At 60.0% G+C, this 111,792-nt stretch carries 111 protein-coding genes and 6 pseudogenes (1 of these 117 only partly in view); 57 read left to right on the top strand and 60 right to left on the bottom strand.

Annotation, left to right across the window (positions count from 1 at the left end; translation table 11 throughout):
- Positions 1-654: the end of an Asp-tRNA(Asn)/Glu-tRNA(Gln) amidotransferase subunit GatB gene (gene gatB / locus BLL52_RS03810; RefSeq protein WP_075585389.1), read on the top strand. It extends 852 nt beyond the left edge of the window; only the last 654 of its 1,506 coding nucleotides appear in the window; its start codon lies off the left edge, out of view; it ends in the stop codon at positions 652-654.
- 25 nt (positions 655-679) lie between these two features.
- Here gatB and BLL52_RS03805 read toward each other — a convergent pair whose 3' ends face one another.
- Entirely contained in the window at positions 680-1,408 is a 729-nt protein-coding gene (locus BLL52_RS03805) for a DUF4124 domain-containing protein (protein WP_241838990.1), read from the bottom strand.
- On the bottom strand, positions 1,405-2,097 hold the full coding sequence (gene pyrE / locus BLL52_RS03800) for an orotate phosphoribosyltransferase (RefSeq protein WP_075585584.1): 693 nt from the start codon (positions 2,095-2,097) through the stop codon (positions 1,405-1,407). The genes BLL52_RS03805 and pyrE overlap by 4 nt, the downstream gene beginning before the upstream one ends.
- 28 nt (positions 2,098-2,125) lie before the next feature.
- On the opposite strand from pyrE, the gene BLL52_RS03795 reads away from it, so the two are divergent.
- From BLL52_RS03795 to BLL52_RS03780, 4 genes are all read left to right on the top strand, one after another.
- Positions 2,126-2,911, top strand: a complete 786-nt coding sequence (locus BLL52_RS03795) for an exodeoxyribonuclease III (RefSeq protein ID WP_075585585.1) — start codon at positions 2,126-2,128, stop codon at positions 2,909-2,911.
- Positions 2,912-3,065: 154 nt separating this feature from the next.
- On the top strand, positions 3,066-3,812 hold the full coding sequence (fabG, locus tag BLL52_RS03790) for a 3-oxoacyl-ACP reductase FabG (RefSeq protein WP_075585583.1): 747 nt from the start codon (positions 3,066-3,068) through the stop codon (positions 3,810-3,812).
- A 154-nt stretch (positions 3,813-3,966) separates the two neighbouring features.
- A complete protein-coding gene (locus BLL52_RS03785; protein WP_075585387.1) occupies positions 3,967-4,686 on the top strand; it encodes a YjbE family putative metal transport protein in 720 nt (239 codons plus the stop codon).
- Positions 4,687-4,695: 9 nt separating this feature from the next.
- Positions 4,696-5,034, top strand: coding sequence for a phage holin family protein (locus BLL52_RS03780; RefSeq protein ID WP_075585386.1), 339 nt, complete (start codon positions 4,696-4,698; stop codon positions 5,032-5,034).
- Here the strand turns inward: BLL52_RS03780 and BLL52_RS03775 are convergent.
- Positions 5,024-6,649: a M48 family metalloprotease gene (locus tag BLL52_RS03775; RefSeq protein WP_075585385.1), complete on the bottom strand. Its 1,626-nt coding sequence runs from the start codon at positions 6,647-6,649 to the stop codon at positions 5,024-5,026. The two genes, BLL52_RS03780 and BLL52_RS03775, sit on opposite strands and share 11 nt — an antisense overlap.
- A 137-nt stretch (positions 6,650-6,786) precedes the next feature.
- On the opposite strand from BLL52_RS03775, the gene moaC reads away from it, so the two are divergent.
- Positions 6,787-7,302, top strand: a complete 516-nt coding sequence (gene moaC, locus BLL52_RS03770; protein WP_075585384.1) for a cyclic pyranopterin monophosphate synthase MoaC — start codon at positions 6,787-6,789, stop codon at positions 7,300-7,302.
- 9 nt (positions 7,303-7,311) lie between these two features.
- Here moaC and BLL52_RS03765 read toward each other — a convergent pair whose 3' ends face one another.
- The 4 genes from BLL52_RS03765 to BLL52_RS03750 all read right to left on the bottom strand — a co-directional run bounded on the left by BLL52_RS03765 (position 7,312) and on the right by BLL52_RS03750 (position 10,794).
- Positions 7,312-8,898, bottom strand: coding sequence for a Wzy polymerase domain-containing protein (locus BLL52_RS03765; protein WP_075585383.1), 1,587 nt, complete (start codon positions 8,896-8,898; stop codon positions 7,312-7,314).
- 445 nt (positions 8,899-9,343) lie between these two features.
- Entirely contained in the window at positions 9,344-10,036 is a 693-nt protein-coding gene (locus BLL52_RS03760) for a transposase (protein WP_075585382.1), read from the bottom strand.
- 64 nt (positions 10,037-10,100) lie between these two features.
- Positions 10,101-10,436, bottom strand: a complete 336-nt coding sequence (locus tag BLL52_RS03755) for a helix-turn-helix domain-containing protein (protein WP_075585381.1) — start codon at positions 10,434-10,436, stop codon at positions 10,101-10,103.
- A complete protein-coding gene (locus tag BLL52_RS03750) occupies positions 10,417-10,794 on the bottom strand; it encodes a type II toxin-antitoxin system RelE/ParE family toxin (protein ID WP_075585380.1) in 378 nt (125 codons plus the stop codon). Before BLL52_RS03750 ends, BLL52_RS03755 begins: the two co-directional genes overlap by 20 nt.
- Before the next feature lie 411 nt (positions 10,795-11,205).
- Between BLL52_RS03750 and BLL52_RS03745 the strand changes: the two genes are divergently transcribed.
- The 4 genes from BLL52_RS03745 (at position 11,206) to BLL52_RS03730 (ending at position 12,512) form a co-directional block, all read left to right on the top strand.
- Positions 11,206-11,436: a DUF4160 domain-containing protein gene (locus BLL52_RS03745; RefSeq protein WP_075585379.1), complete on the top strand. Its 231-nt coding sequence runs from the start codon at positions 11,206-11,208 to the stop codon at positions 11,434-11,436.
- A complete protein-coding gene (locus BLL52_RS03740; RefSeq protein ID WP_075585378.1) occupies positions 11,433-11,885 on the top strand; it encodes a DUF2442 domain-containing protein in 453 nt (150 codons plus the stop codon). The genes BLL52_RS03745 and BLL52_RS03740 overlap by 4 nt, the downstream gene beginning before the upstream one ends.
- A gap of 115 nt (positions 11,886-12,000) precedes the next feature.
- Positions 12,001-12,252, top strand: coding sequence for a type II toxin-antitoxin system Phd/YefM family antitoxin (locus BLL52_RS03735; RefSeq protein ID WP_075585377.1), 252 nt, complete (start codon positions 12,001-12,003; stop codon positions 12,250-12,252).
- Entirely contained in the window at positions 12,249-12,512 is a 264-nt protein-coding gene (locus BLL52_RS03730) for a Txe/YoeB family addiction module toxin (protein WP_075585376.1), read from the top strand. The genes BLL52_RS03735 and BLL52_RS03730 overlap by 4 nt, the downstream gene beginning before the upstream one ends.
- 72 nt (positions 12,513-12,584) lie before the next feature.
- Here the strand turns inward: BLL52_RS03730 and BLL52_RS20940 are convergent, their stop codons facing one another.
- Positions 12,585-12,725: a hypothetical protein gene (locus BLL52_RS20940; protein WP_198930587.1), complete on the bottom strand. Its 141-nt coding sequence runs from the start codon at positions 12,723-12,725 to the stop codon at positions 12,585-12,587.
- 126 nt (positions 12,726-12,851) lie between these two features.
- Between BLL52_RS20940 and BLL52_RS03725 the strand changes: the two genes are divergently transcribed.
- On the top strand, positions 12,852-13,130 hold the full coding sequence (locus tag BLL52_RS03725) for a type II toxin-antitoxin system Phd/YefM family antitoxin (protein ID WP_075585375.1): 279 nt from the start codon (positions 12,852-12,854) through the stop codon (positions 13,128-13,130).
- Entirely contained in the window at positions 13,130-13,450 is a 321-nt protein-coding gene (locus tag BLL52_RS03720) for a type II toxin-antitoxin system RelE/ParE family toxin (RefSeq protein ID WP_075585374.1), read from the top strand. The genes BLL52_RS03725 and BLL52_RS03720 overlap by 1 nt, the downstream gene beginning before the upstream one ends.
- 367 nt (positions 13,451-13,817) lie before the next feature.
- Here the strand turns inward: BLL52_RS03720 and tfpZ are convergent, their stop codons facing one another.
- From tfpZ to BLL52_RS03705, 3 genes are all read right to left on the bottom strand, one after another.
- The gene (gene tfpZ / locus BLL52_RS03715) at positions 13,818-14,597 is read right to left on the bottom strand and encodes a TfpX/TfpZ family type IV pilin accessory protein (RefSeq protein ID WP_075585373.1); all 780 of its coding nucleotides are present in this window, start codon (positions 14,595-14,597) and stop codon (positions 13,818-13,820) included.
- 90 nt (positions 14,598-14,687) lie between these two features.
- Positions 14,688-16,202 (bottom strand): PglL family O-oligosaccharyltransferase, encoded by a 1,515-nt coding sequence (locus BLL52_RS03710; protein ID WP_241838988.1) that lies wholly within the window; start codon positions 16,200-16,202, stop codon positions 14,688-14,690.
- Positions 16,203-16,410: 208 nt separating this feature from the next.
- On the bottom strand, positions 16,411-16,920 hold the full coding sequence (locus tag BLL52_RS03705; RefSeq protein WP_075585371.1) for a pilin: 510 nt from the start codon (positions 16,918-16,920) through the stop codon (positions 16,411-16,413).
- 294 nt (positions 16,921-17,214) lie between these two features.
- On the opposite strand from BLL52_RS03705, the gene BLL52_RS03700 reads away from it, so the two are divergent.
- Both BLL52_RS03700 and BLL52_RS03695 read left to right on the top strand, forming a co-directional pair.
- A complete protein-coding gene (locus tag BLL52_RS03700; protein WP_075585582.1) occupies positions 17,215-17,439 on the top strand; it encodes a MerR family transcriptional regulator in 225 nt (74 codons plus the stop codon).
- Positions 17,420-17,872, top strand: a complete 453-nt coding sequence (locus BLL52_RS03695) for a PIN domain-containing protein (RefSeq protein WP_198930593.1) — start codon at positions 17,420-17,422, stop codon at positions 17,870-17,872. The genes BLL52_RS03700 and BLL52_RS03695 overlap by 20 nt, the downstream gene beginning before the upstream one ends.
- Before the next feature lie 169 nt (positions 17,873-18,041).
- On the opposite strand, the gene BLL52_RS03690 is transcribed toward BLL52_RS03695, so the two are convergent.
- On the bottom strand, positions 18,042-18,395 hold the full coding sequence (locus BLL52_RS03690) for a ribbon-helix-helix domain-containing protein (RefSeq protein WP_075585370.1): 354 nt from the start codon (positions 18,393-18,395) through the stop codon (positions 18,042-18,044).
- A 178-nt stretch (positions 18,396-18,573) separates the two neighbouring features.
- Here BLL52_RS03690 and BLL52_RS03685 point away from each other — a divergent pair, with 178 nt between their 5' ends.
- The 3 genes from BLL52_RS03685 to BLL52_RS03675 all read left to right on the top strand — a co-directional run bounded on the left by BLL52_RS03685 (position 18,574) and on the right by BLL52_RS03675 (position 21,074).
- Positions 18,574-19,749, top strand: a complete 1,176-nt coding sequence (locus tag BLL52_RS03685; RefSeq protein WP_075585369.1) for an ATP-binding protein — start codon at positions 18,574-18,576, stop codon at positions 19,747-19,749.
- 253 nt (positions 19,750-20,002) lie between these two features.
- Positions 20,003-20,587, top strand: a complete 585-nt coding sequence (locus tag BLL52_RS03680; protein ID WP_075585580.1) for a Uma2 family endonuclease — start codon at positions 20,003-20,005, stop codon at positions 20,585-20,587.
- A 40-nt stretch (positions 20,588-20,627) separates the two neighbouring features.
- The gene (locus BLL52_RS03675; protein ID WP_075585579.1) at positions 20,628-21,074 is read left to right on the top strand and encodes a MaoC family dehydratase; all 447 of its coding nucleotides are present in this window, start codon (positions 20,628-20,630) and stop codon (positions 21,072-21,074) included.
- A 121-nt stretch (positions 21,075-21,195) separates the two neighbouring features.
- On the opposite strand, the gene BLL52_RS03670 is transcribed toward BLL52_RS03675, so the two are convergent.
- From BLL52_RS03670 to purB, 6 genes are all read right to left on the bottom strand, one after another.
- The gene (locus BLL52_RS03670) at positions 21,196-21,573 is read right to left on the bottom strand and encodes a helix-turn-helix domain-containing protein (protein ID WP_075585368.1); all 378 of its coding nucleotides are present in this window, start codon (positions 21,571-21,573) and stop codon (positions 21,196-21,198) included.
- A 2-nt stretch (positions 21,574-21,575) separates the two neighbouring features.
- Complete coding sequence (locus tag BLL52_RS03665) at positions 21,576-21,893, bottom strand: type II toxin-antitoxin system HigB family toxin (protein WP_075585578.1); 318 nt, start codon at positions 21,891-21,893, stop codon at positions 21,576-21,578.
- A 154-nt stretch (positions 21,894-22,047) separates the two neighbouring features.
- A complete protein-coding gene (locus BLL52_RS03660) occupies positions 22,048-22,839 on the bottom strand; it encodes an enoyl-CoA hydratase (RefSeq protein ID WP_075585367.1) in 792 nt (263 codons plus the stop codon).
- A 56-nt stretch (positions 22,840-22,895) separates the two neighbouring features.
- Positions 22,896-23,456: a YaeQ family protein gene (locus BLL52_RS03655; RefSeq protein ID WP_075585366.1), complete on the bottom strand. Its 561-nt coding sequence runs from the start codon at positions 23,454-23,456 to the stop codon at positions 22,896-22,898.
- 20 nt (positions 23,457-23,476) lie between these two features.
- On the bottom strand, positions 23,477-24,634 hold the full coding sequence (locus tag BLL52_RS03650) for an ATP-binding protein (RefSeq protein ID WP_198930585.1): 1,158 nt from the start codon (positions 24,632-24,634) through the stop codon (positions 23,477-23,479).
- An 82-nt stretch (positions 24,635-24,716) separates the two neighbouring features.
- Positions 24,717-26,096: an adenylosuccinate lyase gene (gene purB, locus BLL52_RS03645; protein ID WP_075585364.1), complete on the bottom strand. Its 1,380-nt coding sequence runs from the start codon at positions 26,094-26,096 to the stop codon at positions 24,717-24,719.
- Positions 26,097-26,204: 108 nt separating this feature from the next.
- Between purB and BLL52_RS03640 the strand changes: the two genes are divergently transcribed.
- Positions 26,205-26,822 carry a glutathione S-transferase N-terminal domain-containing protein gene (locus BLL52_RS03640; protein ID WP_075585577.1) on the top strand — a complete coding sequence of 206 codons (618 nt, stop codon included), beginning with the start codon at positions 26,205-26,207 and terminating at the stop codon, positions 26,820-26,822.
- A gap of 43 nt (positions 26,823-26,865) precedes the next feature.
- Here BLL52_RS03640 and BLL52_RS03635 read toward each other — a convergent pair whose 3' ends face one another.
- From BLL52_RS03635 to BLL52_RS03590, 9 genes are all read right to left on the bottom strand, one after another.
- Complete coding sequence (locus BLL52_RS03635; protein WP_075585363.1) at positions 26,866-27,336, bottom strand: nuclear transport factor 2 family protein; 471 nt, start codon at positions 27,334-27,336, stop codon at positions 26,866-26,868.
- Entirely contained in the window at positions 27,333-28,112 is a 780-nt protein-coding gene (locus tag BLL52_RS03630) for an SDR family NAD(P)-dependent oxidoreductase (RefSeq protein WP_075585362.1), read from the bottom strand. The genes BLL52_RS03635 and BLL52_RS03630 overlap by 4 nt, the downstream gene beginning before the upstream one ends.
- 75 nt (positions 28,113-28,187) lie before the next feature.
- Positions 28,188-28,724: a DUF3833 domain-containing protein gene (locus BLL52_RS03625; protein WP_075585361.1), complete on the bottom strand. Its 537-nt coding sequence runs from the start codon at positions 28,722-28,724 to the stop codon at positions 28,188-28,190.
- Positions 28,721-30,121, bottom strand: a complete 1,401-nt coding sequence (locus BLL52_RS21250; protein WP_241838986.1) for an MFS transporter — start codon at positions 30,119-30,121, stop codon at positions 28,721-28,723. The genes BLL52_RS03625 and BLL52_RS21250 overlap by 4 nt, the downstream gene beginning before the upstream one ends.
- Before the next feature lie 6 nt (positions 30,122-30,127).
- Entirely contained in the window at positions 30,128-30,751 is a 624-nt protein-coding gene (locus tag BLL52_RS03610; RefSeq protein WP_083633771.1) for a chalcone isomerase family protein, read from the bottom strand.
- A gap of 4 nt (positions 30,752-30,755) precedes the next feature.
- On the bottom strand, positions 30,756-32,057 hold the full coding sequence (locus tag BLL52_RS03605; protein WP_075585360.1) for an SAM-dependent methyltransferase: 1,302 nt from the start codon (positions 32,055-32,057) through the stop codon (positions 30,756-30,758).
- 11 nt (positions 32,058-32,068) lie between these two features.
- Positions 32,069-32,857, bottom strand: a complete 789-nt coding sequence (locus BLL52_RS03600; RefSeq protein ID WP_075585359.1) for a DUF1365 domain-containing protein — start codon at positions 32,855-32,857, stop codon at positions 32,069-32,071.
- 73 nt (positions 32,858-32,930) lie between these two features.
- Complete coding sequence (locus BLL52_RS03595) at positions 32,931-34,235, bottom strand: NAD(P)/FAD-dependent oxidoreductase (RefSeq protein WP_075585358.1); 1,305 nt, start codon at positions 34,233-34,235, stop codon at positions 32,931-32,933.
- A gap of 272 nt (positions 34,236-34,507) precedes the next feature.
- Positions 34,508-35,740, bottom strand: a complete 1,233-nt coding sequence (locus BLL52_RS03590; RefSeq protein WP_075585357.1) for an HD-GYP domain-containing protein — start codon at positions 35,738-35,740, stop codon at positions 34,508-34,510.
- Positions 35,741-35,825: 85 nt separating this feature from the next.
- On the opposite strand from BLL52_RS03590, the gene BLL52_RS03585 reads away from it, so the two are divergent.
- The 3 genes from BLL52_RS03585 (at position 35,826) to BLL52_RS03575 (ending at position 42,160) form a co-directional block, all read left to right on the top strand.
- A complete protein-coding gene (locus BLL52_RS03585) occupies positions 35,826-36,359 on the top strand; it encodes an adenylyltransferase/cytidyltransferase family protein (RefSeq protein WP_075585575.1) in 534 nt (177 codons plus the stop codon).
- A 216-nt stretch (positions 36,360-36,575) separates the two neighbouring features.
- Positions 36,576-39,512, top strand: coding sequence for a chemotaxis protein CheB (locus tag BLL52_RS03580; protein ID WP_075585356.1), 2,937 nt, complete (start codon positions 36,576-36,578; stop codon positions 39,510-39,512).
- Between the two features lie 8 nt (positions 39,513-39,520).
- A complete protein-coding gene (locus tag BLL52_RS03575) occupies positions 39,521-42,160 on the top strand; it encodes a sensor domain-containing protein (RefSeq protein WP_075585355.1) in 2,640 nt (879 codons plus the stop codon).
- Here BLL52_RS03575 and BLL52_RS03570 read toward each other — a convergent pair whose 3' ends face one another.
- Both BLL52_RS03570 and glnE read right to left on the bottom strand, forming a co-directional pair.
- A complete protein-coding gene (locus BLL52_RS03570) occupies positions 42,161-42,625 on the bottom strand; it encodes a c-type cytochrome (protein ID WP_075585354.1) in 465 nt (154 codons plus the stop codon). It lies immediately after the preceding gene.
- A 53-nt stretch (positions 42,626-42,678) separates the two neighbouring features.
- Positions 42,679-45,375 carry a bifunctional [glutamate--ammonia ligase]-adenylyl-L-tyrosine phosphorylase/[glutamate--ammonia-ligase] adenylyltransferase gene (gene glnE / locus BLL52_RS03565; RefSeq protein ID WP_241838984.1) on the bottom strand — a complete coding sequence of 899 codons (2,697 nt, stop codon included), beginning with the start codon at positions 45,373-45,375 and terminating at the stop codon, positions 42,679-42,681.
- Between the two features lie 32 nt (positions 45,376-45,407).
- On the opposite strand from glnE, the gene BLL52_RS03560 reads away from it, so the two are divergent.
- The 8 genes from BLL52_RS03560 to BLL52_RS03525 all read left to right on the top strand — a co-directional run bounded on the left by BLL52_RS03560 (position 45,408) and on the right by BLL52_RS03525 (position 58,663).
- Positions 45,408-49,511, top strand: coding sequence for a YhdP family protein (locus BLL52_RS03560; protein WP_075585352.1), 4,104 nt, complete (start codon positions 45,408-45,410; stop codon positions 49,509-49,511).
- A complete protein-coding gene (locus tag BLL52_RS03555) occupies positions 49,508-50,368 on the top strand; it encodes a carbon-nitrogen hydrolase family protein (RefSeq protein WP_075585351.1) in 861 nt (286 codons plus the stop codon). The genes BLL52_RS03560 and BLL52_RS03555 overlap by 4 nt, the downstream gene beginning before the upstream one ends.
- Positions 50,365-51,561: a murein transglycosylase A gene (mltA, locus tag BLL52_RS03550; protein ID WP_083633770.1), complete on the top strand. Its 1,197-nt coding sequence runs from the start codon at positions 50,365-50,367 to the stop codon at positions 51,559-51,561. Before BLL52_RS03555 ends, mltA begins: the two co-directional genes overlap by 4 nt.
- 65 nt (positions 51,562-51,626) lie before the next feature.
- A complete protein-coding gene (locus BLL52_RS03545; RefSeq protein ID WP_075585350.1) occupies positions 51,627-52,577 on the top strand; it encodes a chemotaxis protein in 951 nt (316 codons plus the stop codon).
- Positions 52,578-52,938: 361 nt separating this feature from the next.
- Complete coding sequence (yajC, locus tag BLL52_RS03540) at positions 52,939-53,265, top strand: preprotein translocase subunit YajC (RefSeq protein ID WP_075585573.1); 327 nt, start codon at positions 52,939-52,941, stop codon at positions 53,263-53,265.
- A gap of 50 nt (positions 53,266-53,315) precedes the next feature.
- Entirely contained in the window at positions 53,316-55,196 is a 1,881-nt protein-coding gene (gene secD, locus BLL52_RS03535; protein WP_075585349.1) for a protein translocase subunit SecD, read from the top strand.
- A gap of 11 nt (positions 55,197-55,207) precedes the next feature.
- Complete coding sequence (gene secF, locus BLL52_RS03530) at positions 55,208-56,164, top strand: protein translocase subunit SecF (protein WP_075585348.1); 957 nt, start codon at positions 55,208-55,210, stop codon at positions 56,162-56,164.
- A gap of 15 nt (positions 56,165-56,179) precedes the next feature.
- On the top strand, positions 56,180-58,663 hold the full coding sequence (locus BLL52_RS03525; protein ID WP_075585347.1) for a DUF1631 family protein: 2,484 nt from the start codon (positions 56,180-56,182) through the stop codon (positions 58,661-58,663).
- 4 nt (positions 58,664-58,667) lie between these two features.
- Here the strand turns inward: BLL52_RS03525 and BLL52_RS03520 are convergent, their stop codons facing one another.
- From BLL52_RS03520 to BLL52_RS03510, 3 genes and pseudogenes are all read right to left on the bottom strand, one after another.
- Positions 58,668-59,144 (bottom strand): DUF494 family protein, encoded by a 477-nt coding sequence (locus tag BLL52_RS03520; RefSeq protein ID WP_075585346.1) that lies wholly within the window; start codon positions 59,142-59,144, stop codon positions 58,668-58,670.
- Between the two features lie 161 nt (positions 59,145-59,305).
- Positions 59,306-60,531 (bottom strand): annotated as a pseudogene (dprA, locus tag BLL52_RS03515) (DNA-processing protein DprA).
- Between the two features lie 48 nt (positions 60,532-60,579).
- A complete protein-coding gene (locus tag BLL52_RS03510) occupies positions 60,580-61,788 on the bottom strand; it encodes a LysM peptidoglycan-binding domain-containing protein (protein WP_075585345.1) in 1,209 nt (402 codons plus the stop codon).
- A 130-nt stretch (positions 61,789-61,918) separates the two neighbouring features.
- Here BLL52_RS03510 and def point away from each other — a divergent pair, with 130 nt between their 5' ends.
- The 9 genes and pseudogenes from def to BLL52_RS22115 all read left to right on the top strand — a co-directional run bounded on the left by def (position 61,919) and on the right by BLL52_RS22115 (position 66,853).
- Complete coding sequence (gene def, locus BLL52_RS03505; protein ID WP_075585344.1) at positions 61,919-62,440, top strand: peptide deformylase; 522 nt, start codon at positions 61,919-61,921, stop codon at positions 62,438-62,440.
- Entirely contained in the window at positions 62,437-63,396 is a 960-nt protein-coding gene (gene fmt / locus BLL52_RS03500; RefSeq protein WP_075585343.1) for a methionyl-tRNA formyltransferase, read from the top strand. Before def ends, fmt begins: the two co-directional genes overlap by 4 nt.
- A gap of 22 nt (positions 63,397-63,418) precedes the next feature.
- Positions 63,419-63,649, top strand: a complete 231-nt coding sequence (locus tag BLL52_RS21825; RefSeq protein WP_338065721.1) for a hypothetical protein — start codon at positions 63,419-63,421, stop codon at positions 63,647-63,649.
- Positions 63,646-63,930 (top strand): hypothetical protein, encoded by a 285-nt coding sequence (locus BLL52_RS21820; RefSeq protein ID WP_338065720.1) that lies wholly within the window; start codon positions 63,646-63,648, stop codon positions 63,928-63,930. Before BLL52_RS21825 ends, BLL52_RS21820 begins: the two co-directional genes overlap by 4 nt.
- Complete coding sequence (locus BLL52_RS03490) at positions 63,927-64,394, top strand: AzlD domain-containing protein (protein WP_083633769.1); 468 nt, start codon at positions 63,927-63,929, stop codon at positions 64,392-64,394. Before BLL52_RS21820 ends, BLL52_RS03490 begins: the two co-directional genes overlap by 4 nt.
- Before the next feature lie 3 nt (positions 64,395-64,397).
- On the top strand, positions 64,398-64,766 hold the full coding sequence (locus BLL52_RS03485) for an Hpt domain-containing protein (RefSeq protein ID WP_083633768.1): 369 nt from the start codon (positions 64,398-64,400) through the stop codon (positions 64,764-64,766).
- Between the two features lie 135 nt (positions 64,767-64,901).
- On the top strand, positions 64,902-65,285 hold the full coding sequence (locus BLL52_RS03480; protein WP_075585342.1) for a response regulator: 384 nt from the start codon (positions 64,902-64,904) through the stop codon (positions 65,283-65,285).
- Positions 65,286-65,326: 41 nt separating this feature from the next.
- A pseudogene (locus BLL52_RS22120) lies at positions 65,327-66,274 on the top strand (methyl-accepting chemotaxis protein); the annotation flags it as partial.
- Entirely contained in the window at positions 66,251-66,853 is a 603-nt protein-coding gene (locus BLL52_RS22115) for a cache domain-containing protein (RefSeq protein ID WP_476748460.1), read from the top strand. The pseudogene BLL52_RS22120 and the gene BLL52_RS22115, both read left to right, overlap by 24 nt.
- A gap of 453 nt (positions 66,854-67,306) precedes the next feature.
- On the opposite strand, the gene BLL52_RS03470 is transcribed toward BLL52_RS22115, so the two are convergent.
- A complete protein-coding gene (locus BLL52_RS03470) occupies positions 67,307-67,603 on the bottom strand; it encodes a GGDEF domain-containing protein (RefSeq protein ID WP_241838983.1) in 297 nt (98 codons plus the stop codon).
- 13 nt (positions 67,604-67,616) lie between these two features.
- On the bottom strand, positions 67,617-67,829 hold the full coding sequence (locus BLL52_RS03465) for a response regulator (protein ID WP_075585340.1): 213 nt from the start codon (positions 67,827-67,829) through the stop codon (positions 67,617-67,619).
- Positions 67,830-67,982: 153 nt separating this feature from the next.
- Here BLL52_RS03465 and pyk point away from each other — a divergent pair, with 153 nt between their 5' ends.
- The 3 genes from pyk to fbaA all read left to right on the top strand — a co-directional run bounded on the left by pyk (position 67,983) and on the right by fbaA (position 72,749).
- Positions 67,983-69,413, top strand: a complete 1,431-nt coding sequence (gene pyk, locus BLL52_RS03460) for a pyruvate kinase (protein ID WP_075585339.1) — start codon at positions 67,983-67,985, stop codon at positions 69,411-69,413.
- Between the two features lie 101 nt (positions 69,414-69,514).
- The gene (locus BLL52_RS03455; protein WP_075585338.1) at positions 69,515-71,407 is read left to right on the top strand and encodes a phosphoenolpyruvate carboxykinase (GTP); all 1,893 of its coding nucleotides are present in this window, start codon (positions 69,515-69,517) and stop codon (positions 71,405-71,407) included.
- 262 nt (positions 71,408-71,669) lie between these two features.
- Positions 71,670-72,749: a class II fructose-bisphosphate aldolase gene (fbaA, locus tag BLL52_RS03450; RefSeq protein ID WP_075585337.1), complete on the top strand. Its 1,080-nt coding sequence runs from the start codon at positions 71,670-71,672 to the stop codon at positions 72,747-72,749.
- Between the two features lie 84 nt (positions 72,750-72,833).
- Here the strand turns inward: fbaA and BLL52_RS03445 are convergent, their stop codons facing one another.
- The 9 genes and pseudogenes from BLL52_RS03445 to BLL52_RS03410 all read right to left on the bottom strand — a co-directional run bounded on the left by BLL52_RS03445 (position 72,834) and on the right by BLL52_RS03410 (position 79,993).
- Positions 72,834-74,495 (bottom strand): putative transporter, encoded by a 1,662-nt coding sequence (locus BLL52_RS03445; protein ID WP_075585336.1) that lies wholly within the window; start codon positions 74,493-74,495, stop codon positions 72,834-72,836.
- 432 nt (positions 74,496-74,927) lie between these two features.
- Positions 74,928-75,410 (bottom strand): uracil-DNA glycosylase family protein, encoded by a 483-nt coding sequence (locus tag BLL52_RS03440; protein ID WP_075585335.1) that lies wholly within the window; start codon positions 75,408-75,410, stop codon positions 74,928-74,930.
- Positions 75,407-75,715 (bottom strand): DUF488 domain-containing protein, encoded by a 309-nt coding sequence (locus tag BLL52_RS03435; protein WP_274534885.1) that lies wholly within the window; start codon positions 75,713-75,715, stop codon positions 75,407-75,409. Before BLL52_RS03435 ends, BLL52_RS03440 begins: the two co-directional genes overlap by 4 nt.
- On the bottom strand, positions 75,604-75,870 hold the full coding sequence (locus tag BLL52_RS21715; protein WP_274534889.1) for a DUF488 domain-containing protein: 267 nt from the start codon (positions 75,868-75,870) through the stop codon (positions 75,604-75,606). Before BLL52_RS21715 ends, BLL52_RS03435 begins: the two co-directional genes overlap by 112 nt.
- A gap of 398 nt (positions 75,871-76,268) precedes the next feature.
- Positions 76,269-76,457 (bottom strand): annotated as a pseudogene (locus BLL52_RS21245) (DUF2249 domain-containing protein); the annotation flags it as partial.
- Positions 76,458-76,586: 129 nt separating this feature from the next.
- Complete coding sequence (locus BLL52_RS03425) at positions 76,587-77,027, bottom strand: hemerythrin domain-containing protein (protein ID WP_083633766.1); 441 nt, start codon at positions 77,025-77,027, stop codon at positions 76,587-76,589.
- The gene (serA, locus tag BLL52_RS03420) at positions 76,985-78,226 is read right to left on the bottom strand and encodes a phosphoglycerate dehydrogenase (protein ID WP_075585333.1); all 1,242 of its coding nucleotides are present in this window, start codon (positions 78,224-78,226) and stop codon (positions 76,985-76,987) included. The genes BLL52_RS03425 and serA overlap by 43 nt, the downstream gene beginning before the upstream one ends.
- Complete coding sequence (locus tag BLL52_RS03415) at positions 78,223-78,747, bottom strand: RrF2 family transcriptional regulator (protein WP_075585332.1); 525 nt, start codon at positions 78,745-78,747, stop codon at positions 78,223-78,225. Before BLL52_RS03415 ends, serA begins: the two co-directional genes overlap by 4 nt.
- Positions 78,748-78,784: 37 nt before the next feature.
- Complete coding sequence (locus BLL52_RS03410) at positions 78,785-79,993, bottom strand: NnrS family protein (RefSeq protein WP_241838981.1); 1,209 nt, start codon at positions 79,991-79,993, stop codon at positions 78,785-78,787.
- Positions 79,994-80,030: 37 nt separating this feature from the next.
- On the opposite strand from BLL52_RS03410, the gene BLL52_RS03405 reads away from it, so the two are divergent.
- Both BLL52_RS03405 and BLL52_RS19890 read left to right on the top strand, forming a co-directional pair.
- On the top strand, positions 80,031-80,360 hold the full coding sequence (locus tag BLL52_RS03405) for a DUF2249 domain-containing protein (RefSeq protein ID WP_241838980.1): 330 nt from the start codon (positions 80,031-80,033) through the stop codon (positions 80,358-80,360).
- A 180-nt stretch (positions 80,361-80,540) separates the two neighbouring features.
- Positions 80,541-80,993, top strand: a complete 453-nt coding sequence (locus BLL52_RS19890) for a hypothetical protein (RefSeq protein ID WP_241838978.1) — start codon at positions 80,541-80,543, stop codon at positions 80,991-80,993.
- A gap of 218 nt (positions 80,994-81,211) precedes the next feature.
- Here the strand turns inward: BLL52_RS19890 and BLL52_RS03395 are convergent.
- From BLL52_RS03395 to BLL52_RS03375, 4 genes and pseudogenes are all read right to left on the bottom strand, one after another.
- A pseudogene (locus BLL52_RS03395) lies at positions 81,212-81,539 on the bottom strand (plasmid stabilization protein).
- Positions 81,540-81,573: 34 nt separating this feature from the next.
- On the bottom strand, positions 81,574-81,855 hold the full coding sequence (locus BLL52_RS03390; RefSeq protein ID WP_139313288.1) for a DsbA family protein: 282 nt from the start codon (positions 81,853-81,855) through the stop codon (positions 81,574-81,576).
- 134 nt (positions 81,856-81,989) lie between these two features.
- Complete coding sequence (locus tag BLL52_RS03380) at positions 81,990-82,436, bottom strand: OsmC family protein (RefSeq protein ID WP_075585326.1); 447 nt, start codon at positions 82,434-82,436, stop codon at positions 81,990-81,992.
- Between the two features lie 86 nt (positions 82,437-82,522).
- On the bottom strand, positions 82,523-83,593 hold the full coding sequence (locus BLL52_RS03375) for a flavodoxin family protein (RefSeq protein ID WP_075585569.1): 1,071 nt from the start codon (positions 83,591-83,593) through the stop codon (positions 82,523-82,525).
- A gap of 222 nt (positions 83,594-83,815) precedes the next feature.
- Here BLL52_RS03375 and BLL52_RS03370 point away from each other — a divergent pair.
- Positions 83,816-84,735 (top strand): annotated as a pseudogene (locus tag BLL52_RS03370) (phosphoribosylaminoimidazolesuccinocarboxamide synthase).
- 155 nt (positions 84,736-84,890) lie between these two features.
- Here the strand turns inward: BLL52_RS03370 and BLL52_RS03365 are convergent.
- Positions 84,891-85,397: a threonine/serine exporter family protein gene (locus BLL52_RS03365; protein WP_083633765.1), complete on the bottom strand. Its 507-nt coding sequence runs from the start codon at positions 85,395-85,397 to the stop codon at positions 84,891-84,893.
- 3 nt (positions 85,398-85,400) lie between these two features.
- A complete protein-coding gene (locus BLL52_RS03360) occupies positions 85,401-86,171 on the bottom strand; it encodes a threonine/serine exporter family protein (protein ID WP_075585324.1) in 771 nt (256 codons plus the stop codon).
- A gap of 152 nt (positions 86,172-86,323) precedes the next feature.
- On the opposite strand from BLL52_RS03360, the gene BLL52_RS03355 reads away from it, so the two are divergent.
- Positions 86,324-86,905, top strand: a complete 582-nt coding sequence (locus BLL52_RS03355) for a DJ-1/PfpI family protein (RefSeq protein ID WP_075585323.1) — start codon at positions 86,324-86,326, stop codon at positions 86,903-86,905.
- A 98-nt stretch (positions 86,906-87,003) separates the two neighbouring features.
- Positions 87,004-87,399, top strand: a complete 396-nt coding sequence (locus tag BLL52_RS03350) for a ribbon-helix-helix domain-containing protein (RefSeq protein ID WP_075585322.1) — start codon at positions 87,004-87,006, stop codon at positions 87,397-87,399.
- A gap of 33 nt (positions 87,400-87,432) precedes the next feature.
- On the opposite strand, the gene BLL52_RS03345 is transcribed toward BLL52_RS03350, so the two are convergent.
- Together BLL52_RS03345 and BLL52_RS03340 are read right to left on the bottom strand one after the other, a co-directional pair.
- Entirely contained in the window at positions 87,433-87,894 is a 462-nt protein-coding gene (locus tag BLL52_RS03345; RefSeq protein WP_075585321.1) for a PAS domain-containing protein, read from the bottom strand.
- A gap of 54 nt (positions 87,895-87,948) precedes the next feature.
- Positions 87,949-88,905 (bottom strand): tetratricopeptide repeat protein, encoded by a 957-nt coding sequence (locus BLL52_RS03340; protein WP_075585320.1) that lies wholly within the window; start codon positions 88,903-88,905, stop codon positions 87,949-87,951.
- A 49-nt stretch (positions 88,906-88,954) separates the two neighbouring features.
- Here BLL52_RS03340 and purE point away from each other — a divergent pair, with 49 nt between their 5' ends.
- The 3 genes from purE to BLL52_RS03325 are packed head-to-tail and all read left to right on the top strand — an operon-like array spanning position 88,955 to position 91,666.
- Positions 88,955-89,449 (top strand): 5-(carboxyamino)imidazole ribonucleotide mutase, encoded by a 495-nt coding sequence (gene purE, locus BLL52_RS03335; RefSeq protein WP_075585319.1) that lies wholly within the window; start codon positions 88,955-88,957, stop codon positions 89,447-89,449.
- Positions 89,446-90,651 (top strand): 5-(carboxyamino)imidazole ribonucleotide synthase, encoded by a 1,206-nt coding sequence (locus BLL52_RS03330; protein ID WP_075585318.1) that lies wholly within the window; start codon positions 89,446-89,448, stop codon positions 90,649-90,651. The genes purE and BLL52_RS03330 overlap by 4 nt, the downstream gene beginning before the upstream one ends.
- Positions 90,652-90,679: 28 nt before the next feature.
- Positions 90,680-91,666: an L-threonylcarbamoyladenylate synthase gene (locus BLL52_RS03325; RefSeq protein WP_075585317.1), complete on the top strand. Its 987-nt coding sequence runs from the start codon at positions 90,680-90,682 to the stop codon at positions 91,664-91,666.
- Between the two features lie 69 nt (positions 91,667-91,735).
- On the opposite strand, the gene BLL52_RS03320 is transcribed toward BLL52_RS03325, so the two are convergent.
- Entirely contained in the window at positions 91,736-91,990 is a 255-nt protein-coding gene (locus BLL52_RS03320) for a SemiSWEET transporter (RefSeq protein WP_075585568.1), read from the bottom strand.
- 91 nt (positions 91,991-92,081) lie between these two features.
- Positions 92,082-93,560, bottom strand: coding sequence for a D-alanyl-D-alanine carboxypeptidase/D-alanyl-D-alanine endopeptidase (gene dacB, locus BLL52_RS03315; RefSeq protein ID WP_075585316.1), 1,479 nt, complete (start codon positions 93,558-93,560; stop codon positions 92,082-92,084).
- A gap of 128 nt (positions 93,561-93,688) precedes the next feature.
- On the opposite strand from dacB, the gene BLL52_RS03310 reads away from it, so the two are divergent.
- Genes BLL52_RS03310 through BLL52_RS19885 form a run of 5 tightly spaced genes read left to right on the top strand, consistent with a single transcriptional unit; the run spans position 93,689 to position 98,733 of the window.
- A complete protein-coding gene (locus tag BLL52_RS03310) occupies positions 93,689-95,314 on the top strand; it encodes an HD family phosphohydrolase (protein WP_075585315.1) in 1,626 nt (541 codons plus the stop codon).
- A 54-nt stretch (positions 95,315-95,368) separates the two neighbouring features.
- A complete protein-coding gene (locus BLL52_RS03305) occupies positions 95,369-96,400 on the top strand; it encodes a DMT family transporter (protein WP_083633763.1) in 1,032 nt (343 codons plus the stop codon).
- Positions 96,401-96,454: 54 nt separating this feature from the next.
- The gene (gene tsaB / locus BLL52_RS03300) at positions 96,455-97,153 is read left to right on the top strand and encodes a tRNA (adenosine(37)-N6)-threonylcarbamoyltransferase complex dimerization subunit type 1 TsaB (protein ID WP_075585313.1); all 699 of its coding nucleotides are present in this window, start codon (positions 96,455-96,457) and stop codon (positions 97,151-97,153) included.
- Positions 97,150-97,620 (top strand): ribosomal protein S18-alanine N-acetyltransferase, encoded by a 471-nt coding sequence (gene rimI, locus BLL52_RS03295; protein WP_075585312.1) that lies wholly within the window; start codon positions 97,150-97,152, stop codon positions 97,618-97,620. The genes tsaB and rimI overlap by 4 nt, the downstream gene beginning before the upstream one ends.
- 57 nt (positions 97,621-97,677) lie before the next feature.
- Entirely contained in the window at positions 97,678-98,733 is a 1,056-nt protein-coding gene (locus BLL52_RS19885; protein WP_083633762.1) for a uracil-DNA glycosylase, read from the top strand.
- 15 nt (positions 98,734-98,748) lie between these two features.
- Here the strand turns inward: BLL52_RS19885 and BLL52_RS03280 are convergent, their stop codons facing one another.
- Positions 98,749-99,699 (bottom strand): cation diffusion facilitator family transporter, encoded by a 951-nt coding sequence (locus tag BLL52_RS03280; protein ID WP_075585567.1) that lies wholly within the window; start codon positions 99,697-99,699, stop codon positions 98,749-98,751.
- A 199-nt stretch (positions 99,700-99,898) separates the two neighbouring features.
- Between BLL52_RS03280 and pyrF the strand changes: the two genes are divergently transcribed.
- On the top strand, positions 99,899-100,756 hold the full coding sequence (pyrF, locus tag BLL52_RS03275; RefSeq protein ID WP_173861791.1) for an orotidine-5'-phosphate decarboxylase: 858 nt from the start codon (positions 99,899-99,901) through the stop codon (positions 100,754-100,756).
- Between the two features lie 183 nt (positions 100,757-100,939).
- Here the strand turns inward: pyrF and BLL52_RS03270 are convergent, their stop codons facing one another.
- The 6 genes and pseudogenes from BLL52_RS03270 to BLL52_RS03245 all read right to left on the bottom strand — a co-directional run bounded on the left by BLL52_RS03270 (position 100,940) and on the right by BLL52_RS03245 (position 109,777).
- A complete protein-coding gene (locus tag BLL52_RS03270; RefSeq protein ID WP_075585309.1) occupies positions 100,940-102,892 on the bottom strand; it encodes an acyl CoA:acetate/3-ketoacid CoA transferase in 1,953 nt (650 codons plus the stop codon).
- A 23-nt stretch (positions 102,893-102,915) separates the two neighbouring features.
- Positions 102,916-103,488 (bottom strand): annotated as a pseudogene (locus BLL52_RS03265) (ATP-binding cassette domain-containing protein); the annotation flags it as partial.
- A gap of 17 nt (positions 103,489-103,505) precedes the next feature.
- On the bottom strand, positions 103,506-104,939 hold the full coding sequence (locus BLL52_RS03260) for a hypothetical protein (RefSeq protein ID WP_075585308.1): 1,434 nt from the start codon (positions 104,937-104,939) through the stop codon (positions 103,506-103,508).
- Positions 104,932-106,242, bottom strand: coding sequence for a tyrosine-protein kinase family protein (locus BLL52_RS03255; protein WP_075585307.1), 1,311 nt, complete (start codon positions 106,240-106,242; stop codon positions 104,932-104,934). The genes BLL52_RS03260 and BLL52_RS03255 overlap by 8 nt, the downstream gene beginning before the upstream one ends.
- Entirely contained in the window at positions 106,239-106,655 is a 417-nt protein-coding gene (locus BLL52_RS03250) for an SAM-dependent methyltransferase (RefSeq protein WP_075585306.1), read from the bottom strand. The genes BLL52_RS03255 and BLL52_RS03250 overlap by 4 nt, the downstream gene beginning before the upstream one ends.
- Positions 106,656-106,678: 23 nt before the next feature.
- Positions 106,679-109,777 (bottom strand): excinuclease ABC subunit UvrA, encoded by a 3,099-nt coding sequence (locus tag BLL52_RS03245; RefSeq protein ID WP_241839003.1) that lies wholly within the window; start codon positions 109,775-109,777, stop codon positions 106,679-106,681.
- A gap of 305 nt (positions 109,778-110,082) precedes the next feature.
- Here BLL52_RS03245 and BLL52_RS03240 point away from each other — a divergent pair, with 305 nt between their 5' ends.
- Both BLL52_RS03240 and ssb read left to right on the top strand, forming a co-directional pair.
- Positions 110,083-111,276, top strand: coding sequence for an MFS transporter (locus BLL52_RS03240; RefSeq protein ID WP_075585304.1), 1,194 nt, complete (start codon positions 110,083-110,085; stop codon positions 111,274-111,276).
- 78 nt (positions 111,277-111,354) lie between these two features.
- The coding region (ssb, locus tag BLL52_RS03235; RefSeq protein WP_075585303.1) for a single-stranded DNA-binding protein at positions 111,355-111,792 on the top strand (438 nt) is incomplete at its 3' end.

The raw sequence follows: 111,792 nt of genomic DNA, 5'->3' as shown, positions 1-111,792 counted from the left end.
CGCAGCAAGGAAGATGCGGCCGACTACCGCTACTTTCCCGACCCCGATCTGCCGCCGCTGATGATTGCCTCCGAGTGGGTGGAGCGTGTGCGCGCTGGCATGACCGAGCTGCCGCGTGTGATGGCGGCGCGTTTCTGTGCCGATTACGGTTTATCAGACTATGACGCCACAACCCTTACCCAGAGCCGTGAGGTTGCTAGCTATTTTGAAGCGACTGTTAAGGCTTGCGGCCAGCCGAAGTTGGTGGGCAACTGGATCATGGGTGAGGTGTCACGCCGTTTGAACGCCTCAGAAGCGGACATTAGCGCCTGCCCGGTCAGCGCGGTGCAACTCGGCGAACTGGTCACCCGTATTCAAGACGGCACCATTTCCAACAACGCGGCTAAACAAGTCATGGATGCACTCTGGGCCGACCCGCAAGCACAGGTGGACGCCATCATCGAAGCCAAAGGCCTCAAGCAGATGAACGACACCGGCGCGCTGGAAAAGATCGTCGACGCCGTGCTCGCTGCCAACCCGAAAAACGTGGCCGAGTTCCGTGCGGGCAATGCCAAGGCACTCAACGCGCTGGTCGGTCAGATCATGAAGGGCAGCCAGGGCAAGGCCAACCCGCAACAGGTCAACGACTTGTTGAAACAAAAATTGGCGGGTTAATCGCCGCTGGCCGAGTCAAGCCGGGTTAGTTCGGCTTGGCTGGCGCAGCGGCTGAGCTGGCTGCGGCGGGTAAAGCCATGCGCCAAAGCGGTTCGAGGCGCGCCTGCTCGGCATCAAAGCGGGCGTTCACGCGGGTGGCCTCAGCGTCTTTGTCTGCCATGAAGCGTCCTTGCGCAGCCAGCGTCTGGTTAACCTCATCAATCTGGCGCTTGAGCTTTCGCGGTGCTTTGCTGGGGTCTTTCTCGTAAAAATCCAACTCAGCCAGCAGCTTGGTTTTTTGCGTCAACAGGTCGGTAACCTGGGTAAGTGCGGTCTGCTTGACCCGGCTGACATGGCTTAGCGCGGCGCTCCTCTCTTGTTGGTGCACTGCAGGGGCGGGGTAGCGCATCAGCAGGGCGCGGTCACGGCGCTTTTCTTCTTCTAGTATGGCTTGCTGCGCCTGCTCCGCCTTGGCTTTGGCCTCGATATCGCGGCGCTCCATGCTGGTCAGCGTGGGCCCGACGTGGGTTTTCACGGTGCCGCTGGGGTTGAGTATTTTTTGCTCACGGTCGCGGCATTCGGGAATGGGCCGGTCCGAGGTCAGCCTGCGCCCCCGGGCGTCAGTGCAGGTGTAAATCTCCGGGGTGGGCAGCTGTGCTTGGGCTTGCGCTTGGGCGCTGCGGTGGGCCGGTGGCATCAATAGGCCCAGCGACAGCACAGCGGCCGTCATCGCAGTCTGGCGCATCAAACCCTGTGAGGTGGCATAGTGTGTCATGCCGCGTCCACCCCGTAGCGCGTGCGGTAGGCTGCGACCCGCTCGTGCGCGTCGGCCAAGCCGGGTACGCTGTGGTGCTGAAGGTATTGCAGCAAATCGTTTAATTTGGCAATCGCGCACACCTGCAAGCCCAGTTGCTGCTGCACATATTGCACCGCGCTGTGGTTCACGTCCTGGCCGTTTTCGGTGGCCATTTCTTGGCGGTCCAGCGCAATCACCACCGCATGGGCGGTGGCGCCGGCGCGCTGAATCAGCGCAATTGATTCGCGCACTGCGGTGCCGGCTGACATCACATCGTCGACGATCAATACCCGACCTTGCAGGGGGGCGCCCACCAGTGTGCCGCCCTCGCCGTGGTCTTTGGCTTCCTTGCGGTTATAGGCAAACGGCACGTTCTTGCCAGAGCGGGCCAGCGCCACTGCCAGCACCGCGCCCAGGGGAATGCCTTTGTAGGCGGGGCCAAAAATCATGTCGAATTCGATGCCGCTGGCGAGCAAACGCTGCGCATAGAATTGCGCCAGTTCGCCCAGCTTGGCGCCGTCATCGAACAGCCCAGCGTTGAAAAAATACGGGCTGAGCCGCCCCGCTTTGGTCTTGAACTCGCCAAAGCGCAGCACGCCGCCCGCCACCGCAAACTGCACAAAATCCTGCGCCAGATTGTCTTGCGCCGGGTCTTGGCGAGTTGTCATCTCAACACCCTCTGACATGGGGAAGTCCTTGTTTAAATTAACCAGCTTGAACCTCAATGGTATTCGTTCTGCCACCAGCAAAGGTCTGCAGGCCTGGCTTGGGCAAATTGAGCCAGATTGTATTTGTGTACAGGAGATCAAAGCGCAGACCCCCGACCTGGCCGACCGCTTTGAGCACCTGGCGGGTTTGCGAGGGTATTTTCACCTCGCTGACAAAAAGGGCTATTCGGGAGTGGGTGTTTACAGCCGCCTTGAGCCCAGTGATGTCGTTGCTGGCTTTGATAGCGCTGAGTTTGATGCCGAGGGCCGCTACCTGGAGCTGCGTTTTGACACGCCCGCGGTCAAGCGCTCCATCATCAGTTGCTACTTTCCAAGCGGCTCCTCGGGCGAAGAACGGCAGTTGGCCAAATACAGGTTTCTAGACCTGATGTACCCGCACCTGCAGCAGCTCAAAAGCCAGCGTGAGTTCATCGTATGCAGCGATGTCAACATCGCCCACCAGGCTATTGACCTGAAAAACTGGCGGAGCAACCAGAAAAACTCGGGCTTCCTGCCAGAAGAACGCGCCTGGATGACCAAACTGCTCGGCGATGGCGGCATGGTGGATGTGTATCGGCAGTTGCACCCCAACACCACGGATGAGGCCTACACCTGGTGGAGCAACCGCGGCCAGGCCTACGCCAAAAACGTCGGCTGGCGGCTGGACTACCACCTGGCTACGCCCGCCTGGGCGGCCAAGGCGCAGTCGGTGGCCATCTACAAGGGCGAAAAATTTTCTGACCACGCGCCGGTTAGTGTGGAATACGCTCTTTAAAATATAGCTGCTTGCGCTTTATCCATAAGGGTTGGAGGCTAATTTGTGTATAAATCGGGTGCCCAAGCTGCCAAGGTAAGTCGTCGTCAAGTTCGCGCAATGTCACTGTCCTAAAATGGTGAAGGCTTTTATCAACGAACATATTGGGATCATCATGACGGCACGTCTTACCAACAAAGTTTCCATCATCACCGGCGCAGCCCAAGGCATTGGCCTGGCCACCGCGCTGAAGTTTGCGCAAGAGGGCGCTACCGTGATTGTTTGCGATGTCAAGCAAGAAAGTGTGGACGAGGCTGTGGCGCAATGCCGCGCGGCGGGCGCTACCGCTGAAGGTTTTGTGATGGACGTGACCGACCGCGCGGTGGTTGACGATGTGGTGGCCAAGGTCAAGGAAAAATTTGGCCGCATTGACGTGCTGGTCAACAACGCCGGTATCACCATGGATTCCAGCCTGAAGAAAATGACCATTGATCAGTTTGACAAGGTTATTGACGTGAACCTGCGCGGCGTGTTTCATTGCACACAGGCGGTGGCAGACGGTATGGTTGCCCAAGGCAGCGGCGTGATTTTGAACGCCAGCTCGATCGTGGGTTTGTATGGCAACTTTGGCCAAACCAACTACGCCGCCACCAAGTTTGGCGTGATTGGCTTCACCAAAACCTGGGCGCGCGAGATGGGCCCCAAGGGTGTGCGTATCAACGCCGTGGCACCGGGCTTTATCTCCACGCCGATGGTGGCCGCCATGCCTGAGAAAGTGCTGGCTGACTTGAGCGCCAAAGTGCACATGCGCCGCCTTGGCAAGCCTGAAGAAATCGCCAACATCTACGCCTTCCTGGCCAGCGACGAAGCCAGCTACATCAACGGCGAATGCATCGAAGTCTCGGGCGGTATCTCGCTGTAATTGGCAGGACTTGCGTCTGACGCCACTGCGGGCAGCCTGGTGCTCCCCGGGTGGCGTTTTTTTTGGCCTTGCCCAGGCGCGGCGTTGACGTGGTTCAATGCGATTGGTTCGCAACTGTGTAACGCAGCTTCACTGGATTGACTCAATAACGCTTATGGAACTATTTACTTCGCAGTGGTGGTCGGCCTTGCTGGTCATTGTGGTGATTAACCTGGTGCTCGCCGGTGACAACGCCATCGTGATTGCGCTGGCCGCGCGTAATATGCCCAGCCACCTGAAAACCCGGACCATTGTCTGGGGCACGGTGGGCGCGATTGCGGTGCGCCTGGCGATGGCGCTGGGCGTGGTCTGGCTGCTGGAAATTCCGGGTTTGATGCTGATGGGCGGCGTGGGCCTAGTCTGGGTGGCTTACCAACTGCTGGCCGACGATGCCACCGAAGCGTCCGGCGACCCGGTGGCGCATACCTTTCGGGGTGCCATGAACACCATCATTGTGGCCAATGCACTAATGGGCATGGGTAACGTGCTGGGCATTGCCGGGGCAGCACATGGCTCGCTTAGCCTGCTCATCATTGGACTGTTGTTGAGCGTGCCGATTGTGGTGTTTGGCAGTGCCTTGGTGCTGAAATTGGTCAAACGCTTTCCCCTTGTCTTGCAGATTGGCGGCGCTGTGCTGGCCTTGACGGCCGCCAAGATGATCGTCAGTGACCCGTTGCTGAAAGGCATCTTCGGCGCTTTTCATGGCGATGTGACGTCAGAGCCGCTGCAGGCGGTAGCGCGCTGGGTGGTGCATTTTGTGGTGATTGGCGGCGTGCTGATCGCTGGCTGGTGGAAAAAGAGCGGGGCGCAGGCCAGCCATCAACTGGGGGGTTAAGCTAGACGCATGAAACTTATCCTCAAATGGCTGCTCAGTGCAGTTGCCCTGCTGGCTGTTGCCTACATCTACCCTGGCGTCGTGGTGGGCAGCTTTGGCTCAGCCCTGCTGGCCGCCCTTGTCATCGGGCTTTTCAACATGGTGCTGCGCCCGCTGCTGGTGCTGCTGACGCTGCCAGTGACAGTGATCACGCTGGGGCTATTTTTGTTTGTCATCAACGCACTGATGTTCTGGGCCGCCTCCGGTGTGCTGAGCGGCTTTTATGTGCAAGGCTTTGGCGCGGCGCTGCTGGGCTCGCTGATTTATTCGGGCCTGGGGTTGGTGATTGACACCGCCCTCAAGGACTGAGTACCTGCTGCTTGACCAGCGCCTCGATCTGGCGCTGGCGCGTGTCGATGATCGACGCGTCAATATGGTCGGCCACACTCCCCCCTACTTCACTCGCACGCATCATGTCTTGCGCGGCGCGCAGGCGGTCCAGCGCGCCGGTGTAATCCAGCCGGGCGGCTTGCGCCTCGGCGTCGGCGCGCAGGGCGCGCAAGGTTTGGTTTTGGGCTGCGTAGAGGCGCGCCAGCGCTTGCCAGGTTAGCGCGTCTTGCGGTTGCACAGTCAGCCAGGTTTGCAGCGTTTGTGTTTGTGCATTCAACAGGGCAGGCTGGTTGAGCTGTAGCGCCAACTGGGTTTGCAGCATCAGTTGCGGGCGGCGCAGGCTGGCCAGTGGGGGTGTTGGGGCGGCTGTCAGGCCCAGCCGGGTGGCCAGGTCAAAGCGCTGCGCAGGCGTCAGGTCGCGCGCTGCCAGGTTGATCTCGGCATCGAGCCAGCGCAGCGGCTCGGCGCTTTTGGCATCGGTTGCTGCCAGCGTCTGCAAGCGCGCCAGGTTGTGCCGCGCCAGCGCCACGTCGCGCAACTGCAGGGCGGCCAGCGCTGCGCCATACAAGATACCTGCCTGTTGTGCAGCAGGTGCGTTGCCCAAACTGGCATCGTCTGCCTGGGTCTGCCAGACGCGCAAAGCGTCCACACCAGGGTTGGAGAGCACCTTGGCGCGGGTCGCCATCATGGCGTGGTGCATCAGCGGCGCGCGCGCCACCGGGTGCGGCGCGCCCAGCGGCAGGCGCGACTGCATGTCGGCGATGCGCTCGGTGGTCAGCGGGTGGCTGCGCAAATAGGCGTAGCCGCCGCTGTCGTTCAGCCGCGCGGCTTGCTGCAGCTTGTCAAACATGGTGACAAAGCCTTGCGCCTCAAAACCCGCCTGCGTCATCACGCCAAAGCCAACGCGGTCGGCCTCGCGCTCCATGTCGCGTGAAAAATTCAGCTGACTTTGCGCCGCCAGCGCTTGCCCACCCACCAGCAGGGCGTTGCCGGCATCGGGGTTTTTGCTGGCCGCCAGCGCGCCCAAAATCATCGCGCCGATCATCCACGGCGTTTGCGCGCTGTCTTTGGCGATAAGGCGTGAGATATGCCGCTGGGTGACGTGGCTCAGCTCATGACCCAGCACCGAGGCCAGTTCATCGCGGCTGCTCACCACGCCCAGCAGCCCGAGGTTGATGCCCAGGTAGCCGCCGGGTAGTGCAAACGCGTTCACGGTACGGTCGCGCCCTAGCAGTATCTGCCAGGCAAAACGCTCGTCGAGTTCGGGCGTGAGCTCGCCGCGCTGGCGGGCTGCCACCAGCAGCGGCTGCCAGACGCCTTGCACATAGTCGGCCAGCACCGGGTCGTCTAGGTAATCGGGGTCGCGAAACAACTCGCGGGCAATGCGGTCGCCCAGGCGGCGTTCTTCTGCACTGGCCACCGCACTGCTGTCGCCCAGCAGGGGCAAGCTGTTGCCAGCGTTGCGGTAACCAGGGGTGCTGCTGTTGGCGGACGGCGTTTGCGCTGTTAAAGCACCCGGCAGCAGGCCACCAGCCACTACACAGGTAATAGCAGTGAACCCTTTAAAGATATGGGCCAGAGGCCGATTTTTCATAAGTTTTGATTCAGGTGTCCAGCGCATCGGTGAGCGCCGCAGCCGCGGCGGTGTCACACTCAAGCCCGTATGATGCCAGCCTTACCCGAGGGTTGGTTGAACCTGCCAGAGCACAGCCTTTTTTGAAACGATTTGTCATGAGCACGCTTACCCATTTTGACGACCAGGGCCAAGCCCACATGGTTGACGTGGCCGCCAAGGCCGCCACCCACCGCATCGGCGTGGCCGGTGGGCGCATCGAGATGCTGCCCGCTACGCTGGCGCTGATCGAATCCGGCAGCGCCAAAAAGGGCGATGTGCTGGGCATTGCCCGCGTGGCCGGCATCATGGCGGCCAAAAAAACCAGTGAGCTGATCCCGCTGTGCCACCCACTGGCGCTCACCCGGGTTGCTATTGAGTTCGAAGTGCTTCACGCAGACGCCATAAGGGCTAGCGCCGTTTATTGCACTGCAACGGTGGAAACGGTTGGCTCCACCGGTGTCGAGATGGAAGCCCTGACCGCGGTGCAAGTAGCGCTGCTGACCATTTACGACATGTGCAAGGCGGTCGACCGCGGCATGACGCTTACCGACTGCAAGCTGCTGCAAAAGCATGGCGGTAAGTCGGGGAGTTTTGTGGCGGCACCGGCTGCACCGGCGGTGCTTGATCGATGATGCGTGCGCTCAAGGCGGTGCCTCAGCAGCAGCCTCTGGCGCTGAACTCGGGCGCATCCAGCCATCGTCATCCTTCGGGAAAGCCGCCCGATACCGCGCCGCATAAAACGTCACCACATCGGTGCGGCCCAGCAGCACGGCACTGTTTAGCAGCACCTCAACCACCTTGGCCTCGGGCGAAAAGTGCAGCATGTTTTTGGCCAGTGCGTTTTGGTAGGCCGCGTTGTCCGCCGTCAGGGCCGTGGTGGTCAGCTCGGCAAAACGCACTGTGTCCTGGTACAGCCAGGCTGACCTGACCTTTTGCAAAGTGTTCTCGCGGTAGGCATTGGCACGTTGATTGGCGGGCAAGTAGAGCTGGCTGACCAGGTAGTAGTTCCAGGCGGCAAAGCTGCAATACGCTACGATAATCAAAGCAATCAGCGCATATGAATAAAGGGCTAGAGGCCTAAAACTCTTATAAGAACCAGCGCTTGCCGAATGGCGGGGAACCCACCACAGCAGCCAAACGCTCAACACGGCAGCCATCTGAAACGGGCCGTACCAAAGCGGGTATTCCAGCAGGCTGTGCAGCCCAATCACCGCCAGCACGCCCCACGCCAACTGGCGTGTGGGGTGCTGCTCACGCCAGGGCTGGCCGCGCCAGACCAGCCACAGTGCTCCGCCGCACAGGGCCAGCGCCGCAGGCAAACCCAGTTCCACCGCCAGGTGCAAAGGCAGGTTGTGCGCGTTGTCCAGAATGGCGCAAAACCGCTCGCCCGGATACAGGGTGACGAAGTGGGCATAGTCCAACTCACCCCAACCCCAGCCCAGCCATGGCTTGAGCTCGATCAAATGCAGCACATTGCCCCACAGCGTCAGTCGGCTGGCACACGCCGAATCACCCGCGCGCAGGCGGGCCCAGGCGCCGCTGCCCAACGGGTCCAGCCCGGCCAGCCAAGGCAGCGCGAACGTGGCCAGGGCAAAAGCCAACAGCGTCGTCAGAACCACCGCCAGTCTCACCGTCAGCCTCCAGCGCGGCTGCGCCGCATTGCGCCCAGCCGTGCGTTGCCAGCCCCACACCAGTAGCCACACCAAAAACAGTTGCAACAAGCCAGTGCGAGATGAGGACGCCGCATTGCCCGCGCCCAGCAGCGCCGCGCCAAGCAGCAGCGCGGGCGAGCGCAGCGACTGCCAAGGAAAAGCGCGTTCACCCGCCGCCGAGTGCCGCGCCCCGACGGCTAAGGCCGGGGCCGCCAGCCAGACCAACGCGAACAGACCGATGTTTTGCAGCGTGGCAAACTGATTACGCTGGCGCAGGTTGCCAAACGCCTCGCCCACCCCGGTGTGATTCACCCACACACCGAATGCACTGGCGGCGCCAAAGTATTGCGCCAACCCCACCAAGGCACTCAAACACGCCGCCACTGCCCAAGCCGCAGTCAGAGCGCTGACTATTTGCGGGTTTTCACCGCGCTGCCGGTCAAACGCGAAAGCCAGCAACACCCCGGCCGCGCACACCCAGGCAAACAGCAGGGGCCCCACCTGCGCCACCGGCCCCGGTGTAAACGGGTTCAGCCAGGGCAGGGTGACAAAAAGGAAGACGGCGAGGGCGGGCATGGGGCTTTGGCGAACGGCAAAGAAGGCGGAAAAGACCTGTATTTTCGCCACAAGCGCCCACTCGGCTCCAAGATCGGGCGTCTGAAACTACTTTGTAGTAACGTAACTACATTGAAATCAGACAGGAGCTATCGCCAAAAAGGGGTCAGGCTCGATTTAAAGTTACATCAAAAAACCGGCTACTGCCCAAGGGTTGCGTCTGGTTTAGCGCCAGTCGAATATCGCCAATGGTTGTGTCTGGCAGCACTTTAATTCGAGCCTGACCCCTTATTACGTAGCCGATTCAAGCAGTCCATCAGCTTGCGCTCGGACAGGTTCGCGAAGCCACCGCAACGAAAAACGAAAAAGGGGTCAGGCTCGATTTAAAGCTCTGCCCGCCTGGGTCTGCCGCGTGGTTTGGCTTCTCGTCGCTGGCCCGTCGCCCAAAAAAGGGGTCAGGCTCGATTTAAAGCTCTGTTCGCCTGGGTCTGCCGCGTGGTTTGGCTTCTCGTCGCTGGCCCGTCGCCAGTTCGATCGCATCAAAAAACCGGCTACTGCCCAAGGGTTGCGTCTGGTTTAGCGCCAGTCGAATATCGCCAATGGTTGTGTCTGGCAGCACTTGGTTGAATAGTTCGCGGTAAGCCGCTTGTCGAGTGGCATCGTCTTGACCCAACCCTGCCAACAGCGGGTGCGCAGTGATCGTGTCAACGGCTTCGCCCAAGGCATTGCTGCGGTAGCTGCTCCAGCGGTAGTGCGCCGGATCGGTGCATATCCCGGCACGCACTGGATTGAGCTCGATGTAGCGCATGCAGGCCATCAGGTAAGCCTCGGAATCAATGAGCGATGACTTGTAGCGCCCTTCCCACAGGGTGCCCGAACGCTGGTAGGTAGCGTTGACGTAGGGCACGTAGCGCCTGCCTAGTGCCATCATCATGCGTGACACAGCCTGCGCATCGCCCGGCGTGAGCAGCAGGTGCACGTGGTTGGTCATGAGAACGTAGGCGTGAATCTGGCAACCGTTGCGCCGGGCAGCATCACCGAGCCATTCCAGATAGGCCAGATAGTCGGCCGTGGTAAAAAAGCAAGGCTGGCGGTTGTGGCCGCGCTGCACAATGTGCAGGGGCACGCCATCAAGGTGAATACGGGGGTGACGGGGCATGGCGCGATGTTAGCTCTTTAATTCGAGCCTGACCCCTTATTCCTAACATTACCCTATTGCCGCCTCAAGCAATGGCAAGCATCAAATGCCCGAGAGGTGTGGCGGCGGGCTTCACCTTGATCTCGATGTCGTAGCCAAGCCGATTCAAGCAGTCCATCAGCTTGCGCTCGGACAGGTTCGCGAAGCCGCCGCGCAGCATGCCCGACACCTTTGGCTGTGTGATACCCATGCGTCGCGCTGCTTCGTCCTGGGTCAGGCCGAGCTTGCGCACGGCCTTGGTGATCTCGATCACCAAGCCGGATTTAATCTTGAGCTTGTCGGCGTCGGGCAGGTCAAGATCGGCGAAGACGTTGCCTGAGCCGGTTTCGATCTCGATGCCGTCAATGATGCGTTTTTCCATTTCGTAGCTCCTTTGCGAGCGCCTCAGCCACCTTCAGCCTAGCGCGGATGATTTCCATGTCCTCCTTCGGTGTGGCGATGCCGCTCTTGCTCTTCTTCTGAAAGCAGTGCAGGACGAACACAGCATCCTCGAATTTCACGGTGTAAACAGCGCGGTACGTCCCGCCTATGTCGTTTTCGACAACCTCAAGCACACCAGCACCGCCAAAGCCCTTGAGCACCTTTGCCGCACCATGTTGATCGCCACGCTGCGCAAAATCCAAGGCGTGACCAAAAAACTTCCTCACTTGCGTTGGAAGAAGCATCAGGTCTTTTTTACTGCCCCCAATCCAGACCAGAGGTCTTTCTTGTAGCGTCATCAATTAATTATGCCCGAACTGGCATAACACACACCTCTTGGACATCCTTCGGCCCGACGAACTGATGCCACCTTGCCAAGCCGCCACGGGCCTTGGTCAAGCTGTTCAGATTGCTGGATCGCCATCTCCAAACTCACGCAGCGACAACAGTGTTGGCCCCGGGAAGAAAGGGGTCAGGCTCGAATTAGATTATGTCCATGCAAACCACCTTGCACTCTCGCGATGTTGGGCTTGAGGACTTGGCAGCGCGGGCAAATGTGTGAATGCAAGACCTGACCCCTTTATTTTTTTGACCCCTTTATTTTTTTGGCGCGATGTTAGCTCTTTAATTCGAGCCTGACCCCTTATTTGCCTTATTTGCTTTTCCATTAGCCGCTTGACATTGTGCAATCATTGCACAACAATTGATCCGTGCTAACAATCCACCGCCTGCCGAACATGACCATTCGGGTGAATGTGCCAGACCACCGCCCGCCCCATGTGCATGTGGTGATGGCAGATCGGCGTGATGCGCTGGTGGACTTGGCCACACTGGCAGTCACTAGCCGCACGCTACGCGCATCTGACATTGCGGCAGCGCTGATCTGGATCGAGGCCAACCGCGCGCAATGCGTGCAAGTTTTCAAGGAGTGCAACCCATGATTCACGACCCGCAACACACCATCAAGGCGCTGGCGGTGCGAGCCCCCGCCGGGTTAACGTTGACCTTTGCCGACGGTGCCACCTTGAACGTTGATTTGGCCAGCGCCATCAAAACCCACCCAGCACTGGACGCACTGGGCGATGCTGCCGTGTTTGCCCTCGCCCGTGTTGATGCGTTGGGCGGCTATGTGGTCTGGATTGACGATGATCTGGAAATGGCTGCTGACAATCTGCGCAATATGGCCACCGAGCAGGCCGGTGGCATTGGACCTGAGCGGGTGCTGAACTGGATGGCCCGCCACAACCTGACGCAAGAACGAGCCGCGCAGGCCATCGGTGTTTCGCGCCGAATGCTTAATTACTATCTGTGTGGTGCCAAGCCGATTCCAAAAACCGTCTGGCTGGCCTGCCTAGGCTGGGAGACAGTTAAGGAATTGCAGGCGGCTTGAAGTTTTTAAACCGCGCCATCCGCGCCGACGTAGCGTGTTGATCCGAGCCCGGCCCCGTTGATTAGGCCCCCTTATTAAAAGTACAATAAATTGTACAACTATCAAAGGATGTCAAATGAATGTCGTGACCTACTCCGAAGCTCGAAGCTCACTCAAAGCAGTGCTTGACCGTGTTGTTAACGACCACGCACCCACCCTCATTCACCGACGCGGCGGCAATGTTGTCATCGTGTCAGAGGATGCCTATTCGAGCATGGTTGAAACCATGTACCTGCTATCCAACCCAGCCAATGCAGCGCACTTGGCCATGGCGATAGCGCAGGACAAGGCCGGGGAGTCCAAACCGCAAACGCTGATCGAGGTATGAGGGGCGTTCTTTTCGTTGGTGCGGTGTGGGCCGATGACGTTGACTGGCAGGGGCAGGATAAAAAGACTTTGAAGCGTATCAATCTACTCATCGAATCAGCACGGCGTACACCGTTCGAGGGCATAGGCAAACCTGAACCACTGCTGGGCAACTTATCCGGCTACTGGTCCCGCCGGATAGATGATACGCACCGGCTGGTGTACCGTGCCACTGATGACAACTTGCACATCGTTTCATGTCGCCACCACTATGATGCTTGATGTAGCTGATGCCACGGGAAGAAAGGGGTCAGGCTCGAATTAGATTCACTTTGAAGTCCGTTTCTAATGAAATCAATCACTTGCGTGCAGGAAGTGTCGAACTTGGGAGGCCAGATAGTCGGCCGTGGTAAAAAAGCAAGGCTGGCGGTTGTGGCCGCGCTGCACAATGTGCAGGGGCACGTCATCAAGGTGAATACGGGGGTGACGGGGCATGGCGCGAGTTTGCTCTTAGCTCTTTAATTCGAGCCTGACCCCTTATTACGCAGTTTCTCTCGCTGAACTATTGACCCCAACCAAATTCAGGATTAAATTCAGACCCACTCAAGCAAAGGGAGCACTATGCAGTCCGTCGCCAACATAAAGTCCATTTCTTATCTGAAAAGTCATGCCGCCCAGATTTCTGAAGACCTCGCCATGAACGGTATGCCGTTCGTGATCACCCAGAATGGTGAGGCCAGCATGGTGATTGAGGGCGTCAAGGAGTTTCAAGAAAAGCAAGCCCTCATTGCCGCTTTGAAAGTTTTCGCCTTAGGCGAGAACGACCGTTTGAAAGGGAAAGGCATTTCCGCTGCGCAGTCGCGTGCACAGTTGCTGGCCGTCCGCCAAAGCCGCAATTAATGGCTGTCGTCATTCTTCCCGATGCGCAGGAAGACTTGCTTTCGCTCCAGGCGTACATGCTCGACAAATGGGGCCAAGCCGCGTGGCTGAAAGCCGAGGACGAGATTTTTGAGAAGCTGGAGAAGGTTGATACCGGCATCTTTAACGGAACACCTGTTCAGGAATTGGCATCAGTGGGAATCCTTGACTACCTGAACGTGATTACCTCGCATCACAAGTTAGTTTACCGGCGAGTTGGCCGTGACATCTACGTGTACCTATTCGCTGGGCACAGACAAGATTTCCCAACGCTTTTGGAAAAACGGCTGCTTAGTCGGTAAAGCACCCAGATCGATGAAGACGTGCCGGACACCTCCGCAACTGGGAGCAAGACAAGCGCTGCCCAACGGGTGCCGCCAAGGCGCTGCGGTTGCAGGCGTTATGTTTACTCAAATTCTGACCTGTTTCACACTGGAATCCGCTTTATATTTCATAGCGACTTGTCCAAGGAATACGGCAGCAACAGGCTGATTTCGGATGAATTTCAGCGAGTGGATGCGAGGTGGTTTCGATCAGGGAATTTAATTGGAATCTGACCCTGATTACCAAGGGGCATGGCGCGCTGTTAGCTCGTTAATTCGAGCCTGACCCCCTATTTCCGGTAGATTCGATATGGGCGCGATCAGGGAATTTAATTGGAATCTGACCCTAATTACCAAATGAATCTAATGGAATGAACCCCAACACCTCTGACGTTACCGGGTCAAGCAGCACGGTCCAGAACGATTTGCGCCCCACCATAGGCAGGTAAGCCAGCGTTTCCGGCTTGCGTCCGGTTTTTGCGATGACGGCGTCAATCTCTGTGGCCTGCGCGGCAAATCGGGTTTTCAGGTCAGCGATTGGTTTGGCAGCTTGCCAGATGTCATTTTTAGCTACTGAGTACGGTTGCCAGAGGTCAGGCCGGGCGCTCAGTGACAAGCCTCCCAGGGCGGCCATTGTGGCGTCCATTTTTTCATTGGCATCCTTGAACGGCCGCAAAGACAACAGTGTTGGCCCGGTCAGTGGCAAAGCGGCCACATCAGGCGGCGCTCTGCTGAGCAACTCAGCGGGCACATCAACCGCATGCACCACCCGAAAACGGTCATATTCAAACACCAGGTGCACCGGCCGCGCCACGAACACCGTCCACAGGCCGAAGCCCAGCGCGCCAAGCTGAATCAAGACCACTATGGCCAGATCGCGCCGCAACTCCCGCCAGGGCTTGGTGCGGTTAAAGATCGTAAATGTAATCAGCGGCCCCAGAATGACGTCCACCATCACCACAATAAAAAACAACTCGCGCCCGCCAGAAATCTCGCGGTAAGGGTAGGGGTACCAAAGTCCGAACACCAGTGCGGCCGCCAACAGTGCGATGACGAGGCTGATCCCAAAATGTATGCCGCTGGCCTTGAGGCGGTCTTTCCAGAAGAAGTCGGTAGGTATTGGCATGATCGTAAGGTGCTGGAGCAATCTGAATGTTCTGTCAATTTGACAGGGGCTACTTTTCTTTCAACTGTACCGAATTCCACCACATGGGCATCAAGGAACCAGCACGGCCGCAAGCTGAGGGTACTTCTCCTGCTCAAGGCGGCGTATCTCTAATTTGCAGGCCGCTTGGTACTTGTCGCCGTACATGCCCCGAACAATCGCCAACTGATGCCTTGCACCCACGGGCTGACCATTCAAACCGAGGGCAATCGCATAGCGACAATTCATTTGGCCATAGGCAAACCGCTGCGAGACTTGTCGTAGGTTTTCCAGATCAGCAGTCGACATACCAGGCTCAACGACCAGTCGTGACGCCTTGAGCATGGCCGCCAGATGCGAGATCATCCAGACGTGCGGAATTTCATATTCCGCGGGTGTTTTACCAATTCGCAAGCTCTCAAACCGCACCGTCCGAAAATCCTCTTCAATCAGGAAATACTCATACGTCAGATAGCTGCCCACCGGCACCGATAACGCCAGAAAACCCCAAGCCCAGCGCACATTCAGCATGATCGTCCGAGTGGGCACCCTGGCTGCTTCCACGACGCCGACCATGAAACCGGCAGCCATCAGAAAGTAAGCATAAGCAAACGGATATTCCAGCATGCTGTGGACGGCCAAGGGCAGCAAACACGCCATGGCGTGAACGGCATCCAGGCGCACGCTGGTCCGAATGCGGGTTACAAACCACCATGCGATGGCGCCGCACAGCAATAACCCCAAGGGCAGCCCGTTCCACGCCAACATATCCATGACAAAGTTATGCGCGTAGTTGTAGGGGATGGAGCCGGGAAAGGCAATCGCACCGGCTGCATGGGCAACTGGCGTCTGGTTCCAGCCATAACCCACCCAGGGCGACTGAGCCACGGCGTAGGCGACCTGTTGCCACATGCGCAAGCGCTGGCTGATGGGACTGGCATCCCTGATGCTGCGCACATCGCTCAGCAGCAAGGCCTCGCTCAGGAAGGGCAGGAGCCACACGCCAATCAAAAAGCAGATGACCCACCCGCCGACCGCCTTGGCAGACAGGCGCGACTGGACCGTCCTTTTCTTCCAGATCAGGAAGCCAGCGACGACGACAACACTGAGCATGCCCGCCCGTGACTGCGCCAGAATCAACACACCGGTCAGAAAACCGATGCCAAGGAAGAAGGTGAATCGGCCGATCACGCCGCGCTCGTACACATACAAAAAAGCCGCCATGCCCATGAGCAACAGCGTGGCCAACTGATTGGGTTGGCCGAGGTTGCCCATGGCGCGGTCGCCCGGGTCGGACTGGACCACGTACATCCCCAAGTGGCCATCTACATTCAGCCATTGTGCCAAGCCAATGGCGGCGGAAACGATGGCGGCAATCCATAGGCTGTGCATCAATCCGGTCAAACAGTACGAAAGTTGTGCATCGTCGTTGCGAGCCAAGGAGTAGCCGACGAAAACTGCCGCCAGCAGGCCGGACAGATACAGCGAGGACAAGAGAGCATCACCCGCAAACCAATTGATGCCAACGGCATATTGCAACCAAGGCAGTCCGATTGCCAAAGCGATCCAGGCACTGGCCTTTGGCATCACAACTGAATGCGGCTGGTGCAACAGGATGCTAAGGAGCAGGCCGAACAGACCCAGAAATGCAAACCACTCAGAATGGAAATTGATCCACGGCCGATAGTGGTCGTAGCCGAGCCACGACAGTGTGAAAAAAAACAGCCCTAAAGCGTACGTGCGTGAAATGCGCATAAAAAAAGCGGCCGAAGCCGCTTTTCACATCAAGTCAAGCTCAAGTTGCTTTGCATGAACCTGGCAGATATTTTGAAGGAACGGGATTTGTCGCGCCAGGACCGCAAACCCATGTATTAACAGAAGTACCCAAAGGCGGCTGCGAACAAGCAGAAAACGTAGTGACTGAAGTACTGCATGGCGCCATTTGTATGGTTTTGGCATCAATTGCGGCATCATTAAAACCACGTGTAGTCACTGTAATCAATCCACCACCAACAGCGCCAGCTACCGTGCCAGCAGCTGTTGCCACAGAATTAACATATTTTGTTCCAGAACCTGCAGCTACTTCACAACCCCAACCATTTATAGCAATAGCAGTATTGGCTGTCTGGATCGTCTCCGTCATGCTAGTGCGACAGGCTGACGCTGCCAAGATAACTTCAGACATCTTCGCCTTGACCGTGTAATCCTGATAAGCCGGCAACGCCACCGCAGCCAAAATACCAATGATCGCAACCACGATCATCAGCTCGATCAGGGTAAAACCCTTTTGCATGGAACGCTTCATGTGAGACTCCTTGAGGTTAAGAAAGAAAACAACTTGACTGACCGGGTCATAACAGCAGTTCGCGTGCCAAGTTGATTTGCGGCCTGTTTTGCCAATTTCTCGGCAAATTCTGGCCAATGTGACGCCAAGCGTCTGTTCAGTGCCGCCCATTTTTGTCAGTCACGCACTTTGCGTTGACAATTTTTGTCACCACGCGGCATGGATGATCGACCCTGCCATTCACCTTCAAATGGATCCGGTTTAACAAGCGCAAAAGTTACACATAATATGTGCACACATTCACAGGAGAGCAAAATGAACATCACATTGTCGGTTGACGGGCAAGTTGCAGCGCGGGCGCGTGAGGCTGCGCAGAAGCTCGGCAAGAGTCTCAATCAGGTGGTGCGTGACTACCTGGAGCAATTGGCGGGCACGGCCCAGCGTGGCCAGCAATGGGCGCAGTTTGAGCAGCGCTGCTTGCAGTCGAATGCCCAGCTGGGAGACTGGCGCTTTGACCGTGATGAAGCCAACGCGCGCTGACCAGATGGCGACCAGGAGTTTTATCGACACCAAGGTGTTGATTTATGCCGAGGCTTGTGATGCGCCTGCCAAGCAGCGTGCGGCATTAACGCTACTTAAAGGTCTGTATGAAAACAACGAGGGTGTTTTGTCAACACAAGTGCTTCAGGAGTATTGCAATGTGGCGCTCAAAAAACTGAAACTGCCTGCGCAGCATGTTCGCGCCCAGCTCGATCTGTACGAGCAGTTTGAAGTGGTTCAGGTGACGCCTGCTGTGATCCGCGCCGGTCTGGATCTGCATCAGACGCGCAGCGTGGCTTTTTATGACGCGCTGATCATTGCCAGTGCCCAAATTGCAGGTTGTAACCAGCTTTTCAGCGAAAACTTGAATGCGGGTGAGACCATGGCGGGTGTCAGCATCGTGAACCCGTTTGCCCAAAGACCAGGCGCTTAAAACTGCTGCCAGTTTATTGGCTGAGGGAAAACCTGAGCAAGACGATAGGGCTGATCAAAAATCGAAGGGGGTCCTTCGGTACCAATTCAAGAAAGCAGGCCACCACAGACGGCACTTTTTTTTAGCAGATTAATGACAACGTCTGCGTCAAGTACCAGCTGCGGTGGTGTCATTGCGCGTCGCCTTTCTTCAGGACACGGCTCTTGCTGCGGATCGCTTGAACATGGTCCTGCGCGTCGATGTTGTTAAAACTCTTTAGTGGCTTAAGTCGCTTGAAAAAGGCGGTAGCGTCAGCCGTGGGGTCTTTCTGAATATCTCTTTCCAGAGTGCGCCGAATGAGCTCTGAAATACTGATGCCAACGGTACGCGCGTGTACCTTGAGGTTGTCGTAAAGGTCGTTTTGCAGGTAAATATGAGGGAAAAAAGGCGCCAGGCTCGGTTTATTGCCAAATTGGCCTGTAGCCCTTATAAACAGTGCGTAAGCTGCTATTAATAATGAATAAAAGTGCTGAACCCGATTCAATTTTTGGCTAAGCGGTCAGTCCACTCAGACGGCCAGGCGCTGCGCGCTGAGGTTGCGCGCTGGCGTTGCTTTACCGGTCGGCTCGGCCTAGTTTGATGTCGGTTTGTCAACGGTCGCAAACTGCGGCAGCAGCGAAATCTCGGAGTACCCATCCGATATTTCGATGTAATATGCAGAAATGATTCGTCGAGACAAGCATCTCAATCAAATAGTGCTCGGTTTGCAGCAGTTTCCGGTGGTGGCGTTGTTGGGGCCACGCCAGGTCGGAAAAACCACTTTGGCGCGCCAGTTGGCTGCTCAGTGGGTTGGGCCAACGCATCTCTTTGATCTGGAAGATCCAGACGACCAAGCGCGGCTAAGTGACCCTTCGTTTGTATTGCGTCCGTTAACCGGGTTGGTGGTGCTGGATGAGATTCAGATTAAACCAAGTCTTTTTCCGCTTCTGCGTGTGCTGGCCGACAGGGCCGATGCGCCAGCGCGCTTTCTCGTTCTGGGTAGTGCCGCCCCCGAACTCTTGCGCAACACGTCCGAGAGCCTGGCTGGGCGGGTGATGTTTCATGAGCTCGATGGTCTGAGTCTGGATGAACTGGCACCCAATCAAATGGACCAGCGTTGGTTGCGGGGTGGTTTCCCGCGCGCCTTTCTGGCAGACAACCTGGCCGCCAGCCGCGCCTGGCGGGAGTCTTTCATTCGCACCTATCTGGAGCGGGACTTGCCCCAACTGGGCATCAACTTGCCAGCCCTGACATTGCGCCGGTTTTGGACCATGCTGGGTCATTACCATGCCCAAACGTGGAACGGCAGCGAGCTGGCACGCGCCCTGGGCGTCAGCGACAAAACCGTGTCACGCTACCTCGATATTCTGGAGGGCACCTTTATGACATGGCGGCTGCGGCCATGGCACACCAATCAGGGCAAACGCGAGGTCAAGGCCCCCAAGGTTTACCTGTCCGATACGGGTTTGTTGCACAGTTTGCTTGGTATTGCCGAGTACCACGATTTATTGGCGCATCCGAAATGTGGTGCCTCCTGGGAGGGGTTTGCGTTGCGCGAAATCATTCGCCAAACCGGCGCAGGCCGGGACGAGGTGTATTTTTGGGGACTTCATTCGGGCGCAGAACTGGATTTGATGACCACGCACAACGGGCATCGACTGGGGTTTGAAGTCAAACTGACCCGCTCACCCAAAGTGACACCGTCGATGCGTTCAGCGCAGGATGCTTTGGCGTTGGAACATCTTTATGTGGTGTGCCACGCAGAAGGCGTGGACAAGCCCTGGCCTTTGGCAGAAGGCATCAGCGCACTGCCGTTGCAGGCGTTTGGCAGTTTGGCGGATGGGCTGCGGGCAGATTGACCCGCGGAATTTGCTTATATCCAGTGCGCCGTCTGACTGTTCACGTTGTCCTGAGGAACCTGCGCCAAGGCGCGTTGCCAGGGCGTGTTGGCAGACACCCGCCGGCTCTTGGGGCAGATAAGACGTTGAAGATGTCGTCGTTTTTTGGATCGTCACCGAGCCTTGCGGGTACTGTCAAGGCGTTGATGGCGCGCAGTTGATGGCACACTTGTGTGCTAACGCCAAACCACCACCGCCGCCTGAGGAGTACGAGATGGGACTACCGCTGACCAAGACAAATTTTGATGCCAATGCCTACTTGGCCTGGGAGGCTGACCAGCCCGACAAGTCGGAGTATGTGGCGGGCGAGGTTTTTGCAATGGTGGGTGTGCGACGCGTGCATGCCACCGTGGCTGGGAATGTTTTTGCAAAGCTGCGCGAGCATCTGCGTGGCTCGCCCTGCCTGTCTTTCATCTCTGACATGAAGCTGCGTGTGGCAGCGGCTGATGCGTTTTTTTACCCGGATGTGATGGTGACCTGTGACCCGCGTGACCGCCGCGCCGACCTGTATGTGGAGCACCCGCATCTGATTGTTGAAATTCTGTCTGATTCAACCGCCGCCTATGACCGGGGTGCCAAATTTGCCAGCTACCGGCAAATTACTGAACTGCAGGAGTTTGTGCTGATCGACATTGATGCCCGGCGGGTGGAGGTTTTTCGCCGCCAGCCGGGTAACGAGTGGTTACTGCACGATTACGCCGGTGAGCCAGACTGCCATTTCGAGTCGGTGAAACTGGCGCTGGGTATGGCGGCAGTTTTTGAGGATGTGGATGTGGATGCGCCTGCGGCCCAGGCATGACAATCTGCGCTTGTCCAGCCAACCCAAAGGAAACTTTGCCATGAATGACCAAAACGGCTACGACATTGAAGACCTGCACCTGGGCATGACCGCCACGGTGGCCAAAACCATCAGCGAGGCAGACATTTTGCTGTTCTCCGCCGTGTCCACCGATGTGAACGCCATCCATATCAATGAAGAGTACGCGGCCAGCACGCCGTTCAAGGGGCGCATTGCGCACGGCATGTTGTCAGCTAGCTTGATTTCTGCGGTGCTAGCCAACCGCTTGCCGGGTCCGGGCACGATTTACTTGGAGCAAAGTCTTAAGTTTCTGGCCCCGGTGCGCCCCGGCGACACGGTGCACGCCACGGTCACCGTGCTGGAGATCGGTGACAAGGGCCGCGTGACCCTGCAAACCACCTGCCGCGTGAAAGATACGGTGGTGATTGACGGGCAGGCGCAGGTGAAGATTGGCTCATCGGCACGGCGGGCCAAAACTGTCGCTTAAGGCTGATATTTGTTTCAGGACCTGCCATCGGTGTGCATGGCTATTTACATTCAGATGCTGGAACCAAGCTTCTTGGATGAACTTAACTTTGTGCAAAAGTTGGTTGGTTCTGCCAGCGCACTCAGGCTGCGACGGCTTGCGATTCGCGGATCAATACCTCAGCAGGAATATGTAGGCCGTCGCTCAACCGACGAATCATGCTGAGCGATAGCGAGCGTTTGTGGGACAGAACTTCGTAAACGCGATTGAGCGGGCCAATGTATGGCACCAGATCTTTCACCGTCATGCCGGATTGATCCATGCGAAATTTGATCGCCTCAATGGGGTTAGGAGGGCCAATGGGATAGTGCTTCGCTTCATAGGCCTGCACGAGCGTGCCCAGCACATCAAGTCGCTCGCCTTCGGGCGAGTCGGCGGCTGGGTCAATATCTATCAGAGCGGACACCTCTTGCAATGCAGCAAGGTAATCAACTTCGGTACGGATGGCTTTGATTTCCATGATCAGATTCCTTTGAATTGGTCTACTGTGGTGGTATCAACTTTGTCATATTCGGCATGGGTGCCAATGAACTTCAAGTAGACGTATTGCATCTTGCACGCAATCGCGACGATCAACCGGTAGTCGTTCCCCTTGATGTTGAACACCGCGCGGTTGTTTGCAATGATGCTGGCGTTCGCATAATGATTCTTCACGTCCTGGGGTGATGTCCATTGCGCCTGTTTGGCCTCAGCGAGCCAAGCCTTAAGCGCACCTTCTGCATCACTGCGGTTTGGTTGTTTCCAGTAGGATTCGAGATGACGCAATGCGACTATTCGCATGAGTTCAGTATAGTCCCAAAACGGTACTAAGAGAGTGAGCCACATACTCCAGCCGTTATCGACCAGGCGCACTTGACTGAATAGTCAGACTTCAAGCCCTGGACTGCATACAGCCCATTTTTTCAGTTTTGACACAAATGGGTCTGGCAACTGGTCAGGCCTGCTGCCAAGCCGGTGGCCGCTTCTCAATGAACGCTTGCACGCCTTCGAGCGCGCTGTCAATCATCATGTTGCAGGCCATGGTCTGGGCGGCGTCGATGTAGGCGGCTTCGATGCCGTTTTCCAGCTGGCGGTAAAACAGCGTTTTGCCCAGCGTGACGGCGGCGCGTGGCTTGGCCAGAATGCTGTTGGCCAACTCGCCCAGCTCCGCGTCCAGCTGGTCTGGCTCGGCCACCCGGTTGACCAAGCCTTCAGCCAGCGCTTTCTGGGCGCTGATGAATTCTCCGGTGACCAGCATTTCAAAGGCGGCTTTGCGGCCCAGATTGCGCGACAGGGCCACGCCGGGGGTGCTGCAAAACAGGCCCAGGTTGACGCCACTGACCGCAAAGCGGGCATTGCTGGCGGCCACCGCCAGGTCGCACATGGCCACCAGCTGGCAGCCCGCAGCGGTGGCCACGCCGTGCACCCGGGCAATCACCGGCACGGGCAGCTTTTGGATGCTCATCATCAGCTTGGCGCATTGCTTGAAAAGAGTTTGGTAATAGTCGTGCGAGGGGCTGGCGCGCATTTCGCGCAGGTCGTGGCCGGCGCAAAAGGCTTTGCCTGCTGCGGCGATGACGACGCAGCGTGTGCTCTCGTCTGTGGCCAGCGTGTCTAGTTCATGTTGCAGCGCAGTCATCAGCGCCTCAGACAAGGCGTTGAAGGCATCAGGCCGATTCAGCGTCAAGGTGACCAGGCCGCGGCCGTCACGGGTGGTGAGGACGAGAGGGTCTGCAGCAGGAGTCATGGTGTGTCAGTCTGGTGAAAAGACGGCCTTTGTACCAAAAAGCGGCAAGTGGCGCTTTATTTCCAGCGCAGCGGCTCAATGTCGACGTTGTGCTTGCCGTCGCCGAGCATCAGCACATCTTCTTGCACGGTGGCTTGCAGAGCCATGTTGCGCTGCGCCATGGGAATCAGCGCCTGCGCGGTGGCACTGGGAATACGCCACACCTGCAGCCGGTCCAGCCGGGTGAGTTTGGTCTGGATGCCGCGCCACCACACATCTGCTGCCTGACCAAAGGCGTACAGCACCACGGCGTCGGCCTTGTTGCAGGCTTTGGCGAGCGGTTTGTCTTCGGGTTGGCCGACTTCGATCCACAGCCTTGTAAGGCCAGTGAAATCGCGCAGCCACACGTCGGGCTCGTCAGGGTTGGACAGGCCCGCACCAAAGGCCAGTGTGCCGTCACCGCCGCAGACGCTTTGCAATTGGTGCGCCTGCAACGCCAGTGCACACAGCCGCACCATCATGCGCTCGTCGGTTTCGCTGGGGTGGCGCGCCAGCGTCAGCGCGTGGTCGGCGTAGTAGCTGTGGTCAATGTCTGCAATTTGCAGGCTGGCTTTGAAGATGGTGGATTTGATGGCCATGAGGGGTTGCGCAGGGCGGATCAAAAGGGAATGGATTCGTGCACTTGTGGGTGCCCCAGACGCTGCCAGCTGATGCATCGCACACCCTCACGGGTGTAGTTGTCGGTGCCACCATGAATCAACCAGGGCTCGGGCGAGGGCTCGGTGACAAATCGGTTGGCTTGTTTGCCCGCGCGCACCAGGTCGGGGGTAAGTGTCTGGCCCGATTTGATCTCAACACATTGCAGGCCTACAGGGGTTTCAAACACCAGATCAGCTTCGAGGCCATTGTTGTCACGCCAGAAATACATCTCGGCAGGCTGCCCCTGGTTAAGGCGGTATTTGCGAAATTCACCCATGACCCAGGACTCGAACAGCGCGCCGCGCAGCGGGTGCAGCCAAAGTTGTTCGGGTTCGCGAACGCCCAGCAGCCAGCTTGCCAGACCGCTGTCGGTGAAATACAGCTTGGGGGTCTTGACCAAGCGTTTACCAAAATTGCGATGGTAGGGCGGCAGCAAATAAACCAGCTCGCTGCTCTCCAAAACCGATAGCCATTGCCGCGCGGTGGGGTGGCTGATGCCAGCGTCTGCTGCCAGGCTGGCCAGATTCAGCAGGCAGCCTGTGTGACCTGCGCACAGGCGCACAAAACGCTGAAAAGCGGACAGGTCTTGTACCTTGAGCAGTTGGCGCACGTCACGCTCAATATAGGTCACGATATAGCTGGCAAACCAGTCGTTGGCTTGCGCAGGGGTTGTGGGCTGCTGCCATAGCGCCGGGTAGCCGCCACGCCAAAGGTGTTGCGGCAGGTCTTGCATATGCGCTGTGCCCAGCTCGGAGGCTGCCAGCGGCAGCAGCCGGGCCAGCCCAATGCGCCCAGCCAGCGACTGGCTGATGCCTGCCATCAGGTCAAACTGCTGTGAACCGGTGAGCACAAAGCGTCCGGGGGTGCGCAGCGCATCGACCATACCTTGCAAATACGAGAACAGCTGCGGCCAGCGCTGGGCCTCGTCGAACACCGCGCCACCTTCAAAGCGCCGCAAAAAGCCGCGCGCATCGGTCTGTGCAAAGCCCAGTTCTCCAGGGTCTTCCAAGGAAACATAAGGCTTGTCGGCAAACAGTTGTTTGGCTAGCGTTGTTTTGCCGGACTGGCGCGGCCCGGTCAGCCCGATGACCGGGAACTGCCCAGCCAGGCGGTGCAAGGTCGAAGTTAGATCTCTTGGATACGAATTCATACAATCTGAAGAAGCGTTTTTCAGATTGTATGGATTTTCAGCAAGATACTCAAACCCGGCGCGCCAGCTCCGCAGCCAAGCCGGTGTAGCTGCCCGGCGTCATGGCCAGCAGGCGGGTTTTTTCAGCGTCGGGAATCGCCAGGCGGGCGATAAAGCCTTGCATCAGCTCGCGTGTCATTGGCGCGCCACGGGTGAATTCCTTGAGTTGCTCATACGGCTCAGGCAGGCCAAAGCGGCGCATCACCGTTTGAATCGGCTCGGCCAGCACTTCCCATGAGGTGTCCAGGTCTTTGGCAATGGCGGTTTCGTTGATTTCGAGCTTGCCCAGGCCGGTGGCCAGCGATTGGTAGGCCAGCACGGCATAACCCAGCGCCACACCCATATTGCGCAGCACAGTGCTGTCGGTCAGGTCGCGCTGAAAGCGCGAGATGGGTAATTTCTCGGAAAGATGGCGCAACACCGCGTTGGCCAGGCCCAAGTTGCCTTCGGCGTTTTCAAAATCGATCGGATTCACCTTGTGCGGCATGGTGCTGGAGCCGACTTCGCCTTTTTTGAGCTTTTGCTTGAAGTAGCCCAGGCTCACATAGCCCCACACATCGCGCGACCAGTCGATGAGGATGGTGTTGGTGCGCGCCACCGCGTCAAACAGCTCAGCCATGTAGTCGTGCGGCTCGATCTGGATGCTGTAGGGCTGAAACGTCAGGCCCAGGCCCAGCGGCTCAGGGGTTTCAATCACTTTTTTGCTGAAGGCTTCCCAGTCATGCTCGGGCCAGGCGGACAGGTGCGCGTTGTAGTTGCCCACGGCGCCGTTCATTTTGGCCATCAGTGGGATGCTGGCAATCTTCTCGCGCGCTGCACTTAAGCGCACCACTACGTTGGCCACTTCCTTGCCCACGGTGGTGGGGCTGGCGGTTTGGCCGTGGGTGCGGCTGAGCATGGGCACAGCGGCAAAGGTGTGCGCCATGTCGCGCAATTTGCTGATGATGATGTCGAGCGCGGGCAGCAGCACCGCGTCGCGGCCGGTTTTGAGCTGCAAGGCATGGCTGGTGTTGTTGATGTCTTCGCTGGTGCAGCCAAAGTGCACAAACTCTTGTGCGGCCAGCAGTTCCGGGCGCGCTTCAAACCGGCCCTTGAGCCAGTATTCGACCGCTTTCACGTCATGGTTGGTGGTTTTTTCGATCTCCTTGATGGCCAGGCCATCGGCCAGCGAGAAGTTTTTGACCAGGCCCAGCAGATAGGTGCGGGCACCGGGCGACAGCGGTTTGAATTCGGCAAAGCCACAGTCGCTCAGGGCGATAAACCAGGCGACTTCAACCTGCACCCGGCGGTGCATGTAGCCCAACTCACTCATGGCGGGGCGCAGTTTGGCAAGTTTGGCGGCGTAGCGGCCGTCCAGCGGCGAGAGAGCGGAGATGGCAGAAGTACTCATGCGCAAGATTGTAGGGTGGGTCAGACGTTTGCTGGGCTGTCAGCCCAGGGCAATGTCGGTGGCTAGAATGCCACGAAACTACAGACTGGACTGCGCCTCAACATGCCCATGAAACTTATCGGATCGAACACCAGCCCCTACGTTCGCAAGGTGCGGGTGGTTATGGCCGAGAAAAAGCTCGAGCACGAGTATGTGCTGGAAGACGTGTGGTCTGCCACCACTACGATTGCACAGTACAACCCGCTGGGCATGGTGCCTTGTCTGATCATGGAAAACGGCGATGCCATTTCAGACTCGCGGGTGATCGTGGAGTACTTTGACACGCTGTCGCCGGTGGGCAAACTGCTGCCCGCCGTCGGGCGCGAGCGCGCCGAGGTGAAAAACTGGGAGGCGCTGGCCGATGGCCTGCTGGATGCGGCCATTGCGGCGCGCATGGAAGCCACCTGGAGCGGCCGCGAAGAGTCCCAGCGCAGCCAGTCCTGGATTGACCGGCAACTGGTGAAAGTGCATGCTGCCTTGCAGGCCATGAGCAGCGGCCTGGGGGACAAGCCGTATTACATGGGCACGTATCTGGGGCTGGCCGACATTGCGGTGGGCGTGGCGCTGGGTTACCTGGATTTCCGCTTTGCCGACATCAATTGGCGCGAAACGCACCCGAATCTGCACCGGCTGTATGACAAGTTGATGCTGCGGCCCAGCTTTGCTGATACCCAACCTTTCGGATGACCGATGCCGATCAGGTACCGGGCAAATGGCGACCAAATGCAGTTCACTGGCTGGCTCGGCGTTTCAGCCAACGCATCAGGCCGCCCACCACCGGTAACTTTTCGTAGAGTTCTTCGGCAGCATCCCAATAGTCGCGGTGCAGGGTGATCAGCCCGGCCTCATTCAGAAACAGGTGCGTGGCACCCAAAATGGTTTGGGTCTGGCTGGTTTTGAAGCCTTTGAAGCCAAATCTGAGTTCCCAGGTCAGAAAACACTGCTGGCCTTGCAGCACCTGCTGCGTCACCACAAAATGCGGCTGCGTTAACTGCACAAACATGTGGGCAAAGATGTGCCCAATGGCGGGAATGCCCACCACCTCGTTAAACGGGTCTTTAAAGCGCGCCTTTGGGTCATAAAACTCGCCCAGACGGCTGATGTTTTGTGGCGTGATGGTTTCAAAAAGCTGCACCATGCGGGCTATTTGCGCGCTGTGGTCGGGGGCTTGGTCGGGGCTTTGAGGCGTTTCAGCGGTCATTGGGTGGCCTTTTGAACCAGTTTGAAATAGACGCGGTAGGGCAATAGACGCATGATTTTCAGCCAGCCCGTGAAGCGTTTTGGGAAATGGATTTCAAACCGGCCTTTGGCCCAGCCTTGCACAATGGCTTGCGCTGCCTGGTCGGGGGTGAGCAACGCGGGCATTTTGAAGTCGTTTTGCGCAGTCAGCGGGGTTTCGACAAAGCCGGGGTTGATGATCGACACGCCCAGTCCTTCGCTGTGCAGGTCAAGGTACAGCGCCTCGGCCAGGTTGATCAGCGCGGCTTTGGTGGGGCCGTAAGCCAGGCTGTTGGGCAGGCCGCGAAAGCCCGCGACGCTGCCGACCAGGCTTAAGTGGCCTTCGCCTCGGGCGCGCAAGGCGGGCAGCACCGCGTCCAGCAGGTACAGTGCGCCCAGGTAATTAACCTCGCAATGGCGCTTCATCTGCGCCACATCCAGCGCATCGGCGCGCATGGGTTCGTAGTGACCAGCGCAGTACATCACCATGTCCAACGGGCCTTGGGTGAGCAAAATTTTGGCGGCCTGATGCACCGCTGCGCTGTCGGTGGCGTCCAGCGGCAACGCTTGGCACAGCGGGTTGTTTTCTGCCAGGGTTTGTAGCGCGGTGGCGTTGCGGGCCGATACCACCACGCGTGCGCCTTGCGCCAGCAGGGCGCGTGCGGTGGCGGCACCAATGCCGCTGGAGGCGCCCACAATCCACACGGTTTTGCCGTGCCAGTGTTTAAGCGGCGGGTTTAAGGGGCTGAAAAATGACATGAAAGACTTTTAATTTAATAGCTGTTAGCGCTTTATCCATAAGGGCTAGAGGCTATTTTCTTATATAAAAAAGGGCTAGATTCGCTTGGTGAAGGACAGTGTCACCTCACCGAGCTTGAAGCCAAACTTGCTCATGCCGGCTTTGTTGAGCATCACCGTGTCGGTCATCAGGTACATCCAGTCGTCAAACTGCACCTCGTAGACCTTGCCGTCCACCGGCAACGACATCGTGTAGGTCCAGTGAAAAGCGTTGCCCCGCGTCTGGCCGGTGGCCTCGCCCACCACGTCATCGGCGCGGCCGGTGTAGCGGCCATCGGGCAACTGGGTCAGGCGCCAGATGCGCTTTTGCGTGGTGCCGTCGGAGTAAGTAAAGGATTCGTCCAGCACACCTTCGTTGCCGTTCCAGGTGCAGACCATCAGCACGGTAAAGCGCTTGACCACCGCGCCAGAGCGGTCGGTGAAGATGCCATAAGCATCGAGTGTGCCGTTGAAATAGGTGCGCAAATCCAGCGTGGGTTTCTGGTTGGCGTAGCTGTCGATGTCTTGCGAGGCGCAGCCGGTCAAAGCCAGGCCTGCGGCAGCGCTTGCGGACAAGAGAAGTCGTCTTTTCATGGTTTCTTTCGGATGATGAGGAAGTAAAGCAGCGCGGCTGCCAGCGTTTTTAGCGCACAGGGCAGCAGGCAATAAGCGAAGGTGAGGGTTTGCAAGGCCTGCGGGTCAGTCGTGCCGGGGGTGTAGCCCAGCAGGCCCAGGGCCGGCAGGGCCACACCGGCGGCCAGTGCCAGATTGAGCTTGGTGGCAAATGCCCACCAGCCAAAGTAGGCGCCCTCAGACTGCTGCTGGTCACCGTGATGCTGAATCACACCGGCCAACAGGGCCGCGGGCAGCGCCAGATCGGTGCCAAGCGCGGCGCCAGACAGCGCGCAGACGATGACAAACTCGGTCACATCCCCCGCGCCCAGCCGCGCCGCAAAGGCAAACACCAACACCGAGAGCACCATGCCCAGCAGCCAAGTGCGCGCCAGCCCGAAGCGCGCCACCAGCTTGAGCCACAGCGGGATGCTCAGTGCCGCGCAGACAAAGTAGGCGCCCAGAAACAGCGGCTCGGCACTCGGCGGGGCTTTTAGCCGGTCTTGCACAAAAAACAGCAGCAGCGTGGCCGGGATGGCGCTGGCAATGCCGTTGACCATGAAAACGGCCATCAGCTGCCGAAACCGGGTGCGCTGCCAGGGCAGCCACACCGAGGCCGCGCCGTAGCCAGCGTCCAGAGACTGCGCAGACGAGCCCGCCACTGCCGTCCCGGTGATTCTTCCCTCTCCCTCCGGGAGAGGGCTAGGGTGAGGGCGCGGGGAAGAGCCAGGACCAGGACCAACCCCCCGCTCCCCCTTCACCCCCACCGGCACAGGCCCGCTGCGCCAAGCCAGCCAGCCAGCCACACTTGCTATGACAAGTAGAGCTACTGTCGCAGGCAGCCCAAGGGCTACAGGCGTAATGGATGCAATGATCACGCCCACCAGCCCCAACCCCTCACGCCATGCCACCACCCGGCTGCGGTACAGCGCATCACCACCCAGCCGCGCCCCCCAGGCCTGGTGCAGGATGGTCAACGCGCTGAACGCGGTGGTGGTTAGCAGTAGCGTGGCCGCCAGCCAGAGCATCACTTGCGTTGTGTCGGCCTGCAGCGCCAGTGGTGGGAAAAACAGCAGGCCAAAGCCGATGCACAGCAGCAGCGCAGCCAGAGCGGCCCAGCGCAGCACCGTGGCTGGCGCCTGCTCTGTGGTGCGGCTGCGCTGGTGCAAGTTGTCCGCCCAGCGGCCAAGCAGCGGGTCAATCACCGCGTCAAACAGCCGTGCTGCGACCAGCACCGCACCCAGCGTGGCCAGCGACAACCCAAAACTGCGCGCATAGTGATTCGGCAGGAGCACATACAGCGGCAGCGCCACAAATGCCAGCGGCAAGCCCATCAGGCCGTAACGCCAGCCCTGCTGCCAAGTCAAAGCCGGGTTCATGCTGGTTTAAGCGGGCGCTGCGGCCAGCAGGGCCACACGCAGGTCGGGGTGGCTGGTGGTGGTATCTAACCAGATGCCAAAAAACCGGTGGCTGAACACCGGGTCAGCCACCTCGCCTAGGCTGCGGCCATTGAGAAAGAAACGCGCGCCCTGCTCGGGAAGGTGCACACCGGTCAGGCGGTCGTTGGCTGCCACGTCCACAAACAGCGTTTGCATGGCAGACAGCCAGTCGGCTTGCTGCGCGGCGTTTAGGGTTGTCTGGCGCTGCATTTCATCCAGCGAGCGCTCGGCCAGGGTCTGCCCAGAGACGCGGCGCTGGTAGGTCAGGCTCAAAGCCAGGGGGAACTGGCCATAGTCCCGCGCGCGAAAACCGGCACCCACCCAGAGTTGCGCCTGGTAGATGGCCATGCCAAAAAACCGCAGCTGTGCGCTGCCCGACCAACTGGCTTGCGGCAAATTGGCTGCAACTTCCGGCCAGAGCGCAGGCGCTTTAAAAGGTGTGGCCAGGTTGGAAGCCTGGGCTGGCACGCCGCTCAGCAGCAACAGCGGCGCAGCCAGCACGCTGCGGCGGGTGATTCTGGACGAGGAGCTAAGCGTGGTGCCGTCAGTGGTCTGGCAGGCGGTGTGCATGGTCTTAACCGCGTTTTTGCAGCGTGTACTGCACCACGTCGATGTTGTTTTCCATGAACGCGGCCTCGCAGTAGGCCAGGTAAAACTCCCAGATGTGCATGAAGCGCGCATCGAACCCGCCAGCCAGCACTTGCTCCCGGTGGGTCAAAAAGGCATCACGCCAGCGTTTCAGGGTTTCGCCGTAGTCGTGGCCAAAGGCGTATTCGTCCACCACCTCCAGGCCAGCCGCTGCGGCTTGCGCACGGAACTCGCGCGGGCATGGCAGGCAGCCGCCGGGAAAGATGTACTGCTGGATGAAGTCGGTGGAGTTCACATAGCGGTCAAACAGCGCGTCGTTTATCACAATGCTTTGCACGCAGGCGCGAGCGCCGGGCTTGAGCAGTTTGGCCACGCTGGCAAAGTAGGTGGGCCAGTATTCACGGCCTACCGCTTCGACCATCTCGATAGAGCAGATGGCGTCAAACGGCTCGTCTTTGATGTCGCGGTAGTCCTGCAGGCGCAGGTCATAGGTGGGCCAGGCGCTGGCACCCGCCTGCCGAGCCAGCGCGTTCTGGGGTGCGGTCACGCCGCTGGCCGGCAGAATGCCAAGACGCGCCATACGCTCCTTGGCAAACACCAGCTGCTCGGTGCTCAGCGTCACACCAGTGATGTGGGCGCCAAACTCGGTGGTGGCTTTTTCGGCCAACGCGCCCCAGCCACAGCCAATTTCCAGCACCCGGTCACCAGCCTTGACGCCCGCCATGCTCAGGGCGCGGCGCACTTTGGCGTGTTGGGCTTGCACCATGGGCTGGGTCAGGTCGCCGTTAAAAATGGCGGCCGAGTAGTTCATGGTCTCGTCCAGCCAGAGCTTGTAAAACGCATTGCCCAAGTCGTAATGGGCGTGGATGTTTTTCTTGCTGTTGGCGCGTGAGTTGCGGTGCAGCAGGTGCTTGACGCGGTACAGCAACCGACCCGCCCAAGTGCCGTAGATCACGCCTTCTACCTCGGTGCGGTTTTTCACCAGCACGCGCAGCAGCTCTGTCAGATTCGGGGTGCTCCAGTCACCGGCGATAAAGCTCTCCGCAAAACCGATGTCACCCGATTTGAGCGCAGCGCTGAACGGCGTCCAGTTGTGCAGTACCAGCGTGGCGTGCGGCAGGTTCTGCTGGCCTAAGCGCTGCATGCTGCCGTCTGGCAGCTGCACGGTGAGGCTGCCGTGCTTGAGTTTTTGCAGCAGCTTGAGTACGGTGCGTGCCGACCTGGGGCAGATTTGCGGCAGGCTGAAGGCGTCGGCGGTGTTGGCGGTGCTGGTTCGGGTGGTGTTCATGGCGGAGGTCCTCAGCGGGTGGTGAAGGTGACAGGCGGTGGGGGCTTGCGAAAGAACGGTACTTTTTTGAAAAACAGCTTGAGCGCGTGCCAGTGGATGCGAAAGGCCACGCCAAAGGTCATCATCGGGTAGCCCAGCAAGGCGCGTCGGGCAGATTGGGCGGTGAGCGGCTCCATGGCGCCGCCCACGCTGGTCTCAATCAGCGGGCCAGTAGCATCGTCAAAGTCGATGCGTGCCACGGTGCGTTTGAAATCCGGCGTGATCATGAAGCGAAAACGGTAGCTGCCTTCCACCGGGCAAAACGGCGAGACGTGAAACACCTTGGCAGCGCTCAGCTCTTGTCCGAGCTTCGGCGCGTCCAGCAGGTAGCAATGCCGCTCGCCAAAGGTGTTGTTGACCTCGGCGACGATGGCGCGCAGATAGCCGTCCGGGCGGTGGCAGTACCAAAAGCTCACCGGCTTGAAGGTAAAGCCCAGCACGCGCGGGTAGGCGTGTAACCAGACTTCGCCAGTGGCATCCCGAATGCCTTCGCCGGCCAGCAACTCGTCTAACCAGGCCAGTGCGCCGCCTTGTTCCGCGCCACGGCCGTCGCCATGGTCGGCGTCATAAAAGCTCAGCGGTGCCCAGCGGTTGCGCGCCAGCAGCCCCGGGCCGTTGGCCTGCAGGCTACGCATGGGCAGCATCAAAAAATAGGTGGGGTAATGAAAGTCGTGGCGCACCGGCTTCAAGCGCGTGTGGCGCACCTCGCCAAAACCGATCAAGGGCGCGGCAGCGGGGGAGGCGGCTGCGGCTGCATTCATGCCGGACACCTCGGCCGGCTATCAAAAATAATAGCTGCTTGCGCTTTATACATAGGGGCTAGAGGCCAATTTTTCATATATTTAAGAGGGGTTCCAGGCGCTGCGCCACAGCCAGCCCGGCCTTCAGCCCGTCTTCATGAAAGCCGTAACCCATCCACGCGCCGCAGAAATAAGTGTTTTGCTGGCCCTGCAGCGCTGGTATGTCGGCTTGCGCGCGGATGGCGGCCAGGTCGAACACCGGGTGCGCGTACGCAAACTCGCCGTGAATGGTGCTTGGCTCAATCTCGTGCAGCGGATTCAGCGACACCACCACCGGCTGGGTAAACGGCAGCGGCTGCAACTGGTTCAGCAGGTAGTGCAGGCAGACGCGTGCATCGGTCTTGATGGCGCGCTGGGTGGTGTTTTGCGCGGCGGCACGTTCAAAATTCCAGGCCGCCCAGGCGAGCTTGCGCTGCGGCAGCACCGAGGTGTCGGTATGCAACACCGCGCGATTCGGCTGGTAGCGAATGGCACCCAGTGTGGCCTGCTCGGCCCGACTTGGCTGGGCCAGCATGGCCAGCGCCTGGTCTGAGTGGCAGGCTAGCACCACTTTGTCAAAACGCTCGGTCTGGCCGTTGGAGGTGATGCTCACACCGTCGGCATCGCGCTCAATACGCTGCACCGGTGCGTTCAGGCGCTTGTCGGCCACCTGCGCGACGATTTTGTCGACGTAATGCCGCGCGCCGCCTTTCACTGTCCACCACTGCGGGCGGTTGCTCACCTGGATCAGCCCGTGGTTGTGGCAAAAACGGATCATCGTCGCCACCGGAAACTTCAACATCTGGTCGGTCGGGCAACTCCAGATGCAGCCCAGCATGGGTAGCAAATACCAGTCGCGAAACTCTGGTGTGAACTGTTCCTGGCGCAAAAAATCTTCCAGCGGCTGCATCAGTTCTTCATCAGCCCCCTGCACGGCCAGCTCGGTGGCCAGCCTGTTAAAGCGCAACAGATCGCGCAGCATGCCCCAAAAGCGCGGGTTGACCAGATTGGCACGTTGCGCAAACACGCTGTTGAGCGAGGTGCCGCTCCACTCCAGTGGCGCACGGCCCGGCTGGCCTGGCACTTGCACAGAAAACGACATGTCAGACTTGGCGGTTTCTACCTGCAGCTCGGCAAACAGCGCGATCAGGTTCGGGTAGGTGCGCTCGTTGAACACCAGAAAACCGGTGTCCACACCATAGGTCAGCGGGCCTTGCGGCGTGGGCAGGGTGAGGTCCACCGTGTGGGTATGGCCGCCGAAGTAACTACCGGCTTCAAAAAGGGTGAGGTCGGCGCGGCCTCTGAGCTTGTTTGCTGCGGCCAGGCCGGATATGCCGGAGCCTACGATGGCGATTTTCATGGGGAAATAGAGGGGTAAACGTTAACGTAGTTTTGTGACTGGATGGTAATTTAACACATAGACAGTTTGCGCCACCGCTTCGGGGGCTCTTTGTGCTGCGCAATTGCTGTCTGCCCAACGTTTGGGTCGCGCTTGGGCAGCTTTTCGGTAGTGTTTGGCCCATCAAATAAGATTTTCAAAGTACCGATGGGGTGCATTGATAAGTGGCCAGCCGAATCGGTGGCAGCAGGCACAACGTGGCGCAGATGCCGCAGTGGGATGTGCGCTACGCGTCACCAGGGCTCGGTGGCCGCCTGGCGGGTCAAGCCCATCAGCTTGTCTAGCGTGTGGGTGACCTTGACATCGCGACAAGGCACGCTGGCGATGATGCGGTAGTCGGCCAAGCTGGTGTCGCGCACGCTCGGCTCGCCGGTGGGCATGCCTTGGCGGTTGACCAGCACCGCCACCTTGGGCGTGGTGGTGTTGAGGCCGCGCTTGATGACCACCGCAATTTCCTGCGAGGCCAGCTTGACATAGGTGCCGGGTGAATAAATGCCCACCGCCTTGATCAACGCAGCACCTGCCTCGTCAATTTGTTTGTTCTCATCAAAATAACACGATTGCATGGCGGCACCGGGGGGCTCCGGCGCACGCGAGATGCGGGGCGACAGCCGTGCAGCAAACAGGTCGGCGCGCTGAATGAGTCGCGCTAGGCGCTGCCCGATGCTGCGCCCAACCAACGGGCCAGGGGTTTTGGCGCCGTGGTTCAGCACCGCTTCGAGCCACAACCTATCGGACACACCCATCTGCTGCAGCAGGTCCACCGAGCGCGGGGAATGGGTCTGGATGCGCTGCAATTGCGCCGGTGTGGGCGGCTCTTTTTGCATGACCAGGCGGTCTTGCAGCTCGGTCATGCTGATGTTCATGGTCAATACGGCACTGCTCAGGGCTTTTAACTGCGCCTGGGGCCACTTCAGTACATCGCGAGCTGCTAGGCTGCAGATCACGTTGACCAGCATGGCGTGGGTGGCGCTGTATTGGCGCATCTCGCTGCCCGCCAGATGGATCAGGGCGAACAGCGTGCCGTCCGGGTTGCGTCGGGTGTGGCGCTCCAGCTCGGCTTGCAGGCGCTCCAGTCGTGGCAAAAATGTTTCGCCGTGGGTGTCGCGCAGCATCGCGTGGGCTTGCGTTTGCAGGTCGAGCCAGTCAGGCAAGTCGTTGTTGGCCTCGACTTCTTTGGGACGTTTTGCGTCGTACGCGGATATCTGCACCTCGGCAATCTGGCCCAGCGATTTGTCTGCCATCACCAGATTGTTCAGCCGGTTCACATAACCACGGCGAAAACTGTCGGACTGGTCCGCGTCAATGTAAATCTGGTCGCGTCGGCCCACCATGTTCTGCAGGTCTTGGCGGCTCGACACCATGAAGCCTTGGTTGGCCAGCAACACGCCACTTTGGTCGCGCAAGGCACAGGGCAAGGGCAGGCCCACTAGGATGGAATCGACGCTGACAGGAACCAGGTTCATAGAGGCTCAAATGAGTTACAGCGTCAAACGCGACACCGTGGCCCGCTAGGATAAACCCAGGCCAGCGCCTGATAGCATGCAATACATGCCACAACCCCATGCTGTTTCTGCTTTTGCAGCCACTGGCGCTGCTGCAAAGCTCGTTGCCCTGACCGACAAACTCTGCACGCCCGAGCAGCTGACTCTGCGGCTGGGCGCGCTGCCACGCCCGCTGGTGTTTACCAACGGTGTGTTTGACGTGCTGCACCGCGGCCATGTGATGTACCTAGAGCAAGCGCGTGCGCTGGGTGCCAGTTTGGTTGTGGCGCTCAACACAGATGCGTCGGCCAAACGTCTGGGCAAGGGGCCAGACCGCCCGCTGAACAACGAGGTGGACCGCGCCTGTGTAATTGCCGCGCTGGCCAGCAGTTCGCTGGTCACCTGGTTTGACGAAGACACCCCGCTGGAACTGATCGGCTTGGTGCGCCCGGACCTACTGGTCAAAGGGGGCGATTACGACATGACCAAGCTGTCAGAAACAACCCTGGTTCAGTCCTGGGGCGGGCACGCCCGGGCCTTGCCGTTTGTGCAGGGTTACTCCACCACGGCCTTGGTCAACAAGATCAAAAATTTAAGTTAAATAGGCCTCTAGCCCTTATCAATCAAGCGGTAGTAGCTCTCTTTAGTAGAGCATTTCTTTCGCGCCCTCCAGCGTTTGCTGCGTGGATTTATTGACCTGCGTCATGGCCGACAAAAGGGCTTGGAGAAGTCGTCCAGCAAGGGGATAATTTAGCCCTCACATGTGTCAGTTCGCCGTGACATATGGATGTCGTTGGCTGGTTTTAGAAAGTAGCATATGACGAACATAAATAGTTCGGACTCTGGTGACGCGCTGAGTGCGCCAGACACTGGTCCTCATATTGTGGCCATCGGCGCCTCCGCCGGTGGGCTGGAGGCGCTGGAGAAGCTCTTTGATGGCCTGTCCTGCGACTCGGGTGCCACGTTTGTGGTCATTCAGCATTTGTCGCCCGATCACAAAAGCATGATGGCCAACCTGCTGTCGCGCCACACCCAGATGCCGGTGGTGATGGTCGAGCAAGACATGCCCATCGAGCCCGACCGCATTTACCTGATTCCGCCAGGCTCCATCATGCACATGGGTGACGGCGTGCTGAGCCTGACGCCCAAAAACCCGCGCACCCTGACCCTGCCGATTGATGTGTTTTTCAAGTCAATGGCGGCGCATTACGGCTCGCGCTGCGTTGGCGTGGTGCTCTCGGGCACCGGCTCAGATGGCACGCGGGGTGCCGCCGCCATCAATGATGCCGGCGGTTTTTTGATTGCCCAGGAGCCCGAAAACGCCAAATTCGATGGCATGCCGCGCAGCGTGATTGCCACCGGGCTGGTGGATGCGATTTTGCCGGTGGAAAAAATTGGTGCCCGGCTGATTGCGCACATCACCAACCAGGCGATTGTCGAAGCGGCGGTGTCGCTGGACGAGCCGGTCCAGCGTGCCGCAGCGCTCAGCCCTGAGGCCGCCATGAACGGCATTTTGCGGCTGTTACTGCAGGTGGGCGGCATTGATTTTCAGGAGTACAAGGCCGGCACGGTGATGCGACGTATCGAGCGGCGCATGAATGTGCGCCAGGTCACCTCGCTGGAGGGGTATCTGGATTTGCTCAACGAGGAGCGCAACGAGGTGCTCACGCTGCGGCGCGAAATGCTGATCCCGGTGACTAGTTTTTTCCGCGATACCGAAGCGTTCGATATTTTGGGGCGCCAGATCATTGACCCGATGGTGGCGCGCAAGCAGGCGGGCGATTCCATTCGTGTCTGGGCGGCTGCGGTCTCTACTGGCGAAGAGGCTTACTCAATTGCCATGATGTTTCTGGAGGCGTTCGATCAGCTTAAGCATTGGCCGTCGCTGAAGATTTTTGCCACCGACGTGGAGCAGCAAAACATTGAGACCGCTGGCGCGGGAACCTATCCCGAATCGATTGCCGCCGAGGTCTCGCCGCAGCAGCTCGAGCGCTTTTTTGTCAAGAAGGGCAGCAATTTTGTCGTTAAAAATGAGTTACGCCAAAGCATTGTTTTTGCCCGGCACAACCTGCTGACCGACCCGCCCTTCACCCGCATGGACCTGGTGGTTTGCCGCAATGTGCTGATTTACTTTCGCGCGCAGGCGCAGGAGCGCGCCCTCAAACGCCTGCAGTACGCGCTGCTGCCGGGTGCCCATTTGTTTCTGGGTTCAAGCGAATCGCTGGCGGAACTGCAAAAAGATTTCACGCCGGTCAGTGCCAAGCACAAGATCTGGCAAATGATCAAACCACTGAGCATGCCGCTGGATGTGGTCAAGGGCTCAGGCTACGGCTATACAACCAGCGTACCCTTGCTCACCAGCCAGCTCAACCGTGGCACCCGGCTCAAATCGACGGCGGTGGACCAGGGTTTTGCCGCGCTGCTTAAGGCTTTCGGGCCACCGGCCGCCATTCTGGTTAACAGCCGGCATGAGTTGGTGCACTCTTATGGTGATGTGCGCAAGTTTTTGCAACTGCGTGAAGGCCATGCCAGCCTGGACATCCATCGCATCCTGCCGGACGCGTTGGTTCCGGTGGCGGTGGCGCTGCTGTTTAAGTCCGGGCGAGAAGGCATCAGCGTGAGTTCGGACCGGCTCAAGGTCACGACGCCAGATGCAGAGGTTGAGCACTTGCGTATGAGCGCCTGGCCGGTCGAAGAGTTTGAGGGTGAGCGGCTCACGCTGCTGGCCTTTGAGCGTCTGCAGGCGAACACGCCCACGGAATCCGCAGCCACTGTCGATATCGACTCGGAAACTGCCGAGCGCATGGAGGTGCTGGAGCGCGAACTCAGCGCCACCCGCGAGAGCCTGCAAGCCACGGTGGAAGAGCTGGAAACCTCCAACGAAGAGTTGCAGTCGACCAACGAGGAGCTGATGAGCTCCAACGAAGAACTGCAAAGCTCCAACGAAGAACTGCAGTCGGTCAACGAAGAGCTGAACACGGTGAATGCCGAGTACCAGGAAAAAATCGACATCCTGAACCGCCTCAACGCCGATCTGGACAACATGGCCCAAGCGGTGGCTGCGGGTACCGTGTTTGTTGATGAAAAGATGCATCTGACGCGCTTCTCGCCAGATGCCACGCATATCTTCAAGCTGCGTGACAGCGACCTCGGTCGTCCGCTGGACGATCTGGCGCACACGTTGATTTACCCGGACCTGATCGCCGACCTGTCACACACCCTGAAGGAAGGGGTGCGGGTAGAGAAAGAAATTCGTGGCATCAATGGTCTGCATTACTTTGTACGCATGCTGCCCTACAGCGTGCCGTCGTCACCGTCCAAGGGTGCGGTCATCACCTTCATGGATGTGACTGCGCTGCATGAGGTGTCGCGCCTGCAGCACATCATTGATTCGCTGTCGGAAAACATTGCCGTGCTCAACAGCCAGGGCGTGATCACCCTGGTCAACAGCGCCTGGCGCAACTTTGCCATGGACAACGGCGACGCCGACATGGTGCGCTCTGGTCCGGGGGTCAATTACCTGGACGTCTGTAGTGGCGCCTTCAACGCCACCGACAAATCTGTCAACCAGGCACAGCGCGGCGTGCGCGAGGTGATTGAAGGCACGCGCGCCAACTTTTCGATGGAGTATCCGTGTCACTCGCCCACTGAAGATCGCTGGTTTGTGATGCATGTCTCACCGGTGTCTGGCGAGCAACCTGGTGCGGTGGTCAGCCATGTCAACATCACCGAATGGCGCAAACTAAACAAGTAGGGTAAGACGTGAGTTCGCCGCAGCAAGAGTCAACCCAGAAGAAAACCGAGCGCCTGCAAGCGCTGAAAGAGCGTGCCCGAAAGGTGCTTGGACAGTACCAGGAGAGTGACACACTCAACCGCGCCGAGGCTGTAGAGGTCACCAGACTGTTGGAAGACCTGCGCATTTACCAAGTCGAGCTGGAACTGCAAAACGACGAGTTGCGCGCCGCACAGATGACCGCCGAGCAGGCGCAGCGCAGCTACAGCACCCTGTTTGACCAAATGCCCCTGCCCGCCTTGGTGCTTGATACCAAAGGCATGGTGGATGAGTCTAACGAGCTGGCCTCTGCCCTGCTGGGTGTCAGCGACGGTTTTGCCGGCGTTGATGGGCGCTTTTGGCGCCGCCTGAGCAAGCCGGACCGCGCGCGGGTGTATGTGGCGCTGCGTGATGTCATGCCGGGCCAGACGCAGGTGCTGGAGCGGGTGCAGCTGCTGACCAAGGACCCACCCACCCAGGTATTTGATGCCCATTTGATTGGTTTGTCGATCGACTACAAGCTCGACAGACGTATCTTGCTGCTGCTGGTGGACCGCAGTGTGGAGCAAGCGCGTGACAAAGAACAGCGGCTTTTTAACGCGCTGCTGGATGCAACAGACAATTTCATTTTCGCTACCGGAACCGACGGCCGCATGCTGCTGGCCAACCAGGCCGTGCTGAGTTTTATGCAGCGCGCGCGAGCGCAGGTGGTGGGGCAGCGGCGTGAGGATTTCATGTCGCTGCACGATGCCATTGTGCACAACGAGGCGGACCAAAAAGTGCTGCAAACGCGCCAGCCGATGATTGCCGAGCAGGTGATTCACATGCAGCCCGGCAACACCCCGGCAGACTTTCTGACGCATCGCTTCCCGTTGCTTGACGCCTCGGGGCAAGCCTATGGGGTGGGCGGGATTTCCACCAATGTGAGCGCGCTGAAAAATCACCAGCGGCAAATTTTGCTCAGTGAATCGGTGTTTATGAGCTCTGATGAAGGCATCATCATCACCGACCCCCAGGCCAGGATCATTCGTGTTAACCCGGCTTTTTCCCGCATGACAGGTTTCAGCCTCGAGACGGTGCTGGGTCAGAACACCCGCATCTTGAAATCTGGGCGGCACAGTGTTTCTTTTTATGAGGGGCTCTGGAAATCACTCCAGCAAAAACACCATTGGTCCGGCGAAATCAACAACCGCCGCGCCGACGGCTCATTGTTTACCGTCTGGTGCAACATCAACGCGGTGTGTGATGAGCATGGCCAGGTGTTGCATTACATCGGCCTGCAAAGCGATGTGACTGAACTGCACGAGGCCCAACTGGCGCTGCAGCGCCAGGCCTCTTATGACTCGCTCACCGGCCTGCCCAACCGGCATCTGTTCAATGATCGCATCGCTCAACTGGTGGCACATGCCGTGCGACAGCAAAGCGTTTTTTCGCTGCTGTTCATTGACCTGGACCATTTCAAGGAGGTCAACGACACGCTGGGGCACCTGGTGGGAGACATCTTGCTGCGCACCGTGTCTGAGCGTCTGCAGCAAGGCGTGCGCAACGAAGACACGGTGGCACGCATCGGTGGCGATGAGTTTGTGGTGCTGCTGCCGGGCACCAGCGGCGAGGGCGCAAAGTCGCTGGCGCATACCCTGCTGAACCGTCTGCGTGAGCCGGTCATGCTGGCCGGTGCCAGTTCTTACCGGCCCATGGCCAGCATGGGTTCAGCGGTTTACCCGCAAGACGGCCGTACCCCTGATGCCTTGCTGCGCAGTGCCGACATGGCCATGTACCGCGCCAAGCTAAGCGGGCGTAACCGCATGCTGAGCTACACCGCTGACATGGGCACCAGTACGGATCTGGCGTTCAACATCCAGACCGAGCTGGCGCACGGCCTGGTCGAGCAGCAATTCAGGGTTTATTTCCAGCCCAAATGCAGCCTGCTGACGGGTGAGTTGGTGGGTGCCGAGGCGCTGGTGCGCTGGGAGCGCCCCGGGCATGGACTGACTTTGCCCGGTCTGTTTATTGGCCTGGCAGAAAAATGCGGTCTGCTGACCGAGTTAGACCATTGGGTGATGCAGGATGCCCTGCGCCAGCTGGGTGAGTGGTGCCAGGCCGGTCTGTGGACGGCCCCGATGCGTCTATCCATCAACCAGAACGTGGCAGACCTGCAAAAGCCTGATTTGCTGGCGCAGATTAGCGGCCTGCTGCACAAAAATGCGTTGCAGGCCGATCTGCTGGAGCTGGAAATCACCGAGGACGCACTGCTGGAGCATACGCCCGAGCAGCTGGCGCGCCTGCAGGCCCTGCGGGATATGGGCGTGTCGGTGGCGATTGACGACTTTGGCACCGGCTACTCCAGCCTGTCTTACCTGCGACTGTTGCCGGTGTCGGTGATCAAGATTGACCGGAGCTTTGTCGCGAGCATGCTGACCGACGACAACGACGCGGTGCTGGTGCGCACCATCATCGACATGGCGCACGATCTGGGTCATAGTTTGGTGGCCGAAGGCATTGAGACACTACCGCAACGCGAGCGCTTGGCAGCGCTGGGTGCCGAGGTAGGCCAAGGTTACCTGTTTGGTTACCCGGTCAGCGCGCAGGAGTTTGCGGTCCGCTGGCTGCCCTGCGCGCCCGCGCCTTGATCAACGCTCGTTGCGGAACTGGTCGTGGCAACTCTTGCAGCTTTTTTGCACCGCGTCCACCGCAGCGCTGATGGCTGGCATGTCTGCACTGCCTGAGACCTCTACCAAGGTGTCAACCGTCGCCAAGTAATTGTTAGTGGCCTGTTTGAACTCGGCTGGCTGACTCCAGACCTCTGGTTTGGCCTTGGTCGGCGGGTAGTTGCCGTCGGCAGTGAAAAACACCCAGGGTTGGCTGGAGAGGTCTTTGAGTTCCTGCGCGCCAACAACGAATTCGCCCCTGACGTAATCCTTGTGGCCACGCGCCACCATCCCCAGCGGCTCCAGCGCTTTGGTCATTTTTTTGAAGATGGCCTGGCGTTGGCTGACCAGCTGTTGCGGGTGCGTGTCTTTGACGTTGTCACTGCAGCCGCCCAGCAAAACACTGCAGGCAAGCAAAGACAGGACGAGGGGCGCGGGTTTAAACATGGATAAAAGTTTGGAAAGGGAACAAGTACTGGACAAAGAAAGAGGTCGGTGCTTCAGGCAAACACCACATGCCACAAGGCCAGAATCGCCTGGCGCTCGGTCTGCATCTGATCAGGCCCCACCTGGCCCGACGCCTCATTCAGGCGGGCACGGTGTTGTACCTGGCGCAGCGTGCGGTAAGCGCTGGCTGCCGCATGGCCGATGCCCGGCGGCAGTAGCCCCAGCACTTCGGCGCGCTCCAGCAAGGCAATGTTGCCGGCGTTGACCATCAGCTCAGGCTGCTGGCGCGACTGCGACAGCACCAGAAATTGCATCACAAACTCGGCATCCATCATGCCGCCCTGGCTGAACTTCAGGTCAAACACACCGGGCTTGACCGGGTGAGCGCTGTCAACGCGCGCGCGCATGGCACTGATCTCAAGGCGCAGCGCTTCAACATCGCGCTCAGCGGTGATGACTGCGGTGCGCACCGCATCAAATCTCTGGCGCAGCTCAGCATCACCTAGCACGCAGCGTGCCCGGGTCATGGCCTGATGCTCCCAGGTCCAGGCGGTGTTGGAGCCGCGTTGCTGCTGGTAATTGGCGTAGGACGAAAAGCTGGTGATCAGCAGGCCGGCATTGCCATTGGGTCGTAGCGCGGTGTCGATCTCGTACAGATCGCCCTCGCCGGTTTTGACGGTGAGCCAGTTGATGAGCTTGCGCACCAGATTGGCGTAGGCCTCGGGGGCGCGGTCATCGTCGTCGTCAAAGACAAACACCAGGTCCAAGTCGCTGCCGTAGCCCAGTTCCTTGCCGCCGAGTTTGCCGTAAGCGATGATGCCGAACTGCGGCTGCTGGCAGTGGGCTGTTTTCAGGCGGCTCCAGCACCAGCGGGTGCTCACGCGCAGCAGCACATCGGCCAGCGCGCTCAAATCATCAGCCACCTGCTCCACCGTTAGTTTGCCTTCAATGTCGCGAGCCAAGGTGCGAAACACCTCGGCATGGTGTGCGCGGCGCAGCAGGTTCAGCAAGGTCTCTTCATCATCTTCGCCAGCAGACTGCAGCGCCCGGTGGCGGTGTTCCAGTTCGGCTTCAAAGCCGCTGGCATCAAAGCGTTCGTCCAGCATGGTGGCGCCAGCCAGTTCGTCAATCACCCCCGGGTGCAGCAGCAGATAGCGCGCAGGCCAGCGTGCTGCCCCCAGCAGGTGCAACAGGCGCTCATGCACATTGGGGCGTTCGAGCAACATCGCCAGGTAGCTTTCACGGCGCAACAGCGGCTCCATCCAGTCCACCAGCCCCACAGCGGCAGCTTCCGAGACCCGGTTTTCCCGCACCCACTGGGCGGTGCGTGACAGCAGGCGCATTAGCCGCGCCCGGGCTTCTTCGCGCAGCGCCAGCACGCGCGGGTGTTCCACCCAGGAGGTCAGTCGTTGGCGAAAAGCGTCTCCGAGTTGCGGCAACAGCTCGCTCATGGTGTCCGCCGACTCGGCAGATTTGCCGTTCTGGCAGCCTTTGCATACCGGTGCGCCGCCGCCGAGCAGTTTGTCAAACTCCTGCGCCACCAACTCACGGTGGCTGTCAAGTTGTGCCAGCAGATGCTGGGGTGAGGCAAAACCCAGGGTGCTGGCGATCCACGCCAGATCGGTGTCCTGGGTGGGCAGGATATGGGTTTGCTGGTCGTCCAGGTATTGAATGCGGTGCTCTACCTGGCGTAAAAAGGTGTAGGCCTGTGCCAGCGCTTGGGCGGTGTCACTGTCCATCAAGTTGGCTTTGACAAGGCGTGGCAGCGCGCTAAGAGTTGGGCGGGTGCGGAGTTCGGGGTATTGACCGCCGCGCACCACTTGCAGCAGTTGCACGATGAATTCGATCTCGCGAATACCGCCGCGCGAGAGCTTGACGTCGTTGGCGCGCTCCGGGCGGCCCGCGCTGCGCTTGTTGGCGTGGTCGCGAATTTGTTGGTGCAGCAGCCGCAGCGCGTCAAACACGTTGTAGTCCAGATAGCGCCGAAAAACGAAGGGCATCACCACCTGACGCAGCGCCAGCACCGCGCCGCTGTGCACACTGGCCCAGGGTGCCACGACGCGGCTTTTTAGCCAGGCAAAGCGCTCCCACTCACGGCCCTGGACGTGCAGGTAGTGTTCCAGCGCGTCTAACGATACGGCTGCTGGCCCGGAGTTACCGTTCGGGCGCAGCGCCAGGTCCACCCGAAACACAAACCCATGCTCGGTGGTTTCCCCCACCAACGCGTAAACCGCGCGTACCGCCTTGCCAAAATACTCGTGGTTGCTAATGCGACCACGCCCCAGGGCGTTGCCAGCGGTGTCGCCGTCTTCGTCGTAGATGTAAATCAGATCGATATCGCTGGAGACATTGAGCTCCCGGGCACCCAACTTGCCCATGCCGACAATCCACAAATCGGCCCGCTGGCCGCTGTCAGTCAGGGGCGCGCCATGCGCCTCGTCCAGTGTTGCCAATACCTCTGACAGCGCCTGGTTCAGGGCAAACTCGGCCAGTTCGGTCATGGCCTGGGTGACCTCGCCCAAGTCAGCCTGACCTTCGCAATCCAGGCAAAGTAGGCGCTCCAGCACCAGAGCGCGGGTCATGCGCAACGCGCTGGCGGTGTCTTGCCCGGCGGCCTGGAAGGCGTCAAAAGTGGTTCTCAGGTGCGCCGGGGTCGGCAGGCCGGGTGCCAGCAGGTGCAGTTGTGACGCGTATCGGCGGCGCACGCGCTGCGCAAAACGGGAGTGCAGGGCCAATAGGGTGCGGGTCATAATTCTGCTGTGCAACTTCATTTCCAAAAAATTTGTTCCCGCTGTCCGTCACTGTGCTGAGAGCCTGGGCCGCTGCGACGCGCGTTTTGCTGATCGTTGCGGTGTCGGCTTGGCTGCTTCTGGGGGCAGGTTGGGGCGCACTCCACTGGTGGATTGTGCCGCGAATCGGTGATTTCCGCCCGCAACTGCAAGCTCTGGCCAGCAAGGCGGTGGGCGTTCCGGTGCGGGTGACCAGCTTGGTCGCACACTCTGCAGGCTTGATGCCATCGTTTGAGCTGGGCGGTGTGGAAATGCTCGATGCGGCCGGGCGGGTTGCCTTGAGCCTGCCGCAGGTGCTGGTGACTTTGTCGCCACGTTCTGTGGTTCGGCTGGGCTTTGAGCAAATTTATATTCACCAGCCCAAACTGGACATTCGGCGCGACGCTGCTGGTCACATCTTTGTCGCAGGCCAGGATCTGTCTGGCCCCAGTGCTGGCAACCAGGACGCCCTGGACTGGTTTTTCTCGCAAACGGAGCTCGTCATCCAGGGTGCCACTGTGCAGTGGACCGATGAACTGCGAAACGCACCACCGCTGGCACTGCAGCAGGTGAATGCTGTGGCGCGCAATCGGGGTCGCCATCATGACCTGCGGGTTGACGCGACACCGCCGGAGTCCTGGGGCGAGCGGTTTAGCGTGCAAGCGCAATTTTTGCAACCCCTGCTGGCTCGCCAGGCAGGCCAATGGCAGCGCTGGGAAGGGCAGGCGTTTGTCGACTTCAAGCGGGTTGACCTGTCTGAATTGCGCCGCTTTGCCAATTTGGGATTCGAATTGCATCAAGGGCGCGGTGCCTTGCGAGCCTGGGCAGATGTGCGCCAGGGGCAAGTAACCGGGGTGACCGCTGACCTGGCCCTGGCGGAGGTCGCGCTGACGCTCGGCCCAGGGCTGCAACCGTTGGCCCTGCAAGGAATTCTGGGTCGGGTGGCCGGGCGTTTACTGGCTGATGGTTTCGAGGTGTCTACGCCGTCGCTGGCCTTTGAAACCGCAGAAGGGGTGCGCTGGTCGGGTGGCAATCTGCGGGTGATGTCCCAGGGGCTGCAGGGGCCCAGTGCTGCGCGTGGCGAGATACAGGCGCAACGGCTGGACCTGGCCACGCTGGCGCAGATTGCTGACCACTTGCCACTTCAGCCACAACTGCGCGAAAGGCTGCAGCGCTTTGCACCGCAAGGACAGGTTGAGTCGCTGGTCGCCAGTTGGCAGGGGCCACTTGCGAACCTTGAGCAGTACCAGATGAAGGGACGGTTGCGGCAGCTGACGCTGGCGCCGGTAGGCGAGGTGCCCGGTGTCCAGGGGTTGAATGCAGAGTTTGAGCTGGATCAGGGGGCTGGCATGGCCCGGTTGTCGATGTCTCAGGGCAGTGTGGCAGCCCCCCAGATTTTTCAGGAGCCGCTGATTCCGCTTCATAAGCTTTCTGCCGATGTCACCTGGAAGCTGGTGAAGGACCACATTGCCGTGGACGTGGCCAACCTGCGCTTTAGCAACGCCGACGCCGAAGGTCAGGCCCATATTAAATGGCATACCAGTGAGGTGGGCGTGCCAGCTACGCGCAGCCGTTTCCCCGGTGTGCTGGATGTTCAGGCCAGCCTGAGCCGCGCTGAGGGGCAGCGGGTTTATAGGTATTTGCCGCTGGTGATTGACGCCCAAGCCCGTGACTATGTGCGTGACGCCGTTTTGGTGGGTAGCGCTAAAAATGTCCAGTTTTCGGTGCGCGGCGAGATCGACCAGATGCCCGCCACACGCCCAGAGCAAGGTGAGTTCAGGATAACGGCCGATGTCAGCCAAGCCCGGTTTGCCTACCTGCCCAGAAGTTTGCAAAAGGCGAAGGAGTTGCCTTGGCCCATCCTGAGTGACCTCAGTGGCAAACTGGTGATCACTGGTCAGCAACTGCAGGTTCAAGGCGCTCAGGCCAAGCTGGGTGAGGGAACTGCGCTACACATTTCCAAGGCAGATGTCAACATACCGGACTTCACGCAGACCACGGTGCTGGTGAGTGTTGAGATGACCGGCCCCTTGAAAGATGCGTTGCGTGTGGTCAAAACCTCGGCGTTGGCAGAGCTAACCAACCAGGCGCTCGATAGTGCCGAGGCGGCCGGCAATGCCGATTTCAAGCTGCAACTGGCGTTGCCGATTGCCCGCATTGCGTCGTCGACCGTCAAGGGGAGCGTGGCGCTCGCCGGCAATGACCTGCAAATCACGCCGGACACGCCCAAGCTTGGCCGCGCGCGCGGCGTGATTCATTACACCGAGACTGGTTTCAGCCTGGCGGGTGTGCAGGCGCGAGTGCTGGGGGGAGACGCCCGGCTCGACGGTGGTTTGGTTTTGGCAGAAAACGCTGGTAACGCAGGGGCACCCCGCGCTGCGCCGAGGGTGATCCGGGTCACGGGCGCCGCCACGGCAGAGGGTTTGCGCCAGGCCAAAGAGTTGGGCGCGGTGTCGCGGTTGGCGACTTTTGCCAGCGGCACGGCGGCTTACAGTGTTGTCTTGGGTTGGCAACGTGGTCAGATGGAAACGTTGGTCACCAGTGACCTGCAGGGTTTGGCATCGACGTTGCCTTCGCCGCTCCAAAAGGATGCCGCAAGTCGCCTGGCGTTGCGCTACCAGACCGCCGTGCTGAGCGCTGGCAGCGCCCAGAAACCGGCGTTGCGCGACCAATTAAGCTTCAGTTTGGACGGTCTGGCGCGCGTGGTTTACGAGCGTGATGTGTCCCGCGCGACACCGCGGGTGCTGCGGGGTGTGCTGATGCTGGGCGCCAGCGAACTGGACGCCGTTACCTTACCCGCGCAAGGGGTCAGCGCCCGGGTCAAATTGCGGCAGTTCGATGCTGACGCCTGGAGCGAGGCGCTGCCGCAGCTCAACGGCCAGCTGCAGCTCGGTTCGGTGCTAGCGAATGGTAATGCGCCAGAGTTGGCTTATTTGCCCACCTTCCTGGCGGTGCGCACCGACAGCCTGACGCTGGGCGGGCAAGCATTTAGCCGGGTGGTGCTGGGTGTGCGCCGCGAGGGTCAGGTTTGGCGCGGTGAAGTAGAAGCCAGCGAGCTCAGTGGTTATGTGGAATACCGCCAACCCAGTGAAGGCACGGTGGCCGGCAGTGGCGGTCGCGTCTTCGCCCGACTGTCACGTCTGACGCTGGCAGCCAGCGCAGCCAACGAGTTTGAGGACTTGCTGGATGCCCAGCCTGCCAGCATTCCGGCGCTGGATATTGTGGTGGACGACTTTGAGCTGCGCGGCAAGCGTCTGGGGCGCCTCGAGGTGGACGCGGTCAACCGCGCCGCAGCGGCTTCAGGCGCAGGTGCCGCGCGCGAGTGGCGGCTGAATAAACTCAACCTGATCACCCCTGAGGCGACCCTGACCACGCAGGGCAACTGGACCCGCATCAACGCCCAGGCGGCGAGCGCAGCGCCAGGCGGTGCCGAGCGGCGGCGCACGGTACTCAATTTCACGCTCAGTATGACCGACGGTGGCAAGCTGCTCAGCCGCTTTGGCATGAACGAGGTGATCCGCCGCGCTAGTGGCAAGATGCAAGGCCAGGTTGCGTGGATTGGTTCGCCCTTCAAGCCGGACTATCCAAGCCTGGGCGGCGCGTTTACGGTGGATGTGGCGTCGGGTCAGTTTCTCAAGGCCGACCCCGGCTTGGCCAAGCTGCTGGGTGTGCTCAGCCTGCAAGCCTTGCCAAGGCGCCTCGTGCTGGATTTTCGCGATGTCTTCAGCCACGGTTTTGCCTTTGACTTTGTGCGCGGTGATGTCACGCTGGACAAAGGCATTGCCCGCACCAACAACCTGCAGATGAAAGGTGTCAACGCGGCGGTGCTGATGGAAGGCTCTGCCGATATCGCCCGTGAAACGCAAGACCTGAAGGTGGTGGTGGTGCCCGAAATCAATGCCGGCACCGCCTCACTGATCGCCACGGTGATCAACCCGGCGGTTGGTCTGGGCACGTTTCTGGCGCAGATGTTCCTGCGCCGACCACTGACCGAGTCCGCCACCCAGGAGTTTCATGTTGACGGCTCCTGGGCTGATCCCCAGGTGACCAAGATCAAACGCAAACCCTCGGCCAGTGGCGCAACTATTACCGAGCCGAACAAGGAGCCCACCCCATGAAAGTCGCTGCCATCCAGATGGTGTCTGGCACCCAGCTGCAGGCCAACCTGCAACAAGCGCGTGCGTTGTTGCGTGAGGCAGCGCAAGCGGGCGCCGAGTTGGCGGTACTGCCCGAGTACTTTTGCCTGATGGGCAAGCAGGATGCCGACAAGCTGGCCATTGCCGAGACCTATGGTCACGGGCCAATCCAGCAGTTTTTGGCGCATGCAGCCCGTGAAGAGGGCCTGTGGTTGGTGGGCGGCACCCTGCCGCTGGTGCCCGATGGGGCTGATGGGGCTTGCGCGCCTGACGCGCCCGATGCCAGCGCCCCACCCCAGCGCGTTTGCAACAGCAGCCTGGTGTTTTCGCCCGACGGCGACTGCGTGGCGCGCTACGACAAGATGCATCTGTTTCGCTTTGACAACGGTGTGGAGCACTATGACGAGTCAAGCGTGCTGCTGGCGGGTACCCAGCCCACCACGTTTGACTTGGATGCACGCGATGGCCAGCGCTGGCGCATCGGTTTGAGTGTGTGTTATGACCTGCGTTTTGCCGAGCTCTACCGGGCTTACGCCAGCGCCGGAGCGCACCTGCTGCTGGTGCCCAGTGCCTTCACCTACACCACCGGTCAGACGCATTGGGAGGTATTGCTGCGCGCCCGAGCCATCGAAAACCTGGCCTTTGTAGTCGCCGCCGCGCAAGGTGGCGAGCATGAAAATGGTCGCCAGACTTGGGGCCAGTCCATGCTGATTGACCCCTGGGGTAAGGTGCTGGCGCAGCGCGCGCAGCAGGCTGGGGTGGTCATGGCGGATCTGGACTTTGCGCTGCTGAACGCCTGGCGCAGCCGTCTGCCCGCGCTGGAGCATCGGGTTTTATGAGACATCAAGGCGTGCTGCGCTGCCTGCAGCTTTTCTTGGCGCGCCCAGCTGCGGCACTGGCGCTGGCCTTGTTGGGTGCCTGCGCCAGTGTGCCGGAATCAGTCCCCGGCACGAGCACGCCACAGGCATGGCCAACGCCTGCGAGCCCAGCGCCCGGCACTGGCGTGGCGCCTGACTATGCGGGTAGTACGGGCCCGGTCATCTTGCAGCGCAACAGCCGCTGGGTGCCGGTGCCTTGGACTGAGCTGCCGGGCTTTGACAGTGATGCGCTGTTTGAAGCGTGGAACGCCTGGCTGAAAAGCTGCGAGCGCCCGGGTGCGGTTTTTGCGTCGCTGTGCCCCGAGGTACGGCGCTTGAGCATTGGGGATAACGCGATGCAACGTGCCTGGCTGCAGTCGCGCTTGCAGCCGTACCGGGTCGAGCCGCTGCAGGGCGGTCAGGCGTTGGGCTTGCTAACCGCCTATTTTGAGCCTGAATTCGCTGCGCGGCGCCAGCCGGGCGATGGTTCCAACACACCTTTGTACCAGCTTCCAGCAGGCCTGAGTCCTGGCAAACCCTGGTTCAACCGCCGCGATGCCGAAACCCTGCCCCAGGCGCAGGCGGCGTTGCAGGGGCGGGAATTGGTCTATTTGGCGGACCCGGTGGATGCCATGCTGCTGCAAATCCAGGGCTCCGGGCGGATGCGTGTGACCGAGCCTGATGGCCAACAGCGTCTGGTGCGCCTAGCCTATGCCGGGCACAACGGCCAGCCGTATCAGAGTATTGGCCGCTGGCTACTCGATCGTGGTGAAGTGCGTGACGCCACTTGGCCCGGCATTCGCGCATGGATCAATCGAAACCCGCAGCGGGTGAATGAGTTGCTGTGGCAAAACCCGCGCTTGGTGTTTTTCAAGGAAGAAGCTTTGGGTGAGTTTGATGCGGGCTTTGGGCCGCGCGGCGCGCAAGGTGTGCCATTGACGCCCGGGCGCTCGATTGCCGTGGACCCCAACAGCATTCCCTATGGCACGCCGGTCTGGCTGGCCTCCGAGGGGCCTAATCTGTCTTTGCAACGGTTGGTGATGGCACAAGACACTGGCAGCGCCATTGTTGGCGCCGTGCGAGCCGATTATTTTGTAGGCTGGGGCGCTCAGGCGGGCGACTTGGCAGGTCGACTCAAACAGCCGCTCAGGCTCTGGGTGTTGTGGCCAAAGTAGCGGCAATGGCGTTACCATTGAATGCAGGTCGCGGATTCACCGAACCATCTCCAACACGACACATCATGAACAAATCGAGCATGCGCGACATTGACGAGCGGACCAACTTGGCAGGCAACAGCATGTTTGAGTTGCTGCTGTTTCGTCTGGGCGAGGCCCCTGGCACCGATCGGCGCGAACTGTTTGGCATCAACGTCTTTAAAGTGCGCGAGATTTTGGTCATGCCCGAGATCACCGCGATGGTGAACTCGCCACCGGCGGTGATGGGGGTGGCCAATATCCGTGGCCAGATGATCACCGTGATCAATCTGCCGCAAATTGTCGGCACCAACCCCACCAAGGGTCTGGGCATTTTGCTGGTGACCGAGTTTGCCCGCACCACGCAGGCGTTTGCGGTGGAAGAGGTCAATGAAATCGTGCGGCTGGAGTGGAAGCATGTGCTCTCCGCCGAAGGCCGGGGCGGCGGTTTGGTGACCAGCATTGCCCGCCTGGACGGCAATGCCGAAAACACCCGCCTGGCGCAGGTGTTGGACGTGGAGCAGATTCTGCGCGACGTGTTCCCTGAGCAGCATGCCGACAATGTCGAGGTGAGTGACAAGCTGCATCTGCCCCCAGGCACCGTGATTCTGGCCGCTGATGACTCTGCGGTGGCGCGCATGATGATCGAGCAGGGGCTCAAATCCATGGATGCGCCCTTCATCATGACCAAAACCGGCCTGGAAGCCTGGAACCGCCTCAAGGCGATGGCATCTGATGCCGAGTCGCAAGGCAAAACCATTCGCGACAAGGTCGCCCTGGTGCTGACCGACCTGGAAATGCCCGAGATGGACGGCTTCACCCTGACGCGCAATATCAAACAAGACCCGCGTTTCAGCGGCTTGCCGGTGGTGATCCACTCATCACTTACGGGTGCCACCAACGAAGACCATGTGCGCAAGGTAGGTGCCGATGGTTATGTGGCCAAGTTTGTTGCCGAAGAGCTGGCGCAGGCGATTCGAAAAGTCTTGAGCCGCTGATTGGAAGCTATCTAGAACGCTATAGTAAATATAGCTTTCGGCGCTTTATGCACAAGGGCTAGAGCCATTTTTCTTATATATTCATATTGTGCCTGGCGGCGCGTGTTTGCGCGGTGTGTTGAACGTGCGGGTTGCCTGCTTTTGTGCCCTAAGCCAACCCAGAAGCATGGACGACTTGAACGCACGTGGTGCCGCTTGGGGTCGAAATGGCTCTAGTACTGGCAGGTATTGCGGAAAACATCTAGGGGAGTTGGCCTCTCAACGGGTGCCGCATACAATCAGAAGTTAGCTTGCCGACGCTTTTTCAGGCGTTTTGGTTGGGCGCTTTGTTTTTCAACCGATCAAAAATCTGGAGTTACTTGTGTTTATTTCCTCTGCTTTTGCGCAAGTCGCGCCTGCCGCTGGCGGCGACATGCAATCTTCCCTGATGGGCATGCTGCCCTTGGTTTTGATGTTTGTGGTGCTGTATTTTGTGATGATTCGCCCGCAAATGAAAAAGGCCAAGGAGCACAAAAACATGGTCGAAGCCCTTGGCAAAGGGGATGAAGTGGTCACCTCTGGTGGTTTGCTCGGCAAGGTGACCAAGCTCACTGACGGCTTTCTCAGCGTCGAGATCGCTAATGGTGTTGAAGTGCAGCTGCAGCGCAGCGCAGTCGTTCAGGTGCTGCCCAAAGGCTCCATCAAATAATTTGGCTTGACGTTGGCGCTGGCTGGCAGTTTGTTCTCTGAAGGGCGGTCATGAATCGTTACCCGGTTTGGAAGTATGTGGTCATCTTGATCGCAATGGTGGTGGCTGGCTTGTATGCGCTGCCCAATTTTTTTGGCGAATCGCCAGCCGTGCAGGTGTCCTCAATCAAGACGCTGGTCAAAGTGGATGCCAGTACCTTGGCGCAGGTAGAGGCCGCACTGACATCAGCCGCTATCGAGCCTGATCAGGTGGTGCTGGAGGGTGCGTCGATCAAGATACGCCTGAGCACCACCGACGCCCAGCTCAAGGCGAAGGACGCGATTCAAAAGGCCTTGGTGCCCGACCCTACCAATCCAAACTTCGTGGTGGCGCTCAATCTGGTCTCACGCTCCCCCGCCTGGCTGACCGCGCTGCATGCGTCTCCGATGTACCTCGGCCTGGATTTGCGCGGTGGGGTGCACTTCATGTTGCAGGTGGACATGCAGGCGGCGCTGACCAAACGCGCTGAGTCTTTGGCGGGTGATGTGCGCACCACCCTGCGCGAGAAAAATATCCGCCACAGCGGTATCAGCCGAGAAGGTCAGACGATTGAGGTCAAGTTTCGCGATACCGCCACGATGGCCGCTGCGCAAGCGGTTTTTCAGGACCAATTTACCGATCTGCAAACCGTCGAGACCGCGGACGGGACCGACTTTAAGCTGACCGCGTCCATCAAGTCTGACGCGGCACGGCGCATTCAGGATCAGGCCCTCAAGCAAAACATCACCACCCTGCACAACCGGATCAACGAGCTGGGTGTGGCCGAGCCGGTGATCCAGCAGCAAGGGCTGGACCGCATCGTGGTGCAGTTGCCGGGCGTGCAGGATACCGCCAAGGCCAAGGACATTCTGGGCCGTACCGCTACGCTGGAAGTGCGCATGGTCGATGAAAGTGCCGAGGCACGGGCTGCCGAGGCGGGTACCGGCATGGTGCCACTGGGCTCTGAGCGTTATCTGGAGCGCGATGGCCAGCCGGTGATTGTGAAGAAACAGGTCATCCTGACCGGCGAGAACTTGACCGACGCCCAGCCTGGCTTTGATGGCCAGACGCAAGAGCCTACCGTCAACCTGAATCTGGATGCCAAGGGCACCCGCATCTTTCGCGATGTGACGCGTGAGAACGTCGGCAAGCGCATGGCCATTTTGCTGTTTGAAAAAGGCAAGGGTGAGGTGGTGACAGCGCCGGTGATTCGTGACGAGATCGGTGGCGGGCGCGTACAGATCTCGGGCCGCATGACCACCATGGAAGCCAATGACACCTCCTTGCTGCTGCGGTCGGGCTCGCTGGCAGCCCCGATGGAGATCATTGAGGAAACCACCATTGGCCCGAGTCTCGGTGCGGAAAACATCGCCAAGGGTTTTAACAGCGTCACCTGGGGCTTTCTGGCGGTAGCGGTGTTCATGTGTTTGTATTACATGCTGTTTGGCGTGTTCTCCAGCGTGGCGCTGGCGTTCAACCTGTTGCTTCTGGTGGCGGTGTTGTCCATGCTGCAAGCCACCCTGACTTTGCCAGGTATGGCGGCCATGGCGCTGGTGCTGGGTATGGCGATTGACGCCAACGTGCTGATCAACGAGCGCATCCGTGAAGAACTGCGCGGTGGGGCCTCGGCGCAGGCAGCCATTCACACCGGGTACGAGCGCGCCTGGGCCACCATTTTCGACTCCAACATCACCACCCTGATCGCCGGTCTGGCCTTGCTGGCCTTTGGTTCCGGGCCAGTGCGTGGCTTTGCAGTGGTGCATTGTTTGGGTATCATGACCAGCATGTTTTCCGGCGTGTTTTTCTCACGTGGTGTGGTCAATTTCTGGTACGGGCGCAAAAATCGGCTTAAAACGGTGTCAATCGGTACGATCTGGCGGCCTGACTCCGGAACTGCCATCAAGGCTAAGTAAGGAAAGCAACCATGGAATTTTTTAGAATCAAGCGTGACATCCCGTTCATGCGCCATGCGTTGGCGTTCAACGTGGTCTCGCTGGTCACGTTCCTGGCAGCCGTTTTTTTCCTTTTCTCGCGCGGATTGCATCTGTCAGTCGAGTTCACTGGCGGCACCCTGCTGGAGGTGACCTACAGCCAGCCTGCCGATGTAGGTGCGGTGCGCGACACCGTGGCCAAGCTTGGGTTTGAAGATGCTCAGGTGCAAAACTTTGGTAGCGCCCGTGATGTGCTGATCCGTCTGCCTGTGCGCAAGGGCGTCACCTCTGCACAGCAAAGCAATCAGGTCATGGCCGCATTGCAGGCAGTGGATGCGGGTGCCACCATGCGACGCGCCGAGTACGTCGGCCCGCAGGTGGGCGACGAATTGGCGGCAGACGGGTTGAAGGCGCTGGCGTTTGTGGTGGTCGGCATCATGATCTACCTCGCGATACGCTTTGAGTGGAAATTTGCCGTCGCGGCCATCATCGCCAACCTGCACGATGTGATCATTATTCTGGGCTTTTTTGCATTTTTCCAGTGGGAGTTCTCGCTGCCCGTATTGGCGGCGGTGCTGGCGGTGCTAGGCTACTCGGTGAACGAGTCGGTGGTTATCTTTGACCGGATTCGTGAGAACTTTCGCCGCTACCGCAAGATGAGCACGGTGGAAATCATCAATAACGCCATCACCTCTACCATCAGTCGCACCATCATCACGCATGGCTCCACGCAAATGATGGTGCTGTCCATGCTGCTTTTTGGCGGTGCCACGCTGCATTACTTTGCGCTGGCACTGACTATCGGCATTTTGTTTGGCATCTATTCATCGGTCTTTGTTGCCGCTTCCATCGTCATGTGGCTGGGCATTGAGCGTGAAGACCTGGTCAAGAGCTCGGGTGCCAAAAAAGACACCGACCCGAACGACCCGAACGCCGGAGCAACGGTGTAAGCCGCTGATTGCGTCGTGGCGACCCTTCCGCTGAGCCCATCGCAAGCCAGACTGGCGCTGCAGATGCGCCAGCGCCTGGTCACTCAGGTGGGTGCATCGTTGCATGAGCTGCTGGACAAGGTTCAGGAGCGTCTCAGAAACCTGATGGACGAAGCCGCGCCATCGCGTGAGGCGCAGTTGAGGCGCGACACCTGGATGTCTTATCAGCGCTACAAGACGCGCTGGATGGACGGCACCCTCCAAGCCTGGCAGACGGCGCTGGTTGCCGAGCCGAAACCCACCGGTCCACAGTCGCGCTTGGGCACAGGCTTTGAGCTTGAACTGTTGGGAACCGACGCTGTCGAGCACAAAATCATCGCCTCACGGATGGCATTGAACCTGATGGAAAAGGGGTCCGAGCCGGTTCACGACCTGTGCAAACGGCTCAAATACCTCAACAACAACCAGGCCTTGTCCGCGCGTGACATTGTTCACCCGGAAGTGATGCTCCTGCATGTCGTCGAGCAATGGGAGGCCGCCGGCATGTCACGCGAGGCCTGGCCACTGGTGACGCCGGTGGTTCAGCAACATCTGAACGAACATTTTGGCAAAGCCTACACCCGCTGCAACGCGGAACTGATCAAACTGGGTGTTCTGCCGGTCATCGAATTTGGCTCGCCCACCAGTGCCTCGTCTTTTGAGAATGTGAACGAGCCGTTCCCCCAGCCACCGCCAGCGCCTCAGGCCCCTGTAACAGGCCAGCAGCGCCGGGCCTCAGACCAGGCGGCCAGAGGGCAGCAAGCTGCTGCGCAGAGTCGCTCTGGTGGTGTGCGTATTGGCTCGCCAGTGGGTCGAGCGGGTGGCATTTATGGTCGTGCGCAAGGCCTGATGGAACAGGTCGGGCGTTTGCTCAGCGGGGCGTTTCTGGAAAGTGCCCCCCCTGGTGCTGGTGCATCAGCAGGGTTTGCACCCGGCGGATCTGGCGGTGGTTTTGTTCCGGCGGGACCGGGTGGCGCTGAAGCCGGCTACCAAGGCGGTGGTGTTTACCCCGGGCAATTGGGTGGCGGTGTCCTCGGCATGGCGTCTGCCATGGGTGGCGCTAACGGGCAAATCGCCTACGCTGGGCCGTCGGCGCCGCTGATGATGGCCATGGCCCAGCAGCCACGGCTGCAGGACGTCCAGTTTTTTACCTCGGACGGCGGCGGACAGATCGTCTACCCGGTAGCGGTGGCGCAGATGGCCACAGAGCTGCGGCAACTCTCCACTGACCTTAAAGGCAAGGCCCAGACCGACAACGAAAAAGCCATCATCGAACTGGTGGCGCTGATGTTTCAGTCGATTCTGCAGGAAGACCGTATTCCAGCCGGTGCCCGGGTCTGGTTTGCGCGCCTGCAAATGCCGGTGCTGCGCATTGCCCTGGCCGACCCGGATTTTTTCAACAAGCTTGATCACCCGGCGCGCCAGCTGATCGACCACATGGGTTCCTGTGTGCTGGGTTTCGACTCCAGTGGCATCAGCACCGAGGCGCTGGAGGCAGAAATCAAGCGCGTCGTGCAGGTGGTGGAGCAATACCCCGAAACCGGTGATCGGGTTTACAAGCGGGTCTACGAAGAGTTTCAGCAGTTTCTGAAAAAACATTTGGCCAAGAAGCCGTCGGCGCAAAAGGTGATGGGCGTTGCCGAGCAGCTGGAGCAGAAGGAAACCCTGGCCATTCAATACACCATTGAATTGCGCGACCAGCTCAAGGACATGCCGGTGCGCGAAGAAATTCGCTCCTTCCTGTTCAAGGTCTGGGCCGAGGTGTTGGCGGTGTCCACCGTGCGCCAGGGCAAACAGCATGAGGAAACCCTGATGCTGAAAAAGACCGCCACCGACCTCATCTGGGCTGCCAGTGCCAAACCCAACCGTGCTGATCGGTCCAAGGTGATCGCTGGCCTCTCGGGCTTGTTGCTTAACTTGCGCGACGGCATGAACCGTTTGGGCATCGTACGCTCGGCGCAGGAGGCGCACATCAAAGTCATCAGTGACACCCTGGCTGACGCCTTTATGGCCAAGACCGAGGCGATCGCTGACGAGCAGATCCAGGCAATGGCGTTGCGGCTCGCTGAACTGGACGACTACATCAGCGATGACGGCGGTGAAGAGCTGCCGCTTGATACCGAGAACATTGAGGAACTGCTGGGTGTTGAGACGACCGATCTGGACGTCATCAATGAGGGCGGTGGACAGGCCAGTGCGGTCATGCTGGAGTGGGCGCGCGATCTGGCGCTGGGCTCATGGTTTGCGTTGAATTACAAGACCAACATAGCGCAGGTGCAGTTTGTCTGGCGCAGCCCGCTGGGGCATCTGCACTTGTTTGCCAATAACCTGGGCCACAGTTACCTGTTTCAGACGCCGCGTCTGGCGGCGTACCTGCAAGTGGCGCTGCTCGATCCGCAGGAAGACGAGCCGTTGACCGCGCGCGCCACACGCTCGGCGCTGGGTGAAATTCAGGCCAATCCGTCGCGTCTGCTGGCCTGACGGTTCAATGCGCCAGCCGGTTACACGGCTTGTCGCACAGCTCATCGCGCACCAGGGCATCGGGCTCGCGGGCCAGCCCCCAAAACACCATCAGCACCAGCAGTTTCAGCTCATCCAGGCTGATCGTGTTGGCGGGGGCGGCCAAGGCGCGTTCCAGCACCAGTTCTAGTTCTTCTCTGGGCAGGGCGCCAGCGGCTGTCAGAAAAACCAGCAACCCCCAGCCACTCATTCCCAGCTTAGTTTGCTCGGTGCGGGTCAGCACCCGCATGGCAGCTGCACCGGGTGCTGGCGGCTCGCCACAAGGCGCCCGGCTAGGCAAGTGCGCCGCTGCATTTTTGAGGTCTTCCAGCCAGAGCAGTGCCCGCTCCACCTGATGCGGTACGAAACCAAGGGTGTTCAGGGTTCGGTGCAAGGCGGGCAGTTCCGGGCAGGTATAGCGGTCGCAGTAGTTGTCGTAAACAAAGGCGAGGACTTCAAACATGGCCTCAATATACCGCTGGGTCGATGCCGCTAAGAGCGAAACTGGCCGGAAAATCAGACTTCATTGCATTGCAAAATCATCCGTGTCGTAGTTGCCTCGCCTCATCGTGCTGCTGCACTGCCTGCGGGGTCTGGCACAAACTGAATGATTTGGAAACGCTATCAGGCGCTTAGGCGCTGAAACAGGCCACCTGGCAGGCGCGCCACCAGGCCATCGAGCTCCAGCCCCATTAGCTGTGCTTGCAGTTGCGCCGTCTCCAGGCCGGTGCGGGCCTGCATCGCCTCCAGCCCGACCGGGTCAAACCCCAGAGCCTTTAGCAGCTGATCATCATTGCCAAAAATGCCTTCAGCCCTTTCTGCATAAGCGCTAGCAGCTATGGATTCGGTAGTTTTGGACAGCTTGGTGGGCCAGGTCAGTTCTCCCAGCACATCCTGTGCCGACTCCACCAGCTTGGCACCTTGTTTGATCAGCGCATGGCAGCCGCGCGATTGCGCGGCATGGATCGAGCCCGGTATGGCAAACACCTCGTGGCCCTGCTCGCAGGTCAGCCGGGCGGTGATCAGCGAGCCCGATTTGATGGCGGCCTCCACCACCAGCGTGCCTTGCGCCAGCCCGGCAATCAAGCGGTTGCGCTTGGGGAAGTTGGCCGTCAATGGCGGTGTCCCCAGCGCATACTCGCTGATCAGCAGCCCGTGCTCAGCGATGCGGTGAGCCACGATCCGTGGTGTGCCTTGGGGTAGACGCGGTCCAGCCCGGTGCCGACCACGGCCACGGTCACGGCGGCGTGGCTGTCGCTGACACCATCGAGTGCGCCTTGGTGTGCGGCGCCATCAATGCCCAGCGCCAGGCCGCTCACCACGGTCAACCCCGCTTGCGCGAACGACTTGGCAAACAGCCGGGCATTGGCAGCGCCTTGGGGTGTTGGGTTGCGGCTGCCGACGATGGCCAGGCTTGATTGGGTGTCGATCGTCTGCCTGTTTGCTATATTAAAAGTAGCTGTCAGCGCTTTATCTATAAGGGCTGGAGGCTTATTTGGCTTATAACTGGCATTGCCCAGCAGGTACAGCAACAGCGGTGGATCATCCAGGTTCAACAGTGCTTGCGGGTACAGCGGGTCGCCCAGCGTGGCTATTTGGCGCCGCGGACCGTTGGCCGGGCTTTGTTGTAGCCAGACCCACGTCAGGTCAACCAGGGCGGCCAGTTCTTGCGGCTCAGTGCACAGCGCCTGCACTTGAGTGCTATTGACCACCTGTTTCAAGGCGGCAGTGGGTTGGTCAAAAATAGCCTGCGGTAGGCCAAACGTCGCTAACAGTTTGCGGGCGCTGATGTTGCCAACACCTGGGGTGAGGGTCAGGCGCAACCAGGCTGCAAGTTCGTCGCGTTGCACGTCGTCAGAAGGTCTTGGGTGGCGCTGCAAGGCGTTGGGAACGCGCTTTTAACGTGGGTTAATCAGTCGGTCACCCACCTTAACGCCGCTGGTGATGTCTAGCACCAGCCCGTAGGAGAGCTTGTCAAAGGTGCGAAACACCATCAGCAGGCCGTTGCGCTCATCTGGCAGGCGGATAGTGGCACGTTGCTCGTCAGTCTTGTCGACCAGCCGGGCGCCAGCGTTCAAAATGGCCAGCACATGGCCGTTTTCCATGCCATCCTGGGTGCCCTTGTTGATGATCACCACTTGGTTCTGCGCCGCATTCACCACGGCGCTACCGTAGATCGAGACGATGCGCGCATCCACTGGCGCCTGAGGCGCGTGGGGTACATAGCTTTGCAATTGCCGTGGCGGATCGGGCAACAGGCGGTCACCCACGCGCATTTCCTCCTTGACGTCGACGATATCGATGGTGGCAGGCACGATATCAACCTGGGTGGTGCCGTCTTTGCCAGTGGATTCTTGGGTGCCTTCGCTGCGCGCCAGCAGGGCTTTGCCCAGATAGCCCGCCTCAAATCCCAGCACTTCGCCAGTGACCGGGTCTTTCAGGGGGATCGCGTTACGGAACACCCGGAACACTTGTTGCTTGTGCTGCGGGTCGTCAATCAGCTCGTTCGAGGAGGTGCTGCGCACGTAAGCGCGGTCGCCGTGGGTCAGAAACACCCGGCCATCCTGCGCCGCCACTATGCGCGGTGCGCTGCTCATGGTCTGGTCGTCGACGATGATGCCGTCCGACAAAAACGGCTCGATAAGATGGTTTTGCAGGGTCGGCAAGGCGCTGTCAGCCAGGCCCTCAATGCGCGTGCGGGGCGATAGTTTGACCGTGGGGATGGCGCCGTCGTTTGCGCGGGTGGTTAGCCGGGCACGCCCATTGGAGGTGTCCAAATAAAGCGTTTGGCCGGGGTAGATCAGGTGCGGGTTTTTGATATCGGCCAGATTCATGCCCCACAACTCGGGCCAGCGCCAGGGTGACTTCAGGAACAGGCCCGAGATAGCCCACAACGTGTCGCCTGATTTAATGGTGTAGCGCGACGGCGCGTCGGCGCGGAGTTCGCTCAACGCCACGCCACTTTGTGCCACCTGGTTGGCCGTTGCACGCTGTTGCGCCGTGACGGGGAAGTTTTGTGCCTGAACCGCGCCGCTGACTAGGGCGCCACAGGCCAGCAAGGTGCAGCTCAGCCGGGTGCGGGCCGCTCTAAGAAAAATAGTAGACATGGTGTTTGGTACCCTGTTGTGTCGCGCGAGATTTTGCGCTCAAGCCCTTGATTGAGCAACGATTCTCGCCTGACGAATGCGCAGGCGGGCAAAAAAGTAGCGAAAATAATGACATCTCAGGACACATACTATGGCATTACTCACAATTATTTGCTACCCAGACGAAAGACTACACACCGTCGCCAAGCCCGTCGCAGCGGTCGATGACCGCATTCAGACCCTGATCGCCGACATGCTGGAGACCATGTACGAAGCCAACGGTGTCGGTCTTGCCGCCACCCAAGTGGATGTTCACGAGCGGGTTGTGGTCATGGACCTGTCCGATGGCCGCGACACCCCGCTGGTGCTGATCAACCCGAAGATGCTCTGGAACAGCTCAGGAATGCACCTCAATGAAGAAGGCTGCCTGTCGGTGCCCGGCATTTTTGACAGCGTCCAGCGTCATGACAGCATCAAGATCGAGGCGCAAGACCGCGACGCCAAGCTGTGCCTGATCGAAGCCGAGGGCATGCTGTCGGTGTGCATCCAACACGAAATGGACCACTTGCTAGGTAAAGTGTTTGTTGAATACCTGTCGCCGCTCAAACGCAACCGCATCAAGACCAAACTGCTGAAAGCGCAGCGCGAAGGCCGCGTTGCCAAGCTGGTTTGAAGCTGGTCTTTGCGGGAACCCCTGAATTTGCAGCGGTTGCACTGGCCAGCCTGTTGGCCGCTGGCCATGAGGTCGCGCTGGTGCTGACCCAGCCCGACCGCCCGGCAGGGCGCGGCCTTAAATTGCACGCCTCGCCGGTCAAGCAACTGGCCCAGCAACATGGCATTCCCATTGCACAGCCGCGCAGCCTGCGTCTCGATGGCAAGTACGCTGACGACGCGCATGCGGCACAACAGCTGCTGCAAGCGCTCGGTGCCGATGCCATGGTGGTTGCGGCTTACGGACTCATCCTGCCGCAATGGGTGCTGGCGCTGCCAAAGCAGGGCTGTTTCAATATTCATGGCTCCTTGTTGCCGCGCTGGCGTGGTGCCGCGCCGATTCACCGGGCCATTGAGGCGGGCGACACGCAGACCGGTGTCACCATCATGCAGATGGATGCCGGGCTGGATACCGGCGACATGCTGCTGAGTCAGGCGGTACCGATTCAAGACACCGCCACCACTGGCAGCCTGCACGACCAGTTGGCTGACCTGGGCGCGCAACTGATGGTGCAGGCCCTGGCGCTACTGCAGCAGGGTTCGCTGCGCCCGGTCGCACAGCCCACCGCGGGCGTGACCTACGCCGCCAAGGTGGGTAAAGCCGAAGCGGTCATTGACTGGGCACAGCCTGCGGCCACCATTACCCGGCGGGTGCGTGCCTTCAACCCGTTTCCCGGGGCCAGTACCTTGTTGCGCGGTGAGCCCCTCAAAGTGTGGGCGGCCAGCGTCGGCACGGGTACACCGCCCACATCCCAGTCTTATGGGCTAATACTGGCTGTAGCCCATACGGGTATTGCGGTAGCAGCTATGGATTCAATAGTATTGTTAAACGAACTGCAGCGCCCGGGTGGCAAGCGGCTGGGCGTGGCGGATTTCTTGCGCGGCTTTGATCTGCAGCCCGGCACCGTGCTGGGCTAAGCTGCCAACCAGGGGCGCCGAGTTGTTCAACGCTGCCTGGCTTCGGCATTCTGAATTTCGCGCAGGTGCGCTGGACGCGCTGGGTGCGGCGCCAGGCTTGGCGGCCTGGGGGCTGATGACCGGCGTGGCGATGATGAACTCGGGCCTGAGTACCTTTGAAGCGCTGTTGATGGGTGTGACCACAACGCCTGAACCGCAGCTGGCGCAGCAAGCGTTTCTTGCGGGCAACTGTGGCGTGACCTGGGTGTCGTGAGTGGGCATGGCCTATTGGGCATCTTCCTGGCGGGCCTGATTCCTGCCGCCTGGGGCCTGGGTTTTGCCGGCATCCTGGCGCTGCTGGGCATCTTGATGTCTTTGGCGTCCAGCCGATTGCGCTGGGTCAGTGCCGGGGTGGCTGGGGCTGCAGCCGTGGCCGCTTTTGCGTTGCCGTTCAAGCTGAATATTTTGTTGGCCATTGCTGCGGCGGTGGCCATGAGCCTGCTGCTGGAGTCGGCGCGCCGGGCTCGTGACACCACTTCGGGCGGTTCTGCATGAGGTCCGTGACGGATGTCTGGACGGTGCTGGTGATTCTCGGGCTGGCGGTGATCACGGTGGTCACGCGCTCGCTGTTTTTCATCTCCAGCAAGCCGTGGCAGTTGCCACACTGGGCGCAGCGCGGTTTGCAATACGCACCAAATACGGCACTGGCCACGGTGATCGTGCCAGAACTGGTCATGACGCACGGGCAGCTCATGCCCGGCTGGCAAGACGCCCGGCTGTTTGCGGCGCTGGCAGGTGCCGCCTGGTTTTTGACCCACAGAGCCCAGCGCCAGGCGGTACTGGGCACGATTGTGATGGGCATGGCGGTGTATTTGCCGCTGCATCTGGCTTTGGGCTGGTGGAAACCTCACTGGGCGGTGCTTGGCCAGGGTTTTAGAATGGCTTGGCCGTGTCTGTTGTTGTGTCAATGCGGTTGTAGCCGCGGCGGTTACGCGCATCAGGAAATAAAAAGGGTTTGAGTCATGAACAGTCCATTCATCAGCAACCCGGTTGCCACGCGCCTAGATGTCGCGCGCGGTGCTGACATGATGGGTTCCGAGGCAGCACTGCGCAACATTCTGGCCACCGTGCTGGTCAGTTTGTCAGCCGATGTGCCTTCCATGGATGCAGCGCTGCAAGCCGGTGATGTGGCGAGCGCCAACCGCATGTTGCATGCCCTCAAAGGCTACGTGCCCATCTTTGGTAGCGACGCCCTGATTGAGCAGGTGGTTTCGGTTGAAAAGCTCAGCAAAACCGAGTCTGCGACGGTGGTGCAGGTGGCATATGCACAACTCGGACCTGAGTTGCACGGTTTGTTGGCCGAGATTCAATATTTTTTAGATGTGGGTTAATGCGGATTAATTCCGGTTAAGCGACGCCCTTCTTTGCCAAGTTTCCCCGTGAGCGTGCTGCTAGTATCAATCTGGTACGGATGGCGCCAAACACCCTCGTCCTGATCTGTTTTTTTTCATAAAGAGCGCATCACAATGAAATTCACACTTGCCCGAGTTCTGGTTGTTGATGACGATCAGGTGATGCGCACCTTTGTGGTCAACAGCTTGCGCCGTTTGGGTATTCACGCAATTGAGACGGCGCAGGACGGCGGCAGTGCCCTGCGCGCGATGGTCAGCTTCAAGCCCGATCTGGTGCTCACCGACATCCACATGCAGCCCATGAACGGGATTGAATTTGTCCAGCAACTGCGCAAGCACGCCAACCCCTTGATAAAAAAAATGAAGGTGATTTTCATGAGCGCCGATGCCAGCACCGAGACGCTGGAGCAAGCTTTACCCCTGGGGACCTTTGGCTACATCGTCAAGCCGCCAAGCCCGGAAATACTGCAAGCCAAACTTAAGTTAGCCCTGAAATAAACGCAGTTACCTGCTCCGTGCCGTACCGAAAAGACGATGCCATGAACCTGCTTTTGCCTGCTATCGCGTTGCTTCGGCCGCTGTCGGGCCGCGTGCGTTTTTGGGTGTTGCCGATACCGATGATTCTTGTGCTGTTGACCATGGTCGTTATGTCATGGATGCAAACTGTGGCGCCAGATCGGGAGGGAGCGATTTTCGCGCTGGTGGCACTGGCGGGCCTGGCGCTTTGGCTGTATTTCCAGTTCGCCTATTTCAGCATCACCCGCACCGAGCGCGACCGCATGGACCGCGCCATGACCGAGGTGTCGCACGGCAATCTGGCGCAGCAGGTGTCCAGCAATGTCCAAACACTGGGCAACTTTGGGCGGCATCTCGAGCTGATGATCACCAATATGTCGAGCATGGTGGCCAATATCCGCACCGCAGCAGTGCTGCTGGGTGACACTGGCAAGAAACTGGTGGACGACACCCGCAGCTTGGCCGAGCGCGCTAGGGCACAGGGCCAGCATCTGCAGCAGACCTCGGTGCACGTCAAGCACGTGAGTGAGACCGTGTCGCGCAACGCGCAGGCGGCGCAAGAGGTGAGCATGATGACTGCCAGCCTGCACAAAGAGGCCGACAACGCCGGCATGATGATGAACGAGGCCATGCAGAGCATGGGCCCGCTGGAAGTCACCTCCAAGCGCATGTCTGAAATCATCGGGGTGATTGACGGCATTGCGTTTCAGACCAACCTGCTGGCCTTGAACGCGGCGGTGGAAGCCGCACGTGCTGGCGAACAGGGCCGGGGTTTTGCGGTGGTGGCGGCCGAAGTGCGCAACCTGGCCAAGCGCAGTCAAGGTGCTGCCGCTGAAATCCGTGGCCTGATTGCAGAGTCTTCAAGCCGCGTGGGTGTTACGGTAAACGGCATCAAACAGGTTAACGAAACCATGGAGAGCCTGATCTCCGGCATTGGTGAGATCGCCATGAACGTCAATGTCATGGCCGAGGGCAGTGCCTCGCAAAGCGCAGCACTGGAAGAAGTGGTGCACGCAGTCGGTGACCTGGATGTGCTGACGCACGAAAACACGGCGCTGGTCAGCCGTGCGGCGGGTAATTCTGATCGCCTGATCAACCAGGCCTCCACGCTGGAAATTTCGGTGGGTGACATTCGCCTGCGACAAGGCACCGCTGACCAAGCGCGCCAACTGGTGTTTGATGCCATGGTGCACTTGGGCCGCGTCGGCTACCAGCAGGCGGTGCGTGACTTTCACGACAAGTCCGGCCCCTTCATTGACCGCGACATGTACATCTTCATCTTCGACCGGCGGGGCATTTACCAGGTGCATGGTGCACTGCCCGAAAAAGACAACACCGATCTGCGCGTGATTCCCGGCCTGGATGCCGACAAGCTGGTGGCCGATGCCTGGGAGGTGTGTGATCAGGAGCAGGGCGGTTGGGTCAATTACGTGATTACCAACCCGGTCACGCGTGAGACCCAGGCCAAAACCTCCTATGTGGTGCCCCTGGATGGCCAGCATTTGCTCGGCTGCGGTTGCTATCTCAATTCACAATGGCTCAACGCATGACCCTCGCAACCCAGATGCCCAGCCAGCAGGTGGGCGCATCAGCCAGGTGATAAGTGCCTTGCACGACGACGGTGAATTGCTATATTTAAAGTAGCAGCTCCCGCTTTATTTATAAGGGCTAGAGGTCAATTTCCTATAAATTCTAGGCAAGCTAACCTACCCCGCCCGTGGGCGCACTATGGCGGTTTGCAGTTGGCCAGCAAATGCGTCAATTCCGCAGCGCTGACGCAGTCGATTTAAGTTTGGCCGAAGGGCAGAACGGCGTTTAGCCAGAGACCGGGTTCTGCTCTTTTTCCAGCAGTGCGCTGGCCAGATCGGCTGCGCGTTCAACGTTAAAAATGTCCATGGCCCCGCGCATTTTTTTTATTCCAGGGCATCTGGGCAGAGCGCTTTGGCCAGCAACTGCTTAGACACTGCCACCGCCCGCATGTCAGACGTCTTCAGCAAGCCCAGTCACTCACGCAGCAAAGCGCTATCGGCGTTGCCAGCGTTGTCACTCTGGTTAGCGCGCGTCGCGGGTGCAGTTGTCTGGTCGGGGCCTTGCTGCTCATAGGCTGCTGCACCACGCTCAATGACTGTTCGGTTGTTGGCCAAGGCGGTGTGCAGCTCAGATGAGAGGCTGGCGTCTTTCTGCGTCTGTGCGACCTGTCGCAACCAGTCGGCACCCGCCTCGTGGTCGTAGTGGATATTGAACCGCTTAAAAAAATCCACATTCAGGGTGATCAGCGACAACGGGGTATGCGCACGCACGGCGCGCGCCATCTCAGACAATATCCAGCAAAACCCGTTCTGGCGGTGAGCGGTGGCAGAAATCACGCGCCTGCTGGCCGCCAGTGGCCATGACCACCTGGTGTTGGTCCGCGAAAATTTGGTGCATTACCTGGATGTTGACCGGTTGGTCGTCCACCACCAGCGAGCGCTCCCTGATGGCGGCAGCGTCCATCAGGGTGCTCAGGGTGTTTTGGTCTTGTGGCAAGTCATGCCTGCAAATGCGATCCGATATTCAGCCATTGGCCCGCCACACAAGCCGTCCAATCATTGTGGGCCGGGGTGATGTTGCGCGGCTTGTTGCGCGTTGGTAACCGTATCATGGGAAAATTCTGAAACAAAATTACACGGAGATACTTTCATGTCGCGTCGCGCCACCAAAATCGTTGCAACTCTTGGCCCAGCTTCCAGTGATCCGCACCTTCTGGAGCAGATGATTCGCGCTGGTGTCAATGTGGTGCGGCTCAATTTCAGCCATGGCAAGGCGCAAGACCACATCAACCTGGCGCAACTCGTGCGCGAAGCCGCCAAGCGTGCCGGAAGCGAGGTCGGCATCATGGCCGATCTGCAGGGCCCGAAGATTCGGGTGGGCAAATTTGCCGAAGGTCGGGTGTTTCTGGCGCAGGGCCAGCAGTTTGTGTTGGACGCGGCGCGCGTCGAATTAGGTGATGTCAATGGCGTTGGCCTGGACTACAAGACCCTGCCCAAAGAAGTCAAGGCCGGGGATGTGTTGCTGCTCAATGACGGTCTGATCGTGATCACCGTTGACGCCTGTCGTGGGTCGGCCATTTTCACCACGGTCAAACTCGGTGGTGAGTTGTCCAACAACAAGGGCATCAACAAACAGGGCGGTGGCCTGAGCGCACCCGCGCTGACGGCCAAAGACATGGATGACATTCGCACCGCTATGGGGTTCAAGGCCGACTACGTGGCGGTGAGCTTTCCGAAAAACGCCGCCGACATGGAAATGGCGCGCCAGTTGTGCAACGTGGCCTCCGATGGCGGGCATCAGCCTGCGCTGATTGCGAAGATTGAACGGGCCGAGGCCATTCCGCACCTGGAAGAAATCCTGCTGGCCAGTGACGGCATCATGGTGGCGCGGGGTGATCTGGCGGTGGAAGTGGGCAACGCAATGGTGCCAGCGCTGCAAAAACGCATGATTAAGCTCGCGCGTGAGCTTGACCGTGTGGTGATCACCGCCACCCAAATGATGGAATCGATGATCACCAACCCAGTGCCGACCCGCGCCGAGGTGAGCGATGTGGCCAATGCGGTGCTGGATGGCACCGACGCGGTGATGCTGTCTGCTGAAACCGCCGCAGGCAGGTACCCGCTGGAGACGGTAATTGAGATGGCCAAGATCTGTCACGTCGCCGAAGGCGGTGAGGATTTCACCCTTGAAGCCGATTTCACCGGCAAGACGTTCACCAGAATCCCCTACGCGGTGTCCATGGGCGCGCTGTTCACGGCGCACCATTTGGGTGCCAAAGCGATTGTTGCCCTGACTGAAAGCGGGTCTTCCGCCCGCTGGATGAGCCGCCACCTGACGCGCGTACCGATTTACGCCATGACGTCGCACATTGCCACGCAGCGGCGCATGACGCTTTACCGAAACGTTCGCCCGCTGCTGATTGACGCCAGCATGGACCGGGACACGGCACTGGCGCAGGCAGAAAGAGACCTCAAGGCGCTTAATTTCGTCGAGTCGGGAGATGTCTACGTGATCACCTGCGGCGAGCCCATGGGCGCACCCGATGGTGCCAATATGCTCAAAATCTGCCGCGTTGTGTGAAATTGAACGAGTTTGTTTGCCCGCGAACAGGTTGCGGTAAGGTGGCGTTGTCACAATGTAAGTTGCTTGATGCAATCTAATCGGATTTACCAGGAGGTTCAATGAACACTGAAACGCAACATGACGCGACCGGACAAGCCCCGGCTTATGTCACCAATCAACGCTTAATTGCCTGGGTGGCAGAGATTGCCGCCCTGACCAAGCCCGACACCGTCTACTGGTGTGATGGCTCCGAAGAGGAATACGCCCGCCTTTGTCAGCAACTTGTCGACTGCGGTACCTTTACAAAGCTGAACCCGGTTAAGCGCCCCAACAGCTTTCTGGCATGTAGCGATCCCAGCGACGTCGCCCGGGTCGAAGACCGCACCTTTATTTGCAGTGAAAAGAAAGAAAACGCGGGTCCCACTAACAACTGGATGGGCCCCGCCGAGATGCGCGCCCTGCTGCAGACCGGCACTGACGGCAAGAAAGCGCTGTTTGAGGGATGCATGAAGGGTCGCACTATGTATGTGATCCCGTTCAGCATGGGTCCGCTGGGCAGCCCCATTGCACACATCGGCATTGAGCTCTCAGACAGCGCCTATGTGGCCGCCAACATGAAGATCATGACGCGCATGGGCAAGGCCGTCTACGACGTGCTGGGTGCAGACGGTGCATTCGTGCCTTGTGTGCACACCGTTGGCGCGCCTCTGGAGGCGGGTCAAAAAGACGTGACTTGGCCATGCAACCCAGAAAAATACATTGTTCACTACCCCGAAACGCGTGAAATCTGGAGCTTTGGCTCAGGCTACGGCGGCAATGCGCTGCTGGGTAAAAAATGTTTCGCGTTGCGTATCGCTTCCAACATGGCGCGCGACGAAGGTTGGCTGGCAGAGCACATGATGATTTTGGGTGCTACCAATCCGCAAGGCAAAAAACACTATGTGGCGGCGGCTTTCCCTAGCGCTTGCGGCAAGACCAACTTTGCCATGCTGGTGCCCCCGGCAGGGTTTGAGGGCTGGAGCATCACCACCGTGGGTGACGACATTGCTTGGATCAAGCCAGGTGCAGACGGCAAGCTGTACGCTATCAATCCTGAAGCGGGGTACTTCGGTGTGGCGCCGGGTACCAACATGTTGACCAATCCCAACTGCATGCTTTGCTTGGACAAAGACGTGATTTACACCAACGTCGCCCTGACCGACGACGGCGACGTCTGGTGGGAGGGGATGGAATACGACGTGCCCGGCAAGGCACTGCCCGCGCACCTGATCGACTGGAAAGGCAACGATTGGACGCCTGAGATTGCCAAGGCCACCGGTGCCAAGGCAGCGCACCCCAACTCGCGCTTTACCGTATCCGCTCTCAACAACCCGGCGCTGGATCCCGAGTGGGACAACCCCGCGGGCGTGCCGATTGATGCGTTCATGTTTGGTGGCCGCCGCGCCACCACTGTGCCACTGGTGACGGAAGCCCGCTCCTGGGTGGAGGGCGTCTACATGGCCGCCACCATGGGGTCGGAGACCACCGCTGCAGCCGTGGGCAAGTCTGGTGTGGTGCGTCGGGATCCGTTTGCCATGTTGCCGTTCACCGGTTACAACATGAGCGATTACTTCCAGCACTGGCTGACCCTGGGTGCCAAACTGGAGGCAACCGGTGCTACCTTGCCCAAAATTTACACCACCAACTGGTTCCGCAAGGGCGCAGACGGCAAGTTTGTCTGGCCGGGTTACGGCGAAAACATGCGCGTTCTGAAGTGGATCCTTGACCGTCTGGACGGCTCGGCGCCGGAAGGTGTGGAGCACTTCTTTGGCGTTAGCCCGCAGTACCAGGACCTGAACTGGGAAGGGCTGGCGTTCACTGCTGAGCAGTTCAACACCGTGATCAGCATCGACAAAGCCGCTTGGCGGGAAGAAATGGTGCTGCACGACGAACTGTTCGAAAAACTGGCGTATCACATGCCTCAAGAGCTGATTGATAAGAAGGCACGAATCAAGGCTGATATCGCCGCCTGACCCCGGTTGGAGGTCCGCGGGCCAACCCCAAGAAAATGGCCACCGTAAGGTGGCTTTTTTTTGGGTCGGCCAAGACGAAAAGCTATTCATGTCAACGATGACGCTGGCAGTTGATGATGAATGAGCCTTGGCTGACAGGTCCCTAAAATTGGTTTCTGAGTCCAAACCAGACGCTCTATTTTCTGAAGAACGTGTTGGCCGGATTAATCGTGTTACGGTGGATTAGATTTTTTCAACTCAACTAAGTGCAAAGGATTCGTCAATGACTCAGAAAATTCTGGATGTGGTTCAGCCCGGTGTGGTGTCTGGTGATGATGTGCAAAAAATCTTTGCCATTTGTAAAGCCAACCAATTTGCGTTGCCTGCGGTGAACGTTATCAGCACCGATTCCATCAACGCTGTTTTGGAAGCTGCCGCCAAGGTGAAGGCGCCGGTGGTGATTCAGTTCTCCAACGGCGGCGCGGGTTTTGTGGCGGGCAAGGGTTTGAAACTTGACGGCCAGCAAGCGGCTATTCTGGGGGGCATTTCTGGTGCCAGGCACATTCACCTGGTGGCCGAGTCGTATGGTGTGCCGGTGATTGTGCATACCGACCATGCCGCCAAAAAACTTTTGCCGTGGATTGACGGCTTGCTCGACGCCGGTGAAAAATACTTTGCGGAAACCGGCAAACCCCTGTTCAGCTCCCACATGCTCGACCTGTCGGAAGAACCCCTGAAGGAAAACATCGCCATTTGCGGCAAATACCTGGCCCGCATGGCCAAGATGGGCATGACGCTGGAAATCGAACTCGGCGTCACCGGCGGTGAAGAAGACGGTGTGGATAACAGCGATCGGGACGCATCCCTGCTGTACACCCAGCCCGAAGATGTGGCCTATGCCTATGAAGAACTGATCAAAATCAGCCACCGTTTCACCATTGCCGCTTCGTTTGGCAATGTGCATGGGGTGTACAAGCCGGGCAATGTCAAACTCACACCGAAGATTCTGGACAACTCACAAAAGTTTGTCTCGGAAAAATACAAGGTAGCGGCCAACACGCTGGACTTTGTGTTCCACGGCGGCTCGGGCTCCAGTGCTGATGAAATCAAGGAATCCATCAGCTACGGCGTGGTGAAGATGAACATTGACACCGACACCCAATGGGCCACATGGGCGGGTGTGATGGCTTATCACAAAAAGAACGAAGCTTATCTGCAAGGTCAGATCGGCAACCCCGATGGCGACGACAAGCCCAATAAAAAGTATTACGACCCCCGCGCCTGGCAACGTGCCGGTCAGCTCGGCATGATCGCCCGTTTGGAGCAGGCCTTCGAGGAACTTAACGCCGTCAACAGCCTTTAACTCAGGCAGAGCGCGTTAAAAAGGCCGATGTCTCCTTCGGCCTTTTTTCATGAACGGACATCAGCACCGGCGCATACTAGCTGGCTAGCTGGGCACCCAAAGCATCAGTGCCATCAGCTGCGGCGCCACAATGCGCATGAACATCACCAGCGGGTAAACGGTAACGTAAGACAGCGCAGCGGCCCCATTGGTGGGGTGCATGGCATTGGCAAAAGCCAGTGCCGGTGGGTCGGTCATCGAGCCGGCCAGCAGTCCGCACAGGGTCAGGTAGTTGATTTTTCCAACAACTCGTGCCAGCACTCCGACAATCATCAGCGGTATCAGCGTGATGAGCGCGCCGTACATCAGCCAAGTGGCGCCGGGGCCTTGCAGCAAGGTTTCCAGAAACTGGCCGCCTGATTTGAGCCCCACCACCGCCAGAAACAGAACAATGCCCAACTCACGCAGCGCCAGGTTGGCGCTGGGTGGCATGAACCAGTGCAGCCTGCCAATGCTGCCAATGCGCGACACGATCAGTGCTACCACCAGCGGCCCGCCCGCCAGACCCAGCTTCAGCGCGGCCGGTATGCCCGGCAGGTAAAAGGGCAGCGAGCCCAGCAGCACCCCCAAACCGATGCCCAAAAACACCGGCAGCATCTGCACCTGCTGCAACTTGTGTTTGGAGTTGCCCATCATCCCGGCCACGACATCAATGGCATCGGGGGTGCCGACAATGTTCAAAATGTCGCCAAACTGAAGCGTCGTTTGTGCATTGGGCACCAGTTCCACGCCAGCGCGGTTCAAGCGAGAAATCACCACGTCATAGGTTTGCGCTAACGCCAGGTCAGAGATGCGTTTGCCAATCACCTTCACGTTGGTCACCACGATACGCTCGACCCGCATGTCTGTGCCGTGGGTGGACAGCGACGTCTCGACCTCCTCACCAATCACCAGTTGTGCGCTGCGCAAGGCGTCCGGGGAACCTACCAAGTGCAGCAGGTCTCCTACCTGCAGCGTGGTGAGCGGGCGCGGCACAGACAAGTCGTCGCCGCGTTTCATACGCGAGCAGATCACTTGACCGTCGGTCAGGCCTGGCACTTTTTTCAGCGCCAGGCCATCCAGGTTCACGTTTCGCAAGGCCACATTCATGGTGAATAAGCCACTGCGCGACCGGCCGGACTCCTCGTCAAAGGCGTGTGCTTCCTGGTCGACATTGATGCGGAAAAACAGCCGGACCAGCCACATTGACAGCAAGATGCCGCAAATGCCAAACGGGTAGGCCATGGCGTAAGCCATGCCCATGCTAGAGATACTCTCGGCCGACGAGCCCAGGTCGGTCAAGATCTGCTGGCCTGCGCCCAGCGATGGCGTGTTGGTGACAGCACCCGAAAAAATGCCCAGAATCACCGGCAGCGGCACGTCAAAAAGTTTGTGCAGCGCCGCGGCCACCGCGCAGCCCAGCAAAACCAGCAGTGCAGCAAAGCCGTTGAGTTTAAGCCCGGTGCTGCGCAACGATGAGAAAAACCCCGGCCCAACCTGGATGCCAATGCTGTAAACAAACAAGATCAGGCCGAACTCCTGCACAAAGTGCAGCGTGTGCAGGTCCAGCACCATACCGTTACTCTGAACGAAGTGACCGACAAACAGCCCGCCAAACAGCACGCCGCCAATGCCCAGGCCGATGCCCTTGAATTCGAAATTGCCCAGCCAAAGGCCCAGCACCGCCACTAATGCCAGCAGACTTGTGGATATGGCAACGTCACTCATCTATCGGATCCTTCTTATAGCCACCCTGGCATGTTTGCGCTGAACACGTCAAAGGTCAGCCTCGCTCGGTGGCTACCGACGCCCGTCGCGATGATGCGCCAAAGGAGGGACCAGCGTCGCACATCCTGTGGCAAATGGTTATTAAATAAAGCAAATTGATTTTATCTACACCTGGGGTGATTTTTTTTAGCGAGTCAGAAGTCGAGCCTGCCAGTCCTTGCTCAGGATGAAACGTGGTGGGGGTCCGATCTGTCACATTGGCCGAAGTACCCTCGTTGCTCCCCCGATGCGAAAGGACACCTTCAAGGCTTTGATTTTCCTGCGGGGAACGCGTGGTCGACGGGAGTGCGCATAACGACACGTTAACCCGTGTCAGCGTGAAAACCGCTGGTCGAGTTGGACAGCGCCAGTTCATGAGGACGCTCCACCTGACTACAACGACGCTACCCGTTGCCTAAGCGCTGGCAGCACCTCCTGTTCGAACCATGGATTGCGCTGGAACCAGGGTGAATTGCGAGCGCAGGGGTGCGGCAACGCAAGATAGTCGGGCGCGCATTCACGTCCCGGGGGCAAGTCCCCGTCGCGCCCGCGCCCGCGCCCGAAGTAGCAAAAACCCATCGGAATGATCTCGGCTTTCGAAGCGTCGTAGAAATGTGCGTTGCTCAGGCCGGTCCAAGCGTGTAGGCGCTCGCCGCTGGCATCGTCCCAAGGAATACCCGAGGTGTGCACGCGAACGCCTGGCGCCTGGCCCACCACGAGGATGCGTGCGGAGGGCGCGGCTTGTAACACCGGACGCGGGCCCAGCGGAAGGTGTGCCTTGCAAACGCGGCAACTGCGCGCATCGGCAAGCAGAGTGTCGAGGTCTTGGTACGGTGTGATCGCTACGGTCTGGCGCGGTTGCGCCACCGCTTTCATGTAGGTACCTGACCCTGCGGGAGGTCGATCGCCGGATACGTCACCTTTAGGCCCTCAACATACGCAAACGAGGTGAGCACGTGTGGTTTGCGTCCGCGCGGCCCGGTGATGTTCTCCACGCGCACGCCCCTCAATGACAGCGCGTCGGCGATCAGCGAGCGGTGACAGCGCCAGAGTACAACTTCTGCACACATCAGTGCGCAGCGCTGGGAGCGCGCAAGGGCCAGCAGCACGTCGACGTTCTCGGCAAAATCTGCAGACTGCATGTAGTCGGCGTAACCTCTGAACGACGCGCGTTGTGCCACCCGGTGTTCTGTGAGGCGGCGTGTGCGTGGCGTAGGCCACCCAAGCCCGGCATGTGCAAATAGTCGATTGCCGCCACTGCAAGCGAGTCTGCAAGCGCGTCGAGATTGAACTGCGGGTTGTGGCAAGAACGCGGGATGGCCCTGACGTCAATCACCTTGGCCGCTTCGTTGGTCAAAAGCAGACGGGTGAAGCCCACAATCGTCCGATTCGAGTGCCCGAGGGTGCAGACCAAGGTGTCAGGTATCGACGCTGGTCTGGCTATTTGCACTGACCTTACGCCCCATTTAGCAGCAAGGTGACGAGGACCGCCGAATCTTCGATGGCTCTAAGCGAATGCGAGACTCCCCCCGCAAGGCACTTGAGGTCACCTGCCCGCATGACTTCGTGTGTCGTCCCAATGGAGAATTCGATGCTGCCTTCCAAGCATTGCACCGTCAGTTCACCAACAACCTGGTGTTCGGGCATCTCCTTGCCAGCGAGCAAAACCAAGCGGAAAACTTCCAGTTGTTGCGTCTTGTACAGCGTAGAAGTCATGGTGGAACTGATCGCATCGCCATAACGCGCCTCGAGTTGGTGCAAGAGCGGAATCGGATCATGGTCATTCACAAACTGCGTGGTCTCACCGGCGGTGAGCGAGTCAAACGCGCCAAAAATGGCCGCATGGCGAAAGCCCTTGGTCACACCGCGTGCGTCAAACGGGTAAATGGCTTCGGCAGAGGGGTGATTGCAGGCGTGGGTCATGGTGTTTACCTTTCAGGTTGATGACGGTTTAAATTGGTGCCATTGAGCACTACGCGGCGGCGTGGGTCATGGTGTTTACCTTTCAGGTTGATGAGGATAGGTGTGAGACTGACAGCTTCATCACGTCGGTCAGGCGGGATCGAGGACGGCTTGTGCCAGAGGAAAAACGGTGCATTCCTCAAAGCGCACATGGATGTCCAAGGCGTCGCCCCACGCCGCCAGCGCCAATGCGTCGTCTTGACGCAAACGCGCCACCAGTTCGCGCAGGGCAACGTGCTGCATCAGCGCTTCAGCGGCAACCTCGGTGTGTCCGGCGCGCGCCAGTGCGGGAAAGAGGGTTTGCTCTTCCAGCGCAAAGTGCGGTGCAAATTGCTGCGCCCAACGTTCAAGCAGGTGATGGCGTTGGGCTCGCGCCGTGTCGCTGTGTGGGTTTGTGGCCGTGGCGCGGGCGCGCCGCGCCAGCACCAGTGCTTCATGGTGCTCAAGAGAGAGCCCTTTGAGCGTTACAGCGCGCTGTATGGCCGCGCTCAGTACAAAATTCGGCAGCGGATGGTGCCAGGCACGTTGCACAACTCGTCCAGTGCCGACTGGCTGGCGGCGCTGTCCACATCAATCACCACGTAGCCCAGCTCCTCGAAGGTGCTCAGATACTGCGCCGCGATGTTGATGCCGGCAGCCGAAAGCCGCTCGTTGACTTGCGCCAGCACGCCGGGCACGTTGTGGTGGATGTGCAGCAGGCGGCTTCGGCTGGTGTGCGCCGGCAGGGCCACTTCGGGGAAGTTGACCGCCGAGGTGGTGGAGCCGTTGTTGCCGTAGCGCACCAGTTTGGCGGCTACTTCAGTGCCAATGTTGACTTGCGCTTCTGAGGTGGAGCCGCCGATGTGAGGTGTGAGGATGACGTTGTCAAAGCGCATGAGCGGCGAGGTAAACACCGCATCATTACCCTGCGGCTCTAGCGGAAAGACGTCGATAGCGGCGCCGTGCAGGTGGTGGCTTTCTAGCGCGGCGGTCAGGGCGTCAATATCGACCACAGTTCCGCGTGAGGCGTTGATGAGGTGGCTACCTGGTTTCATGGTCGCCAACGCCTTGGCACCGATCAGTTGATAAGTTTGCGGTGTTTCTGGCACATGCAGGCTCACCACATCCGAGGCGGCCAGCAGTTCGTTCAGGCTGGCGGCTTCACGCGCGTTTCCCAGGGATAGTTTGGCCTCAATGTCGTTAAACACGACGCGCATGCCCAGTTGCTCGGCCAGCACGCCGACCTGCGTTCCGATGTGGCCGTAGCCGATGATGCCCAGGGTCTTGCCGCGCACCTCGTACGAATGGGCGGCGCTCTTGATCCAGCCACCGCGGTGCAGGACAGCATTCTTCTCGGGAATGCCGCGCATTAGCATGATGATTTCGGCCAACACCAACTCAGCCACACTGCGCGTGTTGGAAAACGGCGCATTAAATACGGCGATGCCCAAGCGCATGGCGGCTTTCAGGTCGACCTGGTTGGTACCAATGCAGAAGCAGCCGATGGCCGCAAGCTGCGGAGCCTGCGCCAGTACCTCAGCTGTCAACTGGGTGCAGGAGCGGATGCCAGCAAAGTGTGCACCGTTCAGTGCAGCTTGCAATTCTGCGCCGGTCAAGGCTTTGGCATGCGTCACGATGTTGGTGTAGCCGCCCTGTTTCAGCACCTCGGCGGCGGACGGGTGGATGCCTTCGAGCAGTACCGCTTTAAGCGTGGCCTTTTGCTGGGGTAGGTCGATGGAGGATTGGGTCATGGCAGGCGTTTATGTGGTAATTTAGAGGTGAGAGAGTGCAGACCTTGGCGGTTGACCAGAGGAGTTCCCAGCAACGAGCCACTCAAAGGCAGCAGTGGCGTATGGGCAGCGCGTGCCGGAGACTTGGGCGGCAGCAGGTCGGCCAGGGTGTAGCCGTCCAGGTACTGCATCATGTTTTGCAGCGCACCGCTCATGATGCCGGTGAGCTTGCAGTAACCGGTGAGGCTGCAGACAGTGTCGGGGTTCAGGCAGTCTACAAGGTAGAAGTCGGGTTCAATGCTGCGCACCACGGCGCCGAGGTTGATGTCGGCGGGTGCCGCGGCCAGGCGCATACCGCCACCCTTGCCGCGTACCGTTTCCAGCCAGCCGTTCAGCCCCAATTGGTGGGTGACCTTCATCAGGTGCGCTTCCGAAATGTCGTAAACCTTGGCGATCTCGGCAATGGTGCACAGGCGGTCTTGCTGCTGCGCCACGTACATCAGCAATCGCATGGCGTAATCGGTCATGGTGGTCAGGCGCATGGTAGGACCTCTTGGGGGTGGCGGGGCATGTCCGGTTTCAGTTGCGTGGGCGAATCAACATCGGGGTGAACTGCCACAGGTACAGCGCCAGTGAAGCCACCCACGCCGCGCCCGCCATCAGCAGCAGTGTCGCGCTGGCCGGTGTGTCGGCAATGGCGGCCAAGCGCAGCGCCACGGCGAGAAGCATGAGCCAGTAACTGCTGCGAATGCTGCGATCTGTGGCCAAGGGCCGACCGGTGTGGCCCAGCGCGGTGCGGGTGACCATGCCAAGGATCAGCACAGAGAAACCCGCCATGGCAATGGTGTGCACCGGCAACACGCGCGGCAGGTCTACCCCGGCGTACTGCAAGGCTGCAAAGAGCAGGCCGATGCCAATGCCAGCGTAACCCACGTACAAAATCCACAGCAAGGCGTTGGCCCGCACGGCCAGCGGCTTCCAACTGATAAGTTGCACCAGGGCCAACACGCCGGCTAGCCCAAGCGCCGCAGCAGTGAGCACGGGAAACCCTGCCAGCAGGCTCACCAAGCCCACCGCGCACGCGCCCAACTGCACCCATCCGGTCTCCATGTGTTTGGGAATACTCAGGCTGTGCACCGCGGTCATCGCAAAGAAGGCAATCACGCGCCGACCAATCAGCAAGGCAAGCAGGGCCATAACCAGCAGTGCGGCGTTGAAGTTCTGCATTAGCTGCAGGTAGTCGCCGTCTCGTGCGCTCAGCAGGAAGAGCGCATCGGTGGCGCCCAGACCTGCCAGCAGGCCGGGTATGGCGTAGTTACGCGTGCTCTTGGAGATCACCACCGCGCGCAACATGGCGCCAGCCCCCAGCGCAAAGAAGGCCATTTCAGACACCATGGCCACCCAGAAGGCGCTCTCTAGTGGCACCAGGAATCCAACACGCGCGACGGCCCACAGTACGCACGCCAGCGCTACGACCTTGCCGGTCATCGGCGTGATGCCGGTCCAGTTGGTGCCTGCGGTCATCAAAAAGCCCAAAGCGATGGTGGCAATGAAGCCCCACAGCATCTCGTGCGCATGCCAGACGCTGCCGCCCAGCGGTGCGGTGAGCGAAAAGGGTGCGTAAATCCATAAGGCGATGGACACCAGCGCCCAGCCCACCCCCGCCAGGTACAAAGGCCTAAAGGCCAATTCCAGAAAGGCCTTCATGCTCGGAGCAACCGGGGCTTTGGACGCTGGCTCTTCCAGCTGGTGAATGCTAGCGGTTGTACGAACGGAAGGAGTGGACACAGTGCGTTTCGTGAAAAATCTATAAGATTTATTTTAAATGGATCTTAAAATAACTGTTCAAGTTAATTACCGAGATGCCCCCATGACACAGACCGGCCAAGCGATCCAGGTAAATACCCGCTCCATGGCGCCGAAAGAGCGCCGCTCTTTAGTTTTTGGGAAGTTCGACCAACTTGGTGTCAATGCGACCATGGAGCTGATCAACGACCAAGACCCGGTGACGCTGCGCAGCCAGTTCGAGCTGGAGAAGCCCAACCTCTTCTCATGGGAAACACTGGAAAGCGGTCCAGAAGTCTGGCGCGTTGCAGTGACCAAGCTGAAAACCAAACACGGCGCAGGCCACTGCTGCGGCGCCTGCGGTGGCTAGGAAAGCCTGTGGGTGTTGGCTCCTTTGCTGCCGGTCCTTCCGCCGGGGCAAGGAGCGAGCAATGTGCGCCAACGCACTGACACGCCACAGATCTGCATGCAATCTGTGGCTGTTGGTTTGGGACAGTACCGTCCTCAGCGCCTTTCTGCCCATAGCATCAAAACACTCAAGGAGATTTTCATGAATCAAACTTCCACTACGCCGCTGCCCGCGTCGCCAGACGACAAAGACCTTGCCAAGCAGGCCCACGTAGGCCATGGCATCCCCTCGCAGGACCCGACCGCTGCAGCACAGTTTCCCTTGGCGTGCGACGATGCCGGACGCGAAAACAAGTCGGTATTGATGGGTGGCGGATTGGTGGCCGGTGCGGCGACCGGTGCCGCCGTCGGCGTGGTGATTGCAGGTCCAGTGGGAGTGTTGGTAGGCGGCACTGTGGGCGCCGTTGTCGGCACGTTGGGCGCCGCCGCCGCGGGCACCATCATGAGCCCGGCAGACGAGTGTGCCATTGAAGACGCTGCGCCCATGGGCACGTCTTCCATCGACCCTTCCCCTATCAATCCTTCACCCATTGACCCTTTGCCAGTCAGACCTGTCGCAGACAGCGCGGGTGACAGTCAGTCGATCGACCGGTAGACAAGGCGATTCCAGCATCTGCACCGGAAATTCGAGAATCCTGACGACGATCGCAGCGTCGAAGTGTTTTTTTCGCCATCGGACATCCACAGCCACGCTCAGCAGCCTCGACCAAGCCATCGCCTGCAGGGCACTGACCTACGAAGTTGCGCCGGCGCGTGCCTCTGCAGCAGCCACAGATGGCATCTAGACGACCTCAGCGCCCAGTGTGCGCGCCCTCATCGTGTCAGCGCCTGTTCGAGCTGCTCCTTATTCATAGATGACTGCCCCTTCAAGCCACGCTGTCGCGCTTGGTTGCGCAGCTGGCGCAAGGTGCGCCCACCTGCGCCCTGATGCGAACGCAAGCCGCCGCGTCGACCGGCGGACATGTCGTTGATCGAGGATGGGCTCGCTTGCACCGACTCTCCCTGTTGGACCCGCTCCTTGTTGACCACTCGCGCCGCAATTTCTTCGGCCAGAGGCGGCGGTTTGCTTCGGTCGATCAAGCTGATCCTTGATGTGGTCGTATTGACGCTCGCGCTTGGCGCTCCAGGCTTTCTTAGGCATGACGACTCCTCTCGGTGCAGTTATTGAGAGATGCTCATGGGCTGGCCGTGTCGACATGCGGGGTGGTATCAAGGGCGACGCGAATCGCCTCATCGAGCTTCTCGAAGCCGAACGAGACATCCACGGGCGTGCCGTTTAGAAAGAAGCTGGGCGCGCTCCGAACGCCGCTGAGCTGTCCCGCGCTGCGGTGCTCTTGGACCCTTTGCTTGTAGATCCGGTCAGCCATCTCGGCATTTGGGCGCACCTCCACCAGCGGGAAGTGCCGAAAGACGAAGCGCAGGTGCTCACCAAAGACTACATCGAGTTGTTGCTTCATTGGCTCGGCCTTGATGCAGGCAGGGTTTTCGTAGTCGCCATAGTCGAGCAGGGTCAGGCTGGCGCGGGCGTCGCTCAGCGCGTGGTCGGCGCCGCTCAGTGCCCCTTAGGGCACCGTGTCGCTTCGCTCGTCTTTCACGTCGCGCTCTGAACGAGCGTGGCCTGCAAACTGATCTCGGCGACACTGGCTAGCGCCTTTGACAGTGGGCAGCCGTTTTTGGCGTCCAGGGCGATCTCCTGGAATCGCGTTTCGTCAATGCCGGGAACGCTGGCTTTCAAGGTCAGCGCAATCCGGTCGATGACGAACCCGTCGCCTTCTGGGATCAGGCGCACGCGAGCCTCGGTGTCGACCAAAGCGGTGGTGAACCCCGCCGCGTCGCACGCAAAGGAGAAAGCCATCGTGAAACACGCGGCGTGAGCGGCGCCCAGAATCTCCTCTGGGTTGGTGCCACGGCGGTCGTCCTCGAATCGACTGGCAAAGCCGTACGGGTAGGCCTTGAGCGCCTCGGTTTCGGTGCTGATCTGGCCCTGGCCCTTTTTGCCCTGGCCTTCCCAATGCACGCTAGCTGTTTTTTCGTTCACGATCGAACCTCTCAGTTGATGATCTGCAGGGTTAAGGCAAAAAAAACGGGGCGAGCCGCCGTGGTGAACGACGGTTTGCACCCGTGTCACTTCTGCCGCAAAGACTTGATTTGCTTGTCAGGCTGGCTCAAGCGGCCGGCGCGCAAGGCGTGGACGGCGTTCAACACCGCCTGGGTCACGTTGCGCACCTCTTCCTGTACGGCGCTGTCTTTGTCCAGCGCCTCGTGGCTGTTGTAGTAGGGCTCGTAGTAACCGATGTAACGGTCGAGCTTGGCGACCGCGCCAGCGTCGGTCAAGCCCATCCACTCCAGCCAGTCGCAGAGGTTGCGGCGGTGGTCTTCGACGCCGGCCACTTCGCCATGAACCACCACGCCGAACACGCGGCCAGCCAGGTGTTTGGGGTAGTCCCACCCCTGCTCTTCCAGGCGCTTGGCTTCAAGCACCCGCTTGCCGTGGGTGGTGGTGGGGTCGGGATTGCCGCCGTCGGCACACACTAGGCGGTCGATCATGAGCTTCAGTGGGCTGGGCGACTGGTACCAGTAGGTCGGCGCCAGCAGGATCACCGCATGCGCGGCAACCCAGCGCTCATAGATCTGCGCCATCCAGTCATGGGTCTGAGCAAGTGAGTGGTTCGGATAACAGCTGCACGGCCAATGGCACAACGGCATGGCGCTCGATACGCAACCCTTGCAAGGGTGGATGTTGCGGCCGTACTCCGAGGTGACGAGGCTCAAGTCCAGCACGTCAGCTTCGACACCGGCCTGCTGCACCACCTGCTGCGCGATCTCGGTCAGACGCCAGGTCTTCGATACCTCGCCGGGGCAGGTGCCGTCGTTGCGGGCGCTGCCGCACACCAGCAGCACGCGCGACTTTGTTGCGGGGTTGCCACAGGCCAGCTGCGCCTGGTCAATCGCCTGCCGGGTCGCCAGCCACTGCACTGACAGCGCGTCAGTCGGATCAAAGTAGCCCGCTCCAGCCGGGCGCGTCAGCGGCGCCTTGCGGCCTTCGTCGTAGGCCAGCCAGGCAATCACTTCCAGACGCGCAATCGCCGCCTCTTCAGTGGCGAACGCCGGGTCGACGAAGCTTCCACGGTAGCGCTCGCCGAAGGCCTGCCGCGACAGCTTCTCGCTCGCCTGGCCCTTGCGAATCTCAATCATCATGGCAACCCCCATTGGAATACGACTTCATGGCCGCATGCTGCAGCACCACCGACCGGACGTCTGTGCGCATGCCAACATAGCGCCAGCGCGTTGGCACCGGGGCGCACCGGCTAATCTGCGATGTTGCTCATGAAAACCCATCACCCGCGTGAAAAATCGGTGCATTGAACCTAAACTCGCCCCCCAGCTTGACTGAATTTTTTGACTGGCACAGACCGAATGACCACCTCCACAGAACCCACCGTTCACACCTCCTCCCTGACCTCGCTGACGCTGCTGGCACGCGGCAAGGTGCGCGACAACTACGCGGTGGGCGATGACCGTATCCTGATGGTGGCCAGTGACCGCATCAGCGCGTTTGACGTGATCATGGGCCAGCCGATTCCCGGCAAGGGTGTTCTCCTGACCAAAATGGCACTCTTCTGGTTTGACAAACTCGGCCCCAACGGCCTGAACCTGTGTCCGATTCACCTCACCGGCGATGCGCCTGAGAGCGTCGTCACGCCAACCGAGGTGCCGCAGGTGGTGGGCCGCTCAATGTTGGTCAAGCGGCTGAAACCGATTCCGGTCGAAGCGGTGGTGCGCGGCTATCTGGCTGGCAGCGGCTGGAAGGAATACCAGGACAGCCAGTCGGTGTGCGGCGTGCCACTGCCGACCGGGCTCAAAAATGCCAGTAAGCTGCCCGAGCCGATTTACACCCCGGCCGCCAAAGCCGAGATGGGCGAGCATGACGAAAACATCACCTTCGAGAAAACCGTGGAGATGATCGGTGCCGACCTGGCCGGGCGCATTCGTGACATCAGCATCGCTATCTACAAGGCCGCCAGCGAGATCGCTGCTGCCAAAGGCATCATCATTGCTGACACCAAGTTTGAATTTGGTCTGGACAGAGACGGCACGCTGGTGTTGATGGACGAGGTGCTGACCCCCGATCATCGCGCTACTGGCCCGCCGAGAGTTATGTGGCGGGCGTGAACCCGCCCAGCTACGACAAGCAGTTTCTGCGCGATTGGCTGGAAACCGCCCAGGTGTCGGGCAAGCCGTGGAGCAAAACCCCGCCCGCGCCGCATCTGCCGCGCGAGGTGATCGAAAAAACGGCCGCCAAGTACCACGAAGCACTCACCCGGCTGACTACCTGAATTTATAGAAAGTAGGCCGCTAGCCCTTATTCTGATTGCGCTAGATGCTATTTAATATGTAGCGTTCAGTGTCAGCCAGTTAAGCACTCTCTAAGATCTGTTGTGGCTTGTCGAAGTGGCGACTCTGGCGTGCCAGGCCGGTCATGGCCAAGCCCTTATTCCATTTCAACTTCCAGGTCGTCATCAGGCTGCAGGCGCTTGACGGTCTGTTTGCGCGAAAGCAGCATCGGGATGGCGACGCCGGTTGACAGGGCCAGCATCACAAACAAGGCGGACAGGCCATTGTTGACCGTCTCGAAAAATATCTTGCTGTAGAGCAATGGGTCCTTTTGAATCATCAGTTCCATCATGCCGACCATGGCCTGGTAAGCAAAAAAGCCGGGAATCATCGGGATCACCGCAGGAATGGCGAAGATCATGGGCGGCGCCTTGCGCTTGTGCGCGGCCAGCACACTCAGCAGCCCGATCAGTGATGCCCCAACAAAAGCGGCCAAGGCACCAACGATGCCTTGCTGCACCATAGCCAGTTTGGCCAGACCACCCAGCGCGGCGATCAGAAAAATGATGCCCAGCGCGCGGCGCGGCACATTGAACAACACGGCAAAACCCATAGCGGCCAACCCCAGCCAGATGCCATTTTCCAGAAACATTAGCAGGCTCATGGTTCAGAACTTGTAAATCAACAGGGCGACCATCAGCCCCAACGCAATCGCGAACGCCATCGCCAGCACGCTGACGCCGCGCACAATGCCGTTCAGGGTGTGGCCGTCCATCAGATCCGTGATGGCGTGAATCATCGGGACACCGGGAATCAGGAACAGCACCGAGGTCGAAAACGCGTGGCTGTAGACCTCGGTGGGGTGGAAATGAAAATAGGCGCCAGCCACCAGCGCAGCGGTTGCCGACGCGAAGATGATCGAGACATAAAAGTTGAACCTCAGCTTGATCGCCTCTTGTCGCACATACAGCCCGCAGAAAGACGCCACAAAAACAGCCAGCATTTCCGTCATGCCACCGCCAAACAGCCTGCAGAAGGAGGCGCCTGCCAGGGCCACCATCAGCAAGACCACAAATCTGGCATAAAGCGGCTTGCGGTGAAGGGTTTTGAGTTCCTGGTTGATACGCTCAAGCGGCCACTTCTCCAGCACGATTTGCCAACTCAGGGTGCTGATGTCGGCAATCAGGTTGAAATTCAGGTGCATGCCGGGCATCCATTTCACGCTAGTGAACGCTTTATGGTTGTCTGGGTAGGTCAGGGTCAACATCAGTGCGTGGTTGGTGACCAGCAAATCAGCAAAACAATCAAAAGCGCTGGCGATCCGGTCGATGGTGATCTTGATTCGCTCGGTGTTGGCGCCAGAGATCATCAGCAGCGCGCCAATTTCCAGCAGCATCTCCCCCAGTTCGTATTGGTCGCAAAGGTCGGGTGAGGTCATGGGTGAGTGTGCGTTCGGACGATGCATTTTAGGCGTCAAGGTTTGGGCGCGCGCCGCACAGCGCCTAGCACCGGTTGTCACAACCCGCTACCACCACACAGGCCTGAGCGCGTCCAACAATGCATATGCCTTTCAACCTACAGGAGATAAATATGGCGGCGAAAAAGATCTTGATGATTTGCGGTGATTACTGTGAAGACTACGAAACCATGGTGCCGTTTCAGGTGCTGCTGACCGTGGGCCATGCGGTACATGCGGTGTGCCCAGACAAAAAGGCGGGTGAGCAGATCAAAACCGCCATTCACGACTTTGAAGGCGCGCAGACCTACAGCGAAAAGCCCGGTCATAACTTCACCTTGAACGCCAGTTTTGCCGACATCCATGTGCAAGACTACGACGCGCTGGTGCTGCCCGGTGGCCGTGGCCCCGAATACCTGCGCACCTACCCGGCTGTGGTGGCCATGGTGCAGCACTTCTTCACCACCAACAAGCCGGTGGCTGCCGTCTGCCATGGCGCGCAGTTGCTGGCCGGTGCGGGCGTGCTTGAAGGGCGCTCCTGCTCGGCTTACCCGGCCTGCCGTTATGAAGTGGAGCGCGCAGGCGGCACTTATGCCGACATCGCCATCGACAGCGCGTTCACCGAAGGCAATCTGGTCAGTGCTCCGGCGTGGCCCGCGCATCCGGCTTGGATGGCGCAGTTTCTGGCCTTGCTGGGAACCAAAATCACGCCATAGGGCGATCACTCGCCCAAGCTGCTTCATGGTTTGCCCGAATTGACGCGCTCTGTGCTGGGCCACATGCTGGCAACCCATGCCAACCACCGGAGCCGCCCATGTGCCAGGTTTTTATCAGCGCTGACCCGCATCTGTATGAAAGCCGGACCCGCTCGGTACGGCTGCATGGTATGGCTACCAGTATCCGGCTGGAAAACCTGTTCTGGAACGTGCTCGATGCCATTGCCCGGCGTGACGGCATGAGCGTGCCGCAGTTGTGCACCAAGCTTTACGACGAGTTGATCGAAGCGCGCGCAGAGGTGGAGAACTTTGCGTCGTTTTTGCGGGTCTGCAGTGGGCGCTACCTGGCGCTGCAGCTCTCGGGCGGCATCCCGCAGGATGCGTCCATCCCGATTGCCAGCCTGAATGCCCGGCGCGTGCTGGCGACCGAGCACTGGCCAATGGCAAACCGGCCCGGGCAAGCGGCCAGGCAACAGGTGCTGGCCGCTGCCTAATGAGATTGATACCCCGCAGAAGCAGGCGAATTGTCAACGCCGACTGAGGTGGTGGCGCGGGGTGGTGTCGGTGTGCATGACCAGCGCGCCGAGCTCGCCTTTCCAGTCCAGCGGCGTGACCGTCATGGTGAACCAGAACTGTTCCTCGGGCGTGTGGCAGGGGTAGACCAGGCTGAACGCTTCGATCTTGCCGGACAGCACATCGCGAATGCCTTGCAAGGCCTGGTGTGAGTTGTCTTGCGGGGTGTCGCCACGTGCGGCCACTTCCAGGTAGTTGACACCTATGTCACAGAAGGGCGTGATCTGGCCGGGTTCAGGGCTGTAGGCCATGGCGTACTGACGCCAGGCAATGTTGGTCATCACAATCATGCCGTGTGCGTCCAGCACGGCCACGTTGTCTGGCGTTGCATCCAACGCCTCGCGGAGTAAGGCTTGGGCACTCTGGGGGCTGTCGCGGTGCGGCGGGCCAGCTGTCGGGGGTGCCTTGGTGTTCACGAATGAGCCCTGTATTGGCGGGACTTACCATTGTGAACTTGGCTTCTGTGCGTGTCAATTGAGCATCATGCTCAACCGCCTTCGGTATGTGGACACCAGGGCGGCCTGCGGGTCTTCTTGCACGGCAGCCTTGCCCAGCACCTCAATGCCAGAGGCGGTTTTACCGGGGATCGGTAGGGCGTTTTTCTGCTTGGGCGGGGTGAGGAGCGCCAGAATCGCCACCATGGCTTTGCGCGGCGCTTCATCAGCCCACTTTTTGTCGCGCATGATGATTTCCAGCAACTCGTCCATGGCCGCGGTCCATTCGCGCAGCGCCATCAGCATCCTGGCTTTGGCAAAACGCGCCTCAAAGTCGCGTTTGTTGGCCGCAATAGCCTCATCAAATTGCGCTACAGACCATTTGGCATAGGGGCTAGAAGCTATGTATAGCATGGCATTCAACCACTGCGACAAAGCTTCAAAGCGCAGTTGTTTGGGGATCTCTGTGAGTTTGGGGGCCAGCGCTGCCTCGGCTTCTTCAAAGCCGCCCAGGTCGATCAGCAGGCGGATGTAGTCATAGCGGGCGTCATCATTGCCGGGGTCTTTGGCCAGTGCGTCGGCCAGTTTGGCCAGCGCGGCTTGGGGGTCACCTGCGTCTAGAAGTTCCAGCGCCTCGTCGGTTTCGGCCTCGGCCATCAGCCCCTCAACGCTTGGCAGATTTTTGTCTAGAAACGCCTTGATTTCACCGGCGCTTTGTGCACCGGTAAAGCCGTCAACCGGCTTGCCACCGACCATCAGGATGCAGGTGGGAATACTGCGCACGCCAAAGGCGCCAGCGAGCTGTTGCTCATCATCAGAATTGATCTTGGCCAGGGTGAAACGGCCCTGGTAGTCTTCTTCGAGTTGTTCCAGCAATGGCCCCAGCGACTTGCACGGGCCGCACCAGGGGGCCCAGAAATCGATCAGGATCGGCTGGGTCATCGAGGCGGCAACCACCTCGGTTTCGAAGTTTTGCAGGGTAATTTCAATCATGGCAGTAGGGCGTCTTGGGGTTCGGCGAGGTCAAACGTAAAATTCAAGGATGAAACACATCCAAATCGGTGTGCTCATGGGCTCCAGTTCGGACTGGGACACCATGCAACACGCAGTCCACATTCTCCAACAGTTCGGTGTCAGCCACGAGTTTCGGGTGGTGTCCGCCCACAGAATGCCTGATGACATGTTTGCCTACGCCGAGAGCGCGGTGGGCCGTGGCCTCAAAGCCATCATCGCCGGGGCGGGTGGCGCGGCGCATTTGCCAGGCATGCTGGCGGCCAAAACCACCGTGCCGGTGCTGGGTGTGCCGGTGGCCAGCAAACATTTATGCGGGGTCGATTCGCTGCACAGCATTGTGCAGATGCCCAAGGGCATTCCGGTGGCAACCTTCGCCATTGGCGCTTCGGGCGCAGCCAACGCCGCGCTGTTTGCGGTGGCTATGTTGGCGGGCAACGACATCGTGCTGCGCGCCCGCCTGGAAGATTTCCGCGCCGAACAGACCCAGATGGCACGCGAGATGACGCTGCCCCCGGTGTTATGAGCGGCTCGGTTTTGCTGCCCGGTGCTATCGGGCTGAACGGTGACGGCCAGCCCACCACGCTGGGGGTGATGGGTGGCGGCCAACTCGGGCGCATGTTTGTGCAGGCAGCGCAAATCATGGGCTATTTCACCGTGGTGCTGGACCCCGATGTGATCAGCCCGGCCGGGCTGGTGAGCCACCACCACATCCAGACCGACTACCTCGACCCGCAAGGCCTGGTGCAACTGATGCAGCGCTGCGCCGCCATCACCACCGAGTTTGAAAACGTGCCCGCGGGTGCGCTGGTGACGCTGGGTGCCGCCCGGCCCACCGCCCCCAGCGCCGACGCGGTCGCCATCGCGCAAGACCGCATCCAGGAAAAGGCGCACCTGGCACGCAGTGGCGTGCCGGTGGCACCTTACGCGGTGATTGAAAGTGCGGCGGATCTGGCAGCGGTGGCCGACGACCTGTTGCCCGGCATTCTGAAAACCGCCCGCCTGGGTTATGACGGCAAAGGCCAGGTGCGCGTGGGCACCCGCGCCGAGTTGGCCGCTGCCTGGAAGGCCTTGAAGGGCGTGCCCTGCGTGCTGGAAAAAATGCTGCCACTCGCGGCAGAGTGCTCAGTGATCGTGGCGCGTGGCTGGAACGGGGAATGCGTGCACTTCGCGCCGCAGCGCAATCTGCACCGCCAAGGCATTCTGGCGGTGACCCAGGCTTATGAGGAAAATATGCCTCTAGCCCTTTCACAGCAAGCGGTAGAAGCTGCTAAAAATATAGCAAACGAGTTGCATTATGTGGGCGTGCTGTGCGTCGAATTTTTTGTCCTGACCGAGGGTTCGCCGGAACGCGCGTCGCTGGGCGCGCTGGTGGTCAATGAGATGGCGCCGCGCCCGCACAACAGCGGCCACTACACGCTGGACGCCTGTGACTTGTCGCAGTTTGACCTGCAGGTGCGCACTCTGGCTGGCTTGCCGCTGGTGCAGCCGCGCCAGCACAGCGCGGCGGTCATGCTCAACCTGCTGGGCGACTTGTGGGTCAATGGTGTGACGCCGCGTTGGAATGCGGTGCTGGCGCTGCCGGGCGTGCATTTGCACCTGTACGGCAAGCTGCAGGCCAACAAGGGCCGCAAGATGGGCCACCTGACGGTGACTGCCGCCAGCGCAGCGCAGGCCAACGCCACCGCACTGCAGGCGGCAAGCTTGTTGGGTGTTGAGGCGTTTTGAATCCGCTTTTGTCGCATCGGGTACGCCTGTGATTCTGTCTGCAGAAGATTCAAATTCGATAGCTATTAGCGCAGACTGCATAAGGGTCGGAGGCCTTTTAGGCTTGCCAACCGAAACAGTTTATGGCCTGGCCGCAGATGCCGACAACGATGCCGCCGTGGCGCAGATCTTTGCCGCCAAGGGCCGCCCGGCAGACCACCCGCTGATCGTGCATCTGGCCGATGCCACCGCCGTAGGCCATTACGCGGGCGCTGTGCCGGACTTTGCCCGCGCGCTGATGGCTGCCTTCTGGCCCGGCCCACTCACATTGATCCTGCCGCGCCGCCCAGGTGTGGCCGATGCAGCAGCGGGCGGAAACCCCACCGTGGGGCTGCGCTGCCCTGCGCACCCGGTGGCGCAGGCGCTGCTGCAGGCTTGTGCGGCGCGAGGTGTCTGGGGCTTGGCCGCGCCCAGCGCGAATCAGTTTGGCCGCGTCAGCCCGACCACCGCGGCGCATGTGCAAGGCGAGTTTGGCGATGACCTGCTGATTCTGGACGGCGGGCCGTGCAGCGTCGGCATTGAGTCCAGCATCATCGACTGCACCCGTGGCCAGCCCGTGCTGTTGCGCCCGGGGGCCATCACGCCCGAGCAAATGCAGGCGGCATGCGGCCTGAAAGTGCTACGAAATAACGAGCTTCCAGCCCTTTCTGATCAAGGCCCCAAGGCCTCTGGAACCCTTGAATCACACTATGCCCCGCAAGCCCGGGTGCGGTTGATGGATGCTGCCGCCTTACGCGCTGCATTGCCCAGCGCACCTGCCAGTGTGGCGGTCTGGGCGCGTGATGGGGTGCCTTTGCCGGAGCGGTCAGCCAGGTATCGCCGCATGCCCGCCAGCGCTGAGATAGCAGCGCAACAGCTGTTTGCCATCTTGCGTGAACTCGACGCACTGGGCGTGGCAGACATCTGGGTACACACCCCGCCAGACACCCCGGACTGGCTTGGCGTGCGCGACCGGCTGCAGCGGGCCGCCTTTTAAAAACGTCGAAAGGCGTCATGTCGACCGCTGACCGCTGACCGCTTGTTTGCGCGGGCGGCGCTGGCCAAGTCAGCGGTAGCGCAGCTTCATCACCAGAATGGCGCTGGCCAGCGCCAAAGTAATCGCGTTGGCAATCACGATGGGCCAGGCACCCAGCAGCAAGCCGTAGATCAGCCAGCAGGCCACGCCTGTGGTGAACACGCTGTACATGCCCAGAGAAATGCCGCTCACATCCTTGGTTTGGAAGGTGTGCCAGGCCTGGGGCAGAAAGCTGGCGGTGGTCAGGATGGCGGCCAAGGTACCGACGGTGTCAATCAAGTTCATGGAGGGTGCTGCGCTGGGTGGTGCGCGATTGTCGATCAAGCCGCCCTATTTCGGGGCAGCGCCTGACCGCAAGCACCTCGTGCCCCTGAGCTCAACGCGTGGGTAGCGCCGCTGCTAGGCGGTTAGCCTCGGTCCCAGCCCAGTCCACCACCGCGTCCATGGCCGGGCGGGCTGCGTTGGCATTGGGGTGGTTAATGACGGCCACCAGCACCAGTTGGCGGCCATTGTTGCCATGCACATACCCAGCCAGCGCCAGCACATCGCGCAAGCTGCCGGTTTTCAGATGCGCGCTGGCCAGCGGGGCGCGGCTGCGCTTGAGCGTGCCATCCAGCCCCACCACCGGCAGCGAAGCCATCAGTTCCGGCATGAACGGTGACGCATACGCCAGCTGCAGCAGACGTGCCAACCCTTGCGCGCTGATGCGCTCTTGGCGCGACAGACCGGCACCGTTGTCCAGCACGGGCGCCGCGCCCGTGCCGATGCGCCGCGCCCACCACTGTTGCAGCACCGCGCGCGCGGCTTCAAAGCTGGCCGGTTCTGTCGGTGCCGCCTCACGCGCCAGGGTCAGAAACAGCTGCTGCGTCATGACGTTGTTGCTGAATTTGTTGATATCGCGCAGCACTTCGGCCAGGGTCGGGGAGATGGCTTGCAGCGTCGGCGGTGTCGCCGGTGCGTGCCCCAAGCGCACCGCCCCAGTGAGCTGGCCGCCCAGAGCGAGCCACATGCCTTGCAGCGCGCGCGCCGTGTAGCTGGCTGGGTCAGCGTAGGCCATTGGCCAGGACTTTTCGCCACAGCTGGCCGGATAGCGGCCTTTCAGCAGGATCCGCGCGGGGTCAGAAAAGTCTGCCTGCAGGGCGGCGCGGTAGTCGTTGCAGGGCGCTTGCAGGTTGGTCGCCAGCGGTGCTTGCGTGGGCAGGCGCACGCCATGTAGCGGCGGCTCGATGTGAATTCGTGCCACTTTATTGGCCAGATCAGGCACCAGAGTCAGCGTTACCGCCTTGAAGTTGATCAACAGCGCCTCGGGCGTGGCGTTGTAGGGGCGCAGCGGCTCGCCATCAAAGTCGCCGGGCTGGGTTGGCGCCTGGGCAAAGGCGCTGCCGTCCAGCACGATGTCGCCATGAATCCGCACGATACCCAGGCCCTGCACACGGCGCAGCAGCAGCCAGAGTTTTTCGACCGTTAGCGCCGGGTCGCCGCGCCCGGCAATCACCAGGTTGCCGTACAAGGTGCCGTTTTGCACCTTGCCATCTACCCACACGGGGGTACGCCAGGTGTAGGCCGGGCCCAGCAAGTCCAGCGCGGCGGTGGTCGTCAGTAGCTTCATCACCGACGCTGGGTTGGCCAGCACCTCGGCGCGGTGGCTCAGGCGCGGCTGGCTCAGGCCGTCGGCGTCCACCAGTATTAGGCTGACCGAATCTGCGGGCACCTGGGCGCGCAGCAGGGCGCTGCTGATGGCCTCGGGCAGCGGCTGGGCCAAGGCGGTCAGGGCGGTCAGGGTGGTCAGGGCCATAGCGGCCAACCAACTGCGGCAAAGCAACGGCCGACGAAGGGGTGCGAGCAAAGTGGTCATGGCGGGATTATCCGGGGCCACAGCGCGTGCCTACTCGCAGCGCTGCCCAGCGCGGTTGCCACCTGCAGGGTGGCATGCCAGAATGAAACCTCTGACACCACCGCAGCAGCAACCGACTCAGGGACACCATGCAGAACAACGCGTTCAACACCGTCCAGGGGCTGCTCAGGCGGCTGGAGCAGCTCAATGCCATTGGCGCCTCGCTGTCGGGCGAGCGCGACATCACCCGGCTGCTGGAGCAAATTCTGCTGGCTGCCAAAACCATCACCCATGCCGACGGTGGCACTCTTTACCGCATGCTGGAAGATGGCCAGACGCTGCGTTTTGAGATCTTGCGCACCGATTCGCTGCAGATCGTCATGGGCGGCACTTCGGGCCAACCGATGGATTTTCCCGATGTCAAACTGGTGACCGAGGCGGGTCAGCCCAATGACCATCTGGTAGCGGCCTATGCGGCCATTCATGGTGTCACGGTCAATGTCGAAGATGTCTACAGCCAAACCGATGCGTTTGACTTCTCTGGCACACATGTGTTTGACGCGCGTATTGGCTACCGCTCCAAATCGTTTTTGACCGTGCCGATGCGCGACCATGACGGCAAAACCATTGGTGTCTTGCAGCTGATCAACGCGCAGGCGCCCGATAGCCATGCGGTGCAGGCGTTTTCAGATGCTGATCAGCGCCTGGTGGAGTCGCTTGCCTCGCAGGCGGCCATTGCGCTGAGCAACCGGATGCTCGTAACCCAGCTCGAAGCGTTGTTTGAATCTTTTATCGGGCTGATCAACCTGGCCATCGACGAAAAATCGCCCTATACCGGCAAGCACTGTCAGCGCGTGCCGGTCCTGACCATGATGCTTGCCGAAGCCGTTGATCGCACCACCACCGGCCCGCTGGCGGACTTCCATCTGAGCGACAAGGATCGCTATGAGCTGAAAATCGCCGGGCTGCTGCACGATTGTGGCAAGGTCACCACGCCAGTGCATGTGGTGGACAAAGCCACCAAGCTGCACACTTTGTATGACCGCATGGGTGTCATCGACACCCGCTTTGAAGTGCTCAAGCGCGACGAAGAAATCGCCGCGCTGCGCCAGCAACTCGACCTCCGCGCGCCGCTGGATGTGCATGCCGAGACCGACCTGATGGCGCGTTGCCGCGCCCGCCAAGCGGCTGTGGATGACGACCGCGATTTTTTGCACCGCGCCAACATGGGCAGCGAGGGCATGTCGGACGCCGATGTGGCGCGCGTCAATGCCATAGGTACCAGCAACCAGTGGCGCAACCCTGACAGCGTGCAGGCCAATTTTTTGTCGGCCGACGAGATGGAAAACCTGTGCATCCACAAGGGCACGTTGACCGCCGCCGAGCGCGAAATTGTCAACCACCACATCGTCGCCACCATCAAGATGCTGGAAAAGCTGCCTTGGCCGCAGCACCTGAAAAATGTGCCCGAATTCGCCGCAGGCCACCACGAACGCATGGACGGCCGGGGCTACCCCAAGGGCCTGACGCGCCAGCAGATGTCGGTGCAGGCGCGCATCATGGGCATTGCCGATATTTTTGAAGCGCTCACCGCGCGCGATCGGCCCTACAAGTCGGGCATGAAGCTGTCGCAGGCCATGCGTATCCTGAAAGAGTTTCGCGACGACGGGCACATTGACCCGGATTTGCACGATGTGTTTGTCCAGCAACAGGTGTACCGCCGCTACGGGGAGCAGTTTTTGAATGCCGAGCAGCTCGACGAGGTGCCCTGCTGACCCTCTGCCCCTCTGGGCATCAAAACCGCAGCCCGGCCCCCGATAATCTCGGCTATGCCTGATTCCCACCACCCTCTTCTTGCGCGGTTTTCCCCCCGCGCGGTGGGCATGGCTGCCGCTTTTGTCACGGTGCTGGTCTGGACCTCGTTCATTTTGGTGGCCCGCGCCTCCAACGACCCGGCGCGCGGCGGCTTGCTCACCCCGTTTGACATTGCCTATTGCCGCATTCTGGGCGCCAGCCTGATCCTGCTGCCTTGGGGCGCCTGGCTGGTGCGCCAGGACCGTGCGCGCGGCATCATCGGTGCCTCCTGGCTGCGTTTGTCGCCTTTGCCTGCCCACATCACCTTCAAGCTGGGTTTGTTTGGCGGGCTGCTGTACGCCTTGCTGGCTTACAGCGGTTTTGTGCATGCGCCCGCGCTGCACGCCTCGGTGCTGATGCCGGGCAGCTTGCCATTGTGGACCGCACTGCTGGCGATGTGGCTGCTGCGCGAGCGCATCACGCCCGCGCGGGCGCTGGGTCTGGCGCTGATTGTGTTGGGCGATGTGCTGGTGGGGGGCGCAAGCCTGCTGCGGGCGTTTGATGGTGGTTCGGTCTGGTTGGGTGACGTGTTGTTCATGACGGCCGCCATGTGCTGGGCGGTCTACAGCGTGCTGGCGCGGCACTACAAGCTTGACGCGGTGCGCGCCACCATCGCCATCACCACCCTGGCCTGCATCACCTACCTGCCCACCTACACCGCGCTGGCGCTGACTGGCATCGTCAAATCCAACCTCTTTCATGCGCCCCTGGCAGATCTGGCGTTCCAGGCCATGTTTCAGGGCTGGGGCTCGGTGGTGATCTCCGGGGTGACCTTCACCCAGATGATCCGCCACTTTGGCCCGGTGCGCTCGACCATGATCACCGCCCTGGTGCCGGGCCTCTCGGCATTGGGTGCTGTGCTGCTGCTGGGCGAGCCGCTGCACTGGAATCTGGCGGTGGGGCTGCTGCTGGTCACCGGCGGTATTTTGTTTGGTGTGCGGGCGACGTTCCCAGTTGCTCCGCAAAGAATAGCTGTTAGCGCAGCTACTGTAAGGGCTGGAGGCTGATTTGGCTTATAAATGTCAACATGAGACAAGTAGGCTGATGGCAAGGCGTTGGCTATGAACTTGCTCGCCTTGGACACCAGCACCGAACAGATGTCAATCGCCGTGCAGCGCCGCGGTGTGGGTGCGCCGTGGCAGCACACAGCGCCGGGTGGCGCACGCAGCTCCACCCACCTGATTCCCGACATTCAACGACTGATGGCGCAGGCGCAATTGCAGTTTGGCGAGCTTGACGCGATTGTGTTTGGCGCCGGGCCGGGCTCATTCACCGGCTTGCGCACCGCCTGCTCGGTAGCGCAGGGGCTGGCTTTTGGCGCGGGCGTGCCGGTGCTGCCGGTGGACACCTTGCTGGCGGTGGCCGAAGAGGCGCGCTTTCAAAGCGGCGAGGCCGACCCGTGTGCCGTCACCGCCCTGCTGGATGCACGCATGGACGAGATGTACGCCGCGAGCTATTTATTTGAGAGCGGACTGTGGAAGCAGCACGAGGGCTACAGCCTGATTAAGCCTGAAAACTTGGGGTGGGATGGCAGCGGCATGCTGGCTGGCAACGTGTTTGCCGCCTATGGCGCGCGCCTGCCAGACGGCCCGGGGCTGCGCCTGCTGGCGCTGCCCACCGCCACCGCCATGCTGCGGCTGGCACCCAAGCTGCTGGCCGCTGGTGGCGCGGTGCGGGCAGATCAGGCCTTGCCCACCTACCTTCGCGACAAGGTGGCGCAAACCACGCTGGAACGCGCTGCCGCCAAGGCTGCCGTATGAACGCATTGCTCAAACCCATCGAGGCCCGCCTGGAGCCGATGCGCGAGTCTGATCTGGATGCGGTGCTGGCGCTGGAGCTGCAGGCTTACCCGCACCCGTGGCAGCGCAAGCACTTTTCCGACTGCCTGGCCGGGGGCTACCAGGCGCAACTGCTGATGGCGGACGACACCCTGCTGGGCTACTTTGTCGCCATGCCGGGCTTTGAAGAGGCACATCTGCTCAATCTTGCGGTGGCCCCCAGCCACCAGCGCCAGGGCTGGGCGCTGGTGCTGCTGGATGCGCTGGTGCTGTGGGCGCGCGGCAAGGGGCTGCAATGGGTCTGGCTGGAGTCCCGCGCCAGCAACAGCCGTGCGGTGCAGGTCTACCAGGCGCACGGTTTTCGCCAAGTGGGCGTGCGCAAGCACTATTACCCGGCCAGTAACGGCCAGCGCGAAGATGCGCTGGTGATGAGCCTGAAGCTCAATTAATGGGTGCCCTGGCGTGCCCAGCCCGCCCGCTTGCACCGAGTCGGTGAAAATCAGCCCATGCGTCTTGATCTGGACACCCGTCAACGTGCCATGCTGGCCGAGATGGGCGTGCACGTCTGGTGGCCTGCCAGCGCCGCACCGGATGCTGCGTTGGACGCAGTTGCCGCCGCCAATCTGCAGGCGGATAGCGACCGCCAGAACGCTATTGAGGATGTAGCTGCTACCGCTCATTCCATAAGGGCTGCAGGCCAAAAACTTGCAAATTCCTCATCCGCTTCATCCGCCTCGGCACCCAGCCTACTCAAGGCTGAGGCGTTGACCAGCCGTTCAGCCGCAACCCAGTCCCGGTCCGCCGAGCAACAACAGGCGCCATCCACATCGGCATCTACATCGACGCAGGCATCGCCATCGCCGCCACGCCAGCCACCGACAGCGCGCGGGCCCGCGCCTGCCATCGTGATGCCGTTGGCCGCTGGCATCGCGCAAATGGAGTGGCCGGCCTTGGCCGAGAGTGTTGCCACCTGTCAGGCCTGCAGCATGTGCTTGGGGCGGCAAACGCCGGTGCTGGCGGCCCCACCAGAGCAGCTGCGTGCCCACTGGCTGGTGCTCGGCGAGCCGCCCGACGACGCGCAGGAGCGAGCCGGTGCGCCGTTTGTGCAGGACGCTGGGCTGCTGCTGGACAACATGCTCAAGGCAGTCGGCGTCAGACGCCATCTACCTGATACGCCGCCCGGCGAGCCACACGACCCAGCCCACACCGCCTACCTGAGTCTGGTGCTGAAATGCCGCCCGGCTGTGCCTACCGCGCCCGATGCACAGGCGCTGGCGGCCTGCGCGCACTACCTGTGCCGCGAAATTGCGCTGGTGCAGCCCAAAGTGATTCTGGCCATGGGCCGTCTGGCGATGCAGGTGCTGCTGAGTGTTGACCATCCGCAGGGTCTGAAACTGCCGCTGGGCAAGCTGCGCGGCCAGGTTTGGCACTACCAGGGCGTGCCGGTGGTGGTGACTTATCCGCCCACCTACCTGCTGCGCAATGCCCCCGACAAAGCCCGCGCCTGGGAAGACTTGTGCCTGGCCCTTGACGTGGCGCGCGGCCCGGCAGCGCAGCTTTGAGTCAAGCCAGCTTGCTCAGGGCAGGATGGCCTGGGTGTGGTCGAGATCCGGCCGGTGGTACGGGTCGACGTGGGTCAACAGGTGCAGCACCCGGTGGTGCTGCGTGACCCGCCGTTGCGCCGCCACGGTAATGTCATGCGCCTGCTCCACGGTGAGGGTGGCCAGCACCTCCAGATGTGCGTCCACCACAATCATGTCGCCCATTTTGCGGGTGCGCACATCGTGCACGCCGCTCACCCCCGGGGTATCGAGCAGGGTCTGACGGATGGCTTGCACCTCGGTGTCGTCCACCGCCCGGTCGGTCAGGTCGTGCATGGCGTTCCAGCCAAAGCTCCAGCCCATGCGCAGCACCATGAAACCCACGATGGCGGCCGCAATCGGGTCCAGGATCGGGTAGCCTGCCAGGTTGCCGATGATGCCTACCCCCACCACCAGCGACGAGGCCGCGTCAGAGCGGGCGTGCCAGGCGTTGGCCACCAGCATGCTGCTCTTGACCCTTTTGGCCACCCTGAGCATGTAGCGAAACAGCAGTTCCTTGGCGGTTAGCGCCCCTGCCGCCACCCACAAGGCAGAAATATGCACCGTGGCAATCGTGTCGGGTGCCTGCAGTTTGCTCACCGCCGACCACAACATGCCCGCGCCCACCGCAAACAGCAGCATGCCAAGGATCAGTGAGGCGGCTGTCTCAAAGCGCTGATGGCCGTAGGGGTGTTGGGCGTCCGCATCTTTCTGGCTGTGGTGGTTGGCAAACAGCACCACAAAATCCGCCACCAGGTCCGACAGCGTGTGAATGCCGTCGGCAATCAGGCCTTGCGACTTGCTCAGCACACCAACCACGATCTGCAGCACCGTCAACACCAGGTTCACCCCGACGCTGACCCAGGTGCTGCGCGAAGCCGCTTGCGCGCGCTCAGCGGCGGTGTACTGCGGGTGGTCTTGGTGTTCGGAGATGGGATCGTGCTGCATGGGTGACAAAGAAACGCCAAAAAACAAAGCTGGCGGGCCAAAGAAGGTGGTGAGCACCGCAAAAGCGGGCAGTTTAGGTGTTTTGTGTGACGGGTCGTTGGATCAAGGTTGCATCAAGTGTACTGACGGGGGTATTTGTCGGGCGTCTTAGGTGCTTGCGGGTGTGTGGCGGTCCTGGGTTGATTCTTACAATCCGGGTATGAACTTCACCAGTATGCTCCAGCGCGCCGAGCGCCAAAACCAGTCCCTGTTGTGCGTTGGCCTGGACCCTGATCCCACCCGCTTTCCCCAGCGCTTCAAGGGTGACGCCAGCAAAATCTTCGACTTTTGCGCGGCCATTGTCGATGCCACGGCCGAACTGACGATCGCCTTCAAGCCGCAGATTGCTTACTTTGCCGCGCACCGCGCTGAGGAACAGTTGGAGCGGCTCATCAACCACATTCGCCGCGCAGCGCCCCAGGTGCCGGTGATTCTGGACGCCAAACGCGGCGACATTGGCAGCACCGCCGAGCAATACGCCATTGAGGCCTTTGAGCGCTATGGCGCAGATGCAGTGACGCTGTCGCCGTTCATGGGTTTTGACTCAGTGCAGCCGTACCTCAAACACCACGGCAAAGGCGCGTTTTTGCTGTGCAGAACCTCCAACCCCGGTGGCGACGACTTTCAGAACCAGCGCCTGGCCAGCGTGGCTGGCGAGCCGCTGCTGTACGAGCACATCGCGCAGCTGGCGCAAGGCCACTGGAACCTGAACGGCCAGCTCGGCCTGGTGGTGGGCGCCACCTACCCCGGCGAGATTGAGCGGGTGCGTGCGTTGGCGCCGACCTTGCCGCTGCTGATCCCCGGTGTGGGAGCGCAGGGCGGTGATGCACTGGCCACAGTCAAGGCGGGCTGGCGCGGCCAGATGGATGCCGATGGCCTGCCTGAGACCACCGGTGCCATCATCGTCAACTCGTCACGAGCGATTTTGTACGCCTCCAGCGGCGAAGACTTTGCGGCTGCCGCGCGGCGCGAGGCGCTCAAGACGCGTGAGGTGTTGCGGGCAGCGCTGCTGGCGTGAGCGCCGCTGGGTCACTCGGTGATGCACCCAGCGGCGAGCAGAAATATTAGTCGTTTTGGCCTCCAGACCTTATAGATAAAGCGCTGGTAGCTATCAATTTAATCAAGATGAGTCTATTCCTCTCCCCTTGGGGCGGGGAAATTTATTGACCAATCGTTCAGCCACTAGCCTTGCGCTACAGACTCAGGGTATCGGCGCGTTGCCGTTGCCCACCTCGAGGCGGGCCTTCAAAAAGCCGCCCGTGCCGTAGCGTGTGACGCGGCTGTAAAAGCGGCGTTTCAGGCCCTGCACCATGGTCGAGTAGGCGTCAAACAGCGGCGCCAGGATGGTGAAGCTGTCGTAATTCACCACCACCGCCACCCGGTGGCCCAGCGGTTGCAGTAGATCGGTCACCTGCGTCTGGATGTTGCTGATGTCCTCCAGGCTGTTGATGGACAGGCCCTCAAAATTGATGAACAACAGGTGTTGCCCGCCGTCGAGCTCCAGGCGCTGTGCCAGCGGCGTGCTGAGCATGCGCTGGCGCAGGCCCAGCGGCCCGGGTTTGAAGAGAGCGGCATCCATCAGCTTCAGGTGCGGGCTGATCGCCGGGGCGAAGTCCATCAGCGCCAGCACGTCGCGCTGCAGGTCCGCGCCTGGCGCGATTTCGATGAGTTCCAGCGACGGTGCCTCCACGCTGCCAATCAGGCGCAGCACGCAGCGCTCGGTGACATACAGCACCTGCTGGCCGCGCCGGATGGCTTCACGCGCGCTAAAGGTGCGGTGCTCCACCTGCTGCACAAACTTGCGCTGGGTGCCTTCGTTGTCAATCTGCAAGCGGCCTTCCACCACGCGGGTCAGCAGCTCACCGGCGGTGAAGGTGCCAACAAACACCACCGTCTTGGCGTTCTGGCTGATGTTGATGAAGCCGCCCGCGCCAGCCAGGCGCCCGCCAAACTTGCTCACATTCAGGTTGCCCTGCGCGTCGGCCTGCGCCAGCCCGAGAAACGCCACGTCGAGCCCGCCGCCGTCGTAAAAATCAAACTGGCTTGGCTGGTCGATCACGGCCTGAGCGTTGATGGCGGCGCCAAAGCTCAGGCCACCGGCGGGGATGCCGCCAATCACGCCCGGCTCGGCGGTGAGAGTCAGCAGGTCAAACACTTTTTCTTCGGTGGCTACCGTCGCCACGCCCTCGGGCATGCCGATGCCCAGGTTCACCACGCTGTTGGGGCGCAATTCAAGCGCTGCGCGCCGGGCAATCACCTTGCGCGCGCTGAGTTCCATGGGCTCCATCATGTCCACCGGCACACGGATTTCGCCCGAGTAAGCGGGGTTGTAGGCCTCAACGAAGGTTTGCATGTGGTGGGCCGGGTCACTGGCCACCACCACCGCATCGACCAGAACACCCGGCACCTTGACGCTGCGCGGGTGCAGGGTGTTGCGTTCGGCCAGCCGCTCTACCTGGGCGATGACGATGCCGCCGCTGTTGCGCGCTGCCATGGCAATCGCCAGCGCTTCGAGCGTCAGGGCTTCGCGCTCCATGCTCAGGTTGCCGTCCGGGTCAGCGGTGGTGGCGCGGATGATGCCCACGTTAATGGGCAGCGCCTTGTAAAACAGGTAGTCGCGCCCATCGATGGTCATGCGCTGCACCAGATCCGCGGTGGTGCGCGCGTTGATCTTGCCGCCACCGTGGATCGGGTCCACAAAAGTGTCCAGCCCCACATGGGTGAGGGTGCCGGGCTTGCCAGCGGCAATGTCGCGAAACAGGTGGGTGATCACGCCCTGCGGCAGGTTATAGGCCTCAATCTGGTTGTCGATGGCCAACTGCTGCAGTGCAGGCACCAACCCCCAGTGCCCGCCAATCACCCGCGCCACCAGGCCCAGATGGCCCAAGTGATTCAGGCCGCGGGTTTTGCCATCGCCCTGACCGGCGGCGTAGATCAAGGTCAGGTCGCGCGGGGCGCCCAGGCCGGTCTGCGCTTCGGTTTGCACAAAGCGCTGCTCCAGGGCCACGGCGATTTCTTCGGCAAAACCGATGCCGACAAAGCCGCCGGTGGCCACCGTGTCGCCGTCGTGGATCAGGCGCACCGCGTCAAACGCGCTGACCACCTTGTTGCGCCGGGCGCCGGGGCTGTGCAGGTCATCAATTCGGGTGTGCACAAGTGTCTCCTAGAAAAAATGTATTACATCAGCCGCGCCAGGTAGCGCCCGGTGTGGCTGGCGGGATTTGCCGCCAGGGTTTCCGGCGTGCCCACACCCACCACCGTGCCGCCGCCGCTGCCGCCCTCGGGGCCCATGTCGATCAGCCAGTCAGCAGTTTTAATCACGTCCAGATTGTGTTCAATCACCACAATCGTGTTGCCCGCGTCGCGCAACTGGTGCAGCACCTGCAGCAGCAGTTTGATGTCGGCAAAGTGCAGGCCGGTGGTGGGTTCGTCCAAGATATAGAGCGTGCGCCCGGTGTCACGTTTGGAAAGCTCCAGTGCAAGTTTCACGCGCTGCGCCTCCCCGCCCGACAGCGTTGTGGCCGCTTGCCCGAGGCGGATGTACGAGAGGCTCACGTCGAGCAGGGTGTGCAACTTGCGCTCGATGGTCGGCACGGCTTTGAAAAACGCGTGCGCGGCTTCCACCGTCAGCTCCAGAATCTGCGCGATGTTTTTGCCCTTGTAGAGCACTTCCAGGGTTTCGCGGTTGTAGCGCTTGCCCGCGCACACGTCGCAAGGCACATACACGTCGGGCAGAAAGTGCATTTTGACCAATAACTCTGCGAGTTTTACTTTACGGGCTTGACCCCTCCACGACGACCAAGGCCGAAACCGACACGGTAGAGGTCGGGCAAATTGATGCGACCGTCTTTTTTCGTCTCAAAAATACCTAGGCGTTCGAGATCCTTGTGAACACCTTCCCACCCGCGGCCTATATGCTGCGGAGGCAATTTATTGAGAGTGCTCGCATCCAAGACAGGACCAAAGGCAACAATCCATGCTGCTTCGATGGTCGCGAACTCACAGGGAACGGTAAACCCTTTGAGCGGCTCCATGACGCGGGTGACCCATGGGTAATCCTCCGCCATTTCCTGAACACGAATTTCTGATGCTTTTTGCACGCCCCGCTTGATGCTTTCGTAATGCAAGGCATAAGGATGCGCTGGATACTTTTCAAGCGAATCTTCTGCGGCCTGACGCATAGCCGCCAGAAAAGACCGGGGTGATGTACGCCCCCGTGCATCCGCCAAGTGACTTACAGACCACACGTAAGGCACGCCCCTGCGACGGTCTTTTCCCATCCATGCGCCCGCAAGCACTTCAAACAAACCACGCTGCGAGGCAGTGTCGCGCTGCACTTCGTCTGAAATCAAGAAAACGCCTGACTCTGATCGCGGGGCAACCCCTAGGGCTTTTTCGTAAACCCCGCGCAGGTATTCACCATCTGCGCCAACCGAGTTGCAAAACATATGCCAAAGCAAACCATGTAAATCATGCGGTGCCCATGTGAGCTCGGCTTTGGTGGCTAGTAACTTAGAGGCATCAGGGAAATTGGTAACCGTTCGTTCTGCTTGATCCTCGCGCAGGAAGACCTTGGCATGTAAGCGTGTAAATGACTTGAGCCACAGCGTGACACGCAGCAGATCACGGACGATGACATCCATCGTTTCCCAGTTGTCGCTGGTTAAATCCAGGGCATCAAAAACAATCAACCCAAAGCGCTGTTGTTGTAAAAAAAAATTGTTGGCGTTTTGCAGTAATTTGGCTACAGGCTCTGGATTTTGTTTAACCCATGCTACTGATTGACGCCACTCCTCTTTTGGAAAGGTTGATTTGGTGGTGACAGCAAGCCAGCGCACAACCACACTTCGCCAAATCTCATAGGGTGTGTAACCGCCTTCCATGAGCTGCGCAAAGGTTTCCTTATCAGGGTATTCGGACGGATTCTCGGTTTTCGCAAATCCAGTGGTCACATCGGTGTACTCCAATTCACTCACAGAGTTTTTTAGAAGTGCCCGCAGTGAGGTAGAACCAAGTGCTGCAGTCCAAAACGATTTACCAACCCCTCGTGCCCCAATCACCAAATTGCATTCCAGCCGCAATGCCTTGACATGGGCGGGGGGGAGATACACCTCCCGCGCATCTGGCGTTTCACCGTGATTGGATGTTGTGAGAGGTAAAGCCTGCGCAATGGCCTCACGGATTTTTTGCGTATCAGTCATGAGGCATTTGCTCCTCTTGTGTTGTTGCACGTTTTACGCCAGTAATCAAGTCACCAAACACACCTTTAACTTGATCAGGTTCAATGTCGTCAAGTCGCGCGTGAAGAGATCGCACTGCTGCAAAACCCCGATTCCAGTGAATAGGCCATGGATTGTGCGGAGCACCCACTTCGGATTCATCAAAACTCCATATTTCCTCAGAGACTGTTTTCCCGGCCTTGACCGGGTCATACAAATCGTCCACAAATAAATCCCATGCAGACTCTCTTAGATCAGAGAAATACTCGGTACCGCCAACTTCTGGTATCAGTGCACCCACCAATTGCAGTCTTTCACGAATTTCGCGCACAACACCCGTCGTGCGCCAGTGCTGAAATAGGATGCGATAACCAGACCAAGTTTGCTCTCCTTCTATAGCAAACAAGAGCACCAATGCGGCGCCTAGGTCAGTCACACAGGCAGAGGCAACCTCATCAATGCCCGCACGGGAATCTATCAAAATCACGTCAGGTTTTAGCTTTTTCTCCAAGGTATTGAGCAGACGTTGCAGGCGCTGCGACCAAGACTCACGCTGCCCATTGGTTGACACCTTGGGCATCCAGGCACGTCCGAGTTTGGAGACGTATTCCCCAGGATTTACCCCGTGTGCAGGAACCACGTAAATATCACCATCGTGGGACAACGCGCTGGTGGCGATCATGTCGCGCAATACCGCGTCACCGTTATCCACCAAGTCTTCAACCAGCCAATCGGTGATCCCAAAGGTCGGGCGGCGTTCGTTTGGAAGCAGGGACGATGACAACCCTGGCGACTCCAAATCGAGGTCGAGCACCAACACCCGCTTACCACTTTGAGCCAATGACCAAGCTGTAGCAGCCATGGCTGTAGATCGCCCTACGCCGCCTTTGATGGAGAAGAAAACGACGCGGGGTACACCGGTTGCGATAGGAGATATGGTTGACCAATTGCCCTCAGTGGCTAGGCGATCAATCACCCACACGCCATCAATATCAGTAAGCGGCGCTGAAAAACATCCGTGCTGCACCGTGTCGATACTTTCTTCAAAAAAAATGGATTGACTGGGGGCGAAGGCGTGTGTACCGAGTCGTTCAAACATCGCTAGTGTGATGAGGCCCAGTGTTTGCAGCGCATCTGCGTCATCCTGCCACTTGTCGGCAATGATCAGCCTAACTCGTCCATTGAGGTCACGATTAACGTAAATTGGTGCCATTTTGCAAATGGTGGGCTGATGGCCTTTCAAAATCGCTACCAACTCGGGAAGTATTTGATCAAATGTGGTCATATCAGGCCTGCCTTTTCTGCATTTTTGATAAGCGCATGAACATGCTGCGCAGCAGTACGGTGTGGCTCCACACGGCCAAGGTTGAAATTCTGCTCTTGCGCGTAACGTTGTTCGACTTTCCAATCAATGAAAGGATTGGATGCAGACAATGCATATTGCGTCCCATCTAAATGACCTGAACGATAAGTCTCATAACGCACCCAAACTTTGTCAGCATGAATCCAATCTGTTTTCCGATCTGCTGGCGAACCAATCGGGTCCGTTTGCATTCCGAATGCGACCATAAGTCGTTTGAGTCCACATTCTGCCGCCATGCCATACAGGTGGTCCGCATTCGCTAAGCGCGAGGCACTAAATAGGGCGTCAGCATCGCATAAGTGTCTACGGTGCGCATCCAGAAAATCAGTGTTCATCAATGATCCTTGTGTGGGCGAGATTATCTGTCCGATACCAGCCGCGCTAGGTAGCGCCCGGTGTGGCTGGCGGGATTTGCCGCCAGGGTTTCCGGCGTGCCCACACCCACCACCGTGCCGCCGCCGCTGCCGCCCTCGGGGCCCATGTCGATCAGCCAGTCAGCAGTTTTAATCACGTCCAGATTGTGTTCAATCACCACAATCGTGTTGCCCGCGTCGCGCAACTGGTGCAGCACCTGCAGCAGCAGTTTGATGTCGGCAAAGTGCAGGCCGGTGGTGGGTTCGTCCAAGATATAGAGCGTGCGCCCGGTGTCACGTTTGGAAAGCTCCAGTGCAAGTTTCACGCGCTGCGCCTCCCCGCCCGACAGCGTTGTGGCCGCTTGCCCGAGGCGGATGTACGAGAGGCCCACGTCGAGCAGGGTGTGCAACTTGCGCTCGATGGTCGGCACGGCTTTGAAAAACGCGTGCGCGGCTTCCACGGTCAGCTCCAGAATCTGCGCGATGTTTTTGCCCTTGTAGAGCACTTCCAGGGTTTCGCGGTTGTAGCGCTTGCCCGCGCACACGTCGCAAGGCACATACACGTCGGGCAGAAAGTGCATCTCGACCTTGACCATGCCGTCGCCCTCGCAGGCTTCGCAGCGCCCGCCGCCGCTGGCCTGGCTCACGTTGAAGCTGAAGCGCCCCGGCCCGTAGCCGCGCTCACGCGCGGTGGGTACCTCGGCCAGCAGCTCACGAATCGGCGTAAACAAGCCGGTGTAAGTGGCCGGGTTGGAGCGCGGTGTGCGGCCAATCGGTGACTGGTCGACGTTGATGACCTTGTCAAAGTACTCGATGCCTTCAATGGCGGTGTGTTCAGCTGGCTCATCATGCGCGCGGTAAATGGTGCGCGCCACGGCTTTGTAAAGGGTGTCGTTGACCAGCGTGGACTTGCCCGAGCCCGACACGCCAGTCACACAGGTGAACAGCCCTACCGGAAAGGCCACATCGACATTCTTCAGGTTGTGGCCGCTGGCGCCGATGACCTTCAGCGCCTGCATGTCACCCAGGGTAGCGTTGTGCAAAGCCTCGCGCTCGGCGCGCCGCTGCGCGGCCGGGCTGGGCGCAAACCGGCTGGTTTTGCCGACGTTGAAGGCTTTAGGTGCTTGGGTGGGTAGCCAGGCGTTTCGATGCGGCGGCACCTCAATCTTCAAAGTATGAGCCAGATACTGGCCGGTGAGCGATGCCGGGTTGGCCTTGACCTCGTCAAACGTGCCTTGCGCCATGACGCGCCCGCCGTGCACACCGGCGCCTGGCCCTAGGTCAATGATCTGGTCGGCGGCGCGCATCATGTCTTCGTCGTGCTCCACCACCAAGACACTGTTGCCAATGTCGCGCAGGTGTTTCAGGGTGTCGATCAGGCGGTCGTTGTCGCGCTGGTGCAGGCCAATGCTCGGTTCGTCCAGCACATACATCACGCCGGTCAGGCCCGAGCCAATCTGGCTGGCCAGACGGATGCGCTGGGACTCACCGCCGCTGAGCGTCTCGGCGCTGCGGTCTAGGCTCAGGTAGGTCAAGCCCACGTCGTTGAGGAATTTCAGGCGCAGGCTGATTTCACGCACAATTTTGGCGGCAATGTCGCCTTTGGCGCCGTGCATGGTCAGGCTGCTGAAGTAGCTGAAACACTCCGCCAGCGTTTGGTGGCTGAGTTCGAAGATGGCGCGAGCTTGGTCGCCCTCGCCAATCTTCACATGCCGTGCCTCAAGGCGCAGGCGGCTACCACCGCAATCCGGGCACGGCTGGGTGCTGCGGTAACGCGCCAGGTCTTCGCGGACCACCGACGAGTCGGTCTCGCGGTAGCGGCGTTGCATGTTCGGGATGATGCCCTCGAACGGGTGCTTTTTGCTGACCTTCTTGCCCTCGGCGCTGGCATCCATGGCGTAGGCGAACTTGATTTCTTCCTCGCCCGAGCCATACAACACTGCCTGCTGAACGGCCTCGGGCAGCGTCTCAAACGCGTGGTCAATGTCAAATTTGTAATGCGCGGCGAGGCTTTCCAGCATGGCAAAGTAGTAGGCGTTGCGCCTGTCCCAGCCTTTGATGGCACCGCTGGCCAGGCTCAAGGTTGGGAAGGCGACGACCCGCGCCGGATCAAAAAAGTCTTGCTGGCCCAGGCCGTCACAACTCGGGCAGGCACCCATCGGCGAGTTGAACGAGAACAGGCGCGGCTCCAGTTCGGCAATCGAGTAGCTGCACACCGGGCAAGCAAACTTGGCGTTGAATAAGTGCTCTTTTGGCCTGTAGCCCTCGTTCTGATTGGGTAAGCTGCTATGCATTTCCATAACAATGGCGCGGCCATTGGCGAGCCGCAGCGCGGCCTCGAAGCTCTCAGCCAGACGCTGTTTGAGCGCGGAAAACTCGGCGTGGGCGGCCACGGAGTCTGCGTCAACCGTCGATTCTTCGGCCCCATCCTTATCCGCATCCGTCGCGGCAGCAGCAGTCGTGGCGCGGGCAGGTGGCGCGTGGCGTACCTTGATGCGGTCGATGACCACATCAATGTCGTGCTTCTCAGTTTTTTTAAGCGCCGGCAACTCATCAAACTCATAGGCCACACCGTTGATGCGAAAGCGCACATAACCCTGCGCCTGCATGTCGGCAAACACGTCCAAAAACTCGCCTTTTTTTTCGCGCGCCAGTGGTGCCAAAAGCATCAGGCGGGTGCCCTCGGGCAGGGCCAGGGTGGTATCGACCATCTGGCTGACGGTTTGCGACTGCAGCGGCACATGATGCTCCGGGCAATACGGCGTGCCCGCGCGGGCAAACAGCAGGCGCAGGTAATCGTGAATCTCTGTCACGGTACCCACGGTGGAGCGCGGGTTGTGACTGGTGGCTTTTTGCTCAATGGAGATGGCCGGCGACAGGCCTTCAATCACATCCACATCGGGCTTGTCCATCAGCTGTAAAAACTGCCGCGCGTAGGTGGACAAGCTCTCCACATAGCGGCGCTGACCTTCGGCGTAGAGCGTGTCAAACGCCAGACTGGACTTGCCAGAGCCACTCAAGCCGGTGATCACCACCAGTTGGTTGCGCGGGATGTCGAGGTCGATGTTTTTCAGGTTGTGGGTGCGTGCGCCACGGATACTGATGGTCTGGTGCTGTAGGGCACGGGCAAGGTACTTGCCATCAGTCGTGGATTCGAGGTACTTGCCGTCTTCAGGTTTGTTCAAGGCGATGACTGCTTAAAAAGGGGTGGTGAAAATGCACCGGGAAAACCCACCATGATAGTCATTGGAGGCGTGAACGTGAGCGCGTGGCCGCCGCCAGTGGTTCTGGCCAGGTGAAAATACACCCCCGAAATTGGAGAAATTTCTTGGTACCCGCACCGCACCCGCCTGTGACCGCCGCATCTGCCGCAGCAACTACATCCTCCACCTCTGCCGCCTCTGCCAGCATGACGCGCTCGGAGCTGCGCGCGACTTTTTCCCTGGCGTCGATCTTTGGCCTGCGCATGCTGGGCCTGTTCATGGTCGTGCCGGTATTTGCCCAAGAGGCGGTGCGTTATCCGGGTGGCGACAACACCAGCCTGATCGGCTTGGCGCTGGGCATCTACGGGCTGACCCAAGCCGCGCTGCAGTTTGTTTATGGCATGGCGTCAGACCGCTGGGGCCGCAAGCCGGTGATCGTGGCGGGTTTGCTGGTGTTTGCCGCCGGCAGTATGGTGGCAGCTGTGGCACCGTCGTTGCTATGGGTCACGGTGGGGCGGGCGCTGCAGGGCGCGGGCGCGGTGTCAGCGGCCGTCACGGCTTTGCTGGCAGACCAGACGCGTGATGGGGTGCGCACCAAGTCCATGGCGCTGCTGGGGGTGAGCATGGGGCTGACCTTTGCCCTGTCCTTGGTGGTGGCCCCGCTGCTGGCGGCTTGGGCCGGGCTGGTGGGCATCTTTGCCATCACCAGCGCGTTAGCGTTGCTGGGTATTGCCGCGGTGATCTGGTGGGTGCCCGCCGAGCCTGCCCAGCAGATCAGCCGACAAGACGGTCGGGTGTTGGTCGTGTTGCGCAGGCCAGACCTGCTGCGGCTCAACTACGGCGCTTTTGTCTTGCACGGCGTGCAACTGGCCATGTGGCTGGCGGTGCCAACCCTGCTGGTGCAGGCCGGTTGGCCGCAGGCGCAGCATTGGCAGGTGTACCTACCGGTGTTGGTGGGCTCGTTTGTAGTGATGGGCGGCAGCTTGTTTCAGCTGGAAAAGCGTGGCTATGTACGTGCCGCGGTGCTGGTAAGTGTTGCCTTGATGACTTTTGTGCAACTGGGTTTTTGGTGGCAAATTGGCCGCCAACCCTCTATTTATATGCTGAGTGCGCTATTGTTTTTATTTTTTTATGGCTTCAACGTGCTGGAGGCCAGTCTGCCCAGCATGGTCTCACGGCTGGCCCCGCTGCCCAACCGGGGTGCGGCGCTGGGCATCTACAACACGCTGCAGTCGCTGGGTTTTTTTGCCGGTGGCTCGCTGGGCGGCTGGGCCATGCAGTGGGGAGGCGCGCAGACGCTTTTTGCCGGTTGCGGCGCTTTGATGCTGATCTGGCTGCTGCTGGCCTGGCCGATGAAAATTCCCGCAGACACGCCTTTGCAGACGCTGGCGAAAGCCTGATAAAGTGTTCTTTTGCAATCCAGTCAGGTCGAGTCGGGTTTGTTGACATCGGCTGACCTCCAACATTGAAAGAAAGTTATGGCTTCGGTAAACAAAGTGATTCTGTTAGGCAATCTGGGCCGTGACCCGGAAGTGCGCTACATGCCCAGCGGGGACCCGATCGCCAACATCACCATTGCCACTAGCCGACGCTACAAAAACAAGGCGGGTGAAATGACTGAAGAAACCGAGTGGCACCGCGTTTCATTTTTTGGCCGCCTAGCCGAAATCGCCAGCCAGTACCTGAAAAAAGGCAACCCGGTCTATGTTGAAGGCCGCATACGGACCAACAAATACACCGACAAAGACGGCATTGAGAAGTATTCGACCGAGATTGTGGCCAGCGAAATGCAGTTGCTCGGTGGCCGCGAAGGCCGGGGTGCCCCGTCCGGTGACGATGACGGTTATGGCGGCGATGCAGGCGGTAACTACGCGCCGCGCCCGGCGCCGGCATCGCGTCCGCCAGCCCCCGCGGCT

The sequence above is a fragment of the Rhodoferax antarcticus ANT.BR genome (assembly GCF_001938565.1).
Taxonomy (GTDB): domain Bacteria; phylum Pseudomonadota; class Gammaproteobacteria; order Burkholderiales; family Burkholderiaceae_C; genus Rhodoferax; species Rhodoferax antarcticus.
This window is presented reverse-complemented; position numbering and strand designations above follow the sequence as displayed.

What these genes read in the sequence shown, in the direction of transcription:
- BLL52_RS03805 (WP_241838990.1), bottom strand. Translation starts at nt 1,408, where the DNA reads ATGACACACTATGCCACCTCACAGGGTTTGATGCGCCAGACTGCGATG.
- pyrE (WP_075585584.1), bottom strand. Translation starts at nt 2,097, where the DNA reads ATGACAACTCGCCAAGACCCGGCGCAAGACAATCTGGCGCAGGATTTT.
- fabG (WP_075585583.1), top strand. Translation starts at nt 3,066, where the DNA reads ATGACGGCACGTCTTACCAACAAAGTTTCCATCATCACCGGCGCAGCC.
- BLL52_RS03785 (WP_075585387.1), top strand. Translation starts at nt 3,967, where the DNA reads ATGGAACTATTTACTTCGCAGTGGTGGTCGGCCTTGCTGGTCATTGTG.
- BLL52_RS03780 (WP_075585386.1), top strand. Translation starts at nt 4,696, where the DNA reads ATGAAACTTATCCTCAAATGGCTGCTCAGTGCAGTTGCCCTGCTGGCT.
- BLL52_RS03775 (WP_075585385.1), bottom strand. Translation starts at nt 6,649, where the DNA reads ATGAAAAATCGGCCTCTGGCCCATATCTTTAAAGGGTTCACTGCTATT.
- moaC (WP_075585384.1), top strand. Translation starts at nt 6,787, where the DNA reads ATGAGCACGCTTACCCATTTTGACGACCAGGGCCAAGCCCACATGGTT.
- BLL52_RS03765 (WP_075585383.1), bottom strand. Translation starts at nt 8,898, where the DNA reads ATGCCCGCCCTCGCCGTCTTCCTTTTTGTCACCCTGCCCTGGCTGAAC.
- BLL52_RS03760 (WP_075585382.1), bottom strand. Translation starts at nt 10,036, where the DNA reads ATGCCCCGTCACCCCCGTATTCACCTTGATGGCGTGCCCCTGCACATT.
- BLL52_RS03755 (WP_075585381.1), bottom strand. Translation starts at nt 10,436, where the DNA reads ATGGAAAAACGCATCATTGACGGCATCGAGATCGAAACCGGCTCAGGC.
- BLL52_RS03750 (WP_075585380.1), bottom strand. Translation starts at nt 10,794, where the DNA reads ATGACGCTACAAGAAAGACCTCTGGTCTGGATTGGGGGCAGTAAAAAA.
- BLL52_RS03740 (WP_075585378.1), top strand. Translation starts at nt 11,433, where the DNA reads ATGATTCACGACCCGCAACACACCATCAAGGCGCTGGCGGTGCGAGCC.
- BLL52_RS03735 (WP_075585377.1), top strand. Translation starts at nt 12,001, where the DNA reads ATGAATGTCGTGACCTACTCCGAAGCTCGAAGCTCACTCAAAGCAGTG.
- BLL52_RS03730 (WP_075585376.1), top strand. Translation starts at nt 12,249, where the DNA reads ATGAGGGGCGTTCTTTTCGTTGGTGCGGTGTGGGCCGATGACGTTGAC.
- BLL52_RS20940 (WP_198930587.1), bottom strand. Translation starts at nt 12,725, where the DNA reads ATGCCCCGTCACCCCCGTATTCACCTTGATGACGTGCCCCTGCACATT.
- BLL52_RS03725 (WP_075585375.1), top strand. Translation starts at nt 12,852, where the DNA reads ATGCAGTCCGTCGCCAACATAAAGTCCATTTCTTATCTGAAAAGTCAT.
- BLL52_RS03720 (WP_075585374.1), top strand. Translation starts at nt 13,130, where the DNA reads ATGGCTGTCGTCATTCTTCCCGATGCGCAGGAAGACTTGCTTTCGCTC.
- tfpZ (WP_075585373.1), bottom strand. Translation starts at nt 14,597, where the DNA reads ATGCCAATACCTACCGACTTCTTCTGGAAAGACCGCCTCAAGGCCAGC.
- BLL52_RS03710 (WP_241838988.1), bottom strand. Translation starts at nt 16,202, where the DNA reads ATGCCAAAGGCCAGTGCCTGGATCGCTTTGGCAATCGGACTGCCTTGG.
- BLL52_RS03705 (WP_075585371.1), bottom strand. Translation starts at nt 16,920, where the DNA reads ATGAAGCGTTCCATGCAAAAGGGTTTTACCCTGATCGAGCTGATGATC.
- BLL52_RS03700 (WP_075585582.1), top strand. Translation starts at nt 17,215, where the DNA reads ATGAACATCACATTGTCGGTTGACGGGCAAGTTGCAGCGCGGGCGCGT.
- BLL52_RS03695 (WP_198930593.1), top strand. Translation starts at nt 17,420, where the DNA reads ATGAAGCCAACGCGCGCTGACCAGATGGCGACCAGGAGTTTTATCGAC.
- BLL52_RS03685 (WP_075585369.1), top strand. Translation starts at nt 18,574, where the DNA reads ATGATTCGTCGAGACAAGCATCTCAATCAAATAGTGCTCGGTTTGCAG.
- BLL52_RS03680 (WP_075585580.1), top strand. Translation starts at nt 20,003, where the DNA reads ATGGGACTACCGCTGACCAAGACAAATTTTGATGCCAATGCCTACTTG.
- BLL52_RS03675 (WP_075585579.1), top strand. Translation starts at nt 20,628, where the DNA reads ATGAATGACCAAAACGGCTACGACATTGAAGACCTGCACCTGGGCATG.
- BLL52_RS03670 (WP_075585368.1), bottom strand. Translation starts at nt 21,573, where the DNA reads ATGGAAATCAAAGCCATCCGTACCGAAGTTGATTACCTTGCTGCATTG.
- BLL52_RS03665 (WP_075585578.1), bottom strand. Translation starts at nt 21,893, where the DNA reads ATGCGAATAGTCGCATTGCGTCATCTCGAATCCTACTGGAAACAACCA.
- BLL52_RS03660 (WP_075585367.1), bottom strand. Translation starts at nt 22,839, where the DNA reads ATGACTCCTGCTGCAGACCCTCTCGTCCTCACCACCCGTGACGGCCGC.
- BLL52_RS03655 (WP_075585366.1), bottom strand. Translation starts at nt 23,456, where the DNA reads ATGGCCATCAAATCCACCATCTTCAAAGCCAGCCTGCAAATTGCAGAC.
- purB (WP_075585364.1), bottom strand. Translation starts at nt 26,096, where the DNA reads ATGAGTACTTCTGCCATCTCCGCTCTCTCGCCGCTGGACGGCCGCTAC.
- BLL52_RS03640 (WP_075585577.1), top strand. Translation starts at nt 26,205, where the DNA reads ATGAAACTTATCGGATCGAACACCAGCCCCTACGTTCGCAAGGTGCGG.
- BLL52_RS03635 (WP_075585363.1), bottom strand. Translation starts at nt 27,336, where the DNA reads ATGACCGCTGAAACGCCTCAAAGCCCCGACCAAGCCCCCGACCACAGC.
- BLL52_RS03630 (WP_075585362.1), bottom strand. Translation starts at nt 28,112, where the DNA reads ATGTCATTTTTCAGCCCCTTAAACCCGCCGCTTAAACACTGGCACGGC.
- BLL52_RS03625 (WP_075585361.1), bottom strand. Translation starts at nt 28,724, where the DNA reads ATGAAAAGACGACTTCTCTTGTCCGCAAGCGCTGCCGCAGGCCTGGCT.
- BLL52_RS21250 (WP_241838986.1), bottom strand. Translation starts at nt 30,121, where the DNA reads ATGAACCCGGCTTTGACTTGGCAGCAGGGCTGGCGTTACGGCCTGATG.
- BLL52_RS03610 (WP_083633771.1), bottom strand. Translation starts at nt 30,751, where the DNA reads ATGCACACCGCCTGCCAGACCACTGACGGCACCACGCTTAGCTCCTCG.
- BLL52_RS03605 (WP_075585360.1), bottom strand. Translation starts at nt 32,057, where the DNA reads ATGAACACCACCCGAACCAGCACCGCCAACACCGCCGACGCCTTCAGC.
- BLL52_RS03600 (WP_075585359.1), bottom strand. Translation starts at nt 32,857, where the DNA reads ATGAATGCAGCCGCAGCCGCCTCCCCCGCTGCCGCGCCCTTGATCGGT.
- BLL52_RS03595 (WP_075585358.1), bottom strand. Translation starts at nt 34,235, where the DNA reads ATGAAAATCGCCATCGTAGGCTCCGGCATATCCGGCCTGGCCGCAGCA.
- BLL52_RS03590 (WP_075585357.1), bottom strand. Translation starts at nt 35,740, where the DNA reads ATGAACCTGGTTCCTGTCAGCGTCGATTCCATCCTAGTGGGCCTGCCC.
- BLL52_RS03585 (WP_075585575.1), top strand. Translation starts at nt 35,826, where the DNA reads ATGCCACAACCCCATGCTGTTTCTGCTTTTGCAGCCACTGGCGCTGCT.
- BLL52_RS03580 (WP_075585356.1), top strand. Translation starts at nt 36,576, where the DNA reads ATGACGAACATAAATAGTTCGGACTCTGGTGACGCGCTGAGTGCGCCA.
- BLL52_RS03570 (WP_075585354.1), bottom strand. Translation starts at nt 42,625, where the DNA reads ATGTTTAAACCCGCGCCCCTCGTCCTGTCTTTGCTTGCCTGCAGTGTT.
- glnE (WP_241838984.1), bottom strand. Translation starts at nt 45,375, where the DNA reads ATGACCCGCACCCTATTGGCCCTGCACTCCCGTTTTGCGCAGCGCGTG.
- BLL52_RS03555 (WP_075585351.1), top strand. Translation starts at nt 49,508, where the DNA reads ATGAAAGTCGCTGCCATCCAGATGGTGTCTGGCACCCAGCTGCAGGCC.
- mltA (WP_083633770.1), top strand. Translation starts at nt 50,365, where the DNA reads ATGAGACATCAAGGCGTGCTGCGCTGCCTGCAGCTTTTCTTGGCGCGC.
- BLL52_RS03545 (WP_075585350.1), top strand. Translation starts at nt 51,627, where the DNA reads ATGAACAAATCGAGCATGCGCGACATTGACGAGCGGACCAACTTGGCA.
- secD (WP_075585349.1), top strand. Translation starts at nt 53,316, where the DNA reads ATGAATCGTTACCCGGTTTGGAAGTATGTGGTCATCTTGATCGCAATG.
- secF (WP_075585348.1), top strand. Translation starts at nt 55,208, where the DNA reads ATGGAATTTTTTAGAATCAAGCGTGACATCCCGTTCATGCGCCATGCG.
- BLL52_RS03520 (WP_075585346.1), bottom strand. Translation starts at nt 59,144, where the DNA reads ATGTTTGAAGTCCTCGCCTTTGTTTACGACAACTACTGCGACCGCTAT.
- BLL52_RS03510 (WP_075585345.1), bottom strand. Translation starts at nt 61,788, where the DNA reads ATGTCTACTATTTTTCTTAGAGCGGCCCGCACCCGGCTGAGCTGCACC.
- def (WP_075585344.1), top strand. Translation starts at nt 61,919, where the DNA reads ATGGCATTACTCACAATTATTTGCTACCCAGACGAAAGACTACACACC.
- BLL52_RS03490 (WP_083633769.1), top strand. Translation starts at nt 63,927, where the DNA reads ATGAGGTCCGTGACGGATGTCTGGACGGTGCTGGTGATTCTCGGGCTG.
- BLL52_RS03485 (WP_083633768.1), top strand. Translation starts at nt 64,398, where the DNA reads ATGAACAGTCCATTCATCAGCAACCCGGTTGCCACGCGCCTAGATGTC.
- BLL52_RS03480 (WP_075585342.1), top strand. Translation starts at nt 64,902, where the DNA reads ATGAAATTCACACTTGCCCGAGTTCTGGTTGTTGATGACGATCAGGTG.
- BLL52_RS22115 (WP_476748460.1), top strand. Translation starts at nt 66,251, where the DNA reads ATGAACGTCAATGTCATGGCCGAGGGCAGTGCCTCGCAAAGCGCAGCA.
- pyk (WP_075585339.1), top strand. Translation starts at nt 67,983, where the DNA reads ATGTCGCGTCGCGCCACCAAAATCGTTGCAACTCTTGGCCCAGCTTCC.
- BLL52_RS03455 (WP_075585338.1), top strand. Translation starts at nt 69,515, where the DNA reads ATGAACACTGAAACGCAACATGACGCGACCGGACAAGCCCCGGCTTAT.
- fbaA (WP_075585337.1), top strand. Translation starts at nt 71,670, where the DNA reads ATGACTCAGAAAATTCTGGATGTGGTTCAGCCCGGTGTGGTGTCTGGT.
- BLL52_RS03445 (WP_075585336.1), bottom strand. Translation starts at nt 74,495, where the DNA reads ATGAGTGACGTTGCCATATCCACAAGTCTGCTGGCATTAGTGGCGGTG.
- BLL52_RS03440 (WP_075585335.1), bottom strand. Translation starts at nt 75,410, where the DNA reads ATGAAAGCGGTGGCGCAACCGCGCCAGACCGTAGCGATCACACCGTAC.
- serA (WP_075585333.1), bottom strand. Translation starts at nt 78,226, where the DNA reads ATGACCCAATCCTCCATCGACCTACCCCAGCAAAAGGCCACGCTTAAA.
- BLL52_RS03415 (WP_075585332.1), bottom strand. Translation starts at nt 78,747, where the DNA reads ATGCGCCTGACCACCATGACCGATTACGCCATGCGATTGCTGATGTAC.
- BLL52_RS03405 (WP_241838980.1), top strand. Translation starts at nt 80,031, where the DNA reads ATGGATCTTAAAATAACTGTTCAAGTTAATTACCGAGATGCCCCCATG.
- BLL52_RS19890 (WP_241838978.1), top strand. Translation starts at nt 80,541, where the DNA reads ATGAATCAAACTTCCACTACGCCGCTGCCCGCGTCGCCAGACGACAAA.
- BLL52_RS03390 (WP_139313288.1), bottom strand. Translation starts at nt 81,855, where the DNA reads ATGAAGCAACAACTCGATGTAGTCTTTGGTGAGCACCTGCGCTTCGTC.
- BLL52_RS03375 (WP_075585569.1), bottom strand. Translation starts at nt 83,593, where the DNA reads ATGATTGAGATTCGCAAGGGCCAGGCGAGCGAGAAGCTGTCGCGGCAG.
- BLL52_RS03365 (WP_083633765.1), bottom strand. Translation starts at nt 85,397, where the DNA reads ATGAGCCTGCTAATGTTTCTGGAAAATGGCATCTGGCTGGGGTTGGCC.
- BLL52_RS03360 (WP_075585324.1), bottom strand. Translation starts at nt 86,171, where the DNA reads ATGACCTCACCCGACCTTTGCGACCAATACGAACTGGGGGAGATGCTG.
- BLL52_RS03355 (WP_075585323.1), top strand. Translation starts at nt 86,324, where the DNA reads ATGGCGGCGAAAAAGATCTTGATGATTTGCGGTGATTACTGTGAAGAC.
- BLL52_RS03350 (WP_075585322.1), top strand. Translation starts at nt 87,004, where the DNA reads ATGTGCCAGGTTTTTATCAGCGCTGACCCGCATCTGTATGAAAGCCGG.
- BLL52_RS03340 (WP_075585320.1), bottom strand. Translation starts at nt 88,905, where the DNA reads ATGATTGAAATTACCCTGCAAAACTTCGAAACCGAGGTGGTTGCCGCC.
- purE (WP_075585319.1), top strand. Translation starts at nt 88,955, where the DNA reads ATGAAACACATCCAAATCGGTGTGCTCATGGGCTCCAGTTCGGACTGG.
- BLL52_RS03330 (WP_075585318.1), top strand. Translation starts at nt 89,446, where the DNA reads ATGAGCGGCTCGGTTTTGCTGCCCGGTGCTATCGGGCTGAACGGTGAC.
- BLL52_RS03320 (WP_075585568.1), bottom strand. Translation starts at nt 91,990, where the DNA reads ATGAACTTGATTGACACCGTCGGTACCTTGGCCGCCATCCTGACCACC.
- dacB (WP_075585316.1), bottom strand. Translation starts at nt 93,560, where the DNA reads ATGACCACTTTGCTCGCACCCCTTCGTCGGCCGTTGCTTTGCCGCAGT.
- BLL52_RS03310 (WP_075585315.1), top strand. Translation starts at nt 93,689, where the DNA reads ATGCAGAACAACGCGTTCAACACCGTCCAGGGGCTGCTCAGGCGGCTG.
- BLL52_RS03305 (WP_083633763.1), top strand. Translation starts at nt 95,369, where the DNA reads ATGCCTGATTCCCACCACCCTCTTCTTGCGCGGTTTTCCCCCCGCGCG.
- tsaB (WP_075585313.1), top strand. Translation starts at nt 96,455, where the DNA reads ATGAACTTGCTCGCCTTGGACACCAGCACCGAACAGATGTCAATCGCC.
- rimI (WP_075585312.1), top strand. Translation starts at nt 97,150, where the DNA reads ATGAACGCATTGCTCAAACCCATCGAGGCCCGCCTGGAGCCGATGCGC.
- BLL52_RS19885 (WP_083633762.1), top strand. Translation starts at nt 97,678, where the DNA reads ATGCGTCTTGATCTGGACACCCGTCAACGTGCCATGCTGGCCGAGATG.
- BLL52_RS03280 (WP_075585567.1), bottom strand. Translation starts at nt 99,699, where the DNA reads ATGCAGCACGATCCCATCTCCGAACACCAAGACCACCCGCAGTACACC.
- pyrF (WP_173861791.1), top strand. Translation starts at nt 99,899, where the DNA reads ATGAACTTCACCAGTATGCTCCAGCGCGCCGAGCGCCAAAACCAGTCC.
- BLL52_RS03260 (WP_075585308.1), bottom strand. Translation starts at nt 104,939, where the DNA reads ATGACTGATACGCAAAAAATCCGTGAGGCCATTGCGCAGGCTTTACCT.
- BLL52_RS03255 (WP_075585307.1), bottom strand. Translation starts at nt 106,242, where the DNA reads ATGACCACATTTGATCAAATACTTCCCGAGTTGGTAGCGATTTTGAAA.
- BLL52_RS03250 (WP_075585306.1), bottom strand. Translation starts at nt 106,655, where the DNA reads ATGAACACTGATTTTCTGGATGCGCACCGTAGACACTTATGCGATGCT.
- BLL52_RS03240 (WP_075585304.1), top strand. Translation starts at nt 110,083, where the DNA reads ATGACGCGCTCGGAGCTGCGCGCGACTTTTTCCCTGGCGTCGATCTTT.